The following is a 114,374-nucleotide window of genomic DNA, read 5'->3' as shown; positions in this document are numbered from 1 at the left end:
TGGGCCGAGGCGATGCACCAGCTCGTGCAGGTCGACGGCCACGTGGGCGCGCTGCCCTGGACGACGGAGCCCGACCCGGCGGCGGCGTACACGGTGTACCGCAACCTGGCGGTCGCGGGATACGAGGCGAACGGCGGCAGCCCGGCGACACTGCTGCGCTGAACCGCGCCCGCGCGGCGCCGCCGATGGAGCCGGTGGAATTCCGGACGGCACCGGGACGTTGTTCCGTTGCCGTCACCGTGAAGGAGAACCAGCCATGCTCTTCGGCCGTACGCCCGTGCTGCCCACCCCCGAGCAGGCCCTCAAGGGCCGCCCGGAGCCGACCTTCACGGTCCCCGACCGCCACACCGTCCTCGGCAACCCCCTGCTCGGCCCCTACCCGGAGCACCTGGAGACCGCGGACTTCGCGCTCGGCTGTTTCTGGGGCGCGGAGCGCAAGTTCTGGCAGACGCCGGGTGTGTGGACGACGCTCGTGGGCTACCAGGGCGGCCACACGCCGAACCCGACGTACGAAGAGGCCTGCTCGGGCCTGACCGGCCACACGGAAGCGGTCCGCGTCGTCTTCGACCCGTCGCAGGTCACGTACGAGTCGCTGCTGAAGCTCTTCTGGGAGTCCCACAACCCGACCCAGGGCTTCCGCCAGGGCAACGACGTGGGCACCCAGTACCGCTCGGCGATCTACACCCACTCCCCCGCCCAGGCCGCCGCGGCGGCGTCGTCCCGCGACGCCTACCAGAAGGTCCTGACGGGCTCCGGGTACGGCACGATCACCACGGAGATCCTCCCGGCGGAGGGCCGGCCCTTCTACCCGGCCGAGGCCTACCACCAGCAGTACCTGGACAAGAACCCGGCGGGCTACTGCGGCATCGGCGGCACGGGCGTCTCCTGCCCGATCGGCGTGGCACGCGCCGAGGGCTGACCTCGGCAGCCGGCCGCGGCACGGGCCGGTTCGGGGAAATCGAAGGCGGCTGCGCACCGGTCCTCCTACGATCCCTGGCATGCTGCTTCGCCGGGTATTACAGATGACCATGGTCCTCGTTCTGGCCCTCGCGGGGGCCGTCGGGGGCGGTACGAGCACGGCGCTGGCCGAGGAGAGCCGGCCGCCGGCCGATCGGCAGTTGCTGTTCTACAACCACGCCTACGGGGTGCTCGACCGGGAGACCGCCGACGCGATCGAGCACTCCGGCTATCTGCGTACCTTCGCCGACTTCCAGGTGCGCACCACGACCGGAGCCGACGGGCAGACCTGGACCGGCCGCTACCTGCTGGGCCGCGAGACCTACCTCGAGCTGTTCGGGGTGGGCGACCTGCCCGGCCAGGACGGCACCCTCGGCGCCGCCGGGATGGGGCTGTCCACCGAGCGCGCCGGTGACCTGGCCACGGTGACCCGGCGGCTGCGCGAACAGGGCGTCGCCGAGCCGGTGGAGTTCCGGCAGACACGGGACTTCGGCGACGGCGTGCCCGTGCCGTGGTTCGACGCCGTCTTCACCACCACCACGTACGACGCCTTCGGCGCCTGGGGGATGGAGTACCTGCCGGAGTACTTCGCCGACCCGCGCAGCAACACCGAGCCGGCCTCCTACCCCGGCGACGTCGGCCGGGAACGCTACCTGTCCGACGGATACCAGGACCGCCTGATGCGGGACGTGACGTACGTCCGCCTCGCGGTCACGGAGACGGACCTCGCGAACACGGAACCGCTGCTGCGTGCCGGCGGGTTCGTCGTACGGCCCGTGGCCGGCGGCGTCCTCGCGGTGCGGGGCGGCACCACGCTCCGGTTCGACGCCGTCCCGCGCGAGCAGGCGGGCCTGCGGGAGGTCGGGATGTCGCTCAACCGGTCCGTGGAGTACCGGCACGAGGAGCGCATCGGCCGTTCGACCCTGGTCGTCGGCCCCGGCTCCCACGCCGTGTGGACCTTCGGTGGGACCCCGTAGGACGGGCACCGGCAGAGCCCCGGGCGCCCGATCGCGGTGACGGCGCCGCGCCGGGTGCCTCACTGCCGTGACCCGCCGGGCCGCGCGACGGTGACGGCCGGGACCGGGACGGATGCCGCGGCGGTGGCCGCGGTCACCCCCGGTCCCGGCCCGGTGATGGCACACTGGGCGTATGGGTTCGCACAAGCACTACTTCTTTCTCTGATTCCGGACGCGGACGCAGCGTGCGAGTCGTAGGACTCCGCTGACGTCCCTCCCGCGTCCGTCCGACAGCACCCGGCCCTGCTCCGGCATGCGCGCAGGCGCACTGCGCCATGCCGCCGAGCTGGCCTGTCACCCAGGGAAAGACCATGCGCGAACGCGCCCGACTGACCATGAAAGACGTTTCCAAGGCGTACGACGGCCGTGCCGTCCTCGATCAGGTGTCGCTGACCGTGCGACCCGGTGAACGCGCCGGCGTCATCGGGGAGAACGGCTCCGGCAAGTCGACACTGCTACGGCTCATGGCCGGCGACGAGACACCCGACACGGGTGGGATCACGGTCGGCGCACCCGGCGGCACGGGGCACCTCGACCAGACCCTCGAGCGGACGCTCGGGCTCGGCCCCCACCACACCGTGCAGGACGCCATCGACACGGCACTCGCCGAACTCCGCGGCCTCGAACGGCAGATGCGGCAGGCGGAGGCGTCCCTCGCCGAGGCGGGCGAGGCGGAACTCGCCGCCTACGGCGAGCTGCTCACAGCCTTCGAGGAGCGCGGCGGTTACGAGGCCGACGCCCGGACCGACGCCGCCCTGCACGCGCTGGGCCTGGGCGGGCTGCCGCCGGAGCGGCGGCTCGGCTCCCTCTCCGGCGGGGAGCAGTCGCGGCTCGCCCTGGCATGTGTGCTGGCCGCCTCCCCCGAACTGCTGCTCCTCGACGAGCCGACCAACCATCTGGACCGGCAGGCGACCGAGTGGCTCGAGGAGCAACTGCGCGGCCACCGCGGCACGGTGGTGGCCGTCACCCACGACCGTGCCTTCCTCGAACGGGTCGCCACCACGATCCTCGAGGTCGACCGCGACACGCGTACCGTGCACCGGCACGGCGACGGCTGGGCGGGCCACCGGGCGGCGAAGGCCGCCGCACGCCGCCGCCGGGAGCAGGAGTACGAGGAGTGGCTGGACGAACTGGCGCGCACGCGGGAGCTGGTGGCCGCGTCCGGGCAGCGGCTGGCGGCGTCGGGGAAGGACCCGCGCCAGGGCTTCGGCAAGCACCGCCGTTCGCACGAGGCGAAGCTGTCGGGCCGGGTCAGGGCGGCACGGCAGCGTCTTGAACGGCTCGAACGGGAGCCGGTGACCGCCCCGGCGCCGCCGCTGCGGTTCACGGCGCGGCCGGTCACGTCGGGCCGCTCGGGGCTGCTCGCCGAACTCACCGGCATCGGGGTCGGTGAGCGGCTGCGTCTCGCGGGTCTGCGGCTGGAGTCGGGGCAGCGGCTGCTGGTGACCGGCCCGAACGGCGCGGGCAAGACCACGCTGCTGCGGGTGCTGGCCGGGGAGCTCCGGCCGGACGAGGGCACGGTGCGGCACGGGGAGCGGGTCAGGATCGGCTACCTCGCGCAGGAGTTGCCCGTGGCCCCGCCGCGCGGACCGCTGCTGTCGGCCTATGCGGCGGGCCGGCCGGGCCTGCCGGAGGAGTTCGCCGACGAGCTGCTCGGCCTGGGCCTGTTCCGCGAGGAGGATCTTCACGTACCGGTCCGCGCCCTGTCCGTGGGCCAGCAGCGGCGGCTCCAACTGGCCCGGCTGTTGGCGTCACCGGCCGATCTGCTCGTCCTGGACGAGCCGACGAACCACATGGCCCCCGACCTGATGGAGGACCTGGAAGAGGCGCTGGCTTCGTACGAGGGCGCTGTGGTCGCGGTCTCCCACGACCGGCGTTTCTGCGGCGGGTTCACCGGCGACCGGCTGGAGCTCCGCGCCGGCCGCGCCGTGGAGCACGTCGTCCGCGGTGGCGCCGGTGGAGAGGGCCGGACCCCGGCCCTCTCCACCGGCCGTCAGGCCGGGTGACGGGGCACCTGCCCGACGGTCACGCGGCGAGGCGCACGTCGCCCTGCCGTGCCGCCCCCACGGTCCGGCCGAACCGGGCCGTGGTGGAGCGGGCCGTGGTGGAGCGGGCCGTGGTGGAGCGGACCGGGCGGACGAGCTCGCGGTGGGACAGGGCGAGCAGGTCCGCGAGGCCGAGGCCGAGGGCGTGCGCGGCGGCGGCGAGGATCTCCGAGGAGGCCTCCTTGCGGCCGCGTTCGAGCTCGGAGAGGTACGGCACGGAAATCCTGGCGGCGTCCGCCACGTCCTTGAGTGTGCGCTCCTGCGCCAGCCGCTCACGGCGCAGGACGCCGCCGACCACCTCCCGCCAGAGCGGCTCTCCGGGCGCCCGCGCCGGTGCCGGCCCGTCGGGGGCCGGCGCCACGGCCGGGCGCAGGGGAACGACACGGGCTCGGTTCGTCTCGTGGCTGCTCACCCGCCCAGCGTAGAAGCGCCGCAACGGGCTGTGGAGCAGAAGCGGTTGCGCCAGGGGCGAAACGTGTTCCCGTGGCCGTCGGCTCGATGCGCCCCGGTCCGGTCCCGGGGCGGGAGGAGGAGTGCCCGGCGGTCACCTGCCGGGACGGGGCCGGGCCGGACGGTCACAGCTTGGCCTGGAAGTACGCGATCTCGCGTTCGCGCCGGTAGCCGAGTTGTTCGTTGACGGCCAGCATCGGGCCGTTCTCGTCGGCGACGGTCGTGGCCGTCTCTCGTACGCCGGGGCACTCGGTGGCCACGACGCCCATCATGTGGCGCTTGACGGCGAAACCGAGGCGAAGGCCGCGGTGGGCGGGTACGACGACCGTGTCGTACTGCATGGCCCGGACGTCGGACGGGTCGCGCAGCACCAGTTCGGTGTAGGCGGCGACGATGTCGGCGCCGTCGGCCGTGTGCACGACGGCCGAGGAGAGTATGACGCCGCCGCGGTCCTCGATCACGCGGGCGGCCGCCCGTACCCGTGCCGCGTCCCACTTCGGCACGGAGCTGTCCACGTCCCCCATGGGCGCGTCCTCCATGGCGTTGTGGGCCTCGGCGAAGGCGTCGGCGAGTCCGTCGGGCACGACACCGGTCCAGTGGGCGTAGGCGTACCCGTCGGGGAGCGCGGGGGGCACGGGATGGGCGGCGAGCGCTTCCTGGAGGTCCTGCACGTACCAGGCCAGCGGGAGGGCGTTGCCGAAGCCGTGGCGGGAGGCGAACTCCTCGCCCGGGCCGCCGAGTTCGAGCACCGTCGAGACGGACGTGCGGCCGTCCGCGGCGAGATCGTCGCGTACGGCCGCCCAGAGCCGGCTCCCGACGCCGCGGCGCCTGGCCCTCGGGTGGACGGTCAACTGGTCGAGGAACGCGGTGTGCAGGTTGTTCTCGTCGGTGAAGAGCACCACCGACGCCACGCCGTCGTACGAGCCGTCGGCCGCCACGGCCGCGTGATGGACGGTCCGGCCGTTCACCGACGACCTCCGCAGCTTCCCCTCGGTCTCCACCCGGCCCGGCGCGGGCACGTGTCCGGGCAGGTCGTGGAGGTGCGCGGCACGGACGACGGTGTGCCAGGCGTCCACGGCGGAGTCGGAGGGCGGCACGGGGAGGGTGGTGATCGTCATGCCGGGGACAGTACGTCCCCCTCCCCGGCGGCCGCTCGGAATTACGGCCGCCGCTGCCCGCGCCGGGGCCCGGAACGACGACGGTGGCGGCACCCTTCGCGGGTGCCGCCACCGTCAGGTGTCACGGGCAGGTCAGACGGCCGAGCCGGCCTTCCACTGCGCCCAGTCCATGTTCCAGCCGTTCAGGCCGTTCTCCGGCTTGATGGTGGTGTCCTTGGAGTTCTTGACGATGACGACGTCACCGACGATCGAGCTGTTGTAGAACCAGGCGGCGGGCTGCTTCGGGTCGCCGGCGCCCTTGACGTCGTTCAGGCCCACGCAGCCGTGGCTGGTGTTGGCGCTGCCGAAGACGGAGTCCGGTCCCCAGTAGTTGCCGTGGATGAACGTGCCCGACGTGGACAGCCGCATGGCGTGCGGCACGTCCTTGATGTCGTACTCGCCCTTGCCGTCGTCGTCGGTGAAGCCGACCGTCGCACCGTTCATCCGGGTCTCCTTGAACTTCTCGGAGATCACCATCTGACCGTTGTAGGTCGGGTTCTCGGAGGAGCCGGCGGAGATCGGGATGGTCTTGATCGTCTTGCCGTCCTGGGTGACCGTCATGATCTTGCTGGCGGCGTCGACGGTGGAGACCTGGTTGCGGCCGATCTTGAAGGTGACCGTCTTCTGCTGCACGCCGTAGACGCCGTCGGCGCCCTCGACACCGTCGAGCTCGAGCTTCATGGTGACGGTCGAGCCCTCTGCCCAGTACTGCTCGGGGCGGAAGTCGAGGCGCTGGCTGTTGAACCAGTGGCCGACGACCTCCTGGCCGCTGCTGGACGTCACGGTGATCCCGGACTGGACGGCCTTGCGGTCCGTGATCGCCTTGTTGAAGTTGATCGACACGGGCATACCGACGCCGACGGTGGAACCGTCCTCCGGCGTGAAGTTGCCGATGAAGCTGTTGGCCGGCGAGACGGTCGTGAACGACGCGTTCTCGTGGGCCTCGAGACCGTCCGCGTCCTTGGCCGTGGCGGCGATCTTGTACGTGGTCGAGCGCTCGAGCTGGGCGTCGGGCTTCCAGCTCTTGCCGTCGGCGGCGAGGGTGCCGGCCACGGCGGTGCCGTCCGCGGTCGTCATCGTGACCTCGGTCAGGGTGCCGTCGGTGACGGTGACCTTGGCCGCGTTGTTGATGCTCGCGTTGGTCGAGCCGTTCTTCGGCGAAATCGCTATTCGCGCCTTCGAGACCGCCTTCGCCGCGGCCTCGTCGATCTGCGCCTGTGACGTCTTCGAGGCCTCGGCAGCCGCGTCCTGATCGTCCCCGCCGCTGCAGGCCGACAGGGCCAGCACACCCCCGAGCAGCACGGATGCGACCTTCCATCCGCTGCGCCGCTTGCTGTCCGTCATCACACGCGTCTCCATCGTTGCCGAGTCCCCTGATCAACCACTGTGGACAACCCCATTTCAGGTCATCCGGTTCCACATCGGTACACGATGTGGGGAACAACACCTCACCGAGTGCGCCCGTCGGGCTCCTCGCCCGCCGGGTACACCTGCCACCGAACTGATCGACGCTGCATCCGCCTCATCGGTTGCACCGTTCCCGGTCCGGCTTTCGTCATTCGATTGTCGCCCCCACGCTCCTGCCCGGGAAAGCCCGTGCGGAAGTGCGGGGGGCGCCTGCCCGGCGATCCGGGCCCGAAGCGTGCAACAGGTCACTTCCCGGTCCCGTTACGGCCACCGGCCGGTGTCGCCGTCGCCGTCACCCTCGACGCCGCTGTCGTTCTCCAGCAGCGGGTAACCGTCCGGGCCCGGTTCGTAACCATCGACTTCGTCCTCGTCGATGTCGAACTCCCAGTCGGCGGAGTCCGGGTCGTACTCGATCTGCTCGCAGCTCCACGATGCCTGCGCGAGCTCGATTCCCGGCACCTCGCTGACCAGGTCGAAGGGGTCGATCAGATACGCCAGGGCCTCCGCCTCCTCCTCGCGCACCGCGGACTGGGCATGCGTCCGCTCGTCGTCGGGCATGAACTCGTCGTCCGCGATCCGTTCGAGCGCCGCTCCGGTCAGGGCGCCGGAGTCCTCGACCTCGATCACCAATTCCACTCGCAGCCGCACATAGCGTGATGTCTCAGAGGTGGTCATACGACGGAGGGTATGGCCCTTCGGGCCGCGGCTTTCCCACGACCCGCTGCTTTCACTAGCATCGCCCCACCGGCCAATTCGAGGATGCCTCAAGGGGGATCGACTTCGTGTCCGTCGCACGTCGACCGCTGCTCACCGCCACAGCCGCAGGGACCCTTCTGTGTGCGCTGTGGTTCGTCCCCTCCGCGAATGCCACCGCCGAGAGACAGGCCGCGCAGGAGTCCGGAGACTCGCGGTCCGGGGCGGCGGCGCAGGCGGCCGGCGAGGAGCTCCTGCTGGCGCAGACGGGCAGCGTGGACACCACCCCGTACGTGATCGGCGGCACGGTGTCCCTCGGTATCGGGGCGGGTTTCGTCGCGTACTCGATGCGGCGTCACCCCGGCACCGTCTGACCGGCCACCGACGCGAAGAGGCCGCCCCCGCGGTGACGGCGGGGGCGGCCTCGGTGTCGCGTGGGGTCAGGCGAGCGGCCCGGTCACCTTCTCCACGGCGGCGACGAGCTGTCCGTCCCGTACGAACGTGTCCGCCGCGGCCAGGTCCGGAGCGAGGAACCGGTCCGGGCCGGGGCCCTCGACGCCCGCCGCACGCAGCGCCTCGATGGCGGCGCGCGAGGCCGGGGCCGGGGTGAGGTGGCGGCGCAGCTCTATGGCGCGGGTCGCCGCGTACAGCTCTACGGCGATGACGCGCGTCAGGTTGTCGACGGCGGTGCGCAGCTTGCGGGCGGCCGACCAGCCCATGGAGACGTGGTCCTCCTGCATGGCGGAGGACGGGATGGAGTCGGCGGAGGCGGGGACGGCGAGCCGCTTGAGCTCGCTGACCAGCGCTGCCTGCGTGTACTGGGCGATCATCAGGCCCGAGTCGACCCCGGCGTCGTCGGCGAGGAACGGCGGCAGCCCGTGGCTGCGGTTCTTGTCGAGGAGCCGGTCGGTGCGGCGCTCCGCGATGGAGCCGAGGTCGGCGGCGGCGATGGCGAGGAAGTCCAGGACGTAGGCGACGGGCGCGCCGTGGAAGTTGCCGTTGGACTCGACGCGGCCTCCCCCAGAGACTCCGTCCTGGGAGGTACCCCCAGGGAGCACGACCGGGTTGTCGATGGCGGAGGCGAGCTCGCGGTCGGCGACCAGGCGGGCGTGGGCCATGGTGTCCCGGCCGGCGCCGGCGACCTGCGGGGCGCAGCGGACCGAGTACGCGTCCTGGACGCGGGGCGCTTCCTCCTCCTGGAAGTGGCCGGTGAGGCCAGAGCCCTCGAGGACGGCGAGCATGTTGGCGGCGGCGGCGCCCTGGCCCGGGTGAGGGCGGATGGCGTGCAGCTCGGGGGCGAGGACCTTCTCGGTGCCGAGCAGCGCCTCGAGCGTCAGGGCGGCGGTGATGTCGGCCGACTTGTAGAGGCGGTCGAGGTCGGCGAGCGCCATGACGAGCATGCCGAGCATGCCGTCGGTGCCGTTGAGGAGGGCGAGGCCCTCCTTCTCGCGGAGCTCGACGGGCGCGATGCCATGTTCCGCCAGCAGCTCGCCCGCGGGGCGCACGGAGCCGTCGGGGCCCTCCGCGTCACCTTCACCCATGAGGGCCAGGGCGCAATGGGACAGCGGCGCGAGGTCGCCGGAGCAGCCGAGGGAGCCGTACTCGTGGACGACGGGCGTGATGCCGGCGTTCAGCACGTCGGCCATCGTCTGCGCCACCTCGGGGCGGACGCCGGTGCGGCCGGAGCACACGGTCTTCAGGCGCAGGAACATCAGCGCGCGCACGACCTCACGCTCGACGCGCGGGCCCATGCCCGCGGCGTGGGAGCGCACGATGTTGCGCTGCAACTGGGCACGGAGCTCGGGGCTGATGTGACGGGTGGCGAGGGCACCGAATCCGGTGGAGACGCCGTAGACGGGCTCGGGCTTGGCGGCCAGCGCGTCCACGATCCCGCGGGCCGCGGCGAGGGCGGCGACGGCCTCGGCGGAGAGCTCGATCCGGGCGCCGTGGCGGGCCACGGCGATGACGTCATCGGCGGTGGTACCGGACGTCCCCACCACGACTGTTTGCATATCCATATTCAGCAGCGTACGGATTGAATCCAAACCTGTCACCACCGGTACGCGGTCCGGCCCCTTACAAGCTGGTCACGGCGCGCGGCCGTCAGGGCTCGCTCCACGGCTCGTCCTCCTCCGCTTCCGGGCGGGCGTCCCGGAAGCGACGGCGGTCCTGCGCCGACCTGGGCGGGGAGTCCGCCAGCCGCATCACCGTGCCGTCCCGTCCGGCCACCACCGGCTTCGGGGAGCGCGCGGCCTTGGCCCGGTACTGCGCCGCGTCCGCCAGCCGGAAGAGCCGCCGGGCCGACGGCACCTCCCCGATCGGGTCACCGGTCGACGCGACGCCGCACGCGACGCCCTCGCCGAGCTCCAGTTCCTTCGCCCGTACGCACAGATCCTCGGAGACGCCGACCACCTCGTCGGCGCTCGGCCCCAGCGTGACCAGGCAGAACTCGTCCCCGCCGAGCCGGGCCGCCAAGGTTCCCGGCAGCATCGCCCCGCACAGGGACAGGACGGAGCCAAACCGTTCCAGCAGCCGGTCGCCGACCGCATGCCCCTGCGTGTCGTTCACCTGCTTGAGCCCGTTGACGTCGCACACCACCAGGCTGACCACGGAACCGTCCGCCCGGTGCCGCTCGAGCGCCTCGTCGAGCCGGGTGTCGACGGCGCGACGATTGGCGAGGCCCGTGAGCGGATCGGTGAACGCGAGCCTGCGGACCTCCTCCAGCCGCTCGGTCTGCGCGATGCCCGCGGCCACGACCGACGCCAGGACGGTCGCGAAATCGGCGTCCTCCCTGTCGAACAAGGGCGCCGCTTCCGGCCTGGCCACGTACAGCTCGCCCCATGCCCTGCCGTGCAGCACGATCGGCGCGACGACGCAGCAGCCCCGGCCGCGCCGGCGCAGCGCCGCCACCCTCTGGTGGCAGTAGCCGTGCCCGGGCGTCACGGGACCCTGGGCGGTCTCCACCCACGCGCCCCCACAGCGCTCCGCGCGTGGGTGGGACCCCCACTCCCCCCCACCCGCCCAGCGTTCGTGCAGGAACTCGGTGATCTCGGGGAAACGGTTCACCGGATAGGTCTCGGATTCCGGGAACTCCTCCTCGTCCGGCGCGCGTTCACCCGCGTTCACGAGCACCCTCAGCCGCCCGCGCTCGCGCTCCCACACGGACAGGGCTGCGAACGACCCGGAGAGCGCGCCGCACGCGCCGAGGGCCGCCGCCCGCCAGGACTCGCGCGGGGTCGTCGCCGCGGCCATCGCCTGCGCCAGCGCCACCACGGCTCGCAACCGCCCATCCACAGCCATCCACCCAGCTTAGGGAGGTTTCTACCGATTTGATCAGATCTGCTGACCCGGGACGTGGACCGGCCGCGAAACCGGTCCCCCGCTCACTCCCCCGGCCACTGCGGCTTCCGCTTCTCGTTGAAGGCCGCGACGCCCTCCGCACGGTCCCCGGAGAACGCGGTGGCCCGCCACGCCGCGTCCTCGACCTCGAGCCCGGCGCGCAGATCGAGCCCCTGCCCGAGCCGCATGGCCTTTTTCGCGTTGCGCAGCCCGACCGGGGAGTTCACCGCGATACGGGCGGCGAGCGCGAGCGCCTCGGGGCGGGCGTCCTCGGCGAGGACGTCGACGAGCCCCAACTCCCGCGCCTCCGCCGCCTCCACGCGCCGCGCCGTGAAGACGAGCTCGGCGGCGCGGGCGGCCCCCACCCTGCGGGGCAGCAGCTGCGTACCGCCACCGCCGGGGATGACACCCACGGATACCTCGGGGAGCCCCACGACCGCGGTCGCGTCGGCGACGATCACATCGCAGGACAGCGCCAGCTCGAAGCCACCGCCGAGCGCGAAGCCGTGCACGGCTGCGACGGTCGGCATCGGGAGCTCCAGCACACCGGTGTACGCGCGCCGGGCGGTGGGCCGCTGCCGCACCAACTCGGCGTCGGAGAAGGAGTTGCGCTCCTTCAGGTCGGCGCCCACGCAGAAGGCGCGCTCACTGCTCGACGAGACCACGGTCACCCGCACGTCCCGGTCCGCCGCGAGCGCGTCACAGGCTTCACCGATGGAACGGGCCATCTCGGTGGAGACCGCGTTCATGGCCTTGGGGCGGTCGAGGACGAGCTCGGCGACGTGGCCCTGCTCATGCCTGCGCACGACGACGAACTCGCCGAACCGCTGCTCGGACTCGGACATGGGGCACCCTCCCGGTTAACGATGGTTCACCGGGATCATAGGCCCGCCTCCGCTCCGCGGGGCCGTTTCTCCACCCCGCCCCTCCCCGAACCGGGCTCCACCCGGAACCCGCACCACACTCGCCCTCTGCGCCCTGGTCGCCGCGGAACCCCCGTCCCGCTGTACGGATCCGCCGCTCCGCCGCGTGAGGGCGTCCCCGCGGACCCGGCCCTCGCTCCGCGCGCTGTCACGGGCTCCTCCCCCTACGCCTGGCGCCCCGCGGAAGGTCCCCCGGGGCGGGCTGGATCTCGCTCCGAGAAACCAGCCCGCCAGCCGGGGCATTTCAAGCCCCGCCGGCGATCGACCGCGGGGGCCCGGGCGTGGCTGGACATCGCTTGGCGAGTCAGCCTCCGTGGCGGAAGCCTTGCAAGCCTCGCCGGCTTGAGGCGTGGGCGTCCGGGCGGGCTGGACATCCACCCACGAAACCAGCCCCCAGCAGGGGCATTTCAAGCCCCGCCGGCGATTGAGGCGCGGGGGTGCGGGGGCAGAGCCCCCGAAACGCCGCGCGAAGCGGGGCCTGACCCGGTTACGGCAAGGGGCGGGGTGGGGAGAGCCAGCCGGAGGCGACGGGACCGCGGCGTCAGGACGGGCGGCGCGAGAGGAGCCACGGCTCCACCACGCCGAGACCTCGCACCGGCCGCTGCCACATCGGCTGGAGCGCGAAGCGGTACGTGGGGACCTCGCGCCCCTCCTTCTCCGCCTTGACCGCTTCCTCCGCCGCCTCCGCCTCCGAGGCCGGCGCGTCCCCCGTCCTGATCACTTCCTCCGCGAACGCCCCGTCGACCAGTACGGCGTCCTTCGGAGCTATCGACGTCAGCCGGCTCGCCAGGTTCACCGTCGTGCCGAAGACGTCGCCCATGCGTGTGGTGACCGTGCCGAAGGCGATGCCGACCCGCAGCGCCGGCATCGACTCGTCGTCCGTCATCGTCTCGATGAGCCGCAGGGCGATCTCGGCGGCCGTGCCGGCGTCGTCCGCGGCGTACAGCACCTCGTCGCCGAGGGTCTTGATGAGCCGGCCGCTGTGGGCGGCGACCAGGTCCGCGCACGTGGTCTCGAAGGATTCGACGAGCTCGCCGAGCTCCTCCTCCTCCAGGCGGCGGGTCAGCCGCGTGAAACCGACCAGGTCGGCGAAGCCGACGGCGAGACGGCGGTCGACCATCTCCTCGTCGTCCGCGGCCTGCACGACACGGCCGGTCGCCGCCGCCAGCTGCCGTCGCCACACGTAGACGAGGAATTCCTCGAGTTCGGGCAGCAGCAGCTCGACCAGCGGATAGGTCACTTCGGTGCGGGTCATGCCGGGCTCGGGCGGCTCGGTGAGCCCTTCGAGGAAGGAGTCGATCTGCCAGTCGGCCAGCCGCGCGGTGGTCTGCCCGGTGGAGCGGGCGACCTGGACCGCCATCGGTTCGCTGAGCAGGCCGGCCTCGACCAGGCCGGCGAGCCGGCGCAGGGCCAGCACGTCCGCCTCGGTAAGGGCCTTGGCCTGTCCGATGTCGGCGAAGCCCATGGCCCGCCAGAAGCGGGCGGCGAGCTCCATGGAGACGCCGGCGGTGCGGGCCGCCTGGAAGGCGGTGTAGCGGCGCTCGGCGCCGAGGATCAGCTGTTCCAGCCGTATGGCCAGCGGGTCGTCCGACGGCTCCGCCGTGTGGTCGACCTCGTGGTGGGGCTTCGGGTGCACCGACCCGGAGGACCCGGACCCGGATCCCGAGGACCCCGATGACGAGGCGGACGCGCCGGAAGAGCCGTCCGACGGCGGCTGCGCGCCCGCGCCGGAAGTGGTGTCGTCGACGGTCACCAGCCGCCTCCTGCCCGTTCCCTGCGCAATGCCCTGCCGATCTGTCGCGCGATCGCCTCAACGATACGGCAGGTGTGCCCCAGCTCACGTCCCGGCGGCCGAGGAGGTTCGTCCACGGCCGCCGGGGACGGTGCGGTGGCCGTCAGCGCGCCGGCCGCAGGTGCACGATGTCGCCCGCGCTCACCGAGTGCCGTTCGCCGTCCGCGGTGGCGAGGACCAGCCTGCCGTCGCCGTCCAGGGCGACGGCCTCGCCGGTCAGGGCCGTGCCGCCGGGCAGCTCGGCCCGCACGTCGCGGCCGAGGGTGGCGCAGCCGGCCGCGTACGCCTCCTGGAGCCCGCAGGCTGCCGGGTCGCCGCCGGCGGTGCGCCAGGCGGTGTACCACTTCTCGAGGGAGCGCAGGACGGCCCGCAGCAGAGGGTCACGGTCGGTGGACACGGCGTCGGCGAGGGCCAGGGAACCCGAGGTGGGGACGGGCAGCTCGTCGGCGTGGAGGGAGACGTTGATGCCGAGTCCGAGCACCACGCCGTCGTCCCCGGCGCGCTCCGCGAGGATGCCGCCGGCCTTGCGTTCGTCGCCGTCGACGACGACCAGCAGGTCATTGGGCCATTTGAGGGACATGTCCGTGCCCGCGGCCCGCGCGAGCGCGGTCGCGGCCGCGACACCGGCGAGCAGCGGCAGCCAGCCCCAGCGCGTCACGGGCACGTCGGGGCCGGGCCGCAGGAGTACGGAGAAGAAGAGGCCGGAACGGGCAGGAGCACTCCAGGTGCGGTCCAGCCGGCCCCGTCCCGCGGTCTGCTCCTCCGCCACGAGCACCGCCCCCTCCGGCAGGGAGACGGCCCGTGCGGCCAGGTCGGAGTTGGTGGAGCCGGTGGACGCCACCACGTCCAGCGAGGTCCACAGGCCGCCGGGCACGATGACGGCGCGGCGCAGGACGGAGGCGTTCAGAGGGGGCCGCTCGAGGTCGGACCAGCGGCTCTCGGGCGCATTCGGAGGCGTCATGCAAGCCAGGTTAGGTGTGGCCAACGCCGCACTGCTGAACGGTATCCGCGCCGATACGCTACGAGTCAGTAGCAACCGATCGTTAACACGTCCCGGTAACCCAGTCCCCGTAAGCCGTCCCCGTGACCAGCCAGGGAGCCGCATCCCGATGTCCGAGCCGGAAAACGCCCTCTCCCAGAATCCGAGCAGCCACACCACCGCGGGAAAGATCGCGGATCTTCAGCGCCGTATCGAAGAGGCGACGCATGCCGGCTCCGCCCGTGCGGTGGAAAAGCAGCACGCGAAGGGCAAGTTGACGGCCCGGGAGCGGATCGATCTGCTGCTGGACGAGAACTCCTTCGTGGAGCTCGACGAGTTCGCCCGCCACCGCTCGACCAATTTCGGGCTGGAGAAGACACGGCCGTACGGGGACGGTGTCGTCACCGGCTACGGCACGGTCGACGGCCGCCCGGTCGCGGTCTTCTCGCAGGACTTCACCGTCTTCGGCGGCGCTCTCGGCGAGGTGTTCGGACAGAAGATCATCAAGGTGATGGACTTCGCGCTGAAGACCGGCTGCCCGGTCATCGGCATCAACGACTCGGGCGGCGCCCGTATCCAGGAAGGCGTCAGCGCGTTGGGCATGTACGGCGAGATCTTCCGCCGCAACACCCACGCCTCCGGCGTCATCCCGCAGATCTCGCTGGTCGTCGGCCCCTGCGCGGGCGGCGCGGTCTACTCGCCGGCCATCACCGACTTCACGGTGATGGTCGACCAGACCTCGCACATGTTCATCACCGGCCCCGACGTCATCAAGACCGTCACCGGCGAGGACGTCGGCTTCGAGGAACTGGGCGGCGCCCGCACCCACAACACCACCTCCGGTGTCGCGCACCACATGTCGGGCGACGAGAAGGACGCGATCGAGTACGTCAAGTCCCTGCTGTCGTACCTGCCGTCCAACAACCTCTCCGAGCCGCCGTCCTTCCCCGAGGAGGCGGACACCGCGGTCAGCGAAGAGGACCGCGAGCTGGACACGCTGATCCCGGACTCGGCGAACCAGCCGTACGACATCCGCACCGTCATCGAGCACGTCCTGGACGAGGGCGAGTTCCTCGAGACCCAGTCGATGTTCGCCCCGAACATCGTCACCGGTTTCGGCCGGGTCGAGGGCTTCCCGGTCGGCATCGTCGCCAACCAGCCGATGCAGTTCGCCGGCTGCCTGGACATCAACGCCTCCGAGAAGGCCGCACGCTTCGTGCGCACCTGCGACGCGTTCAACGTCCCCGTGCTGACCTTCGTCGACGTCCCCGGCTTCCTGCCGGGCGTGGACCAGGAGTACGGCGGCATCATCCGCCGCGGCGCCAAGCTGATCTACGCCTACGCCGAGGCCACCGTCCCGCTCATCACCGTCATCACCCGCAAGGCGTTCGGCGGCGCCTACGACGTCATGGGCTCCAAGCACCTGGGCGCCGACCTCAACCTGGCCTGGCCCACCGCCCAGATCGCCGTCATGGGCGCCCAGGGCGCGGTGAACATCCTGCACCGCCGCACCATCGCCGCCGTCGAGGGCGCCGAGGAGCAGGAAGCGACGAGGGCACGGCTCATCCAGGAGTACGAGGACGCGCTGCTCAACCCGTACACGGCGGCCGAACGCGGCTACATCGACGCCGTGATCATGCCCTCGGAGACCCGGGCACAGATCGTCAAGGGCCTGCGCCAGCTCCGCACCAAGCGGGAAAGTCTGCCCCCCAAGAAGCACGGGAACATCCCCCTGTAGGGGCTCCGGGACACGAGGAAGGGACGCGACGATGATCAGGGTCGTACGAGGAAACCCGACTCCCGAGGAGCTGGCCGCCGCACTGGCGGTGGTCCAGGCCCGCGCCGCGGCGAGCGCCGGCGCCGCGGCCGGGGAACCGCGGATGCCGGAGGGATGGTCGGATCCGGCGCGCATCGCCCGCAGCAGCCGGCCGCTGCCCGGCCCGCGGGCGTGGGCACGCAGCTACTGGCCGGTGTGACGGCGCGGTGAGCGGAGGCCGGGCCCTGCACGGGGCCCGGCCTCCGCGCCGTTCAGAGCGCCTCGGCCAGCAGTTCGGCCATGACCTGGTAGCCCTTGTCGCCGGGGTGGAGGCGGTCGCCGAAGTCGTAGGCGGGGTGCAGACGGCCGGGGTCGGCGGGGTCGGCGAGAGCGCGGTCGAAGTCGACGACGGCGTCGTACTCGCCGCCCGTGCGGATCCACCGGTTGATCTCCGGGCCGACGCGCGCGGAGTGCGCGCCCCAGTGGTCGGACCCGGCCAGCGGCAGGAGTGTCGCGCCGACGATCCGTACACCCGCGGCGCGGGCCTGCCGGATCAGCTCCCGGTGGCCCGCGACGACTTCCGCCGGGCTGACGACGGGGGCGGGTTTGTACGTCGGCTCACCAGGGGCCTCGCTGAAGCCGATGTCGTTGAGCCCCTCGAGGACGACGACGGTGGAGACGCCGGGCTGCGCGAGGGCGTCGCGACGGAACCGCGCGGTTCCCCTCTCCCCGTACCAGGCCGAATCGTTGAGCAGGAGATTGCCGCCGATGCCGGCGTTGAGGACGGGCCGGCCGGTGAGTTCGGCGAGCGCGTCGGACCAGCGGCGGTTCGCTCCGGGCGTCGAGCCGAAGCCGTCCGTGACGGAGTCGCCGAACAGGACGATCCCGTCCGCGCGTCCGGCGGCGACCTCCACACCGGCGAGGTGGTACCAGGACGCGGTGACGTCGGTGAACGCCGCTCCCGACAGCTCGGCGCGCCGGTCGCCGCCGGCCCGGTAGGAGTCCGCCCAGGCCTGGGAGTGGAACGTCACGGGGCCGGTGGTGCCGGCGAAGTACAGCGTGACCGTCACGGACCCGAGCCGCTCGACGGGCAGGCCGGCCGGATCGCTGCGCAGTTCGGCCCGCGCGGGGATCACGGCGGACCGCGCTCCGCCGAAGGTGAGCTCCCGGACGGCCCCCTCCTCGATCGCGGCGCCGCCGGCGGAGCGGGCGACGGTGGCCCCGGTGAGGTGCAGCGGGGACGTGCCGTAGGCGTTGGAGAGACGGACGCGCAGGCGCTCGCCGCCCGCGGTGACGCGCACGACCTGGCGGACGGTCTGGTGCGAGAAGCCTTCCTGGGACCAGTTCGGGGTGAAGCCGGTGCTGGGCATCTGGGGAGAGGCGGCCCAGGCCGCGGTCCATTCGCTCATGACGTACCCCTCTTCCCGCCACTAATGGGCGGAGAGTTCCATTAGGATGGAGGCACGCTAACAGAGTTCACGTCACTAATGGAACAGGAGACCCGTTTGGAAGCCACTCCGGGTACGGTCCGCCCCGGCGGCCGTACCGCGAAAGTCCGCGCGGCCGTTCTGGCCGCCACCCAGGAAGCGCTGGTCGACGGCGGGTTCCACGCCCTGACCCCGGACCGGGTCGCGGCAGTCGCGGGCGTCGGCAAGACCACCGTCTACCGGCGCTGGCGGTCACCGGCCGGCCTGGTCGCGGACCTGCTGCGCGACATGGCCGAGCAGTCCCTGCCCGCCGCGGACACCGGATCGCTGGAAGGTGACCTGCGCGCCAACGCCGCGCTCGTGCGCGACACGCTCACCGATCCGCGCATGGGCCCCGTCTTCGCCGCCGTCGTCGCGGCGGCCGCGTGCGACGAGGAATGCGCGGACGCCCTCCACGGCTTCTACGCGACCCGGCTCGCGGAATGGGCGCCGGCGGTCGAACGGGGCCTCGGCCGCGGCGAGATCCCGGCCGGCACCGACCCGCTGGAGGTCCTGCGGGCCGTTTCCGCGCCCCTGTACTACCGCTTCGCCGTCAGCCACGAGCCCCTGACGGCCGACACCGCCGAGCGAGCGGCGTCGGCGGCGCTGGCGGCCGCGCGGGCGGGTGCCTTCGTGGTTTGAGTACGCATACTCAGGCGCCGGGCCGCCTGCACCAGCACCATCGAAGGCATGCTGTGGTCCGACCCTGAGAACGAACCGCCCAAGGAACTGCGCGACATGCAGACGATGCTGCGTCGCGCGGGGCTGGTGCTGGCGCTGGCGATGGTGGTGGCGATGTTCGCGGCGGGCCTGCGGTGAGCGGGCGGCGCGCGAGCCGCCCGCGGCGGGCTTGTCCCCCACCCCGCCTCTTCCCGAGACCGGGCTCCGCCCGGACCCGCCACCGCGCTGCGCGGTGTTTCGGGGGCTCTGCCCCCGGGCCCCCGCGCCTCAAACGCCGGCGGGGCTTGAGTTCAGGCAACTCAAGCCCGCCTGGGGGCACCTCCCACGGCCGCCGGGCGTAGGGGGAGATCGAGGGCGCCGCGCGGAGCGCGGTACGGGTTCCGGGGCTTGCCCCGGTTCGGGAGGAGCGGGGTGAGGAACAGCCCCGCGCAGCCCTCACGCCCCGGCGAGCCCGGCCTCTCCGCGCACCCCGCCCGGCGCCCACACCCCGCCGCCTACCATGTCCCCCATGACCACCCCGTCACCCCACCGCCCCCGTCTCGTCCTCGCCTCCGCCTCCCCCGCGCGGCTGAATCTGCTGCGGCAGGCCGGTCTCGCGCCGGACGTGATCGTCAGCGGCGTCGACGAGGACGCACTCACCGCACCGACCCCCGCCGAGCTCGCGCTCGTGCTGGCGGAGGCGAAGGCCGCGGCCGTCGCCGCCCGGCCGGAGGCGGCCGGGGCGTTGCTGATCGGGTGCGATTCCGTCCTGGAGCTCGACGGCGAGGCGCTCGGCAAGCCCGCCGACGCCGAGGAGGCGACCGCCCGCTGGAAGGCGATGCGCGGCAGGGCGGGCGTCCTGCAGACGGGGCACTGCGTGATCGACACGGTGACCGGCCGCCGGGCTTCCGCGACCGCGTCGACGACCGTGCGGTTCGGCGAGCCGACGGACGCCGAGATCGCCGCGTACGTCGCGAGCGGCGAACCGCTGTACGTCGCGGGGGCGTTCACGCTGGACGGCCGCTCGGCCCCGTTCATCGACGGCATCGACGGCGACCCGGGCAACGTCATCGGGCTGTCGCTGCCGCTGCTCCGCCGGCTCCTGGCGGAGCTGGGCGTCTCGATCACGGACCTCTGGGCCGCCTGAGCGGACGGAGGGTCAGGCGGGCGCCGGACCGCCGACGGGTCCCACCGGGCCGTCACCGTCGGCCGGGCCGCCCGACGCGGGAGGCGCGGGAGACGCCGCCGGGGGCTGCTCCTTGCCGTACACGATCAGGGACGCGACGAGCAGGCCCAGCACCACCATCAGGAACGCGAAGGCGTTCCATCCGACCAGGCCGACCGCCACCGCTCCGAGCACCCCGTGCACGACGGCGAGGGTGATGAGGGCGATGCGGGCGAAACGGCCCGGTGCCCGGTCGCGTATGCCCGCAATGAGGAGCAGCACGCCGCACAGGGCCAGGAAGAGACCGGACCCTATGCCCAGTCCCCACGTCGCGGTCACCATCACGTCCGGGTCCATGCCGTCCAGGGACATCCGCTGAGCCCCGACGAACGTGGCCATGACTCCGTTGAGCACCACGATGCCGACGGCCTCGATCAGCAGGACAAGCGCAGCCACCACGGCCACCGGTCTGCGCACCACGGCGCCCCCAACCCTCTGTGTACCGGAAGTACGTACGACAGCCGCGAGGCTACTGACCGGTAAACGCGGGGACAAGGGTTCCGGCACGCTCGGTCCCGGGGCAAAGAATCGTTGGGCCATTCGTAGGGACTCCACAAAGAAACGTGTCGGGCCGCTGGCCCCGCAGACAGAGACCTTGACCACACCAGAGGGCTACTGTGCGGGGGAGGAACCCGTCGTACCGTGGTGCGACAAGGGATTTCGCGATCGAGCGAGCCTCGAATCACGCTCCGTGTGGGCAAGCTCACCATTGGGGACGGGTCGAAAGGCCGTGTCGGCAGTCCCTAAACTCAGCTTGTTTCAAGGAGGGAGCCATCGTGCGCAAGGTGCTCATCGCCAACCGTGGCGAAATCGCTGTCCGCGTTGCCCGTGCCTGCCGGGACGCCGGGATCGCAAGCGTAGCCGTCTACGCCGATCCGGACCGGGACGCATTGCATGTCCGCGCGGCCGACGAAGCGTTCGCCCTGGGCGGTGACACCCCGGCCGCCAGTTACCTGGACATGGCCAAGGTGCTCCAGGCCGCGGCCGATTCGGGGGCGGACGCCATCCACCCCGGATACGGCTTCCTGTCCGAGAACGCGGACTTCGCCCAAGCGGTCATCGACGCCGGCCTGACCTGGATCGGCCCGCCCCCGCAGGCCATCCGCGACCTCGGTGACAAGGTCGCCGCCCGTCACATCGCCCAGCGCGCCGGCGCGCCGCTGGTCGCCGGCACCCCCGACCCGGTCTCCGGCGCCGACGAGGTCGTCGCCTTCGCCAAGGAACACGGGCTGCCGATCGCCATCAAGGCCGCCTTCGGCGGCGGCGGCCGCGGCCTGAAGGTCGCCCGCACCCTCGAAGAGGTCCCGGAGCTGTACGACTCCGCCGTCCGCGAGGCGGTCGCCGCCTTCGGCCGGGGCGAGTGCTTCGTCGAGCGCTACCTCGACAAGCCCCGCCACGTGGAGACCCAGTGCCTGGCCGACTCCCACGGCAACGTGGTCGTCGTCTCCACCCGCGACTGCTCGCTCCAGCGCCGCCACCAGAAGCTGGTGGAAGAAGCCCCGGCGCCGTTCCTGTCCCAGGCCCAGAACGCGGAGCTGTACCGCGCCTCGAAGGCCATCCTCAAGGAAGCCGGCTACGTCGGCGCCGGCACCGTCGAGTTCCTCGTCGGCACCGACGGCACCATCTCCTTCCTCGAGGTCAACACCCGCCTCCAGGTCGAGCACCCGGTCACCGAAGAGGTCACCGGCATCGACCTGGTCCGCGAGATGTTCCGTATCGCCGACGGCGAGGAACTCGGCTACGACGACCCCGCGGTGCGCGGCCACTCCTTCGAGTTCCGCATCAACGGCGAGGACCCCGGCCGGGGCTTCCTGCCCGCGCCCGGCACCGTCACCACGTTCAACCCGCCCACCGGCCCCGGTGTCCGCCTCGACGCCGGTGTCGAGTCCGGCTCCGTCATCGGCCCGGCGTGGGACTCGCTCCTCGCCAAGCTGATCGTCACCGGCGCCACCCGCGAGCAGGCCCTTCAGCGCGCCGCGCGTGCGCTGGCCGAGTTCGAGGTCGAAGGCATGGCCACCGCCATTCCCTTCCACCGCGCGGCCGTCGCCGACCCGGCGTTCACGGCGGACCCCTTCCGTGTCCACACCCGCTGGATCGAGACCGAGTTCGTCAACGACATCAAGCCGTTCGCCCCGGCCGGCGCCGACACGGACGAGGACGAGGCGGGCCGCGAGACCATCGTGGTCGAGGTCGGCGGCAAGCGCCTCGAGGTGTCGCTGCCGTCCTCGCTCGGCATGAGCCTCGCGCGCACCGGCCTCGCCGCCGGCGCCAAGCCCAAGCGCAGGGCCGCGAAGAAGTCGTCCTCGGCCGCCTCCGGTGACACCCTCGCCTCCCCGATGCAGGGCACCATCGTCAAGGTCGCCGTCGAGGAGGGCCAGGAGGTCAAGGAGGGCGACCTCGTCGTCGTCCTGGAGGCCATGAAGATGGAGCAGCCGCTCAACGCACACCGCTCCGGCACCATCAAGGGCCTCGCCGCCGAGGTCGGCGCCTCCCTCACCTCCGGCGCCACCATCTGCGAGATCAAGGACTGACACGTCCCACCGTCCGCTGAAGGGCCCCCGGCATCCATGCCGGGGGCCCTTCGTGCCGGGTGCGTCCTATGCTGCTCGTGCCACGCGATGTCGATCGACCGGGGGACGCGTATGGAGATCCGGCTGAAGGTTGTGGACGCCAACCTCGCCGTGGAGCACGCCCGTTCACTGCACCACTGGCTCCGTGGACAGGCCGGCGGCGGGTGGGAGACCGCGCTGGAGTACGGCACGGACACCGTGGCCGTACTGCTCCCGGACGAAGGGGCGGCGGCGCACCTCGCCTGGTCGGTCGTGGAGTGGCGCGGCCGGCGCACCGGCACGCCGGTGGTCGTGGCGGGGACCGCCGGCGGCGCGCCCGTACCGGGGGAGCTCGTCCGGATCCTGGCCGAGGACCTGCCACCGCACGAGGGCGGCACCGTCACGGTGCTCGAACCCGAGGACGACCGGGTGCCCGGAGCCGTCCACGACGACGTGCGGCTCGCCGGCCGCGACATCGGCTTCGGCGGCCCGCCCGGTCCGGTCCTCGACCCGGACGACGACTGGGACCGGGACTGACACCTTGGGGGACATCGCCAAGGGCGTACTCGGGGGCGGCTGGTCGCTCGTCGTCGGCTGGGTGCTGCCCGCCGCGCTCAATCTCGCCGTGTTCCTCTTCGCCGTGGCGCCGAGCCTGCGCGGCACGGCCCTGATGGAGCGGATCCGGCCGGAGTCGTCGGCCAACACGGCCCTGCTGCTCCTGGTGGCCTCGGTCATGTTCGGGCTGCTCCTCAACTCCCTCCAGGCGCCGCTGTACCGGCTGCTGGAGGGCTACCTGCTGTGGCCCCGCCGGGCGTACGACAGGGGCTGCCGGATCCAGCGTGCCCGCAGGCAGCGGATCGCCGACCGAATCGCCGGGGCGGGCACCCGGGCCCCGATCCAGGCCGCCCTGCTCCAGGAACGCCTCGCCCGCTATCCCGCAGCCGACGAACAGATCGCCCCGACCCGGCTCGGCAACGCCATCCGCCGTTTCGAGGAGTACGGGTACGACCGCTACCGGCTCGACACGCAGGTGCTCTGGAACGAGCTGACCGGAACCGCCCCGAAGGAGCTCGGCCGCCAGGTCGACACGGCGCGCAGCAGCGCCGACTTCTTCGTGGCACTGCTGTACGGGCACGTCGTCATCGCCGCCGCGGCGCTCGCCTCGCTCCCCTTCGAAGGGGCCGACGTGCCCCTGCTGGCCGTCACGGCCACGGTGCTGACCGTGCTGATCCCGGCCTGGTACCGCGCGGCGGTGACCGCCACGGACGAGTGGGCCGCCGCGGTACGCGCCCTCGTCAACGCGGGCCGCAAGCCGCTGGCGGACGCGCTCGGGCTCGTACTGCCGCAGGAGCTCGGCAAGGAACGCGAGATGTGGCTGCTCGTGACGCGGATGTCCCGGCGGCCCTACCGTCCCGCCGCGGACACCGCCCTCGCCCCCTACCGGGCCGCGCCCGCCCAGCCGGGCTGCTGCTGCACTCCCCCGCCGACCGCACCCTGACGTCCGGCATCCTTGAGGTGTGACGGACACCAGGCCCAAACGCGCCGACGCGCGCCGCAACTACGACCGGCTGCTGACCGAGGCGCGGGCCGCGTTCGCCGAGCGCGGCACAGACGCCTCGCTCGAGGAGATCGCCCGCAGCGCCGGCGTCGGCATCGGCACGCTGTACCGCCACTTCCCGAACCGTCACGCCATGATGAACGCGGTCTTCCAGGAGGCCGTCGCCGCCCTGCTGGAGCGCTCACGCGAACTGGCGGGCGCGGAGCAGCCGTGCACGGCGCTGGTGGAGTGGCTGCGCGCCCTCATCACCCACGCGGGTGAGTACCGCGGCCTCGCCCGTGCGCTTCTGGCCGCGTCCCACGACAGGACCTCGGCCCTGTCGGCGTGCAGCGTCCCCCTGCGCGACGCGGGCGAGCGCCTGCTCTCCCGGGCACAGCAGGCGGGGTCGGTCCGTACGGACGTCTCGATCGGCGACCTGATGCAGCTGACGAACGCGATCGCGCTCGCGGCGGAACAGGACCCGGCCGATCCGGAGTTGGCGGACCGCCTCCTGACCCTGACCCTGCGGGGCCTGCGGCCGGACCAGGGACCGGCTCGGTGAAATTACTGTGGGGTCAAGGGTGTTGATCGCGTCATGACTCAACGACCGGCACCTCGCCCACTGTCCGACGAAGCCCTCTCGCAGCTGCTCGGCCGACAGCAGTTCGGCACGCTCGCCACGGTGAAGCGCAGCGGCCGTCCCCACCTGACCACCATGCTGTACAGCTGGGATCCCGAGGCCCGCGTCGCGCGGTTCTCCACGACGGCCGACCGGGTCAAGGTCGGCCACCTGCGGCGCAGCCCGCATGCCGCGCTGCACGTGCAGGGCGGTGACGTTTGGTCGTTCGCCGTCGCCGAGGGCGAGGCCGAGGTCTCCGGGATCACGACGGTCCCCGGTGACGCGGTCGGACGGGAACTGCTCGGGATGATCCCGGAGGCCGCGCAGCCCGAGGACGAAGACGCGTTCCTGGAGCAGCTGGTCGCAGAGCGGCGGGTGGTCATCCGTTTGAAGGTCGACCGGCTGTACGGAACAGCACTCGACATCGAGGGCTAGGGGTTCCGGGGAGCGACGCCCAGGAGGGCGAGTGTGGCGGTACGCAGCCATGTTGCCGCCCGCACGCACAGCCGCCGCGTTCGCCGCTCTCGGGATGCTGATCCTTCTCTCCATGCGATTCTCCGCGTATGAACGACGAGCACTGGCGGACGTGGACACGCCTCTTCCTGTCCCTTCTCGCGGCTGACCAACAAGACCAGCTCACTTGGCTGGGCGAGCGCGAGCTGACGACGGACCTGGTCGTCGACGACATCGAGTTCGCCTGCCTCATAGGGAAGGGACTCACGGACCGCGGAGCCTTCGAGCCCGAGAACCTGCGCGATCTTCAGGCCGTCGGCCGCCGCGTCGCCGAGATCGACGCCGACGGTCGGACCGTCCAGTGGGCCGACGCCCTGGCGACGGATCCCGCCTGGGACGAGGTCCGGACTCTCGCCCGCCGCTTCCTCGTCACACTGCTGGGCGACTGGCGCCGGCCACTCCCCCGCCCTCTGTCGGAACGGGAACAGCCGGCGGCGGGCACAACGCCGGCCCACCGACCGGAAGGGGCCCCACGGGCGTGAGGGGGGCGGGGTCGTAGGAGGGGGGTGTCCGGAAGTAAAGCGTCGCAACTCGCGCGAAGCGCGGTGAGGACAGCCATTCCGGGCACCCCTCTCCGGAGGCCCCGTCGCCCGGCACCCACCACCGGCGCAGCCCCGCCCCGCAAGGGGCACCGCACCCACACCGGGCCACTCCCACGGGAGCAACACGCCGCCGCACCGGGCGCACCCCAGGAACGCGAGGCCCCGCAGGGGCGCAACGCACCCGCACCGGGCGCACCCCAGGGGCCACGGCCCCGCCAGGGGCGCAACGCACCCGCACCCGGCCGGGGACGGCGCACCCTCAGCCCACCGCATCGGGGCCCGAGAGAGCCCAGACCCCCGGGAGACCGCGTCAGCGACGACGGAGGTCCGCCACGCGGGCGGACCGTTCCGGCAGGGCGTCCGGCCCCAGCCCGCCCGCCGCGTTGCGCAGGCCCGCCCGGGTGCGGCGCTGGCCGGGCAGCGGCACCTCAGGGCGCGGCGCGGGCGCCGCCCCCGCTCCGGCGACCGCGATCTGCACACCCTGGTCCGCGAGCGCCTGAAGCTCCGTCGCCGCCCGGTCGTCGTGCGCCGGCGGCTCGTCCGTCACCAGGCGGGTGATCACATCCGTCGGCACGGTCTGGAACATCGTGTCCGTACCGAGCTTGGTGTGGTCGGCCAGGACCACGACCTCCGCCGCGGCCTGGACGAGTGCGCGATCGACGCTCGCGGAGAGCATGTTGGACGTGGACAGGCCCCGCTCCGCGGTCAGCCCGCTCCCGGACAGGAACGCGCGGGAGACCCGCAGCCCTTGGAGGGACTGCTCCGCGCCGCTCCCGACCAGCGCGTAGTTGGAGCCGCGCAACGTGCCGCCGGTCATGACGACTTCGACCCGGTTGGCATGGGCGAGCGCCTGGGCGACCAGGAGCGAGTTGGTGACCACGGTCAGTCCGGGGACGCGTGCGAGCCGGCGGGCCAGCTCCTGCGTCGTGGTACCGGCGCCGACGACGATGGCCTCACCCTCTTCGACGAGGGCGGCCGCGAGGTCGGCGATGGCCGTCTTCTCCGCGGTGGCGGACAGGGATTTCTGCGGGAAGCCGGACTCGCGGGTGAATCCGCCCGGCAGTACCGCACCGCCGTGCCGGCGGTCGAGGAGTCCTTCTGCCTCCAGTGCCCGCACGTCACGCCGTACGGTCACTTCGGAGGTCTGGACGACGCGGGCGAGCTCACGGAGCGACACGGCACCGTTGGCACGCACCATTTCGAGGATCAACTGACGACGTTCTGCAGCGAACACGAAACTGACAGTAACCCCACCGCCCGTCAGTTTTCAGCTCTATGCGCCGGATACCGGAAATTGCGCACTTAAGAGGCCGCCAAGTGGTATAGACGGCCCTCAAGTTGATCGTGCGACGAGTGAAGTGCCCGGGGTTCGCCGGGTTTCTTCCGTGCGCGGCCGGGGTCAGCCCTCGCCCGACGTCTTCCGGGTGTGCAACTGGCGTGCCACCTCAGCGATCGACCCGGACAGGGACGGGTACACGGTGAAAGCGTTTGCGATCTGTTCGACCGTCAGGTTGTTGTCGACCGCGATCGAGATGGGGTGGATCAGTTCCGAGGCACGCGGCGAGACGACCACGCCGCCGACCACGATCCCGGTCCCCGGACGGCAGAAGATCTTGACGAAGCCGTCCCTGATGCCCTGCATCTTGGCGCGGGGGTTGCGCAGCAGGGGCAGCTTGACCACGCGGGCGTCGATCTTGCCGGCGTCGACGTCGGCCTGGCTGTAGCCGACGGTGGCGATCTCGGGGTCGGTGAAGACGTTGGAGGAGACGGTCTTCAGGTTCAGCGGGGCGACCGCGTCGCCGAGGAAGTGGTACATCGCGATCCGGCCCTGCATGGCGGCGACGGACGCGAGGGCGAAGATGCCGGTGACGTCACCGGCCGCGTACACGCCGGGCGCCGACGTACGGGACACCTTGTCGGTCCAGATGTGACCGGAGTCCTTGAGCCGGACACCGGCCTCCTCGAGGCCCATGCCCGCCGTGTTGGGGATCGCGCCGACGGCCATCAGGCAGTGCGTGCCGCTGATGACGCGGCCGTCGGAGAGGGTGACCTCGACCCGGTCGCCGACGCGCTTGGCGGACTCGGCGCGGGAGCGGGCCATGACGTTCATGCCGCGGCGGCGGAAGACGTCCTCGAGGACCGCGGCGGCGTCCGGGTCCTCGCCGGGCAGCACGCGGTCACGGGAGGAGACGAGGGTGACGCGCGAGCCGAGCGCCTGGTACGCGCCGGCGAACTCGGCGCCGGTGACACCGGAACCGACGACGATGAGCTCCTCGGGGAGCTCGTCCAGGTCGTACACCTGCGTCCAGTTGAGGATGCGCTCGCCGTCGGGCCTGGCGTCGGGGATCTCGCGCGGGTGACCGCCGGTGGCGATCAGCACGGCGTCCGCCGTGAGCGTCTCCTCCGTGCCGTCGGCCGCGCGCACGACGACCTTCCGGGAGCCGTCCATCGCCTGCTGCCCGTCGAGCCGGCCGCGGCCGCGCATGACGCGCGCGCCGGCCCGCGTGACGGAGGCCGTGATGTCGTGGGACTGGGCGAGCGCGAGGCGCTTGACACGCCGGTTGACCTTGCCGAGGTCCACACCGACGACGCGGGCGGCCTGCTCGATGTGCGGGGTGTCGTCGGCCACGATGATGCCGAGCTCCTCGTAGGAGGAGTCGAAGGTCGTCATGACTTCGGCGGTGGCGATCAGGGTCTTCGACGGTACGCAGTCGGTCAGCACCGACGCCCCGCCCAGACCGTCGCAGTCGACGACGGTCACCTCCGCGCCGAGCTGAGCGCCGACCAGGGCCGCCTCATATCCGCCGGGTCCGCCACCGATGATCACGATCCGGGTCACGAAAAAGTCCGCCTCGCATTGTCGTTCCCGGCCCGCCTGCCCGCTCTGCCGGGGTCCGGGGGTGCCCCCGGTGGAATGCAGTACGTACTTCATTGTCCCGCATCGTTCAGGCGTTCTCCCCCCGGGGCCTCCATACGGCCACAACCACCACGGCCCTCCTGCTCGACCGCCGGACGGGCCCCGCCGTACCCCGTGGCGGGGGCGGCCGCTCGTTCGCCTCCCGTACCCTCGACCCCATGTCGCTCTACGCCGCGTACGCCGGCAACCTCGACGCGCGGCTGATGACCCGCCGCGCACCGCACTCACCGCTGCGCGGCACCGGCTGGCTCAATGGCTGGCGGTTGACCTTCGGCGGCGAGCAGATGGGCTGGGAGGGGGCGCTGGCCACGATCGTGGAGGCCCCGCGCTCGCAGGTCTTCGTCGCGCTGTACGACATCGCGCCCATGGACGAGGACTCCATGGACCGCTGGGAGGGTGTCGGTCTCGACATATACCGGCGCATGCGGGTCCGCGTGGACACCCTGGACGGCGAGGAGCCGGCCTGGGTGTACGTCCTGAACGGCTACGAGGGCGGCCTCCCGTCCGCCCGGTACCTGGGCGAACTCGCGGACGCGGCGGAGTCGGCGGGCGCGCCGCACGACTATGTGATGGAACTCCGCAAGCGCCCCTGCTGACGGCAGCCCGCCCCGCCCCGCCTGCCGGGTCGGGGCCGGACGCCGGCGCGCGTCCCCGCATGGTTCGTCGGAAACGACAAGACAACGATCCGAAGACCGTCGGCTGCGTCATCTACGCGCGTAGGAATTTGCGGGTTACCCTCATCCGCGTGAACGCATCTGTGAATCCGGACCTCGTCGGCGCTCTCGCCGACCCCCACGCCGCGGCCGACGCCGCCGCCGCCCGCCTGCGCGAGCTGACCGGCACCGAGACCCACGACGTCGCACTGGTGATGGGTTCCGGCTGGGCTCCGGCCGTCGACGCGCTCGGCACCCCCGAGGCCGAGTTCCCCGTCACGGAACTGCCCGGCTTCCCGCCCCCGGCGGTCGAAGGCCACGGCGGCAAGATCCGCTCGTACCGCATCGGCCAGAAGCGCGCGCTGGTCTTCCTCGGCCGTACGCACTTCTACGAGGGCCGCGGCGTCTCCGCCGTCGCCCACGGTGTGCGCACCGCGGTCGCGGCCGGCTGCAAGACCGTGGTGCTGACCAACGGCTGCGGCGGTCTGCGCGACGGCATGCGTCCGGGACAGCCGGTGCTGATCAGCGACCACATCAACCTGACGGCGGCGTCGCCGATCATCGGCGCGAACTTCGTCGACCTGACCGACCTCTACTCCCCGCGGCTGCGGGCGCTGTGCAAGGAGGTGGACGCGACGCTCGAGGAGGGCGTGTACGTCCAGTTCCCCGGCCCCCACTACGAGACCCCGGCCGAGATCAACATGGTCCGCGTGCTCGGCGGCGACCTGGTGGGCATGTCCACCGTCCTCGAGGCCATCGCGGCCCGCGAGGCCGGCGCGGAGGTGCTGGGCATCTCGCTGGTCACGAACCTGGCGGCGGGGCTCTCGGGCGAGCCGCTGAACCACGAGGAAGTGCTGCAGGCGGGACGGGATTCCGCGGCGCGGATGGGCGAGCTGCTGACGCGGGTGCTGGAACGCATCTGAGGCGGCGGGGGGCGTGGCCGCTGCGCGGGCGTGTTCCCCTCCCCGCCCCTTCCCGAAACCGGGGCACGCCCCGGGCGCCGCACGGCCTGCGGCCGCGGAAGGCGCCGCCCTCGGCGGGCCCGAACTGCCGCAGCACGGCACTCCGCCCCGCCGACAGACGCGCCTCGCGTGCACGCAGCCTCGGGAGTGGCGCATCCGCCGAAGATCGATGCGCGTGCACCCGGTGGCAGCGCCCCGGACCGACTCCGCCTGGCGGAACGGGACCCGGGCGGAGCCGGCGTACCGGGTTCGGGCGGAGCCCGGTACGGGCAGCACGGCCCGGGCCACGGCCCCGATACCACCCGAAGGACGGTCCGGAGCCCGGGCAAAGCCGGCGTACCCGATCCGGGAAGCCTGATCCAGGCAGCACCGGTCCCGGTACATGGGGCCCACGGCCGGACACCACCCGAAGGGCGGTCCGGAGTCCGGGCAGAGCGGCGTACCGGTTCGGGCGGAGCCCGGTCCGGGAAGCGGGCCCCCACGGCCGCCAGGCCGTAGGGGGAGGGGAACGACGCCCGCCGCGGGCGTTGCGACTCGCGGGCCCCGGCCCGCCCCGCGCAGACTCGACACAGCGAAGACGAGAGGCGGACAACCGTGCAGCAGGAGCAGGACCTGATCGCCCGGGCCGAGGCGTGGCTCGCGGAGGACCCGGACGCGGAGACGCGGGACGAGCTCGCGCGGCTCATCGAGGCGCGTGATCTCGGCGAGCTGGCGGACCGGTTCGGCGGGACGCTCCAGTTCGGCACCGCCGGGCTCCGTGGTGAGCTCGGGGCCGGACCGATGCGGATGAACCGGGCCGTCGTGATCCGGGCGGCGGCCGGACTCGCGGCCTATCTGAAGGCCAAGGGGCAGACGGACGGCCCGGTCGTCGTCGGCTACGACGCCCGCTACAAGTCCGCCGACTTCGCGCGGGACACCGCCGCCGTGATGGTCGCCGCGGGCCTGCGCGCAGCGGTGCTGCCGCGCCCGCTTCCCACGCCCGTGCTGGCCTTCGCCATAAGGCACCTGGGCGCCGTCGCCGGCGTCGAGGTGACCGCGAGCCACAATCCTCCCCGGGACAACGGCTACAAGGTCTACCTGGGCGACGGTTCGCAGATCGTGCCGCCGGCCGACGCGGAGATCGCCGCCGAGATCGACGCGATCCGCGGCCTCGCCGACGTCCCCCGCGCGGAAGAGGGCTGGGAGACGCTCGGTGACGAGGTGCTCGAGGCGTATCTGGCGCGTACGGACGCCGTCCTGACGGCCGGCTCCCCCCGTACCGCCCGGGTCGTCTACACGGCCATGCACGGCGTCGGCAAGGACGTGGTGACGGCCGCCTTCGCGCGCGCCGGTTTCCCGGCACCGGTCCTGGTGGCGGAGCAGGCGGAGCCCGATCCCGCGTTCCCGACGGTCGCGTTCCCGAACCCGGAGGAGCCGGGGGCGATGGATCTCGCCTTCGAGACGGCTCGCCGTGCCGGGCCCGACGTGGTCATCGCCAACGACCCGGACGCGGACCGCTGCGCCGTCGCCGTCCCCGACGAGGCGGCGGACGGTGGCTGGCGGATGCTGCGCGGCGACGAGGTCGGCGCCCTGCTCGCGGAGCACCTCGTCCACAAGGGCGCCACCGGCGTCTTCGCCGAGTCGATCGTGTCGTCGTCGCTGCTGGGCCGGATCGCGGCCGCCGCCGGGCTCGGCTACGAGGAGACGCTGACCGGGTTCAAGTGGATCGCCCGCGTCGAGGGTCTTCGTTACGGCTACGAGGAGGCGCTCGGCTACTGCGTCGACCCGGAGGGCGTACGTGACAAGGACGGCATCACGGCGGCGCTGCTCGTGGCCGAGCTGGTCTCGGAACTGAAGGAGCAGGGCCGTACGCTCGGCGACCTGCTGGACGACCTCGCCGTCGAGCACGGTCTGCACGCCACCGACCAGCTGTCGGTGCGGGTGAAGGACCTGGGCATCATCGCGAACGCCATGAGGGCGCTGCGCGAGCAGCCGCCGACCGCCCTGGCGGGCCTGCGGGTCACGACGGCGGAGGATCTGGCCGTCGGGACGGACAGGCTCCCGCCGACGGACGGTCTGCGCTACTACCTCGACGGCGAGTTCAAGGCCCGGGTCATCGTCCGCCCGAGCGGTACGGAGCCCAAGCTGAAGTGCTACCTGGAGGTGGTCGTCCCGGTCGCCGACGCGAGCGCGCTGGCCGGATCCAGGGCGCGTGCATCGCAGGTGCTCGACGGCATCAAGCGGGACCTGTCCGCCGCCGCCGGTATCTGACATCCGCCCACGGAACGGCGCCCGCCGCGGTCCGGTCGGACCGCGGCGGGCGCCGTTCGGTGAGGTCCACGCGACCCTCACGGCCGCACGTCGGGAATCGCGCCGCAGCGGACGGGGACGGTGGGTCCTCGCGCCCCGCTCGCGCGGCGGTCTTGTGACCGGCGGGTGTCAGCCGGTCGCGAGGAGGACCGCGAGGAGGACGGCGCCCGCGGCCGCCGGCGCCAGCAGTTCGTACGCCCAGCGGATCCGGGGCTCGCCCTGGGCCTCCGCCGCGGAGGACCGCCGTTCCGCCAGTTCCCGCAGGTCGGCGATGGTCTGGTCGGCGGGGGCGACCCGGGACTTCGCGTCGCGCACGTCGGCGTGCACGGACGTCGTACCGTGCGGGTCGTCGTAGGCGGCCTGCGCTTGCCGCCGGGCCGCGGACTTGCGCTTGCGCAGCGAGACCGGAATGGCCCAGAGCTGGTACTTCGCGCCGCCCTGCGTGAAGATCTCGCTGGAGTACGAGGCCCGCACGTCGGCCACGCTGCCCCACGGCAGCACGATCGTCCGGAACGGGTTCCTGATCCGGATGCGGTCCTCGCCGGCGAAGACGGCCGGGCGGAAGGTGAAGGCGACGACGACCGGCACCGCGAGCAGCCCGCCGGCGAGGGCGAGCCACGGCGTGCGGCCCTCACCGCGGACGACGGCGTCGACGACGATCCAGGCGATGAGCCCGAGCAGTACGGCACCACCCGCCATTCCGGCGGCCGATCGGAAGACCCGGTCGCTGTCGGTGGAGGGCTCGGGCTGCTGGGGGCTCGTCATGGTTCCGATTCTGCCGCACGCCGCTTCCGGCTCCTCGGCACGGGGTGGCCATGCGGGGGCCGCGGCTTCTGCCCTGTTTCGGGCAGAGTTTCTCCGCACCCCCTGTACAGGTCGCTACGCGCGTAGATATGCTCATCTGGTGACCATGCCCACCACCGCACCCGCATTCGCCGACGTGACCGCGTCCGACAGCACTCTGCGCCGCTTCCTGCACGGGCTGCCCGGCGTCGACGCCGTCGGCCTCGAAGGTCGCGCGGCGTCCCTCGGCACGCGTTCCATCAAGACCACGGCCAAGGCGTACGCCATCGATCTGGCCATCTCCATGATCGACCTGACGACGCTCGAAGGCGCGGACACCCCGGGCAAGGTCCGGGCGCTCGCCGCCAAGGCCGTCAACCCCGACCCGACCGACCGCACCACGCCGACGACCGCCGCGGTCTGCGTCTACCCCGACATGGTGGCGACCGCCAAGGAGGCCCTGAAGGGCTCCGAGGTCAAGGTCGCCTCGGTGGCGACCGCCTTCCCGGCCGGCCGTGCCGCCCTCCCCGTGAAGATCGCGGACGTCCATGACGCGGTCGCCGCCGGGGCGGACGAGATCGACATGGTGATCGACCGCGGCGCCTTCCTCGCCGGCGACTACATGAAGGTGTACGAGGAGATCCGCGCCGTGAAGGAGGCCTCCGGCAGCGCCCGGCTCAAGGTCATCTTCGAGACCGGCGAGCTCTCCACGTACGACAACATCCGCCGTGCATCCTGGCTCGGCATGATCGCCGGCGCCGACTTCATCAAGACGTCGACCGGCAAGGTCGCGGTGAACGCCACCCCCGCGAACACCCTGCTGATGCTTCAGGCCGTCCGCGACTTCAGGGAGCAGACTGGGGTACAGGTGGGCGTGAAGCCCGCCGGCGGTATCCGTACGGCCAAGGACGCGATCAAGTTCCTCGTCCTGGTCAACGAGACCGCGGGCGAGGACTGGCTGGACAGTCACTGGTTCCGCTTCGGCGCGTCGAGCCTGCTCAACGACCTGCTGATGCAGCGGCAGAAGCTGGCGACCGGCCGCTACTCCGGCCCCGACTACGTGACGGTGGACTGATCAACATGGCTTCCGTATTCGAATACGCACCCGCACCCGAGTCGCGGTCGATCGTCGACATCGCCCCGTCCTACGGGCTGTTCATCGACGGCGAGTTCTCCGACGCCGCCGACGGCAAGGTCTTCAAGACCGTGTCCCCGTCGAGCGAGGAGGTCCTGGCCGAGGTCGCCCGGGCGGGCGCCGAGGACGTGGACCGTGCGGTGAAGGCCGCCCGTAAGGCCTTCGGGAAGTGGTCGGCGCTGCCCGGCAAGGAGCGCGCCAAGTACCTGTTCCGTATCGCGCGGATCATCCAGGAGCGCAGCCGCGAGCTGGCCGTCCTGGAGACCCTGGACAACGGCAAGCCGATCAAGGAGACCCGCGACGCGGACCTCCCGCTGGTCGCCGCGCACTTCTTCTACTACGCGGGCTGGGCCGACAAGCTCGACCACGCGGGCTACGGCGCGAACCCGCGCCCGCTCGGCGTCGCGGGCCAGGTCATCCCCTGGAACTTCCCCCTCCTGATGCTCGCGTGGAAGATCGCCCCGGCGCTCGCCACCGGCAACACGGTCGTCCTCAAGCCCGCGGAGACCACGCCGCTGTCCGCCCTGTTCTTCGCGGACATCTGCCGCCAGGCCGGCCTGCCGAACGGCGTGGTCAACATCCTTCCCGGCTACGGGGACACCGGCGCCGCCCTGGTCGAGCACCCGGACGTGAACAAGGTCGCCTTCACCGGCTCGACCGCGGTCGGCAAGGCCATCGCCCGCCAGGTCGCCGGCACGAAGAAGAAGGTCACCCTCGAGCTCGGCGGCAAGGGCGCCAACATCGTCTTCGACGACGCCCCCATCGACCAGGCCGTCGAGGGCATCGTCAACGGCATCTTCTTCAACCAGGGACAGGTCTGCTGCGCGGGCTCGCGCCTCCTGGTCCAGGAGTCGATCCAGGACGAGCTGCTGGACTCCCTCAAGCGCCGCCTGTCCACGCTGCGCCTCGGCGACCCGCTGGACAAGAACACCGACATCGGGGCGATCAACTCCGAGGAGCAGCTGTCCCGGATCACGACGCTGGTCGAGGCCGGCGAGGCGGAGGGCGCCGAGCGCTGGTCGCCCGCGTGCGAGCTGCCCGCCTCCGGCTACTGGTTCGCGCCGACGCTGTTCACGAACGTCACGCAGGCGCACACCATCGCCCGCGACGAGATCTTCGGCCCGGTGCTGTCCGTGCTGACGTTCCGCACGCCGGACGAGGCCGTCGCCAAGGCGAACAACAGCCAGTACGGCCTGTCCGCCGGCATCTGGACGGAGAAGGGCTCCCGCATCCTCGCGGTGGCCAACAAGCTCCGTGCGGGTGTGGTGTGGGCCAACACATTCAACAAGTTCGACCCGACCTCGCCGTTCGGCGGCTACAAGGAGTCGGGCTTCGGCCGCGAGGGCGGCCGTCACGGTCTGGAGGCCTACCTCGATGTCTGACGGGCGACTCAGCGTCTTCAAGACCTACAAGCTGTACGTCGGGGGCAAGTTCCCCCGCTCCGAGAGCGGCCGGGTGTACGAGGTGAGTGACTCGAAGGGCAAGTGGCTGGCCAACGTGCCGCTCTCCTCCCGCAAGGACGCGCGGGACGCGGTGGTCGCCGCCCGCAAGGCGTTCGGCGGCTGGTCGGGCGCGACCGCGTACAACCGCGGCCAGATCCTCTACCGCGTCGCCGAGATGCTGGAGGGCCGCAAGGACCAGTTCGTCCGCGAGGTCGCACAGTCGGAGGGCCTGTCCAAGTCGAAGGCGGCCGACGTCGTCGACGCGGCGATCGACCGCTGGGTCTGGTACGCGGGCTGGACCGACAAGATCGCCCAGATCGTGGGCGGGGCGAACCCGGTCGCGGGCCCGTTCTTCAACCTCTCCACCCCCGAGCCGACGGGCGTGGTGACGGTCCTCGCACCGCAGGAATCGTCGTTCCTCGGCCTGGTCTCGGTGATCGCCCCGGTGATCGCGACCGGCAACACGGTCGTCGTCGTGGCCGCCGAGCAGGCCCCCCTCCCGGCACTCTCCCTCGGCGAGGTACTCGCCACGTCCGACCTGCCCGGCGGCGTGGTCAACGTCCTCTCCGGGCGTACGGCGGAGATCGCGGCCCCGCTCGCCGCGCACCAGGACGTCAACGGCATCGACCTGACCGGCGCGGACGAGGTCCTGGCGAAGGAGCTCGAGGTCGCGGCGGCGGACAACCTGAAGCGCGTCTTCCGTCCACAGGCTGTGGATTTCTCGGCGGACCCCGGCACGCACCGGCTGACCGCGTTCCTCGAGACGAAGACGGTCTGGCACCCGACCGGTTCGCTGGGCGCCTCCGGCTCGGCGTACTGACGCCGCCGGCACCGACCGAAGCCCCCCGCCTCTCCGTCCGGAGGCGGGGGGCTTCCCCGTGCGTCCGGCCCGTTCCGGACGAAATGCCCTACGGCAGCAGCGAGGCGGCGACCGGCCCCGCCACCGGGAGGTCCTCGATCGCCTGGCCCTTGGTGATGTTGTCCGTCGCCACCGCCGTGCTGACCGGCTTGAAGTCGGCGACCTGGGTGCCGATCGCGTTGTCGAGCGGGTCCACACCGGTGTTGGCCAGCGGGTGCAGCTGAAGGCTCTTGAGCTCGCCCACACCGCTCACCGAGTTCGTGACGAGCCCGGTGGCCGTCTCCACCGGCACGGCCGCACCGGCCGCCGCGGTGCCCGCGCCGAGCGCGGCTCCCGCCGCGGCGACGGTCAGTCCGGCGCGCAGCACTGCGCGGCGCTTGTTCCTGGAAGCTGCGTGACGAGCCATGGATTCCATCCCATCAAGTGATCGTGCGCGTACGGAAAGTGGTCGGTCGTGTGATGCTCGTACCAACCGGAGCTCCAGGGGGTTCCGGGAGCCGCTGGATGCGTCACACTTGTCTCCCGTGAGTTCCCAACCCATCCCGACCCGCGTCGTGCTGCTCGCGGGCCCCTCAGGCTCCGGAAAGTCCTCTCTCGCCGCCCGTACCGGCCTGCCGGTCCTGCGCCTGGACGACTTCTACAAAGAGGGCAACGACCCGACGCTTCCCCTGGTGACGGGCAGCACCGACATCGACTGGGACTCGCCCTCGTCCTGGGACGCGGACGCCGCGGTGGCGGCGATAGCGGAGCTGTGCCGCAGCGGCCGGACCGCTGTACCGGTGTACGACATCGCCACCAGCTCCCGCACCGGGACCGAGACGCTGGACATCGACCGCACACCGCTGTTCGTCGCCGAAGGCATCTTCGCGGCCGACATCGTGCGGCGCTGTGAGGAGTTGGGCGTCCTCGCCGACGCACTGTGCCTGCGCGGCCGGCCCTCCACTACGTTCCGCCGCCGCCTCGCGCGCGATCTGCGCGAGGGGCGCAAGTCCGTGCCGTTCCTGCTGCGGCGCGGGTGGCGTCTGATGCGCGCGGAGCGCGGCATCGTGGCGCGCCAGGCGGGCCTGGGCGCGCATCCCTGCGGCAAGGCCGAGGCCCTCGGCCGCCTCGCGGCCGCGGCGGCCGGCCACTGCCGGCTGCCCTCGGCGCGGCAGCCCGTCTAGCTGCAGGACATGGGAGTGGGGCCGGACAGAACCCCCCGGCCTGCCCGGCCCCACTCCGTTTTCCCCCGTGGATCCCCGTTCCCCCGTGGATCCTTCTTTCGCGTGGATCCCCGTGTCCCCCGTGGATCCTTCCCGCCGTCTCCCCCGAAACAGCGGTCTCTGCCGTCTCCCCCGAAACGGCAGCCCCCGTACTTCCCCCGTGTTTCCCCCGTGGCCTTCAGGCCACCAGCTCGCCGAAGGACTCCTCTTCGTCACGGCCGAAGCTGAGGACCTCGTCCTCGCGCAGCCGGCGGAGCGACCGCCAGATGCTCGACTTCACCGTGCCGACGCTGATGTCCAGGATCTCCGCGATCTCCGGGTCGGTGCGGCCCTCGTAGTAGCGAAGGACCAGCATCGTCCGCTGGAGTTCGGGAAGCCTGGCGAGCGCCTGCCACAGGACGGCGCGCAGCTCGGTGCCCCGCATCGCGTCGGTGTCGCCCGCCGTCTCCGGCAGCTCCTCCGTGGGGTACTCGTTGAGCTTGCGCCGACGCCAGGCGCTGATGTGCAGGTTGGTCATCGTGCGGCGCAGATAGCCGCCGACGGCGGCCTTGTCGCTGATCCGCTCCCAGGCCCGGTACGTGGAGAACAGGGCGCTCTGGAGCAGGTCCTCCGCCTCGTACCGGTCGCCGGTCAGGTGGTACGCGGTCGCGTACAGGGACGCCCGGCGCTCCTGGACGTAGGCCGTGAACTCGGCCTCGGAGCAGGAGGCCCGCTCCCCCGCCGGCTTCGGCTCCCCGTAGGCGGCGCCGCTTCCCCCCGTGGGTGCGTCAACCACCGCCATGAACGGCGGCTTGTGCTGACGCCCGGCGCCGCGAACGCACCCCCGCCCGTTCACGGCGCCGGACTTCTCGGTGCTCCGCGCGACGTCGTGGAGACGCGTCACAACTGCGCTTGAGGTGGTGCTGTGCAGTGCGTTCATCTCGCGCCCCCCGTCGAGTGGAGTCTGTTTCCGTTCGTGTGAGAAGAAGCTTGCCAAGGCTCTTTCATCGCGGTGTCCGCCGACTGTCACAGGCGCGTCACAAGGAAAGAAGTGGTGTGAGTACGGGCCTGCGGGGTACTGGGAGTCGAACTGAGGCTCCCCATGGGCCAGAATGACCCCCGTGCCTTTCCTGTTGCTGATCGAGGACGACGACGCCATCCGCACGGCCCTCGAACTCTCGCTGTCACGCCAGGGCCACCGAGTGGCCACCGCGGCGACGGGCGAGGACGGCCTGAAACTGCTGCGTGAGCAGCGGCCCGACCTGATCGTGCTGGACGTGATGCTGCCCGGGATCGACGGTTTCGAGGTCTGCCGCCGTATCCGGCGCACCGACCAGTTGCCGATCATCCTGCTGACCGCCCGCAGTGACGACATCGACGTCGTCGTCGGGCTCGAGTCCGGCGCCGACGACTACGTCGTCAAGCCGGTGCAGGGACGGGTCCTCGACGCCCGTATCCGCGCCGTACTGCGCCGCGGCGAGCGGGAGTCCACCGACTCGGCGACGTTCGGCTCGCTGGTGATCGACCGTTCCGCGATGACGGTCACGAAGAACGGGGAGGATCTGCAGCTCACGCCCACCGAGTTGCGTCTCCTTCTGGAGTTGAGCCGGCGCCCCGGTCAGGCCCTGTCACGCCAGCAGCTGCTGCGGCTGGTGTGGGAGCACGACTATCTCGGCGACTCGCGCCTGGTGGACGCGTGTGTGCAGCGGCTGAGGGCGAAGGTGGAGGACGTACCGTCCTCACCGACCCTGATCCGTACGGTGCGTGGCGTCGGCTACCGGCTGGACGTCCCACAGTGACCGGAACGCGCAGTGCGGGCGGGACCGTTCGGTGAACGACGGCACGAACAGCGGCACCCACAGTGACGGGACGAACGGCGACGGCGCTCCACGGCGCGGCGTACTCACCGGAATCCGCCTGACGAGCCTGCGGCTGCGCCTGGTGGTGGTGTTCGCGCTCGTCGCGCTCACGGCCGCCGTGTCCGCGTCCGGCATCGCGTACTGGCTCAACCGCGAAGCGGTGCTGACGCGTACGCAGGACGCGGCCCTCGACGACTTCCGGCAGGACATGCAGAACCGTGCCGCGACGCTGCCGCTGCGACCCACGCAGGACGAGTTGCAGCGCGTCGCCGAGCAGATGGGGAACGGCAGCAACGGCTACAGCGTGCTCCTCATCGGTGAGCGCGCGGAGGGCAAGCCGATCGTCGGCGCGTCCGACCCCGACATGTTCACCAAGGAGGACGTCCCGCAGTCGCTCCAGGACGCGGTCGACGAACGGCAGGAGATCGGCGCCGGCAACACGGTGCCCTACCACCTCTACTGGCAGCGGACCGAACGCGGCGGCAAGCCGTATCTGGTCGGCGGCACCCGGATCGTCGGCGGCGGGCCGACCGGTTACATGTTCAAGTCCCTCGACCAGGAGCGGCAGGACCTCAATTCGCTCGCCTGGTCGCTCGGCATCGCGACACTGCTGGCCCTGGTCGGCTCCGCGCTGCTCGCGCAGGCGGCCGCGACGACCGTGCTGCGGCCGGTGCACCGGCTGGGCGAGGCCGCCAGGCAGCTCGGGGAGGGCAAGCTCGACACCCGGCTGCGTGTCTCCGGCACGGACGAACTGGCCGAGCTGGCACGGACGTTCAACAAGACCGCCGCGTCGCTGGAGAAGAAGGTCGCCGACATGAGCGCGCGCGACGAGTCCAGCCGCCGCTTCGTCGCCGACATGTCGCACGAGCTGCGCACGCCGCTGACAGCGCTCACCGCGGTCACCGAGGTGCTCGAGGACGAGGCGGACAGCCTCGACCCCATGATCGCGCCCGCCGTGAACCTCGTGGTCAGCGAGACCCGTCGGCTGTACGACCTGGTGGAGAACCTGATGGAGGTCACCCGCTTCGACGCCGGCACCGCGAGACTCGTGCTGGACACGGTCGACGTCGCCGACCAGGTCACCGCCTGCATCGACGCCCGTGCCTGGCTGGACGCGGTGGAGCTGGACGCGGAGCGGGGCATCATGGCGCGGCTGGACCCGCGCCGGCTCGACGTGATCCTGGCCAACCTGATCGGCAACGCGCTCAAGCACGGCGGCTCGCCGGTGCGGGTCTCCGTCAGGCCCCTCGACGGCGAGTTGGTCATCGAGGTGCGCGACCACGGACCCGGCATCCCCGAGGAGGTCCTGCCGCACGTGTTCGACCGCTTCTACAAGGCGAGCGCCTCACGGCCGCGTTCCGAGGGCAGTGGACTCGGCCTGTCCATCGCCATGGAGAACGCCCATATCCACGGCGGTGACATCACCGCGGCCAACCTGCCCGAGGGCGGCGCCATCTTCGTGCTGACGCTGCCGCGCGACGGGTCCTCGATCGCGGACTGCGAGGCGGTCGGCACGGGCGACGCGGACGCTCCCGGGGCAACGGGCGCCGACGGCCGCGCGGCGGCGGACGACAACCGCCCGCGGGGAGAGGAAGACACGCTGTGACAGCGGTCGGCGGTGAAGCGGTAGGCGTCACGGCACGGACGGGAAGCCGGGAACGCGTCATGGCACGGACGGGAAGCCAGGAGCACGGCGGGAACCGGGCGCGTCCGGTGAGGGGTACGGGCACCGGCGCCCGCAGGGCCCTCTCGGTGCTGGTCGTGCTCGCCGGCTCCCTCGCGCTCGCCGGCTGCGGCATCAGGACCACCCAGGTGCCTGTCGACGCCGGGGCCGCGCCTTCGCGGGTGCCGTGCGAGGTGTCCGGCGGCAGCATCGCCCCGCAGGCGGAGGAGCAGGGCGTACCCGTCCGCGTCCACCTGTTGTGCGCCTCGCAGCTGGAGGCCGTGGACCGTACGGCGAGGATCTCCGAGAGCAAGGCTGCCGACAGCGCGCCCGAGTTCGCCCAGGCGCTCATCGACGAGCTGCTGAGGGACCCGTCCACGCCGGAGCAGGAAGCGGGCTTCACCACGTACGTGCGGGGGCCGCTGCTGGTGAACGGCGCCAGGGAGGGCGATCCGGAGGGCACCCTGCGGCTGAGCCGCCAGCCGGAGGACCTGCCGACACCGGCCCTCGCACAGATCGTGTGCACCCTGGCGGAGAGCAGGGCCGCGGAGGCCGGCGGGGCCGTGGTGCTCGGCGGTCCCGGGGACTACGCGCCGCACGCCTATGTGTGCTCGACGCGGACGAAGGAACGGCCGGAGGGTGCGGTGCCGACGCTCGACACGCTGCCCTCACCGGGCTCGCCCGCCCGGTAGGAAGTCCGCCGCGGGACCTCGCCCGCGACGCGGGCCCGGACCCGCAGGAGGCTTCGCTCACCCTCTCGGAACAACGGCGGAACCGATTCCCGCCGGGCGTGCGTCTTGGGGTGCGTGCAGCGTCAAGGTTCGGGCGGCAGTGCCGCCATTCGCTTCCGCGTGGCGGGCGTCGTCCTCCTCCTCGCCCATCTGCTGCTCGTCTCTTGGCTGACGCTGCGACCACTCGACGTGATGTGGGTGACGGCGGCGAACCTGGAACCCCTGGCCGGGATCAAGGCCGCTCTGGAGCAAGGACCCGTCGAGGCCGCACGGCACATCGGCGGCGGACTGCTCCTGCTGGCGCCGCTCGGGGTCCTGCTGCCGATGGCGAGCGGCCGTCTCGCCGTGTCCCCGTGGGCATCCCTCGCCCGTACGGTCGCGGCCGGCGCCCTGCTCTCGCTCGGCATCGAGCTGTTGCAGACCGGGGTGCCCGGTCAGGTCGTCGACATCGACTCGCTCCTGCTGAACACCACCGGTGTGGCACTCGCCCACCTCGCGGTCGTGCCCGCGGGCCGTGCCCGGCTGCGCCGCAGGCTGCTGCGTACGAACGGCGGGACCGCGCTGCGCGGCCAGGGACGCGAGGTACGACGCGGGGCCGTGCTCAGGGACGAGGGCCCTCAGGGGGCGACCCCGACGATTCCCAGGGTCGGGATCGCCCCGTAGAGCGACGCTTCGTACCCCTTCGCGAAGCCACCATGGAGTCATCGGGAGCACACAGAGAGGCTCCCGGCGACAGCTCTCGTGAAGGAGCCCACCATGGCCGCAATTGCCCGCCCCCGTGACGGACGCATGATCGGCGGAGTGTGCGCAGCGCTGGCCCGGCGCTTCGGTACGTCCGCCACCACGATGCGCGTGATCTTCGTGGCCTCCTGCCTGCTGCCGGGCCCGCAGTTCCTGCTCTACCTGGCGCTGTGGATGCTGCTGCCCGCCGAGAAGCCGGCCGCCGGCGCCTGGTGACCCGCTTCCCGGGAGTCGTGGGCCGTCAGCCTGCGAGCACCTGCGCGACCTTCGCCAGCTGCTTGTCCGCGACGGCCCCGGGGACCCGTGGCGGCTTTCGGCCCGCGAGGTCGAACGCCATGAAGCGGGCGACCGTCGCGCCCTTGCGGACGACGACGAGATGGACGGGCGACGCGCCGTGCTCGCCGGTGGCGACCGTGGTCCAGCCCACCGTCTCGTCACCGCCCCGGACGGTGAGCGGCGCGGCGGCCCTCACCTCGCGGTAGGAGGCGCCGCGGCCGTCGAGCGTCGCCGCGAAGCCGTCGCCGCAGGCGGCGAGTGCCGCTTCGAGGCCGTCCATGAGCTTCTTCGCGTCGGTCTCGCTGTACGAACTGAGCGACGCGGAGATCGCGAGGCCGAGGTCGTCGAGCGACCCGAGGCCGCGGTTGACGGTGTGCCGGGCGCGCCCGTCCGGCTCGTCGCCCATGGCGTCGGCCAGCGGCTGACACGGTGCCTTGTCGGCCGTCGGCTGCCCCGAGGCGGCGAGGGCGCTCTTCCCGGTGGAGACCTGGAAACCGGTCAGGTCCTTGGTGGTGAGTGCCGCACGCTCCAGCTCCGGCGCGGTCAACGGTACGGAGGCGTCACCGCCGTTGCCGCCGCCCTTGCCGGTGTCTGTCGCGGCGCCGGGCGCGGTGCTCGTTCCCGAGGGCGGTGCCCCCTGGGACCCGCCGGGCCCTTCGTCGTCGCCGCTCGTGCAGGCGGCCGTGGTCAGGAGCAGCGCGCAGACGGCGCCGAACGCGGTGATCTGGCCGGTCTTGGCTCGCATGGCGGCGATCCTGGCACAAACGCCGTGGGGCGCACACCCGGTTCGGGTGTGCGCCCCACGGACGTCAGCCGGTCCGTGGGCCGGCTGTGCGCGCGTCAGATACCGAGCGGCAGGCCACCGGTCGGCAGGCCACCGGTGAGATCACCAAGGGCGCCGGTCACCGGGAGGCCGCCGAGCAGACCGCTGACCGGGTCGGTCGCGCCCGAGGGAACGGCCTCCCCGACAGCACCCTGCGCGGTGGCGGGCACCGCGGCCGCGCCCGCCGGCAGCTTTTCGGTGACCTCGTTGAGCGGCAGCGTCGTGGAGAGGTTGCCGAGCGCACCCGTCGGGTCGGGTACGGCGGGGGCCGCGGAGGCGGTACCCGCGGCGGCAGCGGCGAAGGCGGCACCGAGAGCGGCGACACCGAGGGTCTTTGCAGCAGACTGCTTCATCAGGAACGAATCCTTGGGGACGGGAACATGAGCGGCTCTGCAAGCTAGTCAGGCTTGCACATGCCCTGCAAACACCGCGAAGCGGCCGGAATTGACGGATCCGGCCGCTTCGGTGTAGATGCCGTCCGGGTGACGGCGAGGGGTCAGTTCCCCCCTGTGGCGGTCTGCCGGAACAGCCATTCGGACTTGAGTTCGGCATAGCCCGGCTTGATGACGTCGTTGATCATCGCCAGTCGTTCATCGAAAGGGATGAACGCGGACTTCATCGCGTTGACGGTGAACCACTGCATGTCGTCGAGCGTGTATCCGAACGCCTCGGTCAGCAGCTCGAACTCGCGGCTCATGCTGGTGCCGCTCATCAGCCGGTTGTCGGTGTTGACCGTGGTCCTGAAGTGCAGCTTCCGCAGCAGCCCGATGGGGTGGGCGGCGATGGAGTCGGCGGCGCCCGTCTGCAGGTTGGAGGTGGGGCACATCTCCAGCGGGATGCGCTTGTCCCGTACGTACGCGGCGAGCCGGCCCAGCTTCACCGAGCCGTCGTCCGCCACCTCGATGTCGTCGATGATCCGCACGCCGTGCCCGAGCCGGTCGGCGCCGCACCACTGGAGCGCCTGCCAGATGGACGGCAGCCCGAACGCCTCGCCTGCGTGGATGGTGAAGTGGTTGTTCTCGCGCTTCAGGTACTCGAAGGCGTCGAGGTGGCGGGTGGGCGGGAAGCCCGCCTCTGCGCCGGCGATGTCGAACCCGACGACGCCGTTGTCGCGGTAGCGGTTGGCGAGTTCGGCGATCTCCAGCGCGCGGGCGGCGTGCCGCATCGCGGTGAGCAGCGCGCCGACCCGGATCCGGTGGCCGCTCTCGCGGGCAAGCCGCTCCCCTTCGCGGAAGCCCTCGTTGACCGCCTCGACGACCTCCTCGAGACTCAGGCCCCCCTCGAGGTGCTGCTCGGGGGCGTAGCGGACCTCGGCGTAGACGACCCCGTCCTCCGCCAGGTCCTGTGCGCACTCCGCGGCCACGCGGAACAGCGCGTCGCGGGACTGCATCACGGCACAGGTGTGCGCGAAGGTCTCCAGGTAGCGTTCCAGCGAGCCCGAGTCCGCGGCCTCGCGGAACCAGATGCCGAGCTTGTCGGGTTCGGTCTCCGGAAGGGCCTCGTACCCGGCGTCGCGGGCGAGTTCGATGATCGTGCCCGGCCGCAGACCGCCGTCCAGGTGGTCGTGGAGCAGCACCTTCGGGGCGCGGCGGATCTGGTCCGCGGTGGGCGAATTGAGGGTCTGGCTCGTCATCTGCGCACTCTAGCCCCTACGCGCGTAGAGCGCGCCCCCTCGGATCGCCTGTTGATACGTAACAGTGACCGTGCGTACGGGTGGAGTACACCTCGCCTTCTGAGACTGTTCTGCCATGGCACACCACGCACTGCCCCGGTGGTGGGGGCGTCCGGCCGCTGAGGCCGCAGCGGCGAACGCCCTCGGTGGGACGACCGTCGTACGGGCGGAACGAGGAGGCCGGACACCGCGGGCGAGGCTCGGCAGCCTGCCGGGGCGTTCCGGCGTCCGGAACGACGGGACGGACCCGGCGGTGGCGGGGGCGGTGCTGCTGCTGCCGGACGGCGAACCGGAGTCGGCGCGCAGGGCGTCCGCGTGGTCGTACGCCGCCGTGCTGCCGCTCGGCCGGACGCTCGCGAAGGCGGGACGCGACGACGGGCTGGTCGTGCACAGCGTCCGCTACCGCGGCCGCGGCTGGAACGGGGCGGACGCCCGGCTCGCCGCGGACGCGACCTGGGCGGTGGAGGAGGTCGTACGCCGCTACGGGGACGTGCCCGTGTGCCTGGCGGGCCATGGCATGGGCGGGCGGGCGGCGCTGCACGCGGCCGGGCACCCGGCCGTCAACTCCGTGCTGGCGCTGGCCCCTTGGCTGCCGGACGACGACATGGCGGCGGACCCGGAGCCGGTGCGGCAGCTCGCCGGCCGCCAGGTGCTGATCGTGCACGGCACCAACGACGCGCGGACGGACCCGGAGCTCTCCTACCGGCTCGCCGAGCGTGCCAAGAAGTCCCACCGCGACATCTGCCGCTTCGAGGTCCACTCCGACGGGCACGCGCTGCGCCAGTACCAGGCGGAAGTGCAGGCGCTGGCCGTGGACTTCGTCCGCGGCTCCCTTTTCACGAGGTCCTACGCCCGCCCGGTCGCCGACGCCCTCGCTGCGCCGCCGCCGCTCGGGCTGCGGATGCCGCTGGCGGCGGGTTTCGGGCGGTCGCTGCGGGCCTGACGGGCTTGACTTGAAGTGCGCTCCAAAATCCAGACTCCCTTGCGAGCCCGGGGACTTCGGGCCTGAAGGGGAGGGAACCACCATGAAGTACCGCACCATCGGCACCGAGCGGAGCACCGGGCGCAGGGTCAGCGTGCTGGCGCTGGGCGCCATGCTGTTCGGCACCCTGACCGACGATCAGACCTCCTTCGCCGTCCTGGACCGCTATGTCGAGGCCGGTGGGAATTTCATCGACACCTCCGACAACTACGCGTTCTGGGTCGGCGGTGACGTCGGCGGTCAGAGCGAGGCGCTGCTCGGCCGCTGGCGCCGGAGCCGCGGCATCGGGGACGAGGTGGTCATCGCCACCAAGCTGGGCGCCGCGCCGCTCGCCCCCGGCACCGGTTACGTGGACAACGCGGAGGGCCTGTCCGCCAAGGCGGTACGCGAGGCGGCGGAGCGCAGCCGGGAGCGGCTCGGTGTCGACCGGCTCGACCTGCTCTACGCGCACATCGAGGACCGGACCGTCCCGCTCGCGGAGACGGTGGAGGCCTTCGGCGCGCTGGTGGCGGATGGCACGGTCGGCCTGCTCGGCGCCAGCAACCACGCGATCTGGCGCGTCGAACGGGCACGCGCGCTCGCCGCTGCAGCCGGAGTGCCCGGATACGAGGTGCTCCAGTACCAGCACAGCCATCTGCGGCCGCGTCTCGACATGCCGTCCGACCTCTTCGCGGACGGCAGTCTCGGCCACGCCGGTGCGGAGCTGCTGAGCTATCTGCGGGCCGAGCCCGGTCTGACCCTGGTCGCGTACTCGCCGCTGCTCGCCGGGGCGTACTCCCGCGAGGACAAGCCGCTGCCGCCGGACTACGACCACCCGGGCACGCCCGCCCGGCTCACGGTGCTGCGCGAGGTCGCGAAGGAGACCGGCGCGAGCGTGAACCAGGTGGTCCTCGCCTGGCAGATCGGCGGCCCGCTGCCGGTGATCCCGCTTGCGGGGGCGTCCTCCGTGGCCCAACTGGAGGAGAACCTGGCGGCCGTGGACCTGGACCTGACGGAGGACCAGCGCGCCAGGCTCGACGCGGCTCACTGACGTCCCGCCTCCCCGCCGAAGCCGTTCACGTCCCGGGGCTGCCGGGCCGGGAGCGGCTTCGGCGGCCACTCGGCTACTGCGGCAGCAACCGGCCGCGCCGGGACAGCAGGAAACGCTTGAACTCAGCCACCGGCGGTGTCTCCGGGTGACCGTCGAGCCAGGCGACGCCGATCTCGCGGGCCGCCCTGGGCGCCGTCACCGTCAGCTCCACGACGCCCGGGCGGGCGACGGCCGGCGGCGGCAGGAGGGCCACGCCCAGACCGGCCGCCACCAGCCCGCGCAGTGTCTCCGCCTCCTCGCCCTCGAAGGCGACGCGCGGTGTGAACCCGGCCTCGGCGCACAGGTCGTCGGTGATGCGGCGCAGCCCGTAACCGGGTTCGAGGGTCACGAAGCTCTCGTCGGCCGCCTCCGCGAGCCGGACGCGTTTGCGGCCGGCCAGCCGGTGGTCGTCGGGAACCACGAGCCGCAGGCGCTGTTCGTCGAGGCGGCGGGCGACGAGGTCGGGGGCGTCGGGCACGGGCGAGGTGAGACACAGGTCCAGCTCGCCCGCCCGGAGCCGTTCGATCATCGCCTCGCCGTAGTTCTGGACGAGGGTGAAGCGGATACGCGGGTGGTCCGCGCGGAAGGCCCGGATCAGTCCGGGCACCGTCTCGGACCCCATGGTGTGCAGAAAGCCGAAGGCGACCTTGCCCGACCGCGGGTCGGTGTCGGCGCGGACGGACTCCGCGGCCCGTTCCACCTCGGCCAGCGCCCGCTCGACGGAGACGAGGAACGTCCGGCCGGCCGGTGTGAGCGAGACCGTGCGGCCTTTGCGGGCGAACAGGGTGACGCCCAGATCCGCTTCGAGGCGGACCATCGCCCGCGACAGCGTCGACTGGGGGACCCCCATGTCCTGCGCGGCGCGCGTCACATGCTCGTGCCGGGCGACGCCCGCGAAGTACGCGAGGCGGGGAGCAAGCTCCAGCGTGATGTCTTCTTCGTAACTACTGGGTGACAGGCGGGGCCCTGAGCTGCGTTCATGCACCATGGGAACGATTGTCGCCGTTTCATGCATTGGACGCATGAAAAACCGGAGCCTACCTTCGACGTATGCCTCCTGCCAGTACCAAGGCGCCCACCACCGTGGGCGCCGTCCCGTCGTCCCCCGATCTCCTCTCCCCCGGCGTGGCCGGCTACCGCCGCATGAGCTTCGCGCTCTTCGCCGCCGGGATGGCGACCTTCGCCCTCCTCTACTCCACGCAGGCGCTGCTGCCCGCCGTCTCCGCCGACTTCGGCGTCACCGCGTCGGCCGCCAGCTGGACCGTGTCCGCCGCGACCGGTGCGCTGGCCCTGTGCGTCCTGCCGATGAGCGCGCTGTCGGAGCGCTTCGGGCGGACCGCCGTGATGAACGCGTCCCTCGCGGTCGCGGTCGTGGTGGGGCTGCTGGTGCCGTTCGCGCCGAACGTCGAGTGGCTGGTGGCGCTGCGCGCCGTGCAGGGCGCGGCGCTCGCCGGTCTGCCCGCGTCGGCGATGGCGTTCCTCGCCGAAGAGGTCCGGCCGAAGGCTCTGGTCGGCGCGATCGGACTGTTCGTGGCGGGAAACAGCATCGGCGGCATGAGCGGCCGGATCCTCACGGGCTGGGTGGCACAGGCCTTCGGCTGGCGCGTCGCGCTCGCCGCGGTCGGCGTGATGGCGCTGGCCTGCGCCCTGGTCTTCCGCGCACTGCTGCCGAAGGCCCGGCACTTCACGCCCGGAACGCTCGACCCCCGCACCCTGGCGAGGACCGTCCGCGCTCACCTCGCAGATCCGCTGCTGCTGCGCCTGTACGCGATCGGCGCGCTGTTCATGACCGTCTTCGGCGCCGTGTACACGGTGATCGGCTACCGGCTGGTCGCGGAGCCCTTCGGCCTTCCGCAGGGCGTGATCGGCTCGATCTTCCTGGTCTACCTGGTGGGCACGGTCTCCTCGGCCGCGGCCGGGCAGCTCGTCGCCCGGCTCGGGCGCCGGGGCGCGCTGTACCTCGCGGTCGCCACGACCGCCGCGGGTCTGCTGCTGTCCCTCTCGGACACGCTGGCTTTGGTGCTCCTCGGCCTCGTCCTGATCACCGCCGGATTCTTCGCCGGCCACGCGGTGGCCTCGTCCTCCGTGAGCCGTACGGCGAAGACGGGCCGCGCCCAGGCGTCCGCGCTCTACCAGTCGGCGTACTACCTGGGCAGCAGCGCGGGCGGCACGCTCGGCGCGGTCGCCTTCCACACCGGCGGCTGGGGCGGCACGGTGCTGCTGGGGCTGCTGGCGGTCCTCGGCGTCGTGTCGATCACCCTCTACGGGACGCACGCGGCGCGGGCCCGGGCACGGCTCGTGCCGGCGGGCGCGCGCCACTGAAACACTCCTGGTTCCACCCCTGATTTTCCCGTCCGGCGGTGAGTGTCAGTGGCCTGCGGTAGCTTTCGAAGCGGTGGTACCGATGGGTGACAGGGGTGGACCCGATGAGTGACCTGGCAGCGACGCAGGACCTGGATTCGCGGCTGGAACAGCACCGAAAGGAGCTGACCGGCTACTGCTACCGGATGCTCGGCTCGTCCTTCGAGGCGGAGGACGCCGTCCAGGACACGATGGTCCGGGCGTGGCGCAGTTTCGAGAAGTTCGAGGGCCGGTCCTCCCTGCGCTCATGGCTGTACCGCATCGCGACGAATGTGTGCCTGGACATGCTGAACGCCGGTAATCGCCGCGCCCGCCCGATGGACCTGTCCGGTCCCACACCGGTCGCACAGGCCCAGCTCAACGCCCGCCCCGAGATCACCTGGCTCGAGCCGGTGCCCGACGGACGGGTGCTGCCCTCCGTGGCGGACCCGGCGGAGACGGCCGTGGAGCGGGAGACGATCAGGCTGGCGTTCGTCGCGGCACTCCAGCATCTGCCGCCCAAGCAGCGGGCGGTGCTGATCCTGCGGGAGGTGCTGGCCTGGAAGGCGAGCGAGGTCGCCGAGCTCCTCGGCACGACGGTCGCGTCGGTCAACAGCGCACTCCAGCGGGCCCGCGCCACGCTCAACGAACAGGGCCCGGCCACGTCGGACGCGGCGGACCCGCTCGACGAGGAGCAGCAGCATCTGCTGGAGCGCTATGTCGCCGCCTTCGAGGGCTACGACATGAAGGCGCTGACGGCGCTGCTCCATGAGGACGCGACGATGTCCATGCCCCCTTACGACCTGTGGCTGCGCGGCCACGACGACATCGTGGGCTGGATGCTCGGCGTCGGCGACGTCTGCCGTGGCTCCCGTCTGGTGCCGACCGTGGCGAACGGCGTCCCGGCGTTCGCCCACTACCACCCGTCGGCGGACGGCGAGGGGTACGAGCCGTGGGCGCTCATCGTCCTCGAGCTGTCGGACGGCAGGATCGGCGGGATGGACTTCTTCCTGGACACCAAGCGCTGGTTCCCGCTGTTCGACCTGCCGGCGCGACTGGACAAGACGGGCGCGCCGGTCGAGGCCGAGGAGGCGGAATCCGCTTGAGGTCCTGTCCGCCGGGACAGGCCTGGGGTCTTTCGTTTGGATCAGGCCGGATCAGGGAGCGGGGTCTGGTGCGTGCGATCGCAAGGCGGAGGAGGGAGGCTGGGGGTGCCCCCGTGCCCGGAGGGCTACGGGGGAGTGCGTGCCAGGGCCCGCGAGCCCGGCGTGATCCAAACGAGAGGCCCCTACGCGGCGTCGGCCAGTTCCGGCAGGCCCACCAGGTCCAGCAGGGCGAGCAGTTCGGGTCCGGCGTTCATGAGCCGGAGCCGGCTCCCGTGCCGTCGCGCCGTGAGGTGCAGTCGGGCGAGGGCGTCGACGGCGGCGAGATTCACCTGGGCCAGCCCGGCGACGTCGCAGAACACCTCATGGGGAGGTTCGCCGCCTGCTCCATCGTCACGGAGCAGGCGGCGGAGTTCCTCGCAGAGGCGCGGCACATCGGCCGGGACGATCCTCCCGGTGATGCGCATGACAGCTGGCTTCATGGCGTCCACACCGGAAGAGACCGGCGCCGCGACGGGAACTCATCGCAGCCCCCGGGACGGGACCGGTGACTTCCACCGGCCCCGTCTTCCCCCTGCGGTCGCAGGATGCCGTCGCCCCGGGTCAGGCACCCTTCTGCCGGGTCAGGCGATGCGGTCCAGCACGATCGGGTTCGCCGTGAAGGCCGTGCCCGGCTCCGCGATGTCGTAAGCCGCGCCCAGGGACTCCAGCGCGTAGTCGAACTTCTCCGGGGTGTCCGTGTGGAGGGTCAGCAGCGGCTGGCCCGCGGTCACCGTGTCGCCCGGCTTGGCGTGGATCTCGACGCCCGCGCCGGCCTGGACCGGGTCCTCCTTGCGGGCGCGGCCGGCGCCGAGACGCCAGGCGGCGATGCCGATGTCATAGGCGTCGAGGCGGGTCAGCACGCCGGAGGCGGACGCGGTGACGACGTGCTGCTCGCGGGCCACGGGCAGCGCGGCGTCCGGGTCGCCGCCCTGGGCGGCGATCATGCGGCGCCAGACGTCCATCGCGGAGCCGTCGGCCAGGGCCTTCGCCGGGTCGGCGTCCTTGATCCCGGCGGCGTCGAGCATCTCGCGGGCGAGCGCGAGGGTCAGCTCCACGACATCGGCGGGGCCGCCGCCGGCGAGGACCTCGACGGACTCGCGGACCTCGAGGGCGTTGCCGGCCGTCAGGCCGAGCGGGGTGGACATGTCGGTCAGCAGGGCAACGGTCTTCACACCGCTGTCAGTGCCCAGCGCGACCATGGTGGAGGCCAGTTCGCGGGCGTCGTCGATGTTCTTCATGAACGCGCCGGTGCCGACCTTCACGTCGAGGACCAGCGAACCGGTGCCCTCCGCGATCTTCTTCGACATGATCGAGGACGCGATCAGCGGGATCGCCTCGACGGTGCCGGTGACGTCGCGCAGCGCGTAGAGCTTCTTGTCGGCGGGGGCGAGGCCGTCACCGGCCGCGCAGATGACCGCGCCGGTGGTGTCGAGGACGTTCAGCATCTCCTCGTTGGAGAGCAGCGCGCGCCAGCCGGGGATCGACTCCAGCTTGTCGAGCGTGCCGCCGGTGTGGCCGAGTCCGCGACCGCTGAGCTGCGGGACGGCCGCGCCGCAGGCGGCGACCAGCGGGGCGAGCGGCAGCGTGATCTTGTCGCCGACGCCGCCGGTGGAGTGCTTGTCGGCGGTCGGGCGGGAGAGCGTGTCGAAGTTCATCCGCTCGCCGGAGGCGATCATCGCGGCGGTCCAGCGGGCGATCTCGGTGCGGTTCATGCCATTGAGGAGGATGGCCATGGCCAGGGCCGACATCTGCTCGTCCGCGACCTCGCCGCGGGTGTAGGCGTCGATGACCCAGTCGATCTGCTGGGGGCTCAGCTCGCCGCGGTCCCGCTTGGTGCGGATGACGGAGATGACGTCCATGGCATTCCTCCAGGTTGGTCTGCGCGCTCTACGCGCATAGAGAGAGGGTAAGGGAGCGGCCCCTCCACCGAAGCGGAAGGGCCGCGGGGCGCCGGGCCGGAAGCCCGGCAGGACGACCTAGTCGAGATGACCGGGACCGAAGGCCTGCGGGAGCATCTCGGAGAGCGGCAGGATCCCGCCCGGGGTGTCCAGCAGCAGTTCCGGGCCGCCGAACTCGTACAGCAGCTGACGGCAGCGGCCGCACGGCACCAGCAGCTCGCCCCGGCCGTCCACACAGCTGAAGTGGGTCAGCCGGCCGCCGCCCGTCGCCTGGAGCTGCGAGACGAGGCCGCACTCGGCGCACAGCCCGAGTCCGTACGAGGCGTTCTCGACGTTGCAGCCGGTCACCGTGCGGCCGTCGTCGACGAGGGCGGCGACTCCGACCGGGAAGCCCGAGTAGGGGGCGTACGCGTGCGACATCGCCTCACGTGCCAGCGCCCGCAGGGCCTCCCAGTCGAAGCCGGCGTCCGCGCTCACTTGCCCTGGCCCCTGAAGTACGGCTGACCGTTGGCCTTGGGCATGCGCAGCCGCTGTGCGGACACGGCGAGCACGAGCAGCGTGGCCACGTAAGGCGCCGCGTCGACGAACTGGCTCGGAAGCTCGTCCGTCAGCGCGTACCAGGTGAACAGCAGCGCGGAGAAGGCGGCCGAGATCACGGCGCCGACGTACTTCTTCTTGTACAGCTGCCAGACCACCGCGATCAGCAGCAGGATGGCGAGCAGCAGCAGCATCGCGTGGACGTTCACGGCACCGCCGCGCAGCTTGAGGCTGTCGGTGAAGCCGAACAGGCCGGCTCCCAGCGCCATACCGCCGGGCATCCAGTTACCGAAGATCATGGCGGCGAGACCGATGTAGCCGCGGCCGCCGGTCTGGCCCTCCTGGTAGATGCCGGTGATGATCGCGAGGAACGCACCGCCGAGACCGGCGAGGCCGCCGGAGACGATGACGGCGATGTACTTGTACTTGTAGACGTTGACACCGAGCGACTCGGCGGCGATCGGGTTCTCGCCGCAGGACCGCAGGCGCAGACCGAAGGACGTCCGCCACAGCAGCCACCAGGTGCCGGGCACCAGCAGCAGCGCGACGACGGTGAGCAGCGACAGGTTGGTGACCAGGCCGCCCAGCACACCGGCCAGGTCGGAGACGAAGAACCAGTGCTTGGCCTGGAGGTCCCCCAGCCAGTCCGAGAGCCCGGGGATCGTGATCCGCTCGATGGCGTCGATACGCGGCGACTGCTTGGAGGAGCCGCCCTCGGTCTCGGCGAACGTGAAGTTCGACATGTAACGGGTGAGGCCGGTGGCCAGGATGGTGATGGCCACACCGGAGACGATGTGGTTGACCTTGAACGTCACCGTCATCACCGCGTGCAGCAGACCGCCGAGCGCGCCGCCGGCGATGCCGAGCAGCACACCGGTCCACGGGCCCCACTGGTAGCCCGCCCAGGCGCCGAACCAGGTGCCGAGGATCATCATGCCCTCGAGGCCGATGTTGATCACGCCGGCCCGCTCGGCCCACAGACCGCCGAGGCCGGCGAGGCCGATCGGCACGGCCAGCTGGAGCGCGCCGGAGACCTGGCCGACGGAGGTGAGGTCGTCCGCGCCGCTGATCACCCGTACCAGGGAGAACAGCGCCAGGCCGCCCGCGACGATCAGCAGGATGACGGGCAGGGACAGCTTGCGGCGGCCGCCGCCCTTCTTGGGCGCGGTGCTCGCCATGGAGACAGTGCTCGTGGACTCGCTCATGCCGCCGCCACCTCCTTGTTCTTGCGGGCCTGGGCGGCAAGCTCCTCGCCGACCTTCTGTTGCTGGCGGCGGAGCCCGTACTGACGGACCAGCTCGTAGGACACGACGACCGCGATCACGATCAGGCCCTGCATGATCAGCGCCAGCTCCTTCGGGTAACCCTCGAGCCCGATGCCTTCGGCCGTCTTGTCGAGGAAGGCGAAGAGCAGCGAGGCGAAGAGGATGCCGATCGGGTTGTTGCGGCCGAGCAGGGCGATGCCGATCGCTGTGAAGCCGACACCGACGGGGAAGCTCAGGCTGTAGGTGTGGGTCTGGCCGAGCAGCATCGGCATACCGGCGAGGCCGGCCATGGCGCCGGAGATCAGCATGGCCGTGAGGACCATCTTCTTGGCGTCGACGCCGCTCGCCTGGGCGGCGGACTCGCTGGCGCCGGTGGCGCGCAGGTCGAAGCCGAAGCGGGTGCGTCCGAGGACGAACCAGTAGACGATGCCCAGCGCGAAGGCCACGAAGGTGAAGCCGTAGATGGTGCCGCCGTCCAGCGCCAGACCCGGGAACCAGCCGGACTCGGCGATCTCACCGGTCGTCAGGTCGTTGGACCCCTCCGGCCGCACACCGAGGTTCGCGGGCAGGATCATCCAGGCGATCAGGCTGGTCGCGATGGCGTTCAGCATGATCGTGGAGACGACCTCGCTGACACCGCGGGTGGTCTTGAGGACACCCGCGATACCGGCCCAGAAGGCTCCGACGGCCATGGCGACGAACACGATGAGCAGGATGTGCAGCGGGCCGGGCAGCTCCACCGCGGCACCGACGACGGCGGCGAGCATGACCGCGAGGCGGTACTGGCCGTCGACGCCGATGTTGAACAGGTTCATCCGGAAGCCGATGGCGACGGCCAGGGCTGCCAGGTAGTAGATGCCGGTCTGGTTGATGATCAGCACCTGCACGTCGGTGAACTCGATCTGCTCCACCATCAGCCGGTACGGCTCGACCGGGCTGAGGTCGGAGAGCAGCAGCACCACCGAGGTGAGCAGGAAGGCCACGACCAGGGCGAGCGCCGGGCCCGCCAGGCCGAGGATCAGCCGGTCCTTGTCGAACTTCTTCATCGGCTCTCACCGTTCTCGTCGTGCTCGAGGTGGCCGGATGCGGCACCGGTCATCGCCGAGCCCAACTCCTCCGGAGTGATCGTCGCGGGGTCGGCGTCCGCGACCAGGCGGCCGCGGTACATGACCCGCAGGGTGTCGGAGAGCCCGATGAGCTCGTCCAGGTCGGCCGAGATCAGCAGGACCGCAAGCCCTTCGCGGCGCGCCTCACGGATCTGGTCCCAGATCTGCGCCTGCGCGCCGACGTCCACACCACGGGTGGGGTGCGCGGCGATCAGCAGCTTGGGGGCGTGGCTCATCTCGCGGCCGACGATCAGCTTCTGCTGGTTGCCGCCGGACAGGGAGGCCGCGGTGACCTCGATCCCGGGGGTGCGCACGTCGTACTCGCGGACGATCCGCTCGGTGTCCTGACGGGCGGCCTTGAGGTCGAGCAGGCCCTTCTTGCTGTTGGGCGACTCGGTGACATGGCCGAGGATGCGGTTCTCCCACAGCGTCGACTCGAGCAGCAGCCCGTGCCGGTGCCGGTCCTCGGGGATGTAGCCGATGCCGCCCTCACGCCGCTTGCGGGTGGGCGCGTGGGAGATGTCGGCGCCGTCGAGGGTGACGACGCCCCCGTCGGGGTCGCGCAGGCCGATCAGGGCCTCGATGAGCTCGGTCTGGCCGTTGCCCTCGACGCCGGCGATGCCCATGACCTCGCCCTTGTGGATGGTGAAGCCGATCCCGGCGAGGACCTCGCGGACCACGCCGTCGGGGTCGGTCACCGTGAGCCTGAGGTCGTCGACCTTCAGCATCGGGACATCGGTCACCGTCGACTCGCGGGTCTCGGGCGACGGCAGCTCGCTGCCGACCATCAGCTCGGCGAGCTGCTTGGTCGTGGTGTTCCGCGGGTCGGCCGTGCCGACCGTCGTACCGCGGCGGATGACGGTGATCTCGTCGGCGACCGACAGCACCTCCCCCAGCTTGTGGGAGATGAAGATGACGGTCAGTCCCTCGGCCTTGAGCTCGCGGAGATTGGCGAAGAGGGCGTCGACCTCCTGCGGTACGAGGACGGCGGTCGGCTCGTCGAGGATCAGGGTTCGCGCGCCGCGGTAGAGGACCTTGAGGATCTCCACCCGCTGGCGGTCGGCGACGCCGAGCTGCTCGACGAGGACGTCCGGGCGGACCCCCAGGCCGTACGCGTCGGAGATCTCCTGGATCTTCTTCCGGGCCTTGGCGCCGATGCCGTACAGCTTCTCGCCGCCGAGAACCACGTTCTCCAGGACGGTGAGGTTGTCGGCCAGCATGAAGTGCTGGTGCACCATGCCGATGCCGCGTGCGATGGCGTCGGCGGGGCTCGAGAAGGTGACCTGTTCGCCGTCGACGGTGATGGTGCCCTCGTCCGGCTTCTGCATGCCGTAGAGGATCTTCATCAGGGTCGACTTACCGGCACCGTTCTCACCGACGAGGGCATGCACGGTGCCCTGACGGATCGTGATGTCGATGTCGTGGTTGGCGACGACGCCGGGGAAGCGCTTGGTGATGCCGCGCAGTTCTACGGCGGCAGGAGGGCTGGACGCGTTGATGACGCACTCTCCTTGGCGGGAGGAGCAGGGAGGGCAGGCGGAAGGGGCGGGCTGTGAGTGGCAGGGGGCGGGGCGAAGTTATCGCGCCTGGGCGTCTTCTACGCGCGTAGCGCTCCCGAATACCAAAAACCCGGGGCCGGAAACGGTCCGCGGGCCTTGGGGCTTGCGCCCCGGGCCCGCGGACTGCGGCTCCGGCCGCTCGGTTACGGAGCGGTCTTGACCTTGATCGTGCCGGCGGCGATGTCGGCCTTGGCCTTGTCGACCGCGGCGATGACGTCCTTCATCTCGGTGAAGGCCGGGTTCGACCGGGAGAGGGCGACACCGTCGTCCTCGAGGCCGTAACGGATCTCACCGGTCTGCGGCTTGCCGTCCTTGACCGACTTGATCAGGTTGAACACGGCGCCGGAGACGTTCTTGGTGACCGAGGTCAGGATCCGGTCCTTGTAGGCGGCCAGACCCTTCTGGTTGTACTGGTCGGAGTCGACGCCGATGGCCCACTTGCCGGCCTTGGCGGTCGCCTCGATCGAGCCGGAGCCCGCGAGACCGGCGGCCGCGTAGATCACGTCGGCGCCCGCGTCGAGCTGGCCCTGCGCGGCGGCCTTGCCGAGGTCCGGCTTCGAGAAGCCACCGAAGTCCGGCGGCTGCGTCAGGTACTGGACCTTGACGTTGACGCCCTGCTTGGTGTCCTTGACGCCCTGGACGAAGCCCGCCTCGAACTTCTTGATCAGCGGGGTCTCCACACCGCCGATGAAGCCGACGGTGTTGGTCTTCGTCACCTTGGCGGCGGCGACACCAGCGAGGTACGAGCCCTGCTCCTCGTTGAAGACCAGGTTGGCGATGTTCTTGCCGGTCTTGGAAGTGTCGTCGATGAGGCCGAAGGTGGTGTCCGGGAACTTCGGGGCGACCTCGGCGATGGCGGGCGCGTAGGCGAAACCGACACCGATCACCGGGTTGTTGCCGGCGCGGGCCAGCGCGGTGAGGCGCTGGATCTTGTCCGGGTCACCCTCGCCCTCGCTGGGCTCGGCCTCGCTGCCCTGGATGTCGAGTTCCTTCTCGGCCTTCTCCAGGCCCGCGAAGGCGGCGTCGTTGAACGACTGGTCGCCACGGCCACCGATGTCGTACGCGATGGCGGCCTTGCCGCCGTTGTCGTCCGAGCCGCCCGACTCGGAAGACTTGTTGCCGCCACACGCGGTGGCAGACAGTGCGAGAGCCGCGGACGCGATGCCCACGGTGGCGATCCTGGTGATCCGGCGCACTGGGGGGCTCCTTTAAACCTGACCGAAAGCGCCACTTCCGGCGCTGGGTTCGCGGCGATCGTAACGCGCGTAGATGTCAGTTAAAGACCCGTTCATCAGTCGTTATCGGATCGTCGCGAACAGGCCACGCACCAAGGTAGGCCGGGACGGCGAACGCCGCGCCCCGCCGGGGCCCGGCGTGTCGGCCCTTTCCCGTCACCGGGGCCGTTCCCCCACCCCGCCCCTTCCCGAACCGGGGCAAGCCCCGGCCCCCGCAGGGGGCTGACGCCCCCAGCCCTCCAGGGGAGGGGGAAGGGTTTGGTGGGGGCCGGCCGCCCCCACACCCCCATGCCGGCAGCTCCGCGCCGCGACGGGCCCTACCGTCCGCCCCGGCACCCACGGGCCGGGACGGACACCGGCCCCGGCCGGGGGCCCGGACCCTGGGTGTTGGCAGCTTCGCGCCGCGACGGGCCGGGACGGACACCAGTTCCGGTCGAGGGCCCGGACCCCTGGGGCCTGCGGCCCCAGCCCCTACCTGTTGAGGGGTTGGTGGGTCTGGCGCCCCCAGCCCCCGGGACGGCAGCTTCGCGCCGCTACAGGACTTGCCGCCCGCACGGACGGCGGCCGGGACGACCACCGGCCGGGGCTGGAGGCCCGGACCCATGGAGCCCTCGCCACCCCCAGCGGCAGCGTCGCGCCGTGAGATGCCCCTGCCGCCTGCCGACGGACCGGACACCGGCCAGGCTCAGGGGCCTGCACCACTCGCGGCCCGACCTGAACTGCCGCCGCCCGGTGTCGGACCGGGGATACAGGCCCGGGCCCAGGGAGACCCACCACTCGCCGCCCGGCCGACTCGGGCTGCCGCCACCCCACGTCAGGACCGCTGTCCCGCATGGAGCGGCCACCGTCCTGACGGACGAGCAGGCCGAGACACGCCCCTGCGGGGACCACCGGCCGGAGGGGCGGCACCGGCGTGAGGGGGGCGGGGTCGTAGGAGGGGGGTGTCCGGAAGTAAAGCGTCGCAACTCGCGCGAAGCGCGGTGAGGACAGCCATTCCGGGCACCCCCTCCGGAGGCCACGTCGCCCGGCACCCACCACCGGCGCAGCCCCGCCCCGCAAGGGGCACCACACCCACACCGGGCCACGCCCCTGCCGGGGCGGGCTAGGCCCGAGACCGCGCGGCGGCCCGGTCGCGGATGTCAGAGCGCGATGCGCGCATCCAGCAGCGCCGCCGCCGTGAACAGCTCCACGCCCACCGCGATCGCCGACTCGTCCACGTCGAAGTCCCCCCGGTGCAGGTCCCGCCTGACCGTGTCGCCCGGCACCCGCACGCCCAGGCGTGCCATCGCGCCCGGAACGTGCTCCAGGTACCAGGAGAAGTCCTCGCCGCCGAGACTCTGCTCGGTGTCCTCGATCGCATACGATCCGCGCCGCGCCGTCTGCGCGTCGCGCAGCAGTTCGGTGACGACCGGGTCATTGACGACGGGCGGCACACCGCGGACGTAGTCGATCTGGGACTTGGCCCGGTGCAGCGTCGCGATCTCGTCGATCGCCGCGTGCACGAGGTCGGGGGCTTCGCGCCAGCCTTCGAGGTCGAGGCAGCGCACCGTCCCGGAGAGTTCGGCGTGCTGCGGGATGACGTTGCAGGCGTGGCCGGACTCGATGCGTCCCCATGTCACGGCGAGCCCGGACCGCGCGTCGACGCGGCGGGCGAGCAGCGCGGGGACCTCGGTGACGATCTTCGCGGCCGCAGTGACCAGGTCGGTCGTCAGGTGCGGACGGGCGGTGTGGCCGCCGGGGCCGTCGAGGGTCACCTCGAGACGGTCGCAGGCGGAGGTGATGGGTCCGGGCCGGAGCCCGATGATGCCGGCGTCGACCTTGGGGTCGCAGTGAACCCCGATGATCTTGTTGACGCCTTCGAGCACGCCGGATTCGATCGCGTCGGCCGCTCCCCCGGGCAGCACTTCCTCCGCGGGCTGGAAGATCAGCCGGACGGGCTGCGGCAGCAGTCCCTGCCGGTCGAGGTCGGCGAGCACGAGCCCCGCTCCGAGCGCGACGGTGGTGTGCACGTCGTGGCCGCAGGCGTGGGCGCGGTCGGGCACGGTGGAGCGGTAGGGGACGCCGGTCTTGGTGTCGGGGATGGGCAGTGCGTCGATGTCGGCGCGGATGGCGAAAAAGGGCCGTACGGCGCCCGGGGCCGGCGTACCGATGTCGCAGATCAGGCCGGTGCCGGCGGCGAGGACCCGGGGCTCGAGCCCGGCCTGCTCGAGGCGCGCCTTGATCATGGCGGTGGTACGGAACTCCTGGTTGCCGAGCTCCGGATGCATGTGCAAGTCGCGCCGGAACGCGATCAGTTCGGCACGCAGCGACTCGGACAGCGTGCCGTGCAGTGCGACTGCGCCGGGCCGTTCGACTTCTTCGGACTCGCGGGACATCAACTGGTTCACCCAGTGAAGGGTATGCCCCTTCGTGCCTCAACTGCCGTGCGATCAACAAAACATCAGCCACACAGGGGACAGAATTCTGGACTCACTGCGATTCGCAGCGTGCGGCAGTGGGTAAACTCACGCGGCTCGCTCTTGAGTCGATCTTTCCATTCCGGACGGTGCTCACCCGCTCACTGCCGCTCCTCCTCGGCTCTTCAAGCCGGCGCCGGCAGCCGCTGCACATCGCGGGCCGTGCCGGTGACGCCGGCCAGGAAGCCCTGTGCGCGTGGTGAGGCGTTCTCCCTGAGCCATTCGGGTGCGATGTCGCAGACCGCCACCTTGATTCCCGTGCCTGCCAGGGCGAGGGGCAGGGTGTGGACCACGGTGGAGGGAAAACTGAGGACGGTTGCTCCGATCGGGCCGCGCCGGGCGATCAGCTCGAGGGGGAGCTCCGGGCGGACCACCTCCAGGCCGGTCTCGACCGCGAGCCGGTGCAGTTTGTCGGCGCTCTCCCTGCGGTGGGCGAAGTAGCGGGTCGCGCCGTGCGTGCGGGCGAGGGCGGAGACCGCGTCCAGGTACTGCCCGAGGTCGACGACGCCCGTCTCCACCAGGGAGGTGCCGACCATGTCCGCGCCGCGGGTGATCGTCGGAGGGCCGAATCGCGCGCGCGTCCAGGCGAAGTCGTTGCGCGTGACCGTGATCCCCGGCGGCGGCTCCACGGGCATCGAGGTGAACACCTCGACCGAGCGGGTCCTCGACGGGGCGAGCCTGCGCCGGGCCAGGAAGGTGACCGGTGCGAGCACCAGCTCACGCGGCCCGCGGCGGCTGCCGCGCCGGTGCCAGCGCACGAGCTGCTCCCCGCGGGAGACCTGGGCGACGAACTCCATGGTCGCCGTGCCGTCGTCCACGACGGTGACGTCCTTCCTGCCGACCAGGGTCAGCAGGAGCTGTACGTAGCGGGAGAACGGGTCCCCTATGACGATCCGCTCCGCGCGGCGCAGTATCGGGCCGAGCTCGCGCACGGTGCGCAGCGGGGCGCCCATGCCTCCGCGCGCCTCCTGCCAGCGGACGGTGAAGCCCGCGTCACGTGCGAGTTCCGCCATCCGGCGGAGCTGGCCGCGGGACATGGGGTCCGTGGGCGAGAGCACGACCACGGTGAGATCGCCGGGACCGGGCACGGCCGGCGTGGCGTGGGCCCACTCCAGGACGTTCAGGAGCTGGACCGGACTCTCGACGAAGGCGAGATTCACTGGCTGTCACCTCGTGATGCCGGGCCGGCCTTCAGCCGGGTCCGTGGCTGACCACCCCGCAGGGCGCTGATGGATTGCTGCCCGCGGCCGATGGCCACGGCGACCGTGTCGACGTCCGGGACGGATCCGCCCCGGGCCGCTCCTGCCGTGCCGGCACCGGCCGAAACGGATCCGGCCCGACACGGCCCTGCCATGACGGAACCGACCCGGACCGGCCCTGCCTTGCCCGAGTCGGCCGAAGCAGAAACTGCCGTGACGGATCCGGCCCGATGGCGCCCTGTCGTGACGGAACCGACCCGGACCGGCTCCGCCGTCACGGATCCGGCCGGAGCAGAACCCGCCCTGCCGGAATCGCCCGGAACGGGCCCCGCCGAAAGGGACCAGGCCGAAAGAGGCCCCGCCGGGGCCCGGCGGGTGGCGCCGACCGGAGCGGATTGCGCCGGGGGTACGGGCCGGCGGGCCGCCGGGGCGGGCGCACGGCGGCGTGCGCCGCCGCCTGTGCCGCGCCCGGCGGCCGTGTATCCGGTGGCGCCCCGTGCGGCGGGCACGCGGTGTCCGCCCGCCGCGGACGCGCGGGCGCTGCCGCGCGTCGCCGCCCGGTCGTCAGACCGCGGCCGGCTCACGGTCGCCCGCCTCGGCGACGACACCGGTGACCCGGCGCAGCTTCTTCATGGGCGCGAGCTCCGAGTCGTAGACCTTCTTGACGCCGTCGCCGAGCGCGGTCTCGATGGTGCGGATGTCGCGGACCAGGCGGGTGAGGCCCTGCGGCTCGACGGAGGCGGCCTGGTCGGAGCCCCACATGGCGCGGTCGAGGGTGATGTGGCGCTCGACGAACGCGGCGCCGAGGGCGACGGCCGCGAGGGTGGTCTGCAGGCCGGTCTCGTGGCCGGAGTAGCCGATCGGGACGTTCGGGTACTCGTCCCTCAGGGTGTTGATGACGCGCAGGTTGAGCTCCTCCGCCTTGGCCGGGTAGGTGGAGGTGGCGTGGCAGAGCAGGATGTTGTCGCTGCCGAGGACCTCGACGGCGTGGCGGATCTGCTTCGGCGTCGACATGCCGGTGGAGAGGATGACGGTCTTGCCCGTGGCGCGCAGCGAGCGCAGCAGCTCGTCGTCGGTGAGCGACGCGGAGGCCACCTTGTGGGCGGGAACGTCGAACTTCTCGAGGAAGGCGACGGCCTCGGTGTCCCACGGGGAGGCGAACCAGTCGATGCCGCGCTCCTTGCAGTGCTCGTCGATCCGGCGGTACTCGTCCTCGCCGAACTCGACGCGGTGGCGGTAGTCGATGTACGTCATCCGGCCCCAGGGGGTGTCGCGCTCGATGTCCCACTGGTCGCGCGGGGTGCAGATCTCGGGGGTGCGCTTCTGGAACTTGACGGCGTCGCAGCCGGCTTCGGCGGCGGCGTCGATCAGGGCGAAGGCGTTGTCCAGGTCGCCGTTGTGGTTGATGCCGATCTCGCCGGTCACGTAGACGGGGTGGCCGGGGCCCGCGATCTTGTTGCCGAGGGCGCGCAGACGGGACGTGCTCATGGGGGTGGTTCCTTACTTCTTGGGGGACATGGGGGCGGTTTCAGGGGTGTTGAGCGTCGGGCCGAGGAGCCAGGCGGCGATCTCGCGGATCGCCCCCTCGCCGCCGGGTGTGGCAGTGACGGCACGGGCGGCGGCGCGTACGGAGTCGTGCGCACTCGCGACGGCCACGGGCCAGCCGACGAGGTGGAAGCACGGAAGGTCGTTGACGTCGTTGCCGACGTAGAGCACCCGCTCGGGCGAAAGACCCCGTTCGTCGCACCACTGCTTGAGTGCGAGGTCCTTGCGGTCGATGCCGTGCAGGACGGGGACCTTGAGCTTGTGGGCGCGGGCGGCGACGACCGGGTTCTGTTCGGTGGAGAGGATCAGCAGTTCCAGGCCGGCCTTGCGCAGATGGGCGACACCGAGGCCGTCCCCGCGGTGGACGGAGACGATCTCGCGGCCGTCCGCGTCGATGAGGACCCGGTCGTCGGTCTGGGTGCCGTCGAAGTCGAGGACGACGGCGTCGACGTCGTCGCGGCCGGGTACCGCGGCGGTGTCGAGCAGTGGCGCCAGCGCGCGGGCGCGGGCGAGGTCGTGCGGGTCGTCGACCTCGAGGACCCGCGCCGGGTCGGTGCGCACCAGAGCGGTGCGGCCGAAGAAACGGTGGCCCGCCTCGCGGAAGCCGGCCGCGGACATGGCGTACGCGGCTCCGGTCTCCAGGAAGTCCTGCGGGCGGTCCTGGCGGCGCGGCCGGAACGAGGAGTCGTGGTTGACGCCGTATCCGGAGCCGGTGGCCGTGGCGGTGTCGACCAGGACGGCCGCCCCGCCCGCCTGTTCGGCGCTCTCCCCGGAGGGGCTCGCCGGCTCGTCGGCCTCGCGCCACACGAAGCCGTGGAAGGGCGCGACGGTCACCGCGCTGTCGGCGCCGTCCAGGGCGACCGCGCGGGCGACGCCCTCGATGTCCTCCCGGGCGATGAAGGGGCTGGTGCACTGCACGAGCAGCACCACGTCGACGGGTGCGCCGTGCACGGCCTCGTGCGCGTCCATGGCGTGCAGGACCGCCGACTCGCTGGTGGCGGTGTCCCCCGCGATGGCCGCGGGCCGCAGCACGACCTCCGCGCCGGCGCCACGGGCGACGGCCGCGATCTCGGGGTCGTCGGTGGAGACCGCGACATGCGTGACCAGCGGGGCGTCGAGGCAGGCGCGGACGGCCCGCGCGACGAGCGGCACGCCGCCGACCGCGGCCAGGTTCTTGGCCGGGACGCCCTTCGATCCGCCTCGGGCGGGGATCACGGCGAGAACGGTCATCGGTGGCTCCTGACGCATCGGGACTGGAAGCGGGAAAGGCCGGGGGTCACAGCTCGCCCATCCGGCGGATCACGGGCGCGACGCGCTGCACGCCGTGGCGGTACGCGCCGCGTGCCGCCCGGCGTACGGCGTCGCGCACCACCCGCCGCAGGCCGGTGGCCTCCGCCTCGGGGGCGGCGCCGGCCAGCGGTGTGCCGTCCGGGGCGAGGTGGTGGCGGGCGAGCAGACCGGGCAGGTATCCGGGCGCGGTGGCGGGCGTGTAGTACGGGGCGATCGCGGGGAGCCGCGGCGCGAGGAGCAGTTCGGCGACCCGCTTGCGGGCCTCGTCGAAGGCGCTCTCGTACGAGCCTCCCCCTACGGCGACGCCCTGCCGCGACAGCCAGTCGGCGTCGGGGGTGGGGCGGTGGCCGCCGTCGAGCCGGTCCCAGGAGGCGAGCAGCCCCGAGCCGAGGAAGTGGTGGTTGCCGAGCGCCTCGCGCACGCCGAGGTCGGTGAGCACGGCGGTGGGGATCCGGCGGTGGAGCGCCTCGAGCGCGGCGGTGGACGACACGGTGACCAGCAGGTCGGTGCGGTCCAGTACCTCGCCCATGTTCCCGTACACGGGACGGAAGTTGGGCGGAAGGCCGCCGGGCAGCTTCTCCGCGAGCTTCTGGTACGGGACCTCTTCGAGGTGCGTGGTGTGCTCGCCCGGCTTGGAGCGGAGCTTCAACAGCACCTCGCGGTCCGGGTGCAGCCGGGCGTGCTCGACGAGCCTGCGCAGCAGGTACGCACGGTCCGCGCGGGACTCTGGCACGGACGGCTGGACGGCGAAGACGACGGTGTCGCGGCCTTCCTGCGGCCGGTACGGCGCCCCGCCGAGGAAGGGCAGCGCGGCCTCGGTGACGGAGCCGGCGTCGGCGCCCACTCCCTCGTAGACGGCGCGGAAACGCGTGGCGTCGTGGCGGGAGTTGGCCAGCACGACGTCGGCGCCGTGGCGCAGCAGCAGTCCGTCGGACAGCTTCTCGTAGACGACACCGACGTAGCCGGTGACGACGACGGGCCTGCGGTCCTGGCCGAGTGCGGCAAGGCCGTGCAGCATGGCCTGGACGCCGCCGCCGACGAGCGCGAGGACGACGATGTCGTAGGACCCGTCCCTCATCGCCCGCAGGAACTCGTTGCCGGTCACCTCGCGCAACGCGTCGGCGCTGACGCCCACTTCCGCGAGCTGGCGGGCGGTGGGTGTGGCCCGGCCGCGCAGCAGGAAGCCGCTCAGCTCGACGGAGGTGCTCGGTGCGATACGGCGCGCGGTGAGCGCACCCCATTTCCACCGGGTGTCGGAGTCGGCGAGTACGGCGACCCGTACGGCCTCGCTGGTACTTGTTGGCACGTCGAGGACGTTAGAAAGGCATGTGGTTTCACGGCCCAACTCGGCAGCAACAAACGGTTAACAGAGCACCTACGGACAGCGAAGCAGGCCGGGGAACGAGTCGGTTAACAAGCTCGTCGCTCTACGTTCACCTGACATCCTCGTATGCGTCGATGCGAATGCCGAGCGCCCCCCTAGCGTCACGCGGGTGGTTAAGCTCTCCGTCATCGTGCCGTTCTACAACGTGCAGACATATGCCCCCGACACACTGCGAAGCCTTCGCGCGAACGCCCGCGCCGACTTCGAGTTCGTGCTCGTCGACGACTGTTCGACGGACGGGACTCCGGAGATCCTTCAGCGCGCGGAACGTGAGCTTCCGGGCGCGGTTCTGATCAGACACGAACGGAACGGTGGGCTGGCCACCGCCCGCAACACCGGTCTGGACGCCGCCGGCGGCGAATACCTCACCTTCCTCGACGGCGACGACTGGCTGGCTCCCGGCCACTTCGAGCACCTGCTGAACGCCATGGAGGACCTGGGGTGCGACTTCGTCCGCACCGACCACGTGCAGTGCACGGGACGGTCCCGCTCGATCCACCGGGTGCCCGTCGGGCGGCGCGGCGAGGTGCTGCGCCCGCGGGACGCGATCCTGCCCGCCTCGCGCTCGACCGCCGTCGACTACCCGTACGCATGGGCCGGGATGTACCACCGGCGGCTCGTGGACCGCGGACTGCTGCACTTCACGCACGGGCTGCGCACCGCGGAGGACCGGCCGTGGATATGGCGGCTGCACCGGGAGGCGGATTCGTTCGCCGTGATAAGCCACCTGGGAATTTTCTACCGGCGCGGGATCGCTTCTTCGCTCACGCAGATCGGCGACATCAGGCAGCTCGATTTCATCAAGGCATTCGACCAGGTGATCGAGGAAACGGCGAAGGACGCCGATGCGGAAAGGCTGCTGCCAAAGGCGGTCCGCACATATTGCGCGGTCATTTCCCACCATCTGGGATCCATTGAAAGGTACGAACCGGCCGTGGCAAGGAAATTGCGCACGATGAGCGCGGCCGCGCTGAAGCGTATGCCGCAGGACGTGCTGAACGAGGCCATCGACTCCATGGACGCCGACCGCGCCTCGCGACTGCGCAAGGTGCGCCGACGGCCCGCTCCTCTCTCCGTGGAGGCGGCAGCCTGATGGCCACGACCCAGATCTTCTTCGCCTCCTCCCTCTACGGAGCGGCGACGCTCGCCGCCGCGATCGACAGCGGCGGCTTCTCCACCGCGGACCGCCGGCTGCTGCTGGTCTCCAACAACGCGGCGACACCCGAGACGACGCCGGCCCTCGACGAGATGGCCGGCTTCGAGCGGCTGCGCGGCCGCTTCGACGACGTGCTCTCCTGGAACGGGACCATCTCGCCCTTCCACCCCGGTGGTTGGGCGCCACGCGGCGACGACGTGCCCCTGTGGGAGCGGTATCTCCGGCAGCTGTGGGAACTGGGCGACGACCGGATCGAGCTCGCCGTCGAATCCATCCAGGTCAACCCGGCACTGGCGGTCGCACAGCTCTTCCCCGACGCCGCGCTGGACGTGTACGCGGACGGGCTGATGAGCTACGGCCCCACCCGCAACAAGATCGACCCGCTGGTCGGCGAGCGGGTACGGCGGCTGCTGCACCTCGACCTCGTGCCGGGCCTGAAGCCGCTGCTGCTCGCGGAGTTCGGCGTGGAGCCGCAGCTCGTGCCGACCGAGGCCTTCGTCAAGGTCGTCGGCGAACTCTCCGACGCCGTGCCGGACGCCTGCGCCGGCGTCCCGGAGGCGCCGGCACTCCTGCTGGGCCAGTACCTCGCCGCCCTGGGCATCCTCACGCCGGTGGAGGAGGAGGGCCTCCACGTGCGGATGCTGGCCGGCGTGGCCGCGCTCGGTCACCGCCGGGTCGTCTTCAAGCCGCACCCGACGGCGCCGGCCGCGTGGACGCGGACGCTGGAGCGCGAGGCGGCGTCCCTCGGGGTCGATCTGACCGTGCTGGAGCGGCCGGTGCTCGCCGAGGTGCTGTTCAAGCAGATGCGCCCGGCGCTGGTGGCGGGATGCTTCTCCACCGCCCTGTTCACCGCGGGCGCCTTCTACGGCATCCCCGTCGCCCGGATCGGCACGGAGCAGCTCCTCGACCGGCTCAGCCCGTACCAGAACAGCAACCGCGTGCCGCTGACGATCGCCGACGCGCTGCTGCCGGACCTGGCGGCGGGCGAGTCGGGCCCGCCCGCGCCGGCGGACGGGCAGGTCGCCGGGCTGCTCTCCGCGGTGGGCTTCGCGATGCAGCCGAAGCTACGGGCGGACCTGCGTCCGGCGGCCGAACGCTATCTGCGCGGCAACCTCGGCGCGGGCACGGCCCGCTACTTCAAGCGCCGCCGTCTGACGGTGCTCGGGCTGCCGGGGGGTGTGCCGCTGCCCCGCAACAGGGCTGTACGGCGGGTGGTGCGGGGGCGGCGGATGCGGCGTGTTTTGAAGCGGGTGACGGCGCTGGGCTGACGCGTACGGGCCGCTGTGCGGGGCCGTCACCGATCTGCGTGCGGGCCCCGGCGCGGGGCCGTCGCCGCACCACGCGTGCGGGCCGCTGCGCGGGGCCTGTTCCCCTACCCGCCCCTTCCCGAAACCGGGGCAAGCCCCGGACCCCGTGCCGCGCTCCGCGCGGTGCCCTCAAACTCCCCCTACGGCCTGGCGGCCGTGGGAGGTGCCCCCAGGCGGGCTCGAGTTACCAGGCAAATCAAGACCCGCCGGCAATTGAGGCGCGGGGGTGCGGGGGCGGAGCCCCCCGAACACCGCGCGCAGCGCCGGCCGGGTCTGGGCAAAGCCCGAGGCGGGTCCGGCACGCCCTTCGGCGGTGCCCCCCTACGGCCCGGCGGCCGTGGGAGGTGCCCCCAGGCGGGCTCGAGTTACCAGGCAAATCAAGACCCGCCGGCGATTGAGGCGCGGGGGTGCGGGGGCGGAGCCCCCGAATGCCGCGCGGAGCGCGGGGCGGGGCCGGGTCCGGGCGGGGCCGGGTCCGGGCGGAGCCCGGTTCAGGGGAGGGGCGGGGTGGGGAAGGTCATGTGCCGCTGAGGGAGAGCTTGACCGCGAAGCCCAGGAACAGCGCTCCCGCCGCCGACGTCGCCCCCGCCGACAGCCGCCGCCTGCGGCGGAACGCGGCCGCGAGGTGGGTGCCGGTGAAGATCAGGACGCTCAGGTAGAGGACGCTCGCCAGCTGCGCCAGCGCGCCGAGCACCGTGAAGGAGAGCGCGGGGTACGCGTACGCCGGGTCGACGAACTGCACGAAGAAGGCGATGAAGAACAGGATCGCCTTCGGGTTGAGCAGACTGATCACGAACGCCTTGCGGAAGGGCCGCTCCGCGGCCGGGACCTCCGCGCCGACGGCGGTCTCTTCGGCGGTGCGCTCGCCGCGGGTGCGCCACATCGACCAGGCCGCGCGGAGCATCCCGATCGCCAGCCACGTCAGATAGCCGGCGCCGGCGTATTTCACGATCCCGAACAGCACCGCGTTGGCCTGGAGGAGCGAGGCGACGCCCGCGGCCGACAGCACCATCAGGACGGTGTCGCCGCACCACACGCCGGCGGCGGCCTGGTAGCCCGTCCGCACACCGCGGCGTGCGGCGACGGAGAGCACGTACAGAGAGTTCGGTCCTGGCAGCAGGACGATCAGGACAAGTCCCGCGAGATAGGTCGGTAGATCGGTGACACCCAGCATGGGGCGGAGTGTCGCACATCGGTACGACACCCCGCCTTTCTGTTCCATATGTCAGAAGGCGTCAGTGGGGACGTACGTGCCCCACACCTCGCGCAGTGCGTTGCAGACCTCCCCGACGGTGGCGCGCGCCTTCAGCGCGTCCTTCATCGGGTAAAGGACGTTGTCCGTGCCTTCCGCGGCCTTCTTCAGCTCGGCGAGCGCCGCGTCGACCGCCGCCTGATCCCGCTCCGCCCGCAGCTTCGCCAGCCGCTGCGCCTGCTGGGCCTCGATCGCGGGGTCGACCCGGAGCGGCTCGTACGGGTCCTCGGTGTCCAGCGTGTAGCGGTTGACGCCGACGACGACGCGTTCGCCGGAGTCGGTCTCCTGGGCGATGCGGTAGGCGCTGCGCTCGATCTCGTTCTTCTGGAAGCCCTGTTCGATGGCGTTGACCGCGCCGCCGAGGTCCTCGACGCGTTCCATGAGGGCGAGCGCCGCGGCTTCGACGTCGTCCGTCATCTTCTCCACGACGTACGACCCGGCGAAGGGGTCGACGGTGGCGGTCACGTCCGTCTCGTAGGCCAGGACCTGCTGGGTGCGCAGCGCGAGGCGGGCGGACTTGTCCGTCGGCAGCGCGATGGCCTCGTCGAAGGAGTTGGTGTGCAGCGACTGGGTACCGCCGAGGACCGCCGCGAGGCCCTGGACGGCGACGCGCACCAGGTTCACCTCGGGCTGCTGCGCGGTGAGCTGCACGCCCGCGGTCTGGGTGTGGAAGCGCAGCATCAGCGACTTCGGGTTCTTGGCGCCGAACTCCTCCTTCATCACCCGGGCCCAGATCCGGCGGGCCGCACGGAACTTGGCGACCTCTTCGAGGATGGTCGTGCGGGCGACGAAGAAGAAGGACAGGCGGGGCGCGAAGTCGTCGACGTCCATGCCGGCGGCGACGGCGGTACGGACGTACTCGATGCCGTCGGCGAGCGTGAACGCGATCTCCTGCGCGGGCGAGGCGCCGGCCTCCGCCATGTGGTAGCCCGAGATCGAGATCGTGTTCCACTTCGGGATCTCGGCCTTGCAGTACTTGAAGATGTCCGCGATGAGCCGCAGGGACGGCTTGGGCGGGAAGATGTACGTGCCGCGGGCGATGTACTCCTTGAGCACGTCGTTCTGGATCGTGCCCGTGAGCTTGTCCGCGGGGACGCCCTGCTCCTCGCCGACGAGTTGGTAGAGGAGGAGCAGCAGGGCGGCGGGCGCGTTGATCGTCATGGACGTGGAGACCTTGTCCAGCGGGATCCCGCCGAACAGCACCCGCATGTCGTCGATCGAGTCGACGGCGACGCCCACCTTGCCGACCTCGCCGTGCGCGATGGGCGCGTCGGAGTCGTGGCCCATCTGTGTCGGCAGGTCGAAGGCGACCGACAGGCCCATCGTGCCGTTGGCGATCAGCTGCTTGTAGCGGGCGTTGGACTCGACGGCCGTGCCGAAGCCGGCGTACTGGCGCATCGTCCAGGGCCGGCCGGTGTACATCGACGGGTACACGCCGCGGGTGAAGGGGTACCCACCGGGCTCGCCCAGCTTCTCTGCCGGGTCCCAGCCCTCCAGGTCCGCCGGTCCGTACACCGGCTCGATGGGCAGTCCCGACTCGGACTCGCGCGCCATGTGACTGTGCCTCCCGCTGGGCCTACTGACAGGTAACAAACCTCTGCGACGGACTGTAGCGGCGGGCGTGCGAGGGATGGAGAGCCACGCCCTGGGACCTTGCTCACAGACCGTACCGGCGAAGCGGCCCGTGGCCCGCCCGTCCCCGAACCGTTACCCCCATGATGCGCGGGATTGCGCAACCGGGCAGGACGGGAATTTGTCTCATCAGGCACAGACATACGTGGGGGACGAGACAAGTGGGGGGCGACATGCTCAGGAAAGCCGGGATGAGAACGCTGGCCGCCGTGGCCGCGATGGCCGTGGCCGCGGTGACGGCCGGCTGCAAGGCGGAGGCCGCGACCGACGCGCCGACCGCCGGCAGCACGTCGAGCGCGGCAACGACACCGTCCGCCTCCACGCCGCCGGCTTCGCCGTCACCATCGGCGTCTGCGTCGGAGTCCGCCGAGCCGTCGGAGAAGCCGTCGCCGTCGCCGTCCACCGAGCAGCCCGCGCCCAAGGTCCTGATGGCGCCCGGAGCCAAGGGCGAGCAGGTGCGGGAGTTGCAGGCACGGCTGGCGCAGATCGGCTGGTTCGACGACAAGCCGACGGGTACGTACGGGCCGGTCACCACCACGGCCGTGAAGGGCTTCCAGGGCAAGCGCGGTCTTCCCGCGACGGGCAGCACGGACACCGTGACCTGGCAGCGGCTGCTCGGCATGACGACGAAGCCGACACGTGCCGAGCTGGACGGCAAGGACGTCAAGAAGCCGCAGGCGAAGCTCGATCCGCGCTGCATGAAGGGCCGGGTCATGTGCATCAGCAAGACCACCCGCACGCTGTCGTGGATGATCGACGGCAAGGTGCTGTCCACGATGGACGTGCGCTTCGGGTCGCAGTACACGCCGACCCGCGAAGGTGTGTTCAACGTGGGCTGGAAGTCCCGTGACCACGTCTCGACCATCTACGACACGCCCATGCCGTACGCCATGTTCTTCAGCGGCGGCCAGGCGGTGCACTACTCCTCCGACTTCGCCGCCCGCGGCTACAACGGCGCGTCGCACGGCTGCGTGAACGTCAGGGACAAGGGCGCCATCGCGGCGCTGTTCGACCAGGTGCGGACCGGCGACAAGGTCGTCGTCTACTGGTGACGCGCGGGGCGCGGAAGCGGTGAAGGAAGAAGGGCGCGGGCGGGACCGGGGGAACGTGTCCCGCCCGCGCCGTTGCGCTGAGCCGTAGGTACGGGGGGAACCCCGGCTCGTTGCGCCGCCGATGACCAGTCGGCTCACTATCTACTGCGCCGTAGCCGAAAAAAACGTCACACCCCGCGCCCGGCCCCGTGAAAGCGCAGGTCAGAGAGCTCGAATGGTGGCGGCCGCCAGCGAGTTGGATCCGGTCGCCCGCGGTGTCGCGGCCGGGTCGGGGACGAGCGAGTAGGAGACCTGCGGGGTGTCGGGGAGGAGTTGCGGTGCGCCCTCGGAGCTGCCCGAGTCGCTGTCGCCGCCGGAGTTCTTCCCGCCGTCCTTGCCGTTCCCGTCGCGGTCGCCCTCTTCGCGGTCGTCGCCTTCGTTGCCGTTCTCGCCGCCCGGGCTGCCGCCGTCGCCCGTGCCGCCGCCGAGCAGTTCGTCGCAGAACCGCTCCACCCGCTCGGCGCCTTTGGCGGCCACCTCCAGGCGGCGCTTGCGGTCCGCGTCGATCCGGCCGCTGCGGTAGTCACGGCACGCCTCGACGGACCTGCGGTACAGGTCGGCCTTCGACGGGTCCTCGCCGCCCGGCGTGGCCGCACCGTCCCCGGCCGGCAGGCCGGGCGTGCTCCCGCCCGTGTCGCCGGGTGCCGGGGTCGCGCTGCCCGTCACGGGTGGCAGACCCGGCGGTGTGCCGGTGGCGCCCGGAGGGCGGGATGCCGCGCCGGCCTTCCCGCCGCTCGGCGACGGGGACGTGAGCGGTCCCGGTGTCGCCACGGCCGACACGGAGGACGCGGGCGTGGGACCGTCGTCGCCGAAGGTGGGCAGCACACCGCTGCCGGCGGCGACGGCGACACCACCGATGGCGCAGCCCGCGAACGCCGCCGCGATCCCGAACCGGACGGGCCTGGCGAATCCGACGCCGCGGGCCGGTCGGTCGCCGCGGCGGGAACGGGTGACCCGTACGGTCCCGAGCGAAGTCCCCGCCGCTGCCGTCGACTCGGCCCTGGCCTTGCGGAACGCGGCCATCGCGGCCGCCTCACCGGGCAGTTCGCCGTCTTCGTAGCCGTAGCCGGGGTTCCGTACCGCGCTGTCGAGGGTGGCGGCGAGTCGTGCGGCCTCGGCACGGGCGCGTTCGTCCGTGACCTCGACAGGCTCGCCACGCAGCAGTCGCTCCGCCGCGTCCCTGTCAAGCCACTCGTACCGCTCGTCGGCCATCACATGTCCTTCTGCGTCCGCAGGCGTGAATGCGTCACACCGGCGGGTGCCGTCGCACCGGGGCGGGAGCCGCGCTGGGTGGGCAGTCCGCCCAGTTCCGAAGCGCTCTCCGAGGGGTCCTCCCCGCCCCGGCGAGTCACGTCCGTGGGGGGCCGGTCCCCGCCTTCGAAGGCGGAACCGTCGGCTCCCAGGAGTTCCGCGAGCCGCTTCAGGCCGCGGTGCGCTGCCGTCCGGACGGCCCCGGGCCGCTTGCCGAGGGTCTTGGCCGCGCTCTTGGCGTCGAGGCCGACCACGACCCGCAGTACGACCGCCTCGGCCTGATCCTGCGGCAGTTGGGCGATGAGCGCCATGGTGCTGCTGGTGGAGATGGACTCCAGCGCCTCGTCGACCGTGTCGGAGTCGGCGGCCCTGCCCGTCAGTTCGGTCTCGTCACCGCCGACGGCCGGCCGGCGGCCCCGCATCCGGATGTGATCCAGCGCACGGTTGCGGGCGATCCGTGCGGCCCAGCCACGGAACCGGTCGGCGTCCCCGCTGAACCTGTCGAGGTCCCGGGAGATCTGGAGCCACGCCTCGGAGGCGACGTCCTCCGCGTCGGCATCGCCGACGAGCGTGCGCACATAGCCGATCAACCGCGGATGCACGGCGCGGTACACAGTCCGGAAGGCGTCCTCGTCCCCATCCTGAGCCGCGAGCACGGCGGCGGTCAGCTCCGCGTCGTCCCCCAGCACTACCTCAACCCGTCGTTCCGTACCGCAGCTGGTCACCACTGCCGCGCTGTCCTGCGCGAATCAGCACGCTACGTCCTTTTAAGGTCCCGCGTCCACGCCTCGTACAACTTGCAACAAGTTTGCGACTCGGCGCGGTGTGACAGAAACAGCACTCTCGGCGCTGAGGTTAGTACGGGGCGCCCTCGGGCCCCCGCCACGAACGACGACCGGGGCCTCTCCTGTGGGGGGTGGCGGCCCCGGTCGTCCTTTTCGGCCGGTGGACGTGCCCCGGCGGACCGTTCCGCAATCCCCGGAAGTGGCCGGACGGCTCCCGGACGGACACGTCACCACAGAAGGCCCGTTCCCTCCACATGCTCCCCGGACGCCGGGTCACCGCCCCGACGGCCGGCCGACAGCACCACGGCCGTGGTCGGCAGGTCCGGCGCGTCGCGCGCGGTCAGCACACCGAATCCGGCATCGGGGAAGAACAGCTCCGCCTCCCGTTCGACGAACCGCATCCGCCGGGCCAGGGCGTCCGCCCGTACGTCGCTCATCGGCCGCCCGAGGAGCGACACACCACCGTGGCCGACCGACGCCGGCCGTGTGAACGCGAGGCGCACGACCGTCTCGTCGGCGTCGTACGTGAGCACGATCCCGGCCTCGAAGAAGTTGTCCTGCCCGGCGCCGCCGAACTCGGGGACGGACCCGATTCCGCCTCCGAGCAGCCGTCGCATGTCCGCGCGTGCCGATCCGAGGCGTACCGGGCCGATGCCGCGGTGCGCGACGACCTCGGCGGGCCCGGCGGCCGCCGGGCGGGAGCCGCCCGTCGGCTCGAAGAACTCGAACGCGTCGTCGCCGACGGCGGTGGCCCGCAGCCGCACGCTCTCGAAGCCGTCCGCGTCCTGCGCCGTGCCGCCGAGCACCACGCCGAGGGCGGGCAGCGCCCACCCCTCCGCGTCCCCGGCGGCCTTCACCTCGTGTCCCAGGCCACGGAGTTCCGCGACCACCTCGGCCTTTGGCCGCCCGAGCAGCACGATCCCGTCCAGGGTGACGGGTGCGGGCGACGCCACCTCTACGGCGTGAAGGACGCCGGTGTCGTCGTACTCGAGGAACTCGAAGAAGCCGGCACCGCGCCCTTCACCGTCCTCGTGTCCGCCCGCCGCCGTGACGTACATGTCCGTCAGGGTGGCGTCGGCGGCACGCCGGAAGGCGGAGTCCGGGGCACCTCGGGCCGCTCGTACGGAGGCCCGTGTCCGCCCGAAACGGGCACCGGGCACACCGATGCGAGGAAGTATCTCCACGTACCGCCCGAATCTCCTCGATGTCCGCTCTGTTCTGTCAGCCGATCGCGATGCGCGGGTTCGCGGACGGCTTGACCCAGCCCATGAACTGCTCCATCGTCGCGCGCGGCACCGACACGCAGCCGGCGGTGGCGCCGCTGCCGTTGACGTGGAGGAAGATCCCCGCGCCCCGGCCGGGAGTGGCCGGCCAGCGGTTGAAGTTGATGACCAGGGCCTTGGCGTACTGCGTCGGGTAGTTGATCAGGTGCTCGCTGCCGCGGTCGCCGGACTCGGTCAGCGGGAAGTCCGCGCCCGCCTCGGTGTGCATCGAGTTGTAGAACTTCGACTCCGGGTCCTGGACCCACCAGTGGCTGTCGTTGACCTTGGTGTACGGCATGGCGGTGCCGCTCGACTCGACACCGAAGCCCTCGGTGATCGTGTAGGTGCCGGTGGGGGTGGTGTACGTGTTCTGCCGGCGGGTGGCGCCGTCGGTCACCCCGTTCGATCCGACGCGTCCGGCGCTCGTCGAGAACTGCGCCTTCCAGCCGGCGGAGCCCTTCTGCCAGGCCGTGACCGTGGCGTACGAGCCGCGGGCCTCGACCGTGATGACCTGGGTGGCGTTGCCGACGTTCACCGGCACGGGGAAGTTCGGGGTGGAGGGCGCGGCGGGCTCGTCACCGGAACCGCTGCCCGGGCCCGCGTTGCCGCCGCTCGTGGCCGTGGCCTTGGGTGCCGTGCTGCCGGACGCCTTGGCCGACGCGGAAGCGGAAGCGGAGGCCGAGGGTGACGCGGAGGCGGACGGGGAGGCCGAAGCGGACGCGGACGCACTGGGCGACGCCGAACCACCCGTCACCTCTTTGTCCCCCTGCGCCACCGCACCTGCCGAGGCGGCGGCAGAGCCGGCCGGCTCCTCACTCCCACCACAGGCCGACACCAGCGACATCACGCCGACCAGGGCGAGCGCGGACGAGAACTTAACGGAGGAGCGCAGCACGGGTGATCCTTGGCTCGTCGGAACAGTGGCGGCACGACGTGCCGCGCCTCAAGGCTGGCCGGTTATACATCGCCGACCCGGCCGAGAACCAGGCGACAGACATACCGGACACAAGTGGCCCGGGGGCGACAGCCGTTGTCCGTGGCCCGCGCTACGTTCCCTTCCCGTCCGTTCCGTCTTCGCGGCCCGAACAGAGGGTCGCCCCGGCCCCGGGGAGACCCGTGTCGTTCCACATGCATCTGCGCGCCGTACCGGACTCCGAGGTCAAGGACGATCACAGCGGCCTGACGGAGTTCATGCCGGCTGCTTGGGAGAGGCACGAGGAGGAGTACCAGGCCGGGCTCGCGGAGTCCATCGACAAGGACTTCGCCATGGTCCACGAGTTCTACGGGACGGCCTCCGGCCGGCCGGAGGCCGGGGACGGGCTCTGGGAGCTGCCCGTGTTCGGCGGCCGTGTCGTGCGCCATCCGTCGGAGGAGCAGCCACCGTTCGCGCTCCTCTGCCCGACGGGCGTGGCGCGGGCGGCCGCGTTCCTCGACGGGCTGCCGTTCGACGCGTTCTGGGACCGCGCCGGTACCGCCTTCCGCGCGCCGTTCTCCGCCTGGGACGAGGCGGACGTCAGGAACGTCTTCTTCGAGCACCACTCGGGCCTGCTCACCTTCTATGTGAAGGCGGCGGCGAGGGGCGACGCCGTGATCAAGGCGTTCTGGTACTGAGCCCGTCGCGGGGGCGCGCGGCCGGGCCGGCCGGCACAGGTCGCGGGCCCCCGGGCCCCCGGGCCCCCGGGGCCTTCTCAGCCGCGCAGATCCGCGGGGAGCTCGATCTTGCCGTCGTACGCGCCCTGGTTCTCCATGGTCACCTGCTGCTCGAAGGCCATGTCCTGCCCGTTGTAGGGAATCAGGAAGCCGAAGTCGAGGCGGTGACTCCTGATCCGGTAGGTCTTCGCGTCCAGGAGCAGCACCTCCTCCAGGCCGGAGAGGGTCAGCCGCGCGTCGTCCACCGGGATGCCGGCCTCGCGGAGTTGCTCGGCCGTGGGCTCGAACTCGCGCTTCGCCTTCTTGGCCCAGGCTCGCTGCTGGACGGCGCTCAGCTTCTGCTTGCCGCTCGTGACGCGGAGTTCGACCGTGCCGCCGCCGTCCTTCTCGGTCACCTTGACGTCGCCGCCGGTGGCCTGCGCGTACATCCGGAACTCGTGGATGACCGCGATCGGGTCGTCGGCCTTGTTCCGCATCTCCGGATCGGCGGGTGACACGGCGTTCCACTCGGCCGAGTCTTCCTTCAGATGGCCCGCGTCGCCGATGACGTACAGCTCCTCGGTCTTCTTCTTGCCCTTGCTGCTGGTGCTGACGCCCTGCGAGTGCAGCGCCGCCCGTCCGACGGCACGCCGCACGGTGCCCTCGTAGGTCGCGGCGCTCTTCTGTCCCTGGGACGTCAGCCCCTCCTCCCCCTTGACGGAGAAGGACCAGGCCGGCTCCTCGGCCATCGCCTTCTCGGCGAGGGCGAGGAAGTCCTCCGCCGTCTCGGGCGCCCCGGCCTGCTCGGAAGAGGCGGTCGACGGGGACGACGCCGCCGCCGTCTCAGGGCTCCCGGCCGGCTCCGCCTCCGTGCCGCACGCTGTCAGCGTGAGCGCTAGCGGGAGGACGAACACGGCGGCACTCCGGATGGGGCGGGTTCGCATGGGCGGCTTCCTTACGTCACGACGGGGCGCGGACTGTACAACAGCTCCCGCCGCTTGATCACCCCGAGGGACATTCCCGGCACCCCACCTGCGAGGACGTCACGCTTCAAGGGCGTCACGTCAGTGCGGGGACATCACGTCAGGTGGATCTTCAACTGCTCGTTGTGATCCGAGTGCCCGGCCACGACACCGGTGACCGGATCGCCCTCGCCGGGCCAGATCACGACCGAATCGTCGGCTGCCTCCTTGCGCATCCCGGCGACATCCGCGACCGCACCGTAGGGCCGCACACCTTCTACGGAGACGAAGACGCCGAAGGGAGCGACCTTCTCGACGGTGCCCCGGATCTCGGCTCCGATCGGAAACTTCCGTCTCGTGGCGGACCACAGGGGTGTCACGGCCGCGACTCGCTCTCGTGGCTCTCGAACCAGTGGGTGTCGAAGTAGCGGGCCGTCGAGCAGGGATGCTCCCGTTCGGTGAGCATCCGGTGGACGAACTCGGCGGTCGTGCCGTCGAACCGGACCCACGAGTCGGGAATGTCCTCGGTCACGAGGACGGGCCACCTGTCGGGGTCGGTATCAGCGGTGAGCCAGTAGAACCCGTGCGCCTGCTCCGTACTCCCCCACTGCAGCAGCCCGCCCGGCACCGGATACACCTCGTACGGCCTCCACAGCTCGCTGCCGCGTGTCCTCGCCCACTCGCCCAGCCACTCGGTGTGCCGGACGATGTCCGCGCTCGCACAGGACGCATCCGGCGTCTGGAGTGCGAGGAAGCCGTCGAACGCGCCGGTGCCGAAGATCTCGGCCAGTTGCTTGTAGTCGCTCGGCAGCGCCGTCCCGAGCCGGTTCTCGACCGCCGCCCAGTCGAACGTCCGCAGCCGGCTCGTGTCCCACCCCGTGACGGCGACGACCCCGTCCACCCAGGACGTCAGCTCCGCCGTCTGCGCCGCGGGGTCCTCCCGTTCTGCCACCAGCGCCACGAGCCGGACGTCGTCCCCTGCCCGCGCGCTGCCGCACCCGATCCACCGGTCCGCGAACGCCCATCCGCGCATCTCCACGATCCGCTCGCCGAACGGGGCCAGCAGCGGCAGCCCGGTCCGCGCGGTCACCGTCGGATCGGCGAATCCGCCCATGGCGAGGTTCCGCGGCCGGCCGTACCGCCCGCCGAGCGCCTCTTGGAGCGCGGGAAGGCCGATCGCCTCCGAGGGCGCCAGGCATATGTGCCCCGAAGGATGCCCCGGCGTACCGCAGTTGAGGTCGCCCGTCCCCGGGGCCGCCACCCGGTGCACCACTGACAGGAGTTCGTCCAAATGGAGCGCAGGCTCTTCCCGTTCGTCCATGGCGGCCATTGAAACGGACGCCGCCGACACCGGCCCGGGCGGCCGCGCCATGATGTCGCCCGTGACGAACAGCGCGGGCCTCGTCTCCACCTGGATACGCAGGCGAGCGGTCCCCCAAATGGCCCACCCGTAGCCCGGCTTGGCCGTATCACGGATTATTCCAAGGTCTGCGGCCGTGGTAGGACTGTTCGGCTGGATGATCTACAGCTGATACGGGGGACGGGGTCATGGCTGTCACAGTGCCGGACTGGGCGGACACGCTGCTGGATCTGGTGGGGGTGAACTGGCCCAACGTCGACGAGGACGCCTACCGGGACATGGCGGACGCGTTGCGGGAGTTCGCGGACGACTTGGCCGACGACGGTCAGCTCGCCAACAACCACATGGAGCGTCTGCTGTCGTCGGGTCACGGCGAGGCGATGGACGCGCTGAACGAGCACTGGGGCAAGGTCAAGGGCAAGCACCTGAAGGACATGATCTCCGCGGCCCGGACGATCGCGGGCGCACTCGACATGGCGGCGGGCGCCATCGAGGCCATGAAGTGGAAGGCGGTCGCGGAGCTCGGCATTCTGGCCGGCCAGACGGGTCTCGCCCTGGCGCTGATCCCCGTGACCGGTGGTCTGTCGGCACTGCTCGGCGCCGGTGCGATCGCTTTCACGAAGAAGCAGTTGCTGAAGCTCATCACGGGTGCGATGGAGGAGGCGGTCGGTCACATCGTGGCGGTGATGACCGAGCCGGCCGTGGCGGCACTGGAGAACATGGCCGCGGACCTGGTGGTCCAACTGGGGGCGAACGCACTGGGCGTGCAGAACGGTGTGAACCTCGACCAGACGAAGCAGGCCGGGAAGGACGGCTTCGACCAGGGTGTCCAGGGCGCCAAGGAGGGCATGAACCTCGCCTCCGCCGGAGGCGGTGGTGGCAAAGGCCCCAAGGGCCCGGGCTTCCACATCGAGCACGACGAGCATGATCAGGCCGGCACCAGGCTGAACCTGGTGAGCGTCGGCATCCACGGCAAGACCGCCGGCAAGCTGACGAAGGCGAAGACGGCCCAGGGCCGCAACAAGGGCCGGGACGACATCGCCGACGCACTGGACCCCGTCATCGAGAAGGCCATGGGCGCTCTGGTGAAGTCGGCCAAGACCATGGGCGACCACGTCGGCGAGACCCTGCCCAAGGCCGTCAAGCAGATATCCAAGGACCACAAGAACAACGACGACGACATCCGCGAACGCCTCGCCCGCCGGCGCAAGGACGACGACGGCCGGGACGGTTCCGGCGGCGCGGGCGACCACCGCCGTCGCCGCGGTGACGGCGACAGCGCCCGAACGAGGCCGAACGGACTGCGCGAGGTCCGTGACGACGCGCGTCGCCACTCCGTCCCGCTGGACCGAAAGACGTGCAAGTCCGACCCGGTCGACATCGCGACGGGGGAGATGACCCTGCCGCAGGTCGACCTCTCCCTGCCCGGGGTGCTCCCCCTCGTCGTGGACCGTACACACCTGTCGAAGTACCGCTACGGTCACTGGTTCGGCCGCAGTTGGTCCTCACTGTTCGACGAGCGCCTGGAAGCCGACCCCGTAGGACCGGGTGTCGTCTGGGCGCGCAGCGACGGATCGTGCCTCGTCTACCCCCGGCTCCCGCAGCCCGGCGACGATCGGGTCCTGCCCACCGAGGGACCGCGGATCGCCCTCGCCCACGGCGGCGTGCACGAGGACGAAACCACCTACACCCTGTCCGAACCCGGGGGGCTCACCCGCTCGTTCACCGGAAGTCCGTACCGCACCTCCCCGGCCTACTGGCTCACCGAGATCAGGGACCGCCACGACAACACCGTCGTCCTCGCCCGCCGCCCGGACGGCGCTCCCTCCACGGTGTCCCACAGCGGCGGCTACACGGTCAAGGTGGACGTGGCCGACAGGCGGATCACCGCCCTGAGTCTGCACACCCCGCAGGGGCCGGTCACCGTCATGTCGTACGGATACGACGCGGACGGCAACCTCGATGCCGTCACCAACTCCTCCGGCACGGCGACGCGTTTCACCTACGACCCCACCGGCCGCATCACCGCATGGACCGACCGCAACGGGTCCACCTACCTGTACGTCTACGACGCCGCCGGCCGGGTGGTCCGGACCGTGGGACCCGACGGCTTCCTGTCGTCGCGCTTCTCCTACGACAGCGAGGGCGGCATCACCCGTTACACGGACTCCACCGGCGCCACGAGCGTCTTCCGTTTCAACCGCCTCCTCCAGGTCGTCGCGGAGACCGACCCCCTGGGCAACACGGTCAGCCAGGTCTGGGACCGCTACGACCGGCTCCAGAGCCGCACCGACAGCCAGGGCCGCAGCGTCACCTACACCTGGGACGAGGACGGCAACCCCACGTCCGTACGCGAGCCGGACGGCTCCCTCGCCACCACGCAGTACGACGAGCGGGGCCTGCCCACCGTCGTGACCGCCGCCGACGGAAGCGTGTGGCGCCGCACCTACGACGACCGCGGCAACAACGTCTCCCTGACCACACCGGACGGGGTCACCACCCGTTACGCGTACGACCCGAACGGCGCCCTCGCCGCGGTCACCGACCCGCTGGGCAACAGCCGGACCTACCGCAACGACGATGCCGGCATGGTCCTCGCCCACACCGACGCCCAGGGCAGGACGACCACCCTGGTCCGCGACGCGTTCGGCCGGCCCGTCTCCGTCACCGATGCCGACGGCGCCACCACCACATGCGCGTGGACCGTCGAAGGGCACCTCGCCTCACACACCCGCCCCGACGGCGCCACCCAGCGGTGGACCTACGACGGGGAGGGCAACTGCCTCACCGAGACCGACGCCAACGGCGGCGTCACGACCTACGAGTACACCCACTTCGACCAGCCGGCCTCCCGCACCACTCCCGACGGCGCCCGCTACGACTTCCGTTACGACACCGAACTGCGCCTCACCGAGGTGCGCAACGCCGCCGGACTGACCTGGACCTACACATACGACGCCGTGGGACGCCTGGTCTCCGAGACCGACTTCGACGGCCGCACCCTGCACTACAGCTACGACCCCTCGGGCCGCGGACACAGCCGCACCAACCCGCTGGGGCAGACCGTCACCACACACCTGGACGACGCCGGCCGCGTCATCGCCCGCGACGTCGAGGGCGCCGTCACCACCTACACCTACGACCGGTCCGGCCGCCTCACCGAGGCGCGCTCCGCCGACTCCGTCCTCGCCCTCGAGTGGGACGCCATGGGCCGCACCGTCGCCGAGACCGTCGACGGACACACCAGCCGGTACGGCTACGACGCCCTCTCGCGCCGGACCCTGCGGGTCACCCCCAGCGGGTCCACCACCCGCCTCACCCACGACGAGCTGGGCAACCGCACGCACGTGGCCCTCGACGGCCACGGCATCGCGTTCGGCCACGACGCCACCGGCCGCGAGGTGGCCCGGTCCTTCGGCGGCCCCGAGCAGCCCGTGGTCCTCGGCACCGCCTACGACGCCGCGGGCCGGATCCGGGAGCAACGCCTCACCGCCCAGGACCGGACCCTCAGCCGCCGCCTCTACGCCTACCGTGCCGACGACCGGCTGGAGACCGTCACCGACGGGCTGACCGGCAACCGCAGGCATTACGAACTCGACCCGGCCGGACGGCCCCTGCGCGTCGAGTCCCACGGATGGACCGAGACCTACGCCTACGACAGCGAGGGCAACCAGACCTCCGCCCACTGGCCCGACAAGGCCCCGCACTCCGAGTCCCGGGGCCCGCGTGCGTACAGCGGCAACCGGCTGCAATCCGCCGGAGCGCTGCACTACACCTACGACGCGGCCGGCCGCATCGTCGAACGGCGCAAGAAGCGAATATCCCGCAAGCCGGACATCTGGCGCTACGAATGGGACGCGGCCGACCGGCTGACCGCATGCATCACACCCGACGGCACCCGATGGACCTACCGCTACGACCCGCTGGGCCGCCGAACGGCCAAGCGCCGGCACGCCTCCGACGGGACCGTCGTTGCCGAGACCCTCTTCAGCTGGGACGGCAGCCGTCTGGCGGAACAGACCGACTCCTCCACCGGCACCACCTTGACCTGGGAGTACGACGGCCACCGCCCGATCGCCCAGGCCGAGCGCCGCACGACGCAGGACCCCGGCGGCGACCAGGATTCCGTCGACGCCCGCTTCTTCGCGATCGTCACCGACCTCGTCGGCACACCCACCGAACTCGTCGACCACACCGGCGCCACCGCCTGGCACAGCCGCGCCACCCAGTGGGGCGCCACCGCCTGGAACCGGGACGCCACGGCACACACCCCGCTGCGCTTCCCCGGGCAGTACGCCGACCCCGAGACCGGTCTGCACTACAACTTCTTCCGCCACTACGACCCCGAGGCCGGCCGCTACGTCAGCCCCGACCCCCTCGGCCTGGACCCCGCCCCCAACCCCGCCGGCTACGTCAACAACCCCGCCACCGAGGCCGATCCCCTCGGGCTGGCGCCCTGTATGCAGAGCCTGGAGGACATGGCGCACAAGATCTCCCAGGTCCTGCCCAAGCGCGGACAAGAGGGCCAGACCGTCGCCATCATCGCCACGCGTCACAAGGGGAAGGACGTGCTGATCGTCGCCGGGACCAGCAAGAGCAAGCTGACCCCCGCCCAGCGGAAACTGGCCGAGGAGATGGGCCTCTACCCGCTCCCGAACGACCAGTACCTCCCCCCGACACCGCCCAAGGTCCCGGGCGGGCACGCAGAGCAGAACATCCTCCACTACCTCAGCCGCCTGCACAGCAAAGGCTCGGACGACTGGCTGCCCACCCACGGCGCGGCCATGCGCAGCGTCTGCCCCGATTTCTGCGCCCCCATCATCCGCATCGAGGGCATGCTCGCGGGGCCGACGTACGGTGACGACAAACCCACCCACCGGCGGCAGTTCTACTGGCCCAGCCGCTACACCCCGGACACGGACTAGGAAAAGCACATGAACTACCCCCATGTACCCGTACGGCTGCTCGCGCATGAGTCCCTGCCCGGCATCACCGAGGCACTGGGGAACCTGGACGGCTGGCTCCTGCGCGACGGCACACACTGGCTCGTGACCCGGCACGAGGGCACGATCACCACGCACAGGCTCAGCACCGATCACTCCCAGGTGGTCGCTGCCCGCGCCACGTGGAGCGACCCGGCTCCCGACGGGCCCAGCCTGTACTGCTCGCCGCTGCCCGACGGCGCCTTGGCCATGAGCACCCGGGAGGCCGTCACCGTCCAGGAGCCCGACGGAACCGTCCGCTGGGAGCACCGCCACCGGGACTGGCAGCAGTCGCCCGGGGCCACCGGCGCGTGCACGCCCGACCCGGCCGGCCGTGTCCTTCTGGCGACCATGGCCGGACCCCTCGGAGCCGACGGGCTCTCCACGGGCGACGTCTGCCGCGCCCTCGACCTGGCCACCGGCGAGGTGCTCGCCGAGCACGTCCTGCCGTCCTTGTCAGCGGCGTACGCCTTCCAGCAGTTCCCGGACGCACGACCTGAGGTTCTCCTCACCGCTTCCATGGGGCAGGACGGCACTCACTGCCTCCTGGTCGCCCGCACGGCCGCCGGGCTCGAGGTCCGGGCAGCGGGCACCGCCGAGGAACCCTACGTCGGCCTCGGTGCGGACGGGACGCTGGTCAGCCAGGACGTCGGCGGCGGATACCTCTGCCGCACGCAGGACGGCGCCGACGACGTGATCGTCGAGGCCGGCGATGTCCTCCCGGACGAAAGGGTCTTCGTCGGCTACACCCCGGGCTTCGTCGACGACAAACGGATCCTGGTCGTGACGGCCGAGGAACAGTGGGCCGAGGAGGGCACGCACCTCATCCTCGACGCCCACACACTCAGGCCCCTCGCCGAACTCGACTACCCGCAGACGCCGGGGGTCACTGCCGTGCCGCTCGGCGACGGCACGTGGCTCGTCCGCGACGAAGAGACGGTGCAGCGCTGGACGACCGCCTGATCCGGATCGCCCTCGATCAAGGAATCGTACGAATTCTGCGCCGCAGCTCCTCGCCGTGGACGACGGGCACTTGAGGGCTCCCGCCCTGTCCTGGCCGGAGCCGGTCGCAGCCCCCTGACCGCCACGCCGCCAGCTCGCACCACACGGTCTTGCCGCCGGGCCCCTGCCCCACGCCCCACCGCAGGGTCATCGCATCGAGCAGCACAAGGCCCCGGCCCGACTCGTCGTCGGCGGCGGCCGTCCCGCACAGGACGGGCAGGGCACGCGGGTCGGGGTCGGTGACCTCCAGTCGCGTACGGCCGCCGCCGCACGACACGCGGACCGTCACGGGCGTTCCCTCACCGATGTGGCGGATCACGTTGGTGAGGAGCTCGGTAGCGCAGAGCTGGAGGTCGGCGCCGTAGTCGTACAGTGCGCGGCGTACGCCGGACACGGCGGCCGGGGTCGCGAGCAGGTCCAGCGTGAGGGGTGGCCGGCTCATCACGCGACTCCCTTACGGAGGGCGGCGACCAGCGTCCGGGCGGTCAGCAGGTTGCAGTTGCCGAGCGAGATCAGCGGCCGGGTCGGGTAGCGGGCGGCGAAGGTCGGCAGGTCGACGCGGAGGGACGGGAGCGTGATGCCGTGCTCGGCGAGGGCGGCACGCAGCTCCTCGGCGCAGTCGTCGGCTTCGGAGTGGTCGTACATGGGCGGGTTCACACCTTCCAGTGCGCTGTGTGACGAACTGCTCACAGCGTGATGCCGAGCGGCGTAGCGTGAAAGAGGTTCAGGATCCCCGCCCTGAACTGCACGTATGCGCGGTGCAGTTGGTACGGGCCGGGGAACCCCGGGAAACGGGCGGTACACGGCACCAGGGACGGTGGGCGATGGGGCAGCGCAAGGACATCGACGGCTCGACGGGCGTCCCGACCTTCTACGGCAGCGAGTTGCGGTGGAAACGGGAAGAGGCGGGCCTCACCCTCCAGCAACTGGTCGAGGGCAGCTTCTACGGCCCCAGCCACCTCAGCGAGATCGAACGCGGCACGCGCCGGATGCCGGCGGAACTGGCCGAGCACGTGGACCAGGTGCTCGGCACGGACGGCTTCTTCCGGCGGCGCTGCGAGGACGTGCGGAGGGCGAAACGGCGGGGGCACGCGAGCTACTTCGAGCGGGTGCTGGAGGCGGAGAAGCACGCGGAGACCATCGAGGAGTGGTGCCCGACGCTGATCCCGGGGCTGTTGCAGACGGACGCGTACGCGCGGGCGGTGGTGCGCGCGACACATCCTCTTGCCCCGGACGAGGAGGTGGAGGAGAAGGCCAGCGCCCGGATGGCACGCGCCCGCCTCTTCGAGGACAACCACAAGACCCCGATGTACTGGGTGATCCTTTCCGAGTCGCTCCTGCGCCAGCCGATCCTTCCGCCGGACCAGGCGGCCGAACAACTGGAACACATCGCGGCGCTGGCACGCCGCCGCCGGATCCTTCCCCAGATCCTTCCGTGGAACTGCGGGGCGCACCCGTTCATGCTCGGCACAGCCATGATCATGACGTTCTCCGACGCTCCTCCCCTGGTCTACACGGAGGCACTGCACAGCGGGGACACCATCGACGATCCGGCCCTCGTGAAGGAGTACCGCCGGTCGTACGATTGGCTCAGGGCCGCCGCACTACCACCGGAGGCGTCCCTCGCCATGATCGAGGAAGCGGCTGACGATGACCGAAGTGGCAAGCAACGGGATTGACTTGAGCACCGCCATCTGGCGCAAGAGCAGCTACAGCAACGGCAGCGGCGGCAACTGCGTCGAGGTCGCGGAGGCGTTCCCCGGGGCGGCTGCCTGGCGCAAGAGCACGTACAGCAACGGCGACGGCGGCAACTGCGTCGAGGTGTGCGAAGCCCACACCGGCGTCGTCCCCGTCCGCGACTCCAAGGTCCCGAGCGGCCCGGTCCTCACGGTCACGGCCCCGGCCTGGACCGCCTTCGTCACGTCCCTCAAGTCGCCCGCCACCGCGTGACGCAGCCGGTGGACGTCGGCCTTTCGACGCCGACCGGCTCCACCTCGCCTGCCCGAACCCTGCCGAGGGACCAGCACGAAAGGTCCCGCACCGAGGCGGTTACCCTCTGCTGGCCCGCCCGGCCGTCGGGCGGCTCGAGGGAGGGGCTTTCATGCGGCAGCGGAGAGCGGGAAGCGGCCTGAGAACCGCCGCCTGGGTGCTGGTACCACTCGGACTGGTCCTGATGCTCGGTGGCATCGGGTACACCTGGACGAACTACGAAGGCGCCACCGTCATGAGCGAGGCGATGTCGCCCACGTACCGTCCGGGCGAGCGGCTGCTCATCGAGCGCACGGACGCGGGCGAGATACGCAGGGGCGACGTCGTACTCGTCGATGTGCCCGATCGATATCAGGGCAGGCCGGTCCTCCAGCGGGTCATCGGGGCCGCCGGCGATCACGTGGTGTGCTGCGACGGAGGCCGGATCACGGTCAACGGGAAGCCGGTCGACGAACCGTATGTGATGCGCGGTGAGGTGAACGCCGGGGCCGCGGAATACGACGTGACAGTGCCGGACGGGCGGCTGTTCCTGCTGGGCGACCACCGCGGGAACTCCAACGACTCGCGTTTCTTCCTCGGCGAGCAGTCGGGCAGCGTCGCGGCATCCGGAGTGCACGGGCGCGTGCAGAGCGATTCCACCGCGCCGGTGGCGTTCGCAGCGCTGGGCATGCTCGGGGTCGTGATGGCCCTGGTCGGGACGGGCCTGGGGATCGGGGGGTACGTGGCCGGGCGCCGTACCCGGCGGCCGGTAGAGGCTGCTCCGCCGTGGCCGGTGGCCTGAGCTCCAGCAGCTTCGGACTGCCGCTCTCCGCCCAGCACCGCTCCTACTGCGTCTCGCCGCTCATGGAACCGTCGGCAGAACGAACGGGGCTTCCGCCTCCCACCCCGCCAGTCGCCGGCCCTTAGTACTCCAGCCGTAGTTCGTGATCTTCATTCCTGAGTGGCTTGTCGTCGGTAGTGGCTGGCTTGGGATCGGGCCTGGTGGCGGCGCCGCCAGTTCGACCAACCGAGCCGGTGGGCTGTGTCGTGGACGGGTCGGACGACGGGGGTGATGAACAGGCGCTGGATCTCGTTGCAGGTGAGCGGAATGAGGGCATCGGGTGCGGGGCGGGTGTGCTCGTCTGCGCGTACGACGGCGAGGAAAGCGTGCGCGAGCATGGCGAGGGTGACCCAGCGGGACCAGGAGGTACAGCGGCGGACCTGGTGCTCGTCGAGTGCGGCCAGGCCCTTGCCCGACTGGAAGAACTCCTCCACCCGCCATCTTGATCCGGCGACTCCGACCAGCGCGGTCAGCGGCACGGACGCGGGCGAGTAGCAGCGGTAGTAGGCGAGTTCGCCGGTGCTGCGGTTACGGCGGATCAGTAGCTGACGACTCCCGGGGGCGGGGGTCGGGGAGGTCGATGACTGCCCAGTTGTAGACGCGGTGGCCCTTGGCCCCGGCCCCTGCGGAGAGCTTCTGCCAGGCCCGCTTGGGCACCTTCTTGGCCAAGATGTCCGCACGGAACTTCCCCGCCGAGCACCAACCGCGCCGCCCTGCGCCGGGGTTCGACCCGGGCGAAGCGCCCCGCGATCCGGCCCATCAGGCCCTCGAACGCGTCCCGCCAACGGGTGGGTTCTATGCTGTGACCTGCGGCCACCGTCTCTTCGTCAGTCCACACAACTCACGATGATCAACGGTGGCCGCACCCGTCTCCACAACGCGTCAGGGTCGCGCAGTTCCGCCTGCCGTCCTGAGTCAGGAGGACATGTGCAACGTGGCGAAGTCTGGTGGGTGGAGTTCGACGAGCGGCGGCTGGTCGTACTGCTGGCGGCAGACGACGCGTCCAGGATCCGGGCGATGCAGGTCGTCACTCCTGCGGGCGTCGACATCAGCGGTCTGGGCGTCGAAGTGCAAGTAGGTGCCATGGAAGGACTGCCCTTTGAAGGCGTGCTGCGGTTCGCGTTCCCGCGCCCGGGCTTTACCCCCTGCACGTGGCTGACCACCGTGTCCCAGGACGACCTGATCGAGCGGGCGGGCGTCCTGTCCTCCGCGAAGCTCAGCGAGATTGAGGACGCCCTCCGTCTCGGCGAACAGGCGAAGGAACGGACCCCGGCGACAACCGCGAAGCTCAGCGAGATAAGGGACGCCCTCCGTCTCGGTGAACTCGGGTAGGCGGAGAGGCGCCACTCACCATCGAGATCACGATCTACGGCTGGAGTATTAGGCCACGGTCAGCGAGTTGCCCCGCCGGAGACCGGCGGTGCTTCCCGTTTTCATCGCCTTGGCGCTGGCGATTCCGAGGCGTCCTGCCAGCAGGACGCCCACTCTTTCACACCTCAGCCACAGACTCAGGAACGGAACCCTGATGTCTCGTCCCAAGGGATTCCGTGCCATTCCGTCAAGGCGTAAGCCATGAGGCGGTCATTGCCCGCGCATGCCGTCAGGCGCTCCGGATTCGGCAGCTTGCCGGAACAAAGCGAATGCGCGCTCATGCTGCGTGCCCGAGATCAGGTGGATGCCGCCCAGCAGTGCACTCGCGCCGGCCCCCTCCCTCGGATCGTCGAGCAGGCGTTCCAGCACCGGAGCGATCTGCTCCAGGCGGGCCTTCGCCCCGCCCGAACCGAGCCGGAAAGCGTGCACGAACCAGTTGCCCGCCGCTACCGGATCGCCAACCTCGAGGGCAGCTTCACCGCGCTCGATTACCTTGCGCCCGTCGGACAAAGGAAAGCCCCACCCAGGGATGGTGGGCTTCCCGGGAACCGATCGACAACGTCGATCTGGCGATCACGGGGAAATCTTTACGCGGTGGTATCCCCTGCCACCAGGACAGGAGATACCACCGCGTTCACTGTCAGGGAAGGAATTCCCAGAACGGGCCGTCAGGCGCGCGGTCGCGAGAACACAACGTCACGTCCCTACCCTTGAGATAAGCCAGCAACCATTCGCTGAACGTCATTTCGTAGAGAGTCCAGGCCGGACCGTCGAACTCCTGGACCACAACGCGCCAGGGCGACGAGGGCTCGTCGGGAACGCGAAGGAAAACCCATTCCCCCGTCACGGCCGAAGCCACCGGCATCAACTCGCCGGGGTTCGTCCCTACCGGACTCGGCAGGAACTCTGCCATGTCCTCCTCGCGCCACATCTCGAGGTCCCCCCTGATGGTTTCTCCGAGACTGTGCAGAAGATGTCCGGCGGGGTGCTCCAGATACAACTGCCCGTTGACCTGGATCGAACCGTAGGCGTCCACGATCTCACGGAAGTCTGCAGGGAATTCGATCGATGAACAGCCACGGACAGCGGGAAGCCCCGCCAGACACCGGCGGGGCTTCCCGTTCCATCGCCGCGTCCTCTCGTAACGACGCGGCCGGCCCACCCATGCATGGCGAGGCCAACCGTATCGACAACGGCGTTCACATCACCATCCACCCACGACGCCAGGCCACCAGTTGAACCGACTCTCCTCGCCCACTTCGGAATCTATTTGACATACCAGATCATAAAAGTGCTCCAAATTATCATAAAGCTGATCCAGGTCATTCATTTTCTTCAGAGCTTTACTCGCAAAACACCATCGCCAAGACGTTTCGACAAATTTCCGCGCTGCTGAATTCACATAGGAAACCGCCTGATCATCCATGTACGGAAAGGCAACCACCAGCCCTTCTGCTTGCAGCACGCCGATCGATCTTCCCCAGTAGTCACCAAGCCGAAAGGCACTACCGACTGCGGACCGAATCTCTGGCACCGAAGACTCCTGGACATCGCCAACAAGTTGCACTCCATGGCGCCCCCCGCCGGGCTCCATCACCGGGATTCCGAACTCACGCAGCGCCGCCGTGTCTTCCTTGGACAGCCCCCACTGCCCCAGGTCCCGTGGTGGATAAGATGCACCGAAGCCGCGGCGAGAAAGGACACCCAACGGCAACTCCATACTTTCGTTGAACTCCGCTTGCAGTTCCGCATTTCCCACAATGAACTCCAGCCGGACCGATGAACAGAAAGACAACTTGGCCGGCCACCCCCTGGGCGGCCGGCCAAGTCTACCTGCTACTGCGTTACCTGCTCACGGCAGGACTGCTACGTGATCCACTCGAATCCAGGCAGATCCGCTGCGGCGCCACGGAACGATCCCATAGCCCGCGCAATGGCTCCCGCGTTCTTTCGGCCATTCCTGATCCCATCCGGGTTGAGGCTCCAGGAAATGTTTCCTCCGAGGTTCTTGTACTGACTCAGGCTTGCCGAACAGTTGTGAGGATCGGTCACACACGGCACTCGCTCGGAATATACGCCGAGGACGTCGTCTGCAGAGATCCCGTTCGCCGGATCGGCGATGTACCGATTCAGAATCTCTTCCGAGTGAAGGCCGCCTGGGTCATTTGCTGCCGCCAGGAAGCGCGAGTTCGAGCCACTTCCGACTTGATAGACGGCAACGTTCTGCGAGGGCTTAACCTTGTTCGTCATTCTGGCGTTCATGGAAACCTGGGCCAACTGCGACGACGGGCAGTTGAGTGCAACCGGGCTGTTGTGTACGAGCACAGGGCTCGCGCCCACCAGCGCGAAGAACGTGTGCACTCCGTCGACGGTGAGGTTGTGGACGCGCTGGGTACGGTGGGCTTCGTCGATCGCGGTGATCTGGACCCAGGTGCCGGCTGAGGTCTGGAGCCACATGCCGGGCTCGAGGTCCTCCGCGTTGGCCCACTTGCCGAAGTCCGGCAGCCAGAACGGGTGCTCGTCCGTAGCGGTGATTGTTTCGGGCTTGGCGTCGCCGTCCTTGCCGTCGGGGTCGACGGTGAGGGTGATCAGGTGCTTGACGCCACTGTGGTTTCGGGTCTCGGTGATCTGACGGGCCTGCAGGTCGCCGGTCTCCGGGTCGGAGGCCAGGACGTATTCGCCCGCCTTCAGGTCCTCGATCTTCTTCGTGGACCCGTCGGCCATAAGCACCTTGGTGCCAGGGACGAAGCTGTTCTTCTTCGGCTTCTTGCACTCACCACTCTTCTTGCCCTTCGGCTTGGACTCAGCCTTGGGCTTGGGCTTCGACTTCGGCTTCGGCTTGGCGGCAGGCGGCTTCGAAGGCGCCTTGGCACCCTTGACCGCGTCGGCGGCCTTGGCGCCCTTCTTCGCGTACTTGGCCGCCGTGGCCGCCGCGCCGATGCCCGGGATCGCCGCCGCCATCGACAGGGCCGCGTCCGCGTAGTTGCCCTCGGCTGCGTACCACACGCCGTTGGCCACATCCGCGACCTCGCCGATCACCGGCACCATGCCCGCCACGTCCAGGGCCGCGTGGCCCACGTCCGAGAGCGAGATGTCCAGGCCGAAGAGGTGGCCGTCGAGCTCCACGAAGGAGATCGGGTTGCCGCCGGCGAACGCGTACCGGTTGCCCGTGTACGGGTCCGTCGCCAGACCCATGTCGTCCAGCGCGCCGCCGTACATGTCACGCGTCAGGAACCGGTTCAGGCCCGGGTCGTAGTTCCGGAAGCCCATGTCGTACGTACCGGAGCCGTCGTCGTGACGTGCCGCGTTGTAGCGGTAGTCGTTGTACTGCTCCTTGTCCGGGTTCGCAGCGTCCGGCTTGTCCGCGCCGGTGAACTGCTTCTCGTCGTCGGAGCCGTACGCCGAATAACCGTACGTGGCCCGGGTGTTGCCGTCGGCCTTGGTGATCGCCTCCACGTCACCCTTCGGGTGGTAGAGGAACTGCGAGTACTCCTTTGTCGCATCGGTGTTGTGCTTGATCTGGGTCAGCTTCTGGCCCCACGGCGAGTACTGGTAGGACTTGGTCGCCTTGCCGGCAACCTCCTCCCGCAGCACCTTCGACTCCATGCCCAGGTACGTGAAGAGCGTGGTCTTCCCGCCCGTGCCGGACGTGGTCTCCTGCGCCGTGCGGTCGAACGCGTCGTACACGTACGACGTCGTCTTCGCCGCCGCACCCGTACCCGCCGTGTGCTTGGCGATCCGGTCGAAGCCGTCGTACGTGTACTTCTCCTGTACCGACCCGTTGGAGGACACAGTGTCCAGGCGGCCCAGAGGGTCGTAGTTGTACGTGGCGGCCACACCGCCCCCGGCCGTCTTCAGCAGACGGTTGCGGTCGTACGTCGACGTCGACGTGACAGTGCCCACCGTCTGTTCGACGATGTTGGAATTGCCGTCGTACTTGTACGTCTCCGTACCCGCCGCGTCACCGGTCTTGGTGACCGTCTTGATGCGGTCCTGCGGGTCGTAGGCGAACGTCGACACGGTGTCCAGGTAGTCCGCCGCGTTGTCGGCGTTCATGACCTTGGACGTGTCCTTGGAACGGTTCCCGTTCGGGTCGTACTCCAGGTCGTGCGAGGCGACGACGGTGCCGGTGCTCTTCTTTTCCACCTGCGACTTGACCGCGCCGTTGAGCCAGTACGCGTAGTCGACGGTGTTGCCGTTCGGCTTCGTCTGCTTCAGCGGCTGACCGCGGTCGGTGTAGGTGAAGGTGCTGATCTGCTGGTTGCCCGCCGTCGGCGAGTCCGCGTTCGTGATCTTGTTGATCATGTCGCGGACGTCGTACTCGGACTTCGACCACGTCACGTCGTGCGTGGTCTCCACCGGGTTGCCGTTGACGTCGTAGGCAAGCGCGGTCGTGTTCTTGACCGTCGTGCCGAGCTTCTCCTCGACCTTCGCGAGCTGGTTGAGCTCGTCGTAGGTCATCGCGTAGGCGTCGGCCTTCGCGCCGGGCGAGAGGTCCTTGACCTCGGCGAGCAGACCGTTGACGTCGTACCGGTAGGTGAAGTCCTTCTTCTCGTTGTCGGTCTCGCCCGTGTTGGAGCGGACAAGCTTCAGACCGTCGGCGACGACCGTGCCGTCGGCCAGGTCGGACAGCGTGACCTTCTGGGTGCCGGACTCCGTGAAGGAGTACGAGCCCAGCGAGACCCACTCACCGGACCGTGTGGTCTGGTTGACGGGCTTGGTGACCTCGCCCGACGCGTGGGTGATCTTGAACGGTGCGTTGGTCGCCGCTCCGGTCACGTCACCGTGCCGGACGAAGACCTCGTACGTACCGTCCTGCGGGATGCTGAGCTGCCAGGTGAACGAGTCAGCGCCGGTGCCCTTGGGATGGGTGCGGACGTCGTAGCCCCACTGGCCCATGGCCTGGGAGGCGTTCCAGCTGCCCTGCGTCGCCGTGTTGTTGACGTCGGTGGAGTCGACGACCACGACGTGGTTGCCGACCGGGATGCCGTCGTCGGAGCGGGCCTTCTGGTTGCCCGAGGGGTAGAAGTCCCACGTCATCGTCCGCTGCGACGAGCCGCCGGCCGAGGTCAGCGTGTTCTTCGTCTGCTGGCCGAGCGCGTTGTAGTCGTACGACGTGGTGATCTCGAACGGGTCCTTCGCGGACTTCGTCCACCCGTTGTCGTAGTAGGTGTACTCGGTGTCGTTGCGGACCGTCTGCCCCTGCGACGGCGGCGCCGAGACACGCTCCAGCTGGCCCACCGAGTCGTAGAAGAAGAAGGTCTTGTCCGGGGTGCCGTAGTCGGCGTCACCGGAATCGAACGGGCGGAGCTGCTCCTTGACCCGGTTCAGCTCGTCGTAGACCGTCTCGGAGGTGAAGTCGGTCGCGTCGTCCGTGGTCGCGACGCCGCGCGGGCTGATCTCCTTCGTTCGGTTGCCGACCTCGTCGTACTCGAAGCGGGTCGTCCGGTAGGTGATGACACCGGAGCCGTCCTTCGAGTACGGGACCTTGACCTCCTTGACCAGGCCGCGCCGGTCGAAGATCGTCTCGCTCGTGTTGCCCTCGGCGTCCGTCGCCTTCGGCGAGCGGCCGTCGAGGTCGTACTCGACCGTCGTGAACTTGCCGGCCGCGTCCGTCGTCTTCGTGACCCGGTGGTTCAGGTCGTAGGTGTACTTGGTGGTGAAGTCGGCGGTGTCCGCGGTCGCGTTCTTCTTCGGGTCGATGACCGTGACCACGTTGCCGACGTTGTCGTACTCGCTGGAGACCTTGTCGCCCTTGGCGTTGACCACCGAGACGGGCTGGTAGATCTCGTCGTAGGTGTAGGTCGTGGTGTAGTCGCCGACCGTGGCCGTCAGGTTGCCCTTGGGCTCGGTGACGGTCTTGACGTTGCCGACCTTGTCGTACGTCGTGGTCGTGCGCCGCTCGGGATCCGTCGTGAGGTCCTTCGGCGCGAGCGAGTCGGTGACCTGGTCGGCCGCGTCGTACACCGAGGACGACTCGGCGCCGCTCGGCGTGAAGACCTTCAGCAGGTTGTTGTTGGCGTCGTACTCGGGCGCCGGGGTGGTGATGTAGACGCCTGCCGCCTGGTCCTTCGGCTGCTTCTGCTCCAGCGGACGGCCGAAGTAGTCGTAGGACTGGGTGACCTTGGCGCCCTTGGCGTTGATGACCTCCTTTGTGTTGCCGCGCTCGTCGTAGACGAAGTTCGTGGAGTTGTTCAGCGCGTCCGTGATCTTCGTCGGGTAGCCGTGCGGGCCGAAGCCGAAGTACGTGGTGGCGTGGCCGTTCGCGTCGGTCTGCTTGGTGGGCTGGCCGTACGCGTCGTACTCGGTGGTCGCCGTGTAGTCACCGGCGGTCGTCGAGGCGACGCCCTCGGGGTCCGTCACGGACGTCTGGTTGCCGAACTGGTCGTAGCCGAACTCCCAGACGTTGCCCAGCGGCGACGTCTTGCGCCACAGGTCGGCGGAGTAGCCGTCGATCCGCGTCGTGTACTCGAACTTCGTCGCGTTGGCGGGGTAGGAGGCCGGGTTGCAGTAGTCCGTCGGGTTGAACTGCGTCCAGGACTTGGTGATTTCCGCGTCCCACGTCCGCAGCGGATAGCCCGTCTTCGGGTCGAAGCAGGACGCGGTCTTGGCACCGTTGGCCTGCTCCATGTAGACGACGTTGTTGTCCGCGTCCCAGCTCAGCTTGGTGGTCTGGGCCTTGGCGTTCGTCATCTGCACGGGACGGCCGAAGTCGTCCAGGACGTGATCGGTCGCGCGCAGTTCTGCGTCGGTGACCTTGGTGTCGGTGAACTTCGTGTTCAGGACGTTGGGCTTGTACGCGAAGTTCGTGGCGAAGTTCCGCCGATCGGTGATCGTCTTGGTCCACCAGTGGTACTTCGGGTCGTCGCCCACCTGCGGCGCGTAGTACGCGAGGGAGGTCGCGCTGCCCCGCGGGTCGGTCGCCTTGACCAGCTTGACGTTCTTGTTGCCCTGCGTCGCGTCGTAGGTGAACTTGAAGACCTTCGGCTGCGTCGAGAGCTCACCGTCGATGATCTGGCCGAGCAGACCCTTGTCGGTGTAGTAGAACGTGATCTTGCGTCCTGAGATGTCCGTCATGGACTTCACGTGGTCGTAGATCTTGGAGTTGGTCAGATTGGTACCGCTGACCTTCGCGCCCGTGGCGTCGATGTACTGGTAGGAGGCGTCGCCCTTCTTGTAGTACTCGACGGTGAGCGACTGCCGGCCGGCCGGGTCCGTGATGTACGTCAGGAACTTGGTCGGCTTGTTGTTGGACTTGCGCTCCTCGTACGTGAACGTCTGCGTGTTGCCGTCGTTGTCGACCGCGGACGTCATGTAGCCGTCGCAGCCGAACAGGAACCGCGTGCCGTCCGGGCGTGTGAGCGTCCAGGCGTCCGGGACCGGATCCTTGGTCGGCTTGCAGTCCAGCCCCGCCTTGGCGGCCAGCTTGAAGTGGACACCCGCGGGTGCCTTCCAGACGCTGTTGGTCGCGTCCCAGCGGAAGACGTGCGTGGTGCCGTCGCCGTCGGGGAGCCGGACCTCGGTCGGGTTCGGGTTCGGGTGGAAGTCCAGCGGCGCGCCGAGGCGCGTCGGGCCGGAGACCTGCGCCGACCAGCCGTGGCCGAGGACGGTGTCCGAGGTGTCCAGGGTGTTGTAGGCCAGACGCGCGAAGGTGTTGAGGCCACGACCCGGGTTGTTGATGGCGTTGTACTGCCACACGCCGTTGCCGGACGCCAGGTTGTTCATGAAGCTCGAACCGGCGCCGGTGTTCTTGCCCGTGTAGCTGTAGAACTTCTCCAGACCCAGCGTGTTGGACGTCGGGTCCTCCACCGCCACGTTCTGCTTCAGCGGGGGAATACCGCCCGTGCCCGCGGACAGCCAGGTGCCGTCGGCGATCTTGCGGACGTCCCAGCCGAGCACGTACTCGTTGCGCTTGTTGCCCGAGTCCGAGTTGATCGGTGTGGCGACCTTGGCCTGGATGGTTGCCGACTTGCCCGGCAGCAGGGCCGGGATCGGGGTCTCCAGCTGGTTGCCGCCGGTGGTGGCGTCCGTGCCGTCGGGGAGCTTCCAGGTGTAGGAGAGCTCGCGCTCACCCGCGGCCCACGCGGCGGACGTGGTGTTGGTGACCGTGAACTCCACCGTGTAGGTGGTGTTCGGCGTCATCCGGGCCGGGGTGGTGGGCGCGTAGTACGTGTCCTCCGTGGTGGAGTCGACGTAGATCACGCGCAGCAGCGGGCGCAGCTGGGGGTCGGGGGCGGCGGCGGACAGGAAGATGGAGCGTTCCTGCGGGCCAGCCGTGGTCTCGTCCTTCAGCTTGATCAGGGTGCCCTTGTTGCTGGTGGGCGTCTTGACCCAGCTCTGGGTGAGGGACGTGGCGTCCCACCAGTGGCGGCCGAGGTCGGTGTTGAAGGCCGGCACGTAGTCGGAGACGACCGAGGAGTGGTCACCGCCCGCCGTGGTCCACGCGGTGGTGGAGTTGGCGTTGTTCCAGGTGGCCTGGGTCTCGGTGAAGTCCCGGGTCAGTCCGTGGAGGTTGTACTGGGCCTTGGTGGTGGTGGTGCGCTCGGTGAGCGTGGACCACAGGAAGACCCGGCTCTCGAGCACCGTCGCGGTGGTCGGGATCGTGGTGGTGGGCCACTTGATCACCGAACGGGTCTTGCCGTAGGTGCCCGAGTTGTTGCCGACCGTCAGCCAGTCCTGGCCGAGGGTGCCCTGCTCGATGGTGTTCAGGTTGGTCGTCGGCTTCAGTGAGGACAGCGTGGTGTCGGTGACACCGGCGCCGGCCTGGATGAGCCGCATGGTGCGGCCGGCCTTGGGGACGCCCACGACGCGGGTCGGGGAGCCCAGCACCTGGCCGTCGGCCGTCTTGACCGCGATCTGGTAGTAGTACGACTTGCCGATCTCCGCGCTGCTGGAGTCCGGGGTCGGGACCGCGGTGGTGTCCGTGTAGGTGGTCGCCGTCTTGGCGATCGGGGCGACCAGCGTCGCGGCCGAGGGCGTGAACACCTGCTGCGTGGAGCGGTGCAGCTGGTACTCGGCGATGTCGAGGTCGGTGTCACCGGTGGTGTTCTTGTACGCCGCCCAGGACAGCTCCGGACCGGTGCCGTGCACGACGGTCGGCGAGTTCAGCGAGGTGCCGACCTTGCCGAAGGTGACCGTCAGGCGCGGGATGGTGGACGTCTCGCCGCCGTAGTCGTAGTCCCCGGCCTCGTACTGCGGACCTCCGAGCGGCGCGGTGGAGGTCTCGTTGACGGCCTTGATCACGAAGCCGTAGTTGGGCGAGGTGCCCGAGACCCACTTCTGGACGGTGTCGCCGACCCGGAAGTTGTGCCACTGGTTGTACTCGCCGATGTCCTTGCGGATCTGCGCCGGGTTGACCAGCCGGACGCCGTCGGCGATGGTGCGCTTGGTGGAGTCACCGGTGTCGCCGAGGACGATCTTGCCGGTGTTGCCCTTGGCGAAGTCGATCTGCGCGGTGCCGAGCTGGCGCCAGCCGGTCGTTCCGGTGGCCTGGTCGACCGTGAAGTTCGCGGCCGGCTCGGCGGACGTCACCGTGTACGGGGCGGCCGTCGCGCCGTCCGTCTGCACCGGGGTGTGGACCTCGACCTTGTAGTCGGCGGCCTCGGGGACCATCGGCTGCCAGGTGTACGACTCCCCGGTCGCGGTGTTCTTGTTGTACGCGTAGTCGCTGCCGTGGCCGGTGCCGGTGACCCGCGGCCACTCGCCGACCGCGGCCGTGCCCGTGTCACCGTCGTCCATCAGGACCGTGGTCGCCGACTGCTCGCCCACGAAGGTGCTGGTCTTGTCCCACGTCGCCGTGGTCTCGTCCCACGCACCGGTCGCCCGGCGGACCTCCACGTCGACGTTGGTCGAACCGGAGGTGTGGACCTGGTCGAAGTACATCGACAGCTGCGCGGTGTCGATCTTCGAACCGGCCGGGATCTCGTCCAGCGGGAACTTGATCAGCGACCGGGCGATGCCCGTGCTGCTGGTCTTGCCCGCCGACATGTCCCACGTGCTGTTGAAGTTCGTCGTCGGCGCGTCCGAGCGGACCATGACGTCCTGCGACTCGGTCGGCGACGGCGCGATGGTGATCGTCGGGTCGATCACCACCGGGTACTGCCGCTCCGGCGCCGCCAGCCACTTGGCGTCAGGAGTGACGGTCAGCCGCCACTGCTTGCCGTGCCGGGACAGCTCCTGCGACACCTTGGAGCTGTACGACGTGCCGTACGGGGACGCCTTGTCCTTCTTAGCGTCCGTCATGAACGCCGGCGGGATCACCAGCACCGGGTTCGCCGGGTCCTCGCCGAACAGGGCGATCGAACCGTCGCCCCGCTCCTTCGGCTCCAGCTCGCCGGCATCCAGCGTGAAGACGAACTTCACCGGCTCGGCGGGCTTTTCGGCCAGGGTGATGTTCTCCTTCACCCTGCCCGCACCCACCTGGTAGGACACATCCGCACCGGACGCCAGGCCCTTGTAGGTGACCGTGTCGGCCTTCACGGACGGCGCGACACCCTTGGCCGCGCCTTCCAGACCGAGCACGACCGCCTGGCCGGATTCCGTCTCGAAGCGCACCAGCTTCGAGGCGTCCGAACCGAACCAGCTACGGCCGGTGTTCGTCGTGTTCGCGAAGTCGAAACCCTTCGCCTCCGACGCACGCACCGTCGTGTCGATCGGCTTCCACGACGAGCCCGACCGGTACGACACGGGCTTCGCCGACAGCTCGGCCTCCACCCGCCCGTCCGACATCTGCCAGAACCGCGCCTGCGGCGTGCGCCGCTCCGTCAGCTCCTTGACCCGCTGCGCCGGCGGCAGCTTCTCGCCCTTCGGGAGCTTCTCCCGGCTCGGTATCTCGAGCTTTCCGCCGACCGGCGGCTTGTCGGATCTCTTGTCGTCGTCGTCGCTGAACCAGCCGGCGATGGTGTCGACAACGCCCTTGCCGTCGTCCTTTTCCGGCCCTGATGACGGAGCCGCATAAGCGACCTGCGGCAGCAGCGTTCCCGCCACCGCCGACACCACCAAACAGGAGATATATCTCCTGTATGGAACTTTCACTTCATTACCTTTCGGCACTGCGAGCCGAATCCCCGCATGCGGAAGGAGATCCACACACGGAAAAGCGGCACGCCGAGTAAGCCCCATCGGGGGTTTCCGATGCAGCCTGAATCCGTGCCGCTCTTCTGCGCGCGAGCAGGCATCTGGCCAGCTCACGAGCGCGGCAGGGGATTATTGATCATCGGAGTGACAGCACGTCAAGCCCACGGACATTCAGGGCAGGTGCGGGCACCCGAGTCGCTTCGCCCCTTTTGACCGGTCGCTCGCGCGGCGCACCGCGCGTGGTGTATAACCGCCCGGTTCGACGCCAACCGATTCAGCCGACTACCCGAAAGCCGAGCCCCGCTCATGTCATCCAAGGAATCCACGGAAAGCGCAGAGCCGGAGGGAAAGTCCGACGAGACGCCGGACACGAAAACTGTTGAAACGGAAACCACCGGCGCGGAAAAGACTCACACGGAAGCGAATCCGGAGCGAATTGCGGATCCCGGGACGGTGAACGAGAGCCGGGAGCAGGGCGCCGGCGGCGGCCGTGCCGGAGTGGCGATCGCAGCCGTCCTGCTGCTCGCCTGCGGCGGCCTCGTCGGCTACGGCGTTCTCGACACCGAGGAGAAGCCGAAGCCCCCGGCCGTGCCGACCGCCGCGGTGACGTACGAGGTCACCGGCGAGGGCCCGGTCGAGATCTCGTACCTCGCCCGCAGCGAGGACGGCACGGCGACCGTCGTCCGGGATGCCGAGCTTCCGTGGAAGAAGACCGTCCAGGTGCCGCTGGGCAAGCCGCCGACCATCGCCATCGTCCTCGGCGAGAAGGGCGGCCAGGCGGCCTGCACGCTCGCGATCCGTGGCGAGCACGTCCAACGTGCCACGGCCATGGGCGAGTTCGGCCGTGCCACCTGCGCGGGCGAGCTGCCCGCAACCGACAACTGATCATCGCGCAGATGCGCTTACGAGGTTCACGAGGGATGGGCATGAAGCCGAGAGGGACCCGCGCGCGGCGGGCGGGAAGAGCACCGCGCACCGTCTGGCTGGCAGCGGGGGCAGTGGTCCTTGCGGGCACAGGGGTCACGGCCGTCGCCGTCACCGGCGGCTCCGGGAACACCGGCACCGACGACGACCCCCGGCCCGTGAAAGCCCACACGCTGGCACTGGACGGCAAGGACGCTAAGAAGCGCGAGCTGCCGCGCACGGAGACGCAGTTGTTCTCGCTCGTCGGAGTCTCCTGGGAGGACAGCGCCGACGACTTCGAGGGCACCGCGCAGATACGCACCCGCAGCGCGGACGGCGGCGCCTGGACCGACTGGCGCGATCTCGACTTCGACATCCGGGCCCCTGAGTCGGAGGAGGGCGACGCGGCGGGCGTCCGCGGCGCCTCCGAGCCGCTGTGGGTGGGACCGTCGGACGCCGTCGAGGCCCGTGTGGTGGCCGGCGGCAAGGAGACCGCGGTGCCGAAGGCCCTGCGGCTCGACATGATCGACCCGGGCGGGACGGACAACGGCAAGGGACAGGGGAAGGGGAACGGGACGGGCAAGCCGTCCGCCGAGCCCAAGAAGACGGACACCGCGGCACCGAGCCCTTCGGTCACCGGCCCGGGCACCGCGCCGAGCACCGCCCCCGAGCCGACCGGAGCCTCGTCGGAACCGGCGGAGGCGCCGGCCACCGACCAGCCGGCCTCGCCCACGGCCCCGGTACCCTCCGCTGAGCCGACCGAGGAGCCGCAGGAGCCGACCGCCGAACCGAGCACCCCCGCCCCGAGCCAGGAACCGACGGCGGATCCGAGCCCCGCACCCAGCCAGGACCCCACAGGCCCCGCGCCCTCCGAGGAACCGCAGGAGCCGACGGCCGAACCGAGCACCCCGGCCCCGAGCGAGGAACCGACCACCGGCCCCGGCACCGAACCGAGCGGTGAGCCGACCGGCGAGCCCTCGACGGGGCCGACCGCCCAGCCGGACCCGGCCGAGTCGACCGGGACGACCGGACCGACCGCCCCTGCCGTACCGGCGATCGTCAGCCGGGCGGACTGGGGCGCGGACGAATCGCTCGTCGCGGACCCGCCGTCTTATCTGAGCAAGGTCTCCGCGGTGTTCGTCCACCACACCGCCGGCACGAACAGCTACGACTGCGCCGAGTCGCCGGCCATCATCCGGGCGATCCTCACGTACCACGTGAAGACCAACGGCTGGAACGACATCGGCTACAACTTCTTCGTCGACAAGTGCGGAACGGTCTTCGAGGGCCGCGCGGGCGGCGTGGACAAGCCGGTGCGCGGAGCGCACACGTACGGCTTCAACGGCGACTCGTCCGGCGTCTCGCTCCTCGGCGACTACGAGAACGGCGGTACGCCCACTCCCGCGGCCAAGCAGGCCATCGCCGACATCGCGGCGTGGAAGCTCGGCCTGCACGGCGTCGACCCCGAGGCGAAGGTGACGCTCACCGCGGCCGGTGACACGGGCGTCTACAAGACCGGCGAGCAGGCCACGCTCAATACCGTCTCGGGCCACCGCGACGGCTTCGCCACGCTGTGCCCGGGCGCCACGCTCTACTCGGCGCTGCCGGAGATCCGCCGCATGGCGGGTGCGTCGGTGTACGCGCGCTGACAGATCGCCAGGGCCGGCCGCCTCCCGCCCTCGTGGTGGGGGCGGCCGTTCCGCGCGCCTGGTCCCCCGGCCGGACGTGCGCGCCGCCGCGCGGCCTCAGCCGGTGACGCGCGCCCGGCGCGAGACCGCCGCGCGGAGGATGCGGCGCCCTTCCGTCGACACCTCGAGCGCGTGGCGCAGGCCGTTGCCGCCGGGCGGCTCCGCGACGATCTCCAATACTTGGGCCTGGCGCCGCAACTCGCCCTCCACCAGGGGTCCCACACCGTCCGGCTCACCCTCGCCCTTGCGGCAGCGCTCGATGCTCTCGGCCGGGCAGTCGCCCATGTCGAAACGCCGGTGCACCTCGAGGGCGGTGACGGAGCAGCCGTCGGCCCACTCGCGCAGGGACGTCACGGCCCAGTCGGAGGGGGCCGCGCCGAGCATCCCCCGCACGAGGGCGGCGTCTTCGTCTCCCGGCGGCGTGGCCTCCATGGCCTGCCGCGCCGCCGCCAGCGCGCCGGCCCACTCCTCCTCGCCGCCGGCGAGCCCGGCCCACAGCGGACGCAGCGTGTCGTCCTCCACCGCGAGCAGCGGCAGGCAGCGGTCGAGGCACGCGAGCCCGGTCGCGGCAAGGCCACGCTCATCCGCCTGTGCGATGAGTACCGTCAGGCTCTTGGAGGTCATGCGGGACGCCTTCCGTCGCGGACGAAGTACTAGCCCTTGTACTTGTCCCTACTGCGTCCGTTGGCGCGATTACGTCACTCCGTGGCCAGAACGTTACCGTCGGCTCGATCCGTACGCACACATTTACGTCACTCCTCTGTTACTTTCCCTGCACAGGAACAGGGCCCGCCCGCACGGCTGTTGGCCCGGCCTCGCGGACCGCGGTGTGAGCCCGCACGCCCCCGGGCGGACTCACACCGCGACCGTCCGCCCACCGCGTGCCCCAGCCCCACCGGCGACCGCGGTACCGACAGCGGCCCCGGCGCCTGCACCACCGGACGCAGTCCCGGTGCGGGCGGGGCCTTCGAGACCCCGGCCTGCGGGCCCACGTCCGAGGCGGCCGGGCCCGAGCCGGCCGGCGGTGACGACGTGTCCGCCGCCTCCGCCAGGCAGCGCTCGGACGGCGGCCGCCCGCGGACCATATGTCCGCGGGCGGCCGCCGTCCGGCAGTCCGCGCCGGTCAGCCCAGCTTCTGCGCCAGCGACTCGAAGGACTCCCAGCTCCGCGACGGCTGCCGCGGGTCCCACAGCTTCTGGGCCGTCGCCTGGAGCGGGCGGCGGATGCCGGCCGCGACCTGGTCCTGCGTCTGGGAGTTGGCCAGGTCGCACCAGACCGCGAAGCGGCCGCCCAGGATCTGGTCCGAGTACTTCTCCGGTACGGGCTCCGTGCCGCGCAGCACCAGCGGCGTCCACTGCTCGTAGATGCGGCGGCCCGTCGGGTAGGTGAACTGGTTGGGCTCACCGAGCACGTAGTAGAGGAACTCGTCGTTGAGGTTCACCACGCGGCGCCCCTCTGCCAGGTACTCCTGCGGCGGGCGGGCCCCGATCTCCTTGCCCGTCCAGTACTCGACCTCGATGTCCTTGTCGGCGGTGACCACGCCACCACGGAAGAAGCCGTCGTTCCACGCCTTGGGGGTCTTCTTCGCCTCGCGTACGACCGCGGCGCGGTCGTTCAGCCAGCCCTCCGCGAGGTCCTGGATGGTGGCGCCGTCGCCGTACTTCTGGCGGGCGGCCTGCGCGAGCTGCGGATAGGAGGCCTGCGGGTTGCTCACGGTGAGCGCCTGATACTCGTCGGCGCCGACGTGGAACCACGCCCCGGGGAAGAGCGCCGTGTACTCACGCAGCAGGTCGTCGACGATGCGGGCCGATTCGGGCTTCGAGATGTCGATGGCGCCCTGCCGCGGCACGCCCTGCGTGTTGCGCAGCTGAAGCTGGGGGTGCGCCCGCATCACGGCGCCCAGGTGTCCCGGGGAGTCGATCTCGCCGACGACGGTGATGTGGAGACGCTCGGCGAGCGCCAGGATCCGGCGGACCTCGTCCTTGGTGAGGTGCTGCTCGGATACCACCTCGGGGTGCGAGTCGGACTCGATGCGGAAGGCCTGGTCGTCGGAGAAGTGCAGCCCGAGCTGGTTGAGCTTGAGGTCGGCCATCTCACGCAGCCGGTCCTCGATCCACCCGGCGCTGAAGTGCTTGCGCGCGATGTCGAGGTTCAGTCCGCGCTGGGGGCGGTCGGGCCGGTCGCGTACGACGCCCTCGGGCATCGAGCCGCCGGAGCGCACCGACTGCTTCAGGGTCCGGGTGCCGTAGAAGACCCCGGCCTCGTCCGGCCCGGCTATGCGGACCTTCCCGCCGCTGGTGGTCAGCGTGTACGACTCGGCGGCGCCGTTCCCGGCGAGTGCCAGTTCCACGTCGCCCGGCCCGGCGGCGACGGCGCCCCGGTAGGTGAGCCTCAGCTCCTGGGCGAGCAGCCGGCCCTCGTCGGAGAGCTCCTCGCTGCCCTTCGCGACGACGACCCCGCTGTCCGCGGTCCTGCTCCAGCCGGGGCCGCGGGCGGCCTGGTGGCTCCGTACGGAGGGGATCGTGGCCGGCGCTTCGGAGAGCGCGTAGCTGCGCGTGGGGCTGGGCGTCTGGCTGGGGGCGGCGGCCCCGGATGTCGTACCGGCCCGGTCGGGCGCGCTGCCGGACTCACCGGCGCCGTCGTCGGAACAGCCGGCGAGCGTCATCGAGAAGACGGCGGCCGAGGCCGCCGACACACCGGCGAGCCGGATCCTGCGAGAGAGCCACATCGTTCTAATACCTCCCATAAGTGGCGAAACCCCGTAGAAGCACCCCCTCCTGTGTCCATTACTTATGGCCAAACTCTCCCGTCCGGGTGAAATTCGCGCATTCGTCGGACACCTTCGCGTCCACATCGATAGCGTTACGACACACCCTTCTCTCCCTTCCCTGCCGCCCCGCTGTCCCGTTCGAGGAGTCCCGCTGTCCAGCGATTCCCACGCCGGCCTCCCGAAGCGACCGCCGACACTCCACCACACACGGGGCGCGGGCGCCCCTTCTGCCATACCGTCCCAGCGTCGCGCGGAGCCGGGACTCCAGCACTTCAACAGCGCCCCGGCCGACGAGGCGGAAGCGATCGTCCTCGCCTGCTGCGGCAGCCGCCGATGGGCCGGGCGCGTGGTCGCGCACCGCCCCTACCCCGACCTCGAGTCCCTCCTCGCCGCCTGCGACGAGGCCGGATACGACCTGACGCCCGCCGATGTGCACGAGGCCCTGGCCGGCGAGTCGTCCACCGGGCTGCCGCCGAGCGCCCCGCAGGCCGCCCACACCGCGCTCGCCGCCGCGCACACCGCCTACGAGAGCCGATTCGGACATGCGTTCGTCGTCTGCCTCGACGGATACCGGCCCGACGAGTACCTCGATCAGGTACTGGCCGGTATCCGGAGCAGACTGTCCCACGAACCGGACGAGGAGCGCGCCATCTCCGCGGAGGAACTGCGCGCCCTGACCCGCTCCCGACTGGTACATGCAGTAGCCAACCATCCGGAAAGCGACGTCGCGGGGGCCTCGGAGGAGTCCGTCGCTTAGTCCGTACGAGGCTGTTTGATTGCCTGTTTGATCACACCGGTGGCCCCCGGGCGAACGAACCGACAACACGTCGCTACGATGGCCGGGGCCGGTGGACCGTACCCGGCCGGGCCAGACCGACACCCACAAGCCGGCATGGCCCCAATCCCCGCTCCCGGAGGGTTCTTCCGTGCCGGCTGGAACGCTGTACCGCGGCCGGGAAGGAATGTGGTCCTGGGTGGCTCATCGAGTCACCGGCGTCCTCATCTTCTTCTTCCTGTTCGTACACGTGCTGGACACCGCTCTCGTCCGCGTCTCCCCCGAGGCGTACGACGAGGTTGTCGCCACCTACAAGACGCCGATCGTCGCGCTTCTCGAATACGGCCTGGTCGCCGCGATTCTCTTCCACGCGCTCAACGGCCTGCGTGTCATCGCCGTGGACTTCTGGTCCAAGGGCCCGCGCTACCAGAAGCAGATGCTCTGGTCCGTCATGGCCATCTGGTTCGTGCTGATGGTGGGCGCCCTTTACCCCGTGCTCGGCCACGCCGTCCGCGAAGTCTTCGGGAGCTGAGGCCAGAAATGTCCGCTGACACCACTTCCGCCGTCGGTCCCGTCGAGGGTGCGCACCTCTACGACGTGGACAACCCGGCCCCGCTCATCGAGCCGCCCCGCAAGCGCACCAAGAAGACCCCGCGCTCGACCCGCGGCAACTTCGAGATGGCCGCATGGCTGTTCATGCGCCTGTCCGGTGTCGTCCTCGTCGTCCTGGTCATCGGCCACCTGCTGATCCAGCTGGTCCTCGACGGCGGCGTCTCCAAGATCGGCTTCGCCTTCGTGGCCGGCCGCTGGGCGTCCCCGTTCTGGCAGACCTGGGACCTGCTGATGCTGTGGCTTGCCATGCTGCACGGCGCCAACGGCCTCCGCACCGTCATCAACGACTACGCGGAGCGTCCGAACACGCGCCTGTGGCTCAAGGGCCTGCTGTACACCGCCACGGTGTTCACCATCCTTCTGGGCACGCTGGTGATCTTCACCTTCGACCCGAACATCCGCTAGGCACGGGGCTGAGGTAATCCACCCATGAAGATCCACAAGTACGACACCGTCATCGTCGGCGCCGGCGGCGCCGGCATGCGCGCCGCCATCGAGGCGACGAAGCGCAGCCGCACCGCCGTGCTGACGAAGCTCTACCCCACCCGCTCCCACACGGGCGCCGCGCAGGGCGGCATGGCCGCCGCGCTGGCCAACGTGGAAGAGGACAACTGGGAGTGGCACACCTTCGACACGGTCAAGGGCGGTGACTACCTGGTCGACCAGGACGCCGCGGAGATCCTGGCGAAGGAGGCCATCGACGCCGTCCTCGACCTGGAGAAGATGGGCCTGCCGTTCAACCGGACCCCGGACGGCACCATCGACCAGCGCCGCTTCGGCGGCCACTCCCGCAACCACGGCGAGGCCCCGGTCCGCCGGTCCTGCTACGCCGCGGACCGCACCGGTCACATGATCCTCCAGACGCTGTACCAGAACTGCGTCAAGGAGGGCGTGGAGTTCTTCAACGAGTTCTACGTCCTGGACCAGCTCATCACCGAGGTCGACGGCGTCAAGAAGTCCGCCGGTGTGGTGGCCTACGAGCTGGCGACCGGCGAGATCCACGTCTTCCAGGCGAAGGCCGTGATCTACGCGTCCGGCGGCACCGGCAAGTTCTTCAAGGTGACCTCCAACGCGCACACCCTGACCGGTGACGGCCAGGCCGCCTGTTACCGGCGCGGCCTGCCGCTGGAGGACATGGAGTTCTTCCAGTTCCACCCGACGGGCATCTGGCGCATGGGCATCCTGCTGACGGAGGGCGCCCGCGGTGAGGGCGGCATCCTCCGCAACAAGGACGGCGAGCGCTTCATGGAGAAGTACGCGCCGGTCATGAAGGACCTCGCGTCCCGTGACGTCGTCTCCCGCTCCATCTACACGGAGATCCGCGAGGGCCGCGGCTGCGGTCCCGAGGGCGACCACGTCTACCTGGACCTCACGCACCTGCCGCCGGAGCAGCTGGACGCCAAGCTTCCGGACATCACCGAGTTCGCGCGTACCTACCTCGGCATCGAGCCCTACACGGACCCGATCCCGATCCAGCCGACCGCGCACTACGCCATGGGCGGCATCCCGACCAACGTCGAGGGTGAGGTCCTGCGCGACAACACCACCGTCGTCCCGGGCCTGTACGCCGCCGGTGAGGTCGCCTGCGTGTCGGTCCACGGCGCCAACCGCCTGGGCACCAACTCGCTGCTGGACATCAACGTCTTCGGCAAGCGCGCCGGCATCGCCGCCGCCGAGTACTCCGCGAAGTCCGACTACGTCGACCTTCCGGAGAACCCCGCGTCGTTCGTCGCCGAGCAGGTCGAGCGGCTCCGCAACTCCACCGGCTCCGAGCGGGTCTCCGTGCTCCGCAAGGAGCTCCAGGAGACGATGGACGCCAACGTGATGGTGTTCCGCACCGAGCAGACGATCAAGACCGCCGTCGAGAAGATCGCCGAGCTGCGCGAGCGCTACCTCAACGTGTCCATCCAGGACAAGGGCAAGCGGTTCAACACGGACCTGCTGGAGGCCATCGAGCTGGGCAACCTGCTCGACCTGGCCGAGGTCATGGCCGTCTCCGCGCTGGCCCGCAAGGAGTCCCGCGGCGGTCACTACCGCGAGGACTTCCCGAACCGCGACGACGTCAACTTCATGCGCCACACCATGGCGTACCGCGAGGTGGGCGACGACGGCACCCAGTCGATCCGTCTCGACTACAAGCCGGTCGTCCAGACCCGCTACCAGCCGATGGAGCGTAAGTACTGATGACTGCCCCGACCCTGGAGAAGCGGGAAGCCGGCTTCGCCGACTCCCCGTACATCACCGCCACCTTCCGGATCCGCCGCTTCAACCCCGAGGTGTCGGAGCACGCGGTCTGGGAGGACTTCCAGATCGAGATCGACCCCAAGGAGCGCGTCCTCGACGCCCTCCACAAGATCAAGTGGGAGCTCGACGGCTCGCTCACCTTCCGCCGCTCGTGCGCGCACGGCATCTGCGGCTCCGACGCGATGCGGATCAACGGCAAGAACAGGCTCGCCTGCAAGACGCTGATCAAGGACATCAACCCGGAGAAGCCCATCACGGTCGAGGCCATAAAGGGCCTGACGGTCCTCAAGGACCTGGTCGTGGACATGGAGCCGTTCTTCCAGGCGTACCGCGACGTGATGCCGTTCCTGATCACGAAGGGCAACGAGCCCACGCGTGAGCGTCTGCAGTCCGCGGAGGACCGCGAGCGTTTCGACGACACCACCAAGTGCATCCTGTGCGCCGCCTGCACGTCCTCGTGCCCGGTGTTCTGGAACGACGGCCAGTACTTCGGCCCGGCGGCGATCGTCAACGCGCACCGCTTCATCTTCGACTCGCGTGACGAGGCCGGCGAGCAGCGTCTTGAGATCCTCAACGACAAGGACGGCGTGTGGCGTTGCCGCACCACGTTCAACTGCACGGACGCCTGCCCGCGCGGTATCGAGGTCACCAAGGCGATCCAGGAAGTCAAGCGTGCCCTGATCACGCGCCGCTTCTGACACGTCCTCACCACGACAGGGCCCGCTCCCCCCGGGGACGCGGGCCCTGTCGTGTCCGTACGGGTACCGGCGCGGACTTCACCCCCGGGGGCCGCACCTGGCAGGATCAGGGGACGTCTGACCTGACGCAGTGGGACGGGAAGCGGGGACGAGAACATGAGCACGCCGAATCCGTACAGGGACGGGGAGCCCGAGTACCAGTGGGGGCCCAGCCAGCCGCCCGGCAGCACGCCTGCCTACGGCTACCCCAACGCCGCACCGGGGTACGGCTACCCGCAGGACCCGGCGCCGGGCTACTCGCAGACACAGCCCGCGGGAGTCCCGGTGCCGTACACGGGCCCTCCCGCTCCGACGGGCGGCGCGCCGCTGGTGTCGATCGGGGACATCACGGTGATGGGTGACTCGATCGTCACTCCCGCCGGCACGATGCCGCTCAAGGGCTCGGTGTGGAACGCGACGGACATGTCGCGCACCGAGGAGAAGATCCCGACGCACGCGATCGTGCTCGCGATCGTCTTCTTCATCTTCTGTCTGCTGGGGCTGCTGTTCCTGCTGATGAAGGAGAAGACCACCACGGGCTTCATCCAGGTCACGGTGACCAGCGGCGGCAAGCACCACTCGACGATGATCCCTGCCCAGGGCCCGGAGACGTTCCAGATGGTGATGGGGCAGATCAACTACGCGCGCTCGCTGAGCACCATGTAGTCACGGCCGTCACGACGCGAGGGCCCGCCGGATCTGACGCAGTGTCGCCGTGTGACCGACACGGTCCACGAGCCGCATCAGCTCCGCGCGCCCCGCGCCGCCCTCCAGGTCCGCGAGCGCCCGAACCGCGGCCCCCGCCACGACCGCCTTGACCGGCGGCCGTTCGACGAGGGCGGCCAGGGCGCGGACGGAGTCGGGGTGGGGCGCCAGCAGCCTGGCGATGCCCCGTATCACCGTCACGTCGCACGGGTCGTATCCGCCGTCCTCGGCTCCGCCGCCGTGGGCGGCCAGTTCGGCCCACGGAGTGACGGTGCGCCGGACGGTGTCGGGATCGACGCCGCGGAGGATGTCCGTCGCCCCCCGGTCCCAGCGCTTGGTGGGAGCGGCGGGCGACGCGCGCAGATGGGCGACCAGAGCGGGCCAGGGGGCGCCGAGGCCGGGCAGTTCGGCACGGATTCGGTCGGCCCACGGCTCACCCGGGGCGAGCAGCGGGAGGGGGATCCGCTCCAGCAGCACGGCCGCCCACTCGTTGGCCATGTACGCCGATCTGCGCAGCAGTCCGACCACCGCGTCCGACAGCGGCCTCCCGGCGTCCAGCACCGCTTCGGCCACGGCGGGGAGTTCGTCGCTGACCCCGGCGCTGTACCACTCCAGTGCCCAGCCCTCCAGCAGGGCGGTCCACCGCTCGTACCACTCGTCGGGCGCGAACCCCCGCGAGACCACGGACAGCAGAACCAGGGCGCGCCGGCGCAGGGCCGGCGCCGTGTCAGGGGCGTCGGCACAGCGGGCCAAGAGGTCGGCCATGGCGCGGCGGCGCTCCTCGGGCATGTCCCGCAGGCAGGTGGCCACCCCGTGACCCGCGTCCTCGGTCGCAAAGAGCAGGTCCCGCGCGAGGCCGGCCGGTCCGGCCGTGACGGCGAGGCGCGCGACGGCGGCGATCCGCTCGGGGTCCTCCCACGGCGAGAGCAGACCGGCGGACGGCGCGGGTGTCGTCACAGCTGGCTCAGGATGGTGGGATCGGTGATGTCCGTGTCCCGGGCCAGGAGCATCGCCTTGCTGAGGATCACGGAGATCATCCGGTCGCCCTCGAACGGCAGACGCCCCGGGTCCGCCGTGGCGGCGCCCGCCTGGGGGACGATGCACAGATAGCGCTCGTGCGGGTCTATGAGGACGTTCCCGGAGCCGAGGTGGACGCGGTACTCGTGGCGGTCGCCCCGGACGCGGAGGAAGCGGCCGTCGACCGTGCAGCGGTCGGCGATCGCGAGCCTGGGCACGAGGCGGGCCAGCAGGTCCCTGCGTGTCGCGGCCGTCTCCGAGAGCTCCCCGAAGCCGTAGGACATCCAGTAGTCGCGGTGGCGGCCGCCCGGGCCGCCGTCCTGCCAGGAAGGGTCGTTGCCGATGGAGGCCACGCCCACGAACAGGTCGACGTCCCGGAGGACTTCGGAGAGGACGAGGTCCGGTATCTCCGTGAGCGGGACCGGTCCGTGCGCCTCGGGGCTGTGGGAGCGGCCGAGGTCGGGGCGGTAGTCGCCGCCTGTGGCGTGCGCCCGGTTGGCCGGAGCGCCGAGCCGGTGGAATCGCACCTGGTCGGTGGAGATCCTGGTGTACGCGCCGGCCCCCGTGAGGTCGCCGTCCTCCCGGCCGCCGACGCCTTCGACCCAGAACTCCGCGCGCAGGCCCCACGCGGGCAGTTCGCGGCACGCGGGCGGGTAGCTGTCGTCGACGCACAGCCGGAGCCGGGTGGTCCATCCGCGCGCCGCCGCCAGGGCGTTGAACTGGTGCTGGCCCAGCACATGGCCCGCGAAGCGGTTCGAGTACGTCCCGGTGGCGCGCTCGGCGTCGGTGAGCGGGTAGACCTCGCGGTGGGCCTGCTTGAAGGGCTGCGTGACCTGCTTCGCCTCCAGCCACTCGCGCCAGGCGGCGACTTCCGCGGCGGGCCTGCCGACCGGGTGCCACAACTCCACGGGTGCGGTGCCCGTGACGCACATCGGGTCGCCGTCGAGGGTGCGCAGGTCGGTGCCGTCGAAGGCGACGGGCGTGCCGCCGACCAGCCAGACGAGGCGGCGGGCGACCGTGCCGGCGAGCGGATGGTCCAGCAGTCGCTCGCGCCACGCCCGGTAGGTCCAGCTCCTGCGGGCCAGGAACTGCCGGTCGAGCCGCTCCGAGCAGGCCGTGAGCATCTTGTCGATGTCCTTGGCGGCGGCGCGCAGTGCCTTCACCTCGTCGGGGAAGTCGCGCCTCACGGCGGCCGGTGGTGACTTGAGTTCCTTGCCTGCGGCCGTCCGCCAGGTGAGCACCGCCCTGCCGCCGTGGACGCCGAGCACGGCGGTGGTGTCGCCGAGCGGCTGTTCGCCGTGGCCCACTTCGGTCAGGCCGTAGGCGGGGACGGCCAGTTCCTCGATGTCCTCGCGCCGCAGACCCATCGCCTCCG

102 protein-coding genes and 1 pseudogene (2 of these 103 only partly in view) are annotated in these 114,374 nt (G+C 70.9%); 51 read left to right on the top strand and 52 right to left on the bottom strand.

From position 1 onward, the window contains the following. From ACTMTU_RS14475 to abc-f, 4 genes are all read left to right on the top strand, one after another. Positions 1-162: the 3' end of a hypothetical protein gene (locus ACTMTU_RS14475; protein ID WP_441263881.1), read on the top strand. 942 nt of this gene lie to the left of the window's left edge; the window shows 162 of its 1,104 coding nt (coding positions 943-1,104); its start codon lies beyond the left edge, outside the window; the stop codon is at positions 160-162. Between the two features lie 94 nt (positions 163-256). Continuing rightward, positions 257-919 carry a peptide-methionine (S)-S-oxide reductase MsrA gene (gene msrA, locus ACTMTU_RS14470; protein WP_441263880.1) on the top strand — a complete coding sequence of 221 codons (663 nt, stop codon included), beginning with the start codon at positions 257-259 and terminating at the stop codon, positions 917-919. Between the two features lie 103 nt (positions 920-1,022). Further along, entirely contained in the window at positions 1,023-1,934 is a 912-nt protein-coding gene (locus ACTMTU_RS14465; protein ID WP_441264224.1) for a DUF5829 family protein, read from the top strand. Between the two features lie 350 nt (positions 1,935-2,284). Continuing rightward, positions 2,285-3,979 (top strand): ribosomal protection-like ABC-F family protein, encoded by a 1,695-nt coding sequence (gene abc-f, locus ACTMTU_RS14460; protein WP_441263879.1) that lies wholly within the window; start codon positions 2,285-2,287, stop codon positions 3,977-3,979. 19 nt (positions 3,980-3,998) lie between these two features. Here the strand turns inward: abc-f and ACTMTU_RS14455 are convergent, their stop codons facing one another. From ACTMTU_RS14455 to ACTMTU_RS14440, 4 genes are all read right to left on the bottom strand, one after another. Then, the gene (locus ACTMTU_RS14455) at positions 3,999-4,430 is read right to left on the bottom strand and encodes a helix-turn-helix domain-containing protein (RefSeq protein WP_441263878.1); all 432 of its coding nucleotides are present in this window, start codon (positions 4,428-4,430) and stop codon (positions 3,999-4,001) included. 163 nt (positions 4,431-4,593) lie between these two features. Then, on the bottom strand, positions 4,594-5,586 hold the full coding sequence (locus ACTMTU_RS14450) for a GNAT family N-acetyltransferase (RefSeq protein WP_441263877.1): 993 nt from the start codon (positions 5,584-5,586) through the stop codon (positions 4,594-4,596). A gap of 132 nt (positions 5,587-5,718) precedes the next feature. Beyond that, positions 5,719-6,984: a L,D-transpeptidase gene (locus ACTMTU_RS14445; protein ID WP_441263876.1), complete on the bottom strand. Its 1,266-nt coding sequence runs from the start codon at positions 6,982-6,984 to the stop codon at positions 5,719-5,721. Positions 6,985-7,293: 309 nt separating this feature from the next. Next, a complete protein-coding gene (locus tag ACTMTU_RS14440; RefSeq protein WP_441263875.1) occupies positions 7,294-7,707 on the bottom strand; it encodes a hypothetical protein in 414 nt (137 codons plus the stop codon). A gap of 107 nt (positions 7,708-7,814) precedes the next feature. On the opposite strand from ACTMTU_RS14440, the gene ACTMTU_RS14435 reads away from it, so the two are divergent. Further along, on the top strand, positions 7,815-8,099 hold the full coding sequence (locus ACTMTU_RS14435) for a hypothetical protein (RefSeq protein ID WP_441263874.1): 285 nt from the start codon (positions 7,815-7,817) through the stop codon (positions 8,097-8,099). Between the two features lie 66 nt (positions 8,100-8,165). On the opposite strand, the gene hutH is transcribed toward ACTMTU_RS14435, so the two are convergent. From hutH to ACTMTU_RS14410, 5 genes are all read right to left on the bottom strand, one after another. Further along, the gene (hutH, locus tag ACTMTU_RS14430) at positions 8,166-9,737 is read right to left on the bottom strand and encodes a histidine ammonia-lyase (RefSeq protein ID WP_441264223.1); all 1,572 of its coding nucleotides are present in this window, start codon (positions 9,735-9,737) and stop codon (positions 8,166-8,168) included. A 91-nt stretch (positions 9,738-9,828) separates the two neighbouring features. After that, the gene (locus ACTMTU_RS14425) at positions 9,829-11,025 is read right to left on the bottom strand and encodes a diguanylate cyclase domain-containing protein (protein WP_441263873.1); all 1,197 of its coding nucleotides are present in this window, start codon (positions 11,023-11,025) and stop codon (positions 9,829-9,831) included. Between the two features lie 83 nt (positions 11,026-11,108). Next, positions 11,109-11,909, bottom strand: a complete 801-nt coding sequence (locus ACTMTU_RS14420) for an enoyl-CoA hydratase/isomerase family protein (protein ID WP_441263872.1) — start codon at positions 11,907-11,909, stop codon at positions 11,109-11,111. Positions 11,910-12,528: 619 nt separating this feature from the next. After that, entirely contained in the window at positions 12,529-13,740 is a 1,212-nt protein-coding gene (locus ACTMTU_RS14415; RefSeq protein ID WP_053556990.1) for an adenylate/guanylate cyclase domain-containing protein, read from the bottom strand. A gap of 142 nt (positions 13,741-13,882) precedes the next feature. After that, positions 13,883-14,740 carry a biotin--[acetyl-CoA-carboxylase] ligase gene (locus ACTMTU_RS14410; RefSeq protein WP_441263871.1) on the bottom strand — a complete coding sequence of 286 codons (858 nt, stop codon included), beginning with the start codon at positions 14,738-14,740 and terminating at the stop codon, positions 13,883-13,885. 148 nt (positions 14,741-14,888) lie between these two features. Here ACTMTU_RS14410 and ACTMTU_RS14405 point away from each other — a divergent pair, with 148 nt between their 5' ends. Further along, positions 14,889-16,496 carry an acyl-CoA carboxylase subunit beta gene (locus tag ACTMTU_RS14405; protein WP_307707969.1) on the top strand — a complete coding sequence of 536 codons (1,608 nt, stop codon included), beginning with the start codon at positions 14,889-14,891 and terminating at the stop codon, positions 16,494-16,496. Between the two features lie 31 nt (positions 16,497-16,527). Continuing rightward, positions 16,528-16,734 (top strand): acyl-CoA carboxylase epsilon subunit, encoded by a 207-nt coding sequence (locus ACTMTU_RS14400; protein WP_189466524.1) that lies wholly within the window; start codon positions 16,528-16,530, stop codon positions 16,732-16,734. A 52-nt stretch (positions 16,735-16,786) separates the two neighbouring features. Here ACTMTU_RS14400 and ACTMTU_RS14395 read toward each other — a convergent pair whose 3' ends face one another. Next, a complete protein-coding gene (locus ACTMTU_RS14395) occupies positions 16,787-17,923 on the bottom strand; it encodes an SGNH/GDSL hydrolase family protein (RefSeq protein ID WP_441263870.1) in 1,137 nt (378 codons plus the stop codon). Positions 17,924-18,001: 78 nt separating this feature from the next. Between ACTMTU_RS14395 and ACTMTU_RS14390 the strand changes: the two genes are divergently transcribed. The 3 genes from ACTMTU_RS14390 (at position 18,002) to ACTMTU_RS14380 (ending at position 19,787) form a co-directional block, all read left to right on the top strand. Then, positions 18,002-18,622 (top strand): TetR/AcrR family transcriptional regulator, encoded by a 621-nt coding sequence (locus ACTMTU_RS14390; RefSeq protein ID WP_441263869.1) that lies wholly within the window; start codon positions 18,002-18,004, stop codon positions 18,620-18,622. A 48-nt stretch (positions 18,623-18,670) separates the two neighbouring features. Next, on the top strand, positions 18,671-18,799 hold the full coding sequence (mmpB, locus tag ACTMTU_RS14385) for a morphogenic membrane protein MmpB (RefSeq protein ID WP_259372230.1): 129 nt from the start codon (positions 18,671-18,673) through the stop codon (positions 18,797-18,799). Positions 18,800-19,169: 370 nt separating this feature from the next. Then, complete coding sequence (locus tag ACTMTU_RS14380; protein WP_441263868.1) at positions 19,170-19,787, top strand: Maf family protein; 618 nt, start codon at positions 19,170-19,172, stop codon at positions 19,785-19,787. 12 nt (positions 19,788-19,799) lie between these two features. On the opposite strand, the gene ACTMTU_RS14375 is transcribed toward ACTMTU_RS14380, so the two are convergent. Then, positions 19,800-20,261, bottom strand: a complete 462-nt coding sequence (locus ACTMTU_RS14375) for a hypothetical protein (RefSeq protein WP_441263867.1) — start codon at positions 20,259-20,261, stop codon at positions 19,800-19,802. 380 nt (positions 20,262-20,641) lie between these two features. On the opposite strand from ACTMTU_RS14375, the gene ACTMTU_RS14370 reads away from it, so the two are divergent. The 6 genes from ACTMTU_RS14370 to ACTMTU_RS14345 all read left to right on the top strand — a co-directional run bounded on the left by ACTMTU_RS14370 (position 20,642) and on the right by ACTMTU_RS14345 (position 25,565). Continuing rightward, a complete protein-coding gene (locus ACTMTU_RS14370; protein WP_441263866.1) occupies positions 20,642-22,396 on the top strand; it encodes an acetyl/propionyl/methylcrotonyl-CoA carboxylase subunit alpha in 1,755 nt (584 codons plus the stop codon). A gap of 87 nt (positions 22,397-22,483) precedes the next feature. Next, positions 22,484-22,951: a hypothetical protein gene (locus tag ACTMTU_RS14365; RefSeq protein ID WP_441263865.1), complete on the top strand. Its 468-nt coding sequence runs from the start codon at positions 22,484-22,486 to the stop codon at positions 22,949-22,951. A 4-nt stretch (positions 22,952-22,955) separates the two neighbouring features. Next, complete coding sequence (locus tag ACTMTU_RS14360; RefSeq protein ID WP_441263864.1) at positions 22,956-23,912, top strand: hypothetical protein; 957 nt, start codon at positions 22,956-22,958, stop codon at positions 23,910-23,912. Positions 23,913-23,931: 19 nt separating this feature from the next. Beyond that, a complete protein-coding gene (locus ACTMTU_RS14355; protein ID WP_441263863.1) occupies positions 23,932-24,513 on the top strand; it encodes a TetR/AcrR family transcriptional regulator in 582 nt (193 codons plus the stop codon). A 33-nt stretch (positions 24,514-24,546) separates the two neighbouring features. Then, positions 24,547-25,005, top strand: coding sequence for a TIGR03618 family F420-dependent PPOX class oxidoreductase (locus ACTMTU_RS14350; RefSeq protein ID WP_441263862.1), 459 nt, complete (start codon positions 24,547-24,549; stop codon positions 25,003-25,005). Positions 25,006-25,133: 128 nt separating this feature from the next. Continuing rightward, complete coding sequence (locus ACTMTU_RS14345) at positions 25,134-25,565, top strand: hypothetical protein (RefSeq protein WP_441263861.1); 432 nt, start codon at positions 25,134-25,136, stop codon at positions 25,563-25,565. Between the two features lie 370 nt (positions 25,566-25,935). Here the strand turns inward: ACTMTU_RS14345 and ACTMTU_RS14340 are convergent, their stop codons facing one another. Together ACTMTU_RS14340 and ACTMTU_RS14335 are read right to left on the bottom strand one after the other, a co-directional pair. After that, a complete protein-coding gene (locus ACTMTU_RS14340) occupies positions 25,936-26,859 on the bottom strand; it encodes a DeoR/GlpR family DNA-binding transcription regulator (protein ID WP_441263860.1) in 924 nt (307 codons plus the stop codon). A gap of 165 nt (positions 26,860-27,024) precedes the next feature. Continuing rightward, positions 27,025-28,464 carry an NAD(P)H-quinone dehydrogenase gene (locus tag ACTMTU_RS14335; protein ID WP_441263859.1) on the bottom strand — a complete coding sequence of 480 codons (1,440 nt, stop codon included), beginning with the start codon at positions 28,462-28,464 and terminating at the stop codon, positions 27,025-27,027. 236 nt (positions 28,465-28,700) lie between these two features. Between ACTMTU_RS14335 and ACTMTU_RS14330 the strand changes: the two genes are divergently transcribed. The 3 genes from ACTMTU_RS14330 to ACTMTU_RS14320 all read left to right on the top strand — a co-directional run bounded on the left by ACTMTU_RS14330 (position 28,701) and on the right by ACTMTU_RS14320 (position 32,407). Then, complete coding sequence (locus ACTMTU_RS14330; RefSeq protein ID WP_005312922.1) at positions 28,701-29,138, top strand: gamma-glutamylcyclotransferase; 438 nt, start codon at positions 28,701-28,703, stop codon at positions 29,136-29,138. Between the two features lie 149 nt (positions 29,139-29,287). Then, entirely contained in the window at positions 29,288-30,118 is an 831-nt protein-coding gene (locus tag ACTMTU_RS14325) for a purine-nucleoside phosphorylase (RefSeq protein ID WP_189466543.1), read from the top strand. 633 nt (positions 30,119-30,751) lie between these two features. Further along, a complete protein-coding gene (locus ACTMTU_RS14320; protein WP_441263858.1) occupies positions 30,752-32,407 on the top strand; it encodes a phospho-sugar mutase in 1,656 nt (551 codons plus the stop codon). A gap of 168 nt (positions 32,408-32,575) precedes the next feature. Here the strand turns inward: ACTMTU_RS14320 and ACTMTU_RS14315 are convergent, their stop codons facing one another. After that, positions 32,576-33,211 (bottom strand): PH domain-containing protein, encoded by a 636-nt coding sequence (locus tag ACTMTU_RS14315; RefSeq protein ID WP_441263857.1) that lies wholly within the window; start codon positions 33,209-33,211, stop codon positions 32,576-32,578. Positions 33,212-33,350: 139 nt separating this feature from the next. On the opposite strand from ACTMTU_RS14315, the gene deoC reads away from it, so the two are divergent. Genes deoC through ACTMTU_RS14300 form a run of 3 tightly spaced genes read left to right on the top strand, consistent with a single transcriptional unit; the run spans position 33,351 to position 36,626 of the window. Then, the gene (gene deoC / locus ACTMTU_RS14310; RefSeq protein ID WP_441263856.1) at positions 33,351-34,304 is read left to right on the top strand and encodes a deoxyribose-phosphate aldolase; all 954 of its coding nucleotides are present in this window, start codon (positions 33,351-33,353) and stop codon (positions 34,302-34,304) included. Between the two features lie 5 nt (positions 34,305-34,309). Continuing rightward, positions 34,310-35,746, top strand: a complete 1,437-nt coding sequence (locus ACTMTU_RS14305; RefSeq protein ID WP_441263855.1) for an aldehyde dehydrogenase family protein — start codon at positions 34,310-34,312, stop codon at positions 35,744-35,746. Beyond that, a complete protein-coding gene (locus ACTMTU_RS14300) occupies positions 35,739-36,626 on the top strand; it encodes an aldehyde dehydrogenase family protein (RefSeq protein WP_441263854.1) in 888 nt (295 codons plus the stop codon). The genes ACTMTU_RS14305 and ACTMTU_RS14300 overlap by 8 nt, the downstream gene beginning before the upstream one ends. An 88-nt stretch (positions 36,627-36,714) precedes the next feature. Here the strand turns inward: ACTMTU_RS14300 and ACTMTU_RS14295 are convergent, their stop codons facing one another. Beyond that, positions 36,715-37,071: a hypothetical protein gene (locus tag ACTMTU_RS14295; protein WP_441263853.1), complete on the bottom strand. Its 357-nt coding sequence runs from the start codon at positions 37,069-37,071 to the stop codon at positions 36,715-36,717. A 118-nt stretch (positions 37,072-37,189) separates the two neighbouring features. On the opposite strand from ACTMTU_RS14295, the gene ACTMTU_RS14290 reads away from it, so the two are divergent. Then, the gene (locus ACTMTU_RS14290) at positions 37,190-37,828 is read left to right on the top strand and encodes a uridine kinase family protein (protein ID WP_441263852.1); all 639 of its coding nucleotides are present in this window, start codon (positions 37,190-37,192) and stop codon (positions 37,826-37,828) included. A gap of 217 nt (positions 37,829-38,045) precedes the next feature. Here ACTMTU_RS14290 and ACTMTU_RS14285 read toward each other — a convergent pair whose 3' ends face one another. Continuing rightward, positions 38,046-38,786 (bottom strand): SigE family RNA polymerase sigma factor, encoded by a 741-nt coding sequence (locus tag ACTMTU_RS14285; RefSeq protein WP_037773907.1) that lies wholly within the window; start codon positions 38,784-38,786, stop codon positions 38,046-38,048. Positions 38,787-38,967: 181 nt separating this feature from the next. Here ACTMTU_RS14285 and afsQ1 point away from each other — a divergent pair, with 181 nt between their 5' ends. The 5 genes from afsQ1 to ACTMTU_RS14260 all read left to right on the top strand — a co-directional run bounded on the left by afsQ1 (position 38,968) and on the right by ACTMTU_RS14260 (position 43,056). Further along, positions 38,968-39,645, top strand: coding sequence for a two-component system response regulator AfsQ1 (afsQ1, locus tag ACTMTU_RS14280; RefSeq protein WP_175257369.1), 678 nt, complete (start codon positions 38,968-38,970; stop codon positions 39,643-39,645). Positions 39,646-39,778: 133 nt separating this feature from the next. Then, positions 39,779-41,311, top strand: coding sequence for an ATP-binding protein (locus ACTMTU_RS14275; RefSeq protein WP_441264222.1), 1,533 nt, complete (start codon positions 39,779-39,781; stop codon positions 41,309-41,311). A 59-nt stretch (positions 41,312-41,370) separates the two neighbouring features. Then, the gene (locus ACTMTU_RS14270; RefSeq protein WP_441263851.1) at positions 41,371-42,060 is read left to right on the top strand and encodes a hypothetical protein; all 690 of its coding nucleotides are present in this window, start codon (positions 41,371-41,373) and stop codon (positions 42,058-42,060) included. A 114-nt stretch (positions 42,061-42,174) separates the two neighbouring features. Next, positions 42,175-42,762, top strand: a complete 588-nt coding sequence (locus ACTMTU_RS14265; RefSeq protein ID WP_441263850.1) for a VanZ family protein — start codon at positions 42,175-42,177, stop codon at positions 42,760-42,762. Between the two features lie 93 nt (positions 42,763-42,855). Then, positions 42,856-43,056: a PspC domain-containing protein gene (locus ACTMTU_RS14260; RefSeq protein WP_005312962.1), complete on the top strand. Its 201-nt coding sequence runs from the start codon at positions 42,856-42,858 to the stop codon at positions 43,054-43,056. A gap of 25 nt (positions 43,057-43,081) precedes the next feature. Here ACTMTU_RS14260 and ACTMTU_RS14255 read toward each other — a convergent pair whose 3' ends face one another. The 3 genes from ACTMTU_RS14255 to ACTMTU_RS14245 all read right to left on the bottom strand — a co-directional run bounded on the left by ACTMTU_RS14255 (position 43,082) and on the right by ACTMTU_RS14245 (position 45,572). Continuing rightward, complete coding sequence (locus ACTMTU_RS14255; protein WP_441263849.1) at positions 43,082-43,861, bottom strand: hypothetical protein; 780 nt, start codon at positions 43,859-43,861, stop codon at positions 43,082-43,084. 95 nt (positions 43,862-43,956) lie between these two features. Continuing rightward, on the bottom strand, positions 43,957-44,292 hold the full coding sequence (locus ACTMTU_RS14250; RefSeq protein ID WP_441263848.1) for an ATP-binding protein: 336 nt from the start codon (positions 44,290-44,292) through the stop codon (positions 43,957-43,959). Between the two features lie 143 nt (positions 44,293-44,435). Beyond that, positions 44,436-45,572 carry an adenosine deaminase gene (locus ACTMTU_RS14245; RefSeq protein ID WP_307707940.1) on the bottom strand — a complete coding sequence of 379 codons (1,137 nt, stop codon included), beginning with the start codon at positions 45,570-45,572 and terminating at the stop codon, positions 44,436-44,438. A 115-nt stretch (positions 45,573-45,687) separates the two neighbouring features. Between ACTMTU_RS14245 and ACTMTU_RS14240 the strand changes: the two genes are divergently transcribed. Next, positions 45,688-46,554, top strand: coding sequence for an alpha/beta hydrolase (locus ACTMTU_RS14240; RefSeq protein ID WP_441263847.1), 867 nt, complete (start codon positions 45,688-45,690; stop codon positions 46,552-46,554). Positions 46,555-46,636: 82 nt separating this feature from the next. Continuing rightward, complete coding sequence (locus tag ACTMTU_RS14235; protein WP_441263846.1) at positions 46,637-47,623, top strand: aldo/keto reductase; 987 nt, start codon at positions 46,637-46,639, stop codon at positions 47,621-47,623. A gap of 73 nt (positions 47,624-47,696) precedes the next feature. On the opposite strand, the gene ACTMTU_RS14230 is transcribed toward ACTMTU_RS14235, so the two are convergent. Beyond that, positions 47,697-48,650 carry a LysR family transcriptional regulator gene (locus tag ACTMTU_RS14230; protein WP_189466569.1) on the bottom strand — a complete coding sequence of 318 codons (954 nt, stop codon included), beginning with the start codon at positions 48,648-48,650 and terminating at the stop codon, positions 47,697-47,699. 62 nt (positions 48,651-48,712) lie between these two features. Between ACTMTU_RS14230 and ACTMTU_RS14225 the strand changes: the two genes are divergently transcribed. Beyond that, entirely contained in the window at positions 48,713-49,984 is a 1,272-nt protein-coding gene (locus tag ACTMTU_RS14225; protein ID WP_441263845.1) for an MFS transporter, read from the top strand. A gap of 104 nt (positions 49,985-50,088) precedes the next feature. Further along, a complete protein-coding gene (locus tag ACTMTU_RS14220) occupies positions 50,089-51,108 on the top strand; it encodes a sigma-70 family RNA polymerase sigma factor (protein ID WP_441263844.1) in 1,020 nt (339 codons plus the stop codon). Positions 51,109-51,290: 182 nt separating this feature from the next. On the opposite strand, the gene ACTMTU_RS14215 is transcribed toward ACTMTU_RS14220, so the two are convergent. The 12 genes from ACTMTU_RS14215 to ACTMTU_RS14160 form a co-directional block, all read right to left on the bottom strand. Beyond that, a complete protein-coding gene (locus tag ACTMTU_RS14215) occupies positions 51,291-51,587 on the bottom strand; it encodes an STAS domain-containing protein (protein ID WP_441263843.1) in 297 nt (98 codons plus the stop codon). Between the two features lie 141 nt (positions 51,588-51,728). Next, positions 51,729-53,006 (bottom strand): thymidine phosphorylase, encoded by a 1,278-nt coding sequence (locus ACTMTU_RS14210; protein WP_441263842.1) that lies wholly within the window; start codon positions 53,004-53,006, stop codon positions 51,729-51,731. A gap of 117 nt (positions 53,007-53,123) precedes the next feature. Next, positions 53,124-53,522, bottom strand: a complete 399-nt coding sequence (locus ACTMTU_RS14205; RefSeq protein WP_441263841.1) for a cytidine deaminase — start codon at positions 53,520-53,522, stop codon at positions 53,124-53,126. After that, a complete protein-coding gene (locus ACTMTU_RS14200; RefSeq protein ID WP_441263840.1) occupies positions 53,519-54,787 on the bottom strand; it encodes an ABC transporter permease in 1,269 nt (422 codons plus the stop codon). Before ACTMTU_RS14200 ends, ACTMTU_RS14205 begins: the two co-directional genes overlap by 4 nt. Then, positions 54,784-55,893, bottom strand: coding sequence for an ABC transporter permease (locus tag ACTMTU_RS14195; RefSeq protein ID WP_441263839.1), 1,110 nt, complete (start codon positions 55,891-55,893; stop codon positions 54,784-54,786). Before ACTMTU_RS14195 ends, ACTMTU_RS14200 begins: the two co-directional genes overlap by 4 nt. After that, positions 55,890-57,419 carry an ABC transporter ATP-binding protein gene (locus tag ACTMTU_RS14190; RefSeq protein ID WP_441264221.1) on the bottom strand — a complete coding sequence of 510 codons (1,530 nt, stop codon included), beginning with the start codon at positions 57,417-57,419 and terminating at the stop codon, positions 55,890-55,892. The genes ACTMTU_RS14195 and ACTMTU_RS14190 overlap by 4 nt, the downstream gene beginning before the upstream one ends. 236 nt (positions 57,420-57,655) lie before the next feature. Beyond that, positions 57,656-58,708 (bottom strand): BMP family lipoprotein, encoded by a 1,053-nt coding sequence (locus ACTMTU_RS14185; RefSeq protein WP_441263838.1) that lies wholly within the window; start codon positions 58,706-58,708, stop codon positions 57,656-57,658. Positions 58,709-59,886: 1,178 nt separating this feature from the next. Further along, on the bottom strand, positions 59,887-61,122 hold the full coding sequence (locus ACTMTU_RS14180; RefSeq protein WP_441264220.1) for an amidohydrolase: 1,236 nt from the start codon (positions 61,120-61,122) through the stop codon (positions 59,887-59,889). Positions 61,123-61,328: 206 nt separating this feature from the next. Next, positions 61,329-62,363 carry a hypothetical protein gene (locus ACTMTU_RS14175; protein ID WP_441263837.1) on the bottom strand — a complete coding sequence of 345 codons (1,035 nt, stop codon included), beginning with the start codon at positions 62,361-62,363 and terminating at the stop codon, positions 61,329-61,331. 603 nt (positions 62,364-62,966) lie between these two features. Beyond that, positions 62,967-63,890: an N-acetylneuraminate synthase family protein gene (locus ACTMTU_RS14170; protein WP_189466592.1), complete on the bottom strand. Its 924-nt coding sequence runs from the start codon at positions 63,888-63,890 to the stop codon at positions 62,967-62,969. A 12-nt stretch (positions 63,891-63,902) separates the two neighbouring features. Then, entirely contained in the window at positions 63,903-65,177 is a 1,275-nt protein-coding gene (locus ACTMTU_RS14165; RefSeq protein ID WP_441263836.1) for a cytidylyltransferase domain-containing protein, read from the bottom strand. A 46-nt stretch (positions 65,178-65,223) separates the two neighbouring features. Then, on the bottom strand, positions 65,224-66,543 hold the full coding sequence (locus tag ACTMTU_RS14160) for a DUF6716 putative glycosyltransferase (protein ID WP_441263835.1): 1,320 nt from the start codon (positions 66,541-66,543) through the stop codon (positions 65,224-65,226). 187 nt (positions 66,544-66,730) lie between these two features. Here ACTMTU_RS14160 and ACTMTU_RS14155 point away from each other — a divergent pair, with 187 nt between their 5' ends. Continuing rightward, positions 66,731-67,714 carry a glycosyltransferase family 2 protein gene (locus tag ACTMTU_RS14155; protein ID WP_441263834.1) on the top strand — a complete coding sequence of 328 codons (984 nt, stop codon included), beginning with the start codon at positions 66,731-66,733 and terminating at the stop codon, positions 67,712-67,714. Then, positions 67,714-69,045, top strand: a complete 1,332-nt coding sequence (locus ACTMTU_RS14150; RefSeq protein ID WP_441263833.1) for a polysialyltransferase family glycosyltransferase — start codon at positions 67,714-67,716, stop codon at positions 69,043-69,045. Before ACTMTU_RS14155 ends, ACTMTU_RS14150 begins: the two co-directional genes overlap by 1 nt. A gap of 556 nt (positions 69,046-69,601) precedes the next feature. Here the strand turns inward: ACTMTU_RS14150 and leuE are convergent. Both leuE and ACTMTU_RS14140 read right to left on the bottom strand, forming a co-directional pair. Next, positions 69,602-70,258, bottom strand: coding sequence for a leucine efflux protein LeuE (gene leuE / locus ACTMTU_RS14145; protein ID WP_441263832.1), 657 nt, complete (start codon positions 70,256-70,258; stop codon positions 69,602-69,604). Between the two features lie 51 nt (positions 70,259-70,309). After that, entirely contained in the window at positions 70,310-71,890 is a 1,581-nt protein-coding gene (locus tag ACTMTU_RS14140) for an acyl-CoA mutase large subunit family protein (protein ID WP_441263831.1), read from the bottom strand. Between the two features lie 269 nt (positions 71,891-72,159). Between ACTMTU_RS14140 and ACTMTU_RS14135 the strand changes: the two genes are divergently transcribed. Beyond that, positions 72,160-73,020: a L,D-transpeptidase family protein gene (locus ACTMTU_RS14135; RefSeq protein WP_441263830.1), complete on the top strand. Its 861-nt coding sequence runs from the start codon at positions 72,160-72,162 to the stop codon at positions 73,018-73,020. Positions 73,021-73,221: 201 nt separating this feature from the next. Here ACTMTU_RS14135 and ACTMTU_RS14130 read toward each other — a convergent pair whose 3' ends face one another. The 4 genes from ACTMTU_RS14130 to ACTMTU_RS14115 all read right to left on the bottom strand — a co-directional run bounded on the left by ACTMTU_RS14130 (position 73,222) and on the right by ACTMTU_RS14115 (position 77,252). Further along, positions 73,222-74,271 carry a hypothetical protein gene (locus tag ACTMTU_RS14130; RefSeq protein ID WP_441263829.1) on the bottom strand — a complete coding sequence of 350 codons (1,050 nt, stop codon included), beginning with the start codon at positions 74,269-74,271 and terminating at the stop codon, positions 73,222-73,224. Then, positions 74,271-74,999 carry an RNA polymerase sigma factor gene (locus ACTMTU_RS14125; RefSeq protein WP_441263828.1) on the bottom strand — a complete coding sequence of 243 codons (729 nt, stop codon included), beginning with the start codon at positions 74,997-74,999 and terminating at the stop codon, positions 74,271-74,273. The genes ACTMTU_RS14130 and ACTMTU_RS14125 overlap by 1 nt, the downstream gene beginning before the upstream one ends. Positions 75,000-75,322: 323 nt before the next feature. Beyond that, a complete protein-coding gene (locus ACTMTU_RS14120) occupies positions 75,323-76,279 on the bottom strand; it encodes a hypothetical protein (protein ID WP_441263827.1) in 957 nt (318 codons plus the stop codon). A gap of 37 nt (positions 76,280-76,316) precedes the next feature. Beyond that, a complete protein-coding gene (locus ACTMTU_RS14115; RefSeq protein WP_441263826.1) occupies positions 76,317-77,252 on the bottom strand; it encodes a L,D-transpeptidase family protein in 936 nt (311 codons plus the stop codon). 221 nt (positions 77,253-77,473) lie between these two features. Here ACTMTU_RS14115 and ACTMTU_RS14110 point away from each other — a divergent pair, with 221 nt between their 5' ends. Beyond that, a complete protein-coding gene (locus tag ACTMTU_RS14110) occupies positions 77,474-77,968 on the top strand; it encodes a DUF1877 family protein (protein ID WP_441263825.1) in 495 nt (164 codons plus the stop codon). A 77-nt stretch (positions 77,969-78,045) separates the two neighbouring features. On the opposite strand, the gene ACTMTU_RS14105 is transcribed toward ACTMTU_RS14110, so the two are convergent. The 3 genes from ACTMTU_RS14105 to ACTMTU_RS14095 all read right to left on the bottom strand — a co-directional run bounded on the left by ACTMTU_RS14105 (position 78,046) and on the right by ACTMTU_RS14095 (position 80,269). Beyond that, complete coding sequence (locus tag ACTMTU_RS14105; protein WP_441263824.1) at positions 78,046-78,930, bottom strand: hypothetical protein; 885 nt, start codon at positions 78,928-78,930, stop codon at positions 78,046-78,048. A 134-nt stretch (positions 78,931-79,064) separates the two neighbouring features. Continuing rightward, positions 79,065-79,328, bottom strand: a complete 264-nt coding sequence (locus ACTMTU_RS14100; RefSeq protein WP_441263823.1) for a hypothetical protein — start codon at positions 79,326-79,328, stop codon at positions 79,065-79,067. After that, complete coding sequence (locus ACTMTU_RS14095) at positions 79,325-80,269, bottom strand: hypothetical protein (protein ID WP_441263822.1); 945 nt, start codon at positions 80,267-80,269, stop codon at positions 79,325-79,327. Before ACTMTU_RS14095 ends, ACTMTU_RS14100 begins: the two co-directional genes overlap by 4 nt. On the opposite strand from ACTMTU_RS14095, the gene ACTMTU_RS14090 reads away from it, so the two are divergent. The 3 genes from ACTMTU_RS14090 (at position 80,268) to ACTMTU_RS14080 (ending at position 86,253) form a co-directional block, all read left to right on the top strand. Beyond that, the gene (locus ACTMTU_RS14090) at positions 80,268-80,402 is read left to right on the top strand and encodes a hypothetical protein (RefSeq protein ID WP_441263821.1); all 135 of its coding nucleotides are present in this window, start codon (positions 80,268-80,270) and stop codon (positions 80,400-80,402) included. The two genes, ACTMTU_RS14095 and ACTMTU_RS14090, sit on opposite strands and share 2 nt — an antisense overlap. Positions 80,403-80,496: 94 nt before the next feature. Further along, complete coding sequence (locus ACTMTU_RS14085) at positions 80,497-85,233, top strand: DUF6531 domain-containing protein (protein WP_441263820.1); 4,737 nt, start codon at positions 80,497-80,499, stop codon at positions 85,231-85,233. A gap of 9 nt (positions 85,234-85,242) precedes the next feature. Continuing rightward, positions 85,243-86,253 carry a hypothetical protein gene (locus ACTMTU_RS14080; RefSeq protein ID WP_441263819.1) on the top strand — a complete coding sequence of 337 codons (1,011 nt, stop codon included), beginning with the start codon at positions 85,243-85,245 and terminating at the stop codon, positions 86,251-86,253. A gap of 16 nt (positions 86,254-86,269) precedes the next feature. Here the strand turns inward: ACTMTU_RS14080 and ACTMTU_RS14075 are convergent, their stop codons facing one another. Further along, entirely contained in the window at positions 86,270-86,734 is a 465-nt protein-coding gene (locus ACTMTU_RS14075; RefSeq protein ID WP_441263818.1) for an ATP-binding protein, read from the bottom strand. Then, positions 86,734-86,937: a hypothetical protein gene (locus ACTMTU_RS14070; RefSeq protein ID WP_307707911.1), complete on the bottom strand. Its 204-nt coding sequence runs from the start codon at positions 86,935-86,937 to the stop codon at positions 86,734-86,736. Before ACTMTU_RS14070 ends, ACTMTU_RS14075 begins: the two co-directional genes overlap by 1 nt. 179 nt (positions 86,938-87,116) lie before the next feature. Here ACTMTU_RS14070 and ACTMTU_RS14065 point away from each other — a divergent pair, with 179 nt between their 5' ends. From ACTMTU_RS14065 to lepB, 3 genes are all read left to right on the top strand, one after another. Further along, positions 87,117-87,971, top strand: a complete 855-nt coding sequence (locus ACTMTU_RS14065; protein WP_441263817.1) for a helix-turn-helix domain-containing protein — start codon at positions 87,117-87,119, stop codon at positions 87,969-87,971. Further along, positions 87,943-88,242, top strand: coding sequence for a DUF397 domain-containing protein (locus tag ACTMTU_RS14060; protein WP_441263816.1), 300 nt, complete (start codon positions 87,943-87,945; stop codon positions 88,240-88,242). The genes ACTMTU_RS14065 and ACTMTU_RS14060 overlap by 29 nt, the downstream gene beginning before the upstream one ends. Positions 88,243-88,393: 151 nt before the next feature. After that, the gene (gene lepB, locus ACTMTU_RS14055) at positions 88,394-89,062 is read left to right on the top strand and encodes a signal peptidase I (RefSeq protein ID WP_441263815.1); all 669 of its coding nucleotides are present in this window, start codon (positions 88,394-88,396) and stop codon (positions 89,060-89,062) included. Positions 89,063-89,211: 149 nt separating this feature from the next. Here lepB and ACTMTU_RS14050 read toward each other — a convergent pair. Next, a pseudogene (locus ACTMTU_RS14050) lies at positions 89,212-89,794 on the bottom strand (IS701 family transposase); the annotation flags it as partial. A 234-nt stretch (positions 89,795-90,028) separates the two neighbouring features. On the opposite strand from ACTMTU_RS14050, the gene ACTMTU_RS14045 reads away from it, so the two are divergent. Further along, positions 90,029-90,433: a type II toxin-antitoxin system PemK/MazF family toxin gene (locus tag ACTMTU_RS14045; RefSeq protein ID WP_266841859.1), complete on the top strand. Its 405-nt coding sequence runs from the start codon at positions 90,029-90,031 to the stop codon at positions 90,431-90,433. Positions 90,434-90,682: 249 nt separating this feature from the next. Here ACTMTU_RS14045 and ACTMTU_RS14040 read toward each other — a convergent pair whose 3' ends face one another. From ACTMTU_RS14040 to ACTMTU_RS14025, 4 genes are all read right to left on the bottom strand, one after another. After that, positions 90,683-90,982, bottom strand: a complete 300-nt coding sequence (locus tag ACTMTU_RS14040; RefSeq protein WP_441263814.1) for a hypothetical protein — start codon at positions 90,980-90,982, stop codon at positions 90,683-90,685. 130 nt (positions 90,983-91,112) lie between these two features. After that, positions 91,113-91,508: an SMI1/KNR4 family protein gene (locus ACTMTU_RS14035; RefSeq protein WP_441263813.1), complete on the bottom strand. Its 396-nt coding sequence runs from the start codon at positions 91,506-91,508 to the stop codon at positions 91,113-91,115. A 168-nt stretch (positions 91,509-91,676) separates the two neighbouring features. Beyond that, positions 91,677-92,231, bottom strand: coding sequence for an SUKH-4 family immunity protein (locus ACTMTU_RS14030; protein ID WP_441263812.1), 555 nt, complete (start codon positions 92,229-92,231; stop codon positions 91,677-91,679). A gap of 107 nt (positions 92,232-92,338) precedes the next feature. After that, on the bottom strand, positions 92,339-101,593 hold the full coding sequence (locus ACTMTU_RS14025) for a golvesin C-terminal-like domain-containing protein (protein ID WP_441263811.1): 9,255 nt from the start codon (positions 101,591-101,593) through the stop codon (positions 92,339-92,341). A gap of 408 nt (positions 101,594-102,001) precedes the next feature. Here ACTMTU_RS14025 and ACTMTU_RS14020 point away from each other — a divergent pair, with 408 nt between their 5' ends. Then, the gene (locus ACTMTU_RS14020; RefSeq protein ID WP_441263810.1) at positions 102,002-102,433 is read left to right on the top strand and encodes a hypothetical protein; all 432 of its coding nucleotides are present in this window, start codon (positions 102,002-102,004) and stop codon (positions 102,431-102,433) included. A gap of 41 nt (positions 102,434-102,474) precedes the next feature. Further along, positions 102,475-104,100 (top strand): N-acetylmuramoyl-L-alanine amidase, encoded by a 1,626-nt coding sequence (locus tag ACTMTU_RS14015; RefSeq protein WP_441263809.1) that lies wholly within the window; start codon positions 102,475-102,477, stop codon positions 104,098-104,100. 96 nt (positions 104,101-104,196) lie between these two features. Here ACTMTU_RS14015 and ACTMTU_RS14010 read toward each other — a convergent pair whose 3' ends face one another. Together ACTMTU_RS14010 and ACTMTU_RS14005 are read right to left on the bottom strand one after the other, a co-directional pair. Beyond that, entirely contained in the window at positions 104,197-104,763 is a 567-nt protein-coding gene (locus tag ACTMTU_RS14010; RefSeq protein ID WP_441263808.1) for a hypothetical protein, read from the bottom strand. A 499-nt stretch (positions 104,764-105,262) separates the two neighbouring features. Further along, complete coding sequence (locus ACTMTU_RS14005; protein ID WP_441263807.1) at positions 105,263-106,867, bottom strand: beta-N-acetylhexosaminidase; 1,605 nt, start codon at positions 106,865-106,867, stop codon at positions 105,263-105,265. 193 nt (positions 106,868-107,060) lie between these two features. Between ACTMTU_RS14005 and ACTMTU_RS14000 the strand changes: the two genes are divergently transcribed. The 6 genes from ACTMTU_RS14000 (at position 107,061) to ACTMTU_RS13975 (ending at position 111,943) form a co-directional block, all read left to right on the top strand. Then, on the top strand, positions 107,061-107,666 hold the full coding sequence (locus tag ACTMTU_RS14000) for a 2-oxo-4-hydroxy-4-carboxy-5-ureidoimidazoline decarboxylase (protein WP_441264219.1): 606 nt from the start codon (positions 107,061-107,063) through the stop codon (positions 107,664-107,666). A 169-nt stretch (positions 107,667-107,835) separates the two neighbouring features. Continuing rightward, positions 107,836-108,216, top strand: a complete 381-nt coding sequence (sdhC, locus tag ACTMTU_RS13995) for a succinate dehydrogenase, cytochrome b556 subunit (protein ID WP_005313117.1) — start codon at positions 107,836-107,838, stop codon at positions 108,214-108,216. 8 nt (positions 108,217-108,224) lie between these two features. Then, positions 108,225-108,701, top strand: coding sequence for a succinate dehydrogenase hydrophobic membrane anchor subunit (locus tag ACTMTU_RS13990; RefSeq protein WP_441263806.1), 477 nt, complete (start codon positions 108,225-108,227; stop codon positions 108,699-108,701). A gap of 24 nt (positions 108,702-108,725) precedes the next feature. After that, a complete protein-coding gene (gene sdhA / locus ACTMTU_RS13985) occupies positions 108,726-110,480 on the top strand; it encodes a succinate dehydrogenase flavoprotein subunit (protein ID WP_307707901.1) in 1,755 nt (584 codons plus the stop codon). After that, on the top strand, positions 110,480-111,238 hold the full coding sequence (locus ACTMTU_RS13980) for a succinate dehydrogenase iron-sulfur subunit (protein ID WP_441263805.1): 759 nt from the start codon (positions 110,480-110,482) through the stop codon (positions 111,236-111,238). Before sdhA ends, ACTMTU_RS13980 begins: the two co-directional genes overlap by 1 nt. Positions 111,239-111,394: 156 nt before the next feature. Further along, positions 111,395-111,943 carry a hypothetical protein gene (locus tag ACTMTU_RS13975; RefSeq protein WP_189466655.1) on the top strand — a complete coding sequence of 183 codons (549 nt, stop codon included), beginning with the start codon at positions 111,395-111,397 and terminating at the stop codon, positions 111,941-111,943. 9 nt (positions 111,944-111,952) lie between these two features. On the opposite strand, the gene ACTMTU_RS13970 is transcribed toward ACTMTU_RS13975, so the two are convergent. Both ACTMTU_RS13970 and ACTMTU_RS13965 read right to left on the bottom strand, forming a co-directional pair. Beyond that, positions 111,953-112,939 (bottom strand): hypothetical protein, encoded by a 987-nt coding sequence (locus ACTMTU_RS13970; RefSeq protein WP_441263804.1) that lies wholly within the window; start codon positions 112,937-112,939, stop codon positions 111,953-111,955. Further along, positions 112,936-114,374, bottom strand: partial view of a DUF4132 domain-containing protein gene (locus ACTMTU_RS13965; RefSeq protein ID WP_441263803.1) — the 3' portion only. The gene runs 1,054 nt beyond the window's last position; only the last 1,439 of its 2,493 coding nucleotides appear in the window; its start codon lies off the right edge, out of view — the gene reads right to left on this strand; its stop codon occupies positions 112,936-112,938. Before ACTMTU_RS13965 ends, ACTMTU_RS13970 begins: the two co-directional genes overlap by 4 nt.

Origin of the sequence: Streptomyces sp. OZ13 (genome assembly GCF_052068155.1) — a bacterium.
GTDB lineage: Bacteria > Actinomycetota > Actinomycetes > Streptomycetales > Streptomycetaceae > Streptomyces.
Note: the sequence above shows the minus strand (reverse complement) of the source record. Positions and strands in the feature narration are given on the sequence as shown.

Bases quoted from the DNA above. Each gene is read 5' to 3' on its own strand.
- msrA (WP_441263880.1), top strand. From the start codon at position 257: ATGCTCTTCGGCCGTACGCCCGTGCTGCCCACCCCCGAGCAGGCCCTC.
- ACTMTU_RS14465 (WP_441264224.1), top strand. From the start codon at position 1,023: ATGACCATGGTCCTCGTTCTGGCCCTCGCGGGGGCCGTCGGGGGCGGT.
- abc-f (WP_441263879.1), top strand. From the start codon at position 2,285: ATGCGCGAACGCGCCCGACTGACCATGAAAGACGTTTCCAAGGCGTAC.
- ACTMTU_RS14450 (WP_441263877.1), bottom strand. From the start codon at position 5,586: ATGACGATCACCACCCTCCCCGTGCCGCCCTCCGACTCCGCCGTGGAC.
- ACTMTU_RS14445 (WP_441263876.1), bottom strand. From the start codon at position 6,984: ATGGAGACGCGTGTGATGACGGACAGCAAGCGGCGCAGCGGATGGAAG.
- ACTMTU_RS14440 (WP_441263875.1), bottom strand. From the start codon at position 7,707: ATGACCACCTCTGAGACATCACGCTATGTGCGGCTGCGAGTGGAATTG.
- hutH (WP_441264223.1), bottom strand. From the start codon at position 9,737: ATGCAAACAGTCGTGGTGGGGACGTCCGGTACCACCGCCGATGACGTC.
- ACTMTU_RS14425 (WP_441263873.1), bottom strand. From the start codon at position 11,025: ATGGCTGTGGATGGGCGGTTGCGAGCCGTGGTGGCGCTGGCGCAGGCG.
- ACTMTU_RS14420 (WP_441263872.1), bottom strand. From the start codon at position 11,909: ATGTCCGAGTCCGAGCAGCGGTTCGGCGAGTTCGTCGTCGTGCGCAGG.
- ACTMTU_RS14410 (WP_441263871.1), bottom strand. From the start codon at position 14,740: ATGACGCCTCCGAATGCGCCCGAGAGCCGCTGGTCCGACCTCGAGCGG.
- ACTMTU_RS14405 (WP_307707969.1), top strand. From the start codon at position 14,889: ATGTCCGAGCCGGAAAACGCCCTCTCCCAGAATCCGAGCAGCCACACC.
- ACTMTU_RS14400 (WP_189466524.1), top strand. From the start codon at position 16,528: ATGATCAGGGTCGTACGAGGAAACCCGACTCCCGAGGAGCTGGCCGCC.
- ACTMTU_RS14395 (WP_441263870.1), bottom strand. From the start codon at position 17,923: ATGAGCGAATGGACCGCGGCCTGGGCCGCCTCTCCCCAGATGCCCAGC.
- ACTMTU_RS14390 (WP_441263869.1), top strand. From the start codon at position 18,002: ATGGAACAGGAGACCCGTTTGGAAGCCACTCCGGGTACGGTCCGCCCC.
- mmpB (WP_259372230.1), top strand. From the start codon at position 18,671: ATGCTGTGGTCCGACCCTGAGAACGAACCGCCCAAGGAACTGCGCGAC.
- ACTMTU_RS14380 (WP_441263868.1), top strand. From the start codon at position 19,170: ATGACCACCCCGTCACCCCACCGCCCCCGTCTCGTCCTCGCCTCCGCC.
- ACTMTU_RS14365 (WP_441263865.1), top strand. From the start codon at position 22,484: ATGTCGATCGACCGGGGGACGCGTATGGAGATCCGGCTGAAGGTTGTG.
- ACTMTU_RS14350 (WP_441263862.1), top strand. From the start codon at position 24,547: ATGACTCAACGACCGGCACCTCGCCCACTGTCCGACGAAGCCCTCTCG.
- ACTMTU_RS14345 (WP_441263861.1), top strand. From the start codon at position 25,134: ATGAACGACGAGCACTGGCGGACGTGGACACGCCTCTTCCTGTCCCTT.
- ACTMTU_RS14330 (WP_005312922.1), top strand. From the start codon at position 28,701: ATGTCGCTCTACGCCGCGTACGCCGGCAACCTCGACGCGCGGCTGATG.
- ACTMTU_RS14315 (WP_441263857.1), bottom strand. From the start codon at position 33,211: ATGACGAGCCCCCAGCAGCCCGAGCCCTCCACCGACAGCGACCGGGTC.
- ACTMTU_RS14305 (WP_441263855.1), top strand. From the start codon at position 34,310: ATGGCTTCCGTATTCGAATACGCACCCGCACCCGAGTCGCGGTCGATC.
- ACTMTU_RS14300 (WP_441263854.1), top strand. From the start codon at position 35,739: ATGTCTGACGGGCGACTCAGCGTCTTCAAGACCTACAAGCTGTACGTC.
- ACTMTU_RS14295 (WP_441263853.1), bottom strand. From the start codon at position 37,071: ATGGCTCGTCACGCAGCTTCCAGGAACAAGCGCCGCGCAGTGCTGCGC.
- ACTMTU_RS14285 (WP_037773907.1), bottom strand. From the start codon at position 38,786: ATGAACGCACTGCACAGCACCACCTCAAGCGCAGTTGTGACGCGTCTC.
- ACTMTU_RS14270 (WP_441263851.1), top strand. From the start codon at position 41,371: ATGGCACGGACGGGAAGCCAGGAGCACGGCGGGAACCGGGCGCGTCCG.
- ACTMTU_RS14260 (WP_005312962.1), top strand. From the start codon at position 42,856: ATGGCCGCAATTGCCCGCCCCCGTGACGGACGCATGATCGGCGGAGTG.
- ACTMTU_RS14255 (WP_441263849.1), bottom strand. From the start codon at position 43,861: ATGCGAGCCAAGACCGGCCAGATCACCGCGTTCGGCGCCGTCTGCGCG.
- ACTMTU_RS14250 (WP_441263848.1), bottom strand. From the start codon at position 44,292: ATGAAGCAGTCTGCTGCAAAGACCCTCGGTGTCGCCGCTCTCGGTGCC.
- ACTMTU_RS14245 (WP_307707940.1), bottom strand. From the start codon at position 45,572: ATGACGAGCCAGACCCTCAATTCGCCCACCGCGGACCAGATCCGCCGC.
- ACTMTU_RS14240 (WP_441263847.1), top strand. From the start codon at position 45,688: ATGGCACACCACGCACTGCCCCGGTGGTGGGGGCGTCCGGCCGCTGAG.
- ACTMTU_RS14235 (WP_441263846.1), top strand. From the start codon at position 46,637: ATGAAGTACCGCACCATCGGCACCGAGCGGAGCACCGGGCGCAGGGTC.
- ACTMTU_RS14230 (WP_189466569.1), bottom strand. From the start codon at position 48,650: ATGGTGCATGAACGCAGCTCAGGGCCCCGCCTGTCACCCAGTAGTTAC.
- ACTMTU_RS14225 (WP_441263845.1), top strand. From the start codon at position 48,713: ATGCCTCCTGCCAGTACCAAGGCGCCCACCACCGTGGGCGCCGTCCCG.
- ACTMTU_RS14220 (WP_441263844.1), top strand. From the start codon at position 50,089: ATGAGTGACCTGGCAGCGACGCAGGACCTGGATTCGCGGCTGGAACAG.
- ACTMTU_RS14215 (WP_441263843.1), bottom strand. From the start codon at position 51,587: ATGAAGCCAGCTGTCATGCGCATCACCGGGAGGATCGTCCCGGCCGAT.
- ACTMTU_RS14210 (WP_441263842.1), bottom strand. From the start codon at position 53,006: ATGGACGTCATCTCCGTCATCCGCACCAAGCGGGACCGCGGCGAGCTG.
- ACTMTU_RS14200 (WP_441263840.1), bottom strand. From the start codon at position 54,787: ATGAGCGAGTCCACGAGCACTGTCTCCATGGCGAGCACCGCGCCCAAG.
- ACTMTU_RS14195 (WP_441263839.1), bottom strand. From the start codon at position 55,893: ATGAAGAAGTTCGACAAGGACCGGCTGATCCTCGGCCTGGCGGGCCCG.
- ACTMTU_RS14180 (WP_441264220.1), bottom strand. From the start codon at position 61,122: ATGTCCCGCGAGTCCGAAGAAGTCGAACGGCCCGGCGCAGTCGCACTG.
- ACTMTU_RS14170 (WP_189466592.1), bottom strand. From the start codon at position 63,890: ATGAGCACGTCCCGTCTGCGCGCCCTCGGCAACAAGATCGCGGGCCCC.
- ACTMTU_RS14165 (WP_441263836.1), bottom strand. From the start codon at position 65,177: ATGACCGTTCTCGCCGTGATCCCCGCCCGAGGCGGATCGAAGGGCGTC.
- ACTMTU_RS14150 (WP_441263833.1), top strand. From the start codon at position 67,714: ATGGCCACGACCCAGATCTTCTTCGCCTCCTCCCTCTACGGAGCGGCG.
- leuE (WP_441263832.1), bottom strand. From the start codon at position 70,258: ATGCTGGGTGTCACCGATCTACCGACCTATCTCGCGGGACTTGTCCTG.
- ACTMTU_RS14140 (WP_441263831.1), bottom strand. From the start codon at position 71,890: ATGGCGCGCGAGTCCGAGTCGGGACTGCCCATCGAGCCGGTGTACGGA.
- ACTMTU_RS14135 (WP_441263830.1), top strand. From the start codon at position 72,160: ATGAGAACGCTGGCCGCCGTGGCCGCGATGGCCGTGGCCGCGGTGACG.
- ACTMTU_RS14130 (WP_441263829.1), bottom strand. From the start codon at position 74,271: ATGGCCGACGAGCGGTACGAGTGGCTTGACAGGGACGCGGCGGAGCGA.
- ACTMTU_RS14105 (WP_441263824.1), bottom strand. From the start codon at position 78,930: ATGCGAACCCGCCCCATCCGGAGTGCCGCCGTGTTCGTCCTCCCGCTA.
- ACTMTU_RS14090 (WP_441263821.1), top strand. From the start codon at position 80,268: ATGGCGGCCATTGAAACGGACGCCGCCGACACCGGCCCGGGCGGCCGC.
- ACTMTU_RS14095 (WP_441263822.1), bottom strand. From the start codon at position 80,269: ATGGACGAACGGGAAGAGCCTGCGCTCCATTTGGACGAACTCCTGTCA.
- ACTMTU_RS14085 (WP_441263820.1), top strand. From the start codon at position 80,497: ATGGCTGTCACAGTGCCGGACTGGGCGGACACGCTGCTGGATCTGGTG.
- ACTMTU_RS14080 (WP_441263819.1), top strand. From the start codon at position 85,243: ATGAACTACCCCCATGTACCCGTACGGCTGCTCGCGCATGAGTCCCTG.
- ACTMTU_RS14075 (WP_441263818.1), bottom strand. From the start codon at position 86,734: ATGAGCCGGCCACCCCTCACGCTGGACCTGCTCGCGACCCCGGCCGCC.
- ACTMTU_RS14070 (WP_307707911.1), bottom strand. From the start codon at position 86,937: ATGTACGACCACTCCGAAGCCGACGACTGCGCCGAGGAGCTGCGTGCC.
- ACTMTU_RS14065 (WP_441263817.1), top strand. From the start codon at position 87,117: ATGGGGCAGCGCAAGGACATCGACGGCTCGACGGGCGTCCCGACCTTC.
- ACTMTU_RS14060 (WP_441263816.1), top strand. From the start codon at position 87,943: ATGACCGAAGTGGCAAGCAACGGGATTGACTTGAGCACCGCCATCTGG.
- lepB (WP_441263815.1), top strand. From the start codon at position 88,394: ATGCGGCAGCGGAGAGCGGGAAGCGGCCTGAGAACCGCCGCCTGGGTG.
- ACTMTU_RS14025 (WP_441263811.1), bottom strand. From the start codon at position 101,593: ATGGGGCTTACTCGGCGTGCCGCTTTTCCGTGTGTGGATCTCCTTCCG.
- ACTMTU_RS14015 (WP_441263809.1), top strand. From the start codon at position 102,475: ATGAAGCCGAGAGGGACCCGCGCGCGGCGGGCGGGAAGAGCACCGCGC.
- ACTMTU_RS14010 (WP_441263808.1), bottom strand. From the start codon at position 104,763: ATGACCTCCAAGAGCCTGACGGTACTCATCGCACAGGCGGATGAGCGT.
- ACTMTU_RS14005 (WP_441263807.1), bottom strand. From the start codon at position 106,867: ATGTGGCTCTCTCGCAGGATCCGGCTCGCCGGTGTGTCGGCGGCCTCG.
- ACTMTU_RS13990 (WP_441263806.1), top strand. From the start codon at position 108,225: ATGTCCGCTGACACCACTTCCGCCGTCGGTCCCGTCGAGGGTGCGCAC.
- sdhA (WP_307707901.1), top strand. From the start codon at position 108,726: ATGAAGATCCACAAGTACGACACCGTCATCGTCGGCGCCGGCGGCGCC.
- ACTMTU_RS13980 (WP_441263805.1), top strand. From the start codon at position 110,480: ATGACTGCCCCGACCCTGGAGAAGCGGGAAGCCGGCTTCGCCGACTCC.
- ACTMTU_RS13975 (WP_189466655.1), top strand. From the start codon at position 111,395: ATGAGCACGCCGAATCCGTACAGGGACGGGGAGCCCGAGTACCAGTGG.